The sequence below is a fragment of the Myxococcus virescens genome (assembly GCF_900101905.1).
GTDB lineage: Bacteria > Myxococcota > Myxococcia > Myxococcales > Myxococcaceae > Myxococcus > Myxococcus virescens.
The window spans coordinates 686,923-777,551 of sequence record NZ_FNAJ01000003.1 but is presented as its reverse complement, the minus strand read 5'-3'; the positions used below and the strand labels follow the sequence as shown (position 1 = coordinate 777,551).

72 protein-coding genes (1 of these 72 running past the window's edge) are annotated in these 90,629 nt (G+C 68.4%); 34 read left to right on the top strand and 38 right to left on the bottom strand.

Features of this window, described 5'->3' with window-relative positions:
- A partial coding sequence (locus BLU09_RS13455; protein ID WP_143043135.1) for an integrase core domain-containing protein occupies positions 1-297 on the top strand: 297 nt, incomplete at its 5' end.
- Between the two features lie 82 nt (positions 298-379).
- Here the strand turns inward: BLU09_RS13455 and BLU09_RS38190 are convergent.
- The 8 genes from BLU09_RS38190 to BLU09_RS13420 all read right to left on the bottom strand — a co-directional run bounded on the left by BLU09_RS38190 (position 380) and on the right by BLU09_RS13420 (position 9,218).
- Positions 380-544: an ATP-grasp domain-containing protein gene (locus tag BLU09_RS38190; RefSeq protein WP_261770714.1), complete on the bottom strand. Its 165-nt coding sequence runs from the start codon at positions 542-544 to the stop codon at positions 380-382.
- A 116-nt stretch (positions 545-660) separates the two neighbouring features.
- Positions 661-1,971 carry a hypothetical protein gene (locus BLU09_RS13450; protein WP_244171692.1) on the bottom strand — a complete coding sequence of 437 codons (1,311 nt, stop codon included), beginning with the start codon at positions 1,969-1,971 and terminating at the stop codon, positions 661-663.
- 159 nt (positions 1,972-2,130) lie between these two features.
- Positions 2,131-2,997, bottom strand: a complete 867-nt coding sequence (locus BLU09_RS13445) for a sigma-70 family RNA polymerase sigma factor (protein WP_090489906.1) — start codon at positions 2,995-2,997, stop codon at positions 2,131-2,133.
- A 1-nt stretch (position 2,998) separates the two neighbouring features.
- Positions 2,999-3,463, bottom strand: coding sequence for a carboxymuconolactone decarboxylase family protein (locus tag BLU09_RS13440; RefSeq protein WP_090489904.1), 465 nt, complete (start codon positions 3,461-3,463; stop codon positions 2,999-3,001).
- Positions 3,464-3,671: 208 nt separating this feature from the next.
- Positions 3,672-5,387, bottom strand: a complete 1,716-nt coding sequence (locus BLU09_RS13435) for a B12-binding domain-containing radical SAM protein (protein WP_090489902.1) — start codon at positions 5,385-5,387, stop codon at positions 3,672-3,674.
- A gap of 156 nt (positions 5,388-5,543) precedes the next feature.
- A complete protein-coding gene (locus BLU09_RS13430; RefSeq protein WP_090489899.1) occupies positions 5,544-6,896 on the bottom strand; it encodes a thioredoxin family protein in 1,353 nt (450 codons plus the stop codon).
- A gap of 173 nt (positions 6,897-7,069) precedes the next feature.
- Positions 7,070-8,431 carry a PQQ-dependent sugar dehydrogenase gene (locus BLU09_RS13425; RefSeq protein ID WP_090489898.1) on the bottom strand — a complete coding sequence of 454 codons (1,362 nt, stop codon included), beginning with the start codon at positions 8,429-8,431 and terminating at the stop codon, positions 7,070-7,072.
- Positions 8,432-8,726: 295 nt separating this feature from the next.
- A complete protein-coding gene (locus BLU09_RS13420) occupies positions 8,727-9,218 on the bottom strand; it encodes a DoxX family protein (protein WP_090489966.1) in 492 nt (163 codons plus the stop codon).
- A 472-nt stretch (positions 9,219-9,690) separates the two neighbouring features.
- On the opposite strand from BLU09_RS13420, the gene BLU09_RS13415 reads away from it, so the two are divergent.
- Positions 9,691-10,029 (top strand): hypothetical protein, encoded by a 339-nt coding sequence (locus tag BLU09_RS13415; protein WP_090489895.1) that lies wholly within the window; start codon positions 9,691-9,693, stop codon positions 10,027-10,029.
- A gap of 173 nt (positions 10,030-10,202) precedes the next feature.
- Here the strand turns inward: BLU09_RS13415 and BLU09_RS13410 are convergent, their stop codons facing one another.
- Both BLU09_RS13410 and BLU09_RS13405 read right to left on the bottom strand, forming a co-directional pair.
- Entirely contained in the window at positions 10,203-11,123 is a 921-nt protein-coding gene (locus BLU09_RS13410) for a lipoprotein TP_1001-related protein (RefSeq protein WP_090489892.1), read from the bottom strand.
- A gap of 110 nt (positions 11,124-11,233) precedes the next feature.
- Positions 11,234-12,220: an alpha/beta hydrolase gene (locus tag BLU09_RS13405; protein WP_090489889.1), complete on the bottom strand. Its 987-nt coding sequence runs from the start codon at positions 12,218-12,220 to the stop codon at positions 11,234-11,236.
- A 95-nt stretch (positions 12,221-12,315) separates the two neighbouring features.
- On the opposite strand from BLU09_RS13405, the gene BLU09_RS38185 reads away from it, so the two are divergent.
- The 6 genes from BLU09_RS38185 (at position 12,316) to BLU09_RS13380 (ending at position 19,582) form a co-directional block, all read left to right on the top strand.
- Positions 12,316-12,606: a hypothetical protein gene (locus BLU09_RS38185; protein WP_143043133.1), complete on the top strand. Its 291-nt coding sequence runs from the start codon at positions 12,316-12,318 to the stop codon at positions 12,604-12,606.
- Between the two features lie 168 nt (positions 12,607-12,774).
- Positions 12,775-14,298 (top strand): hypothetical protein, encoded by a 1,524-nt coding sequence (locus BLU09_RS13400; RefSeq protein WP_244171690.1) that lies wholly within the window; start codon positions 12,775-12,777, stop codon positions 14,296-14,298.
- 504 nt (positions 14,299-14,802) lie between these two features.
- A complete protein-coding gene (locus BLU09_RS13395; protein ID WP_090489884.1) occupies positions 14,803-15,324 on the top strand; it encodes an RNA polymerase sigma factor in 522 nt (173 codons plus the stop codon).
- Positions 15,321-16,055 (top strand): hypothetical protein, encoded by a 735-nt coding sequence (locus tag BLU09_RS13390; RefSeq protein ID WP_244171689.1) that lies wholly within the window; start codon positions 15,321-15,323, stop codon positions 16,053-16,055. The genes BLU09_RS13395 and BLU09_RS13390 overlap by 4 nt, the downstream gene beginning before the upstream one ends.
- Before the next feature lie 31 nt (positions 16,056-16,086).
- Positions 16,087-16,626 carry a hypothetical protein gene (locus tag BLU09_RS13385; RefSeq protein WP_244171688.1) on the top strand — a complete coding sequence of 180 codons (540 nt, stop codon included), beginning with the start codon at positions 16,087-16,089 and terminating at the stop codon, positions 16,624-16,626.
- A gap of 58 nt (positions 16,627-16,684) precedes the next feature.
- Positions 16,685-19,582 (top strand): CHAT domain-containing protein, encoded by a 2,898-nt coding sequence (locus BLU09_RS13380; protein WP_244171687.1) that lies wholly within the window; start codon positions 16,685-16,687, stop codon positions 19,580-19,582.
- Positions 19,583-19,644: 62 nt separating this feature from the next.
- On the opposite strand, the gene BLU09_RS13375 is transcribed toward BLU09_RS13380, so the two are convergent.
- A complete protein-coding gene (locus BLU09_RS13375; RefSeq protein WP_090489876.1) occupies positions 19,645-20,301 on the bottom strand; it encodes a biotin transporter BioY in 657 nt (218 codons plus the stop codon).
- Positions 20,302-20,543: 242 nt separating this feature from the next.
- On the opposite strand from BLU09_RS13375, the gene BLU09_RS13370 reads away from it, so the two are divergent.
- Positions 20,544-21,011, top strand: coding sequence for a DUF2147 domain-containing protein (locus tag BLU09_RS13370; protein WP_090489874.1), 468 nt, complete (start codon positions 20,544-20,546; stop codon positions 21,009-21,011).
- A 51-nt stretch (positions 21,012-21,062) separates the two neighbouring features.
- On the opposite strand, the gene BLU09_RS13365 is transcribed toward BLU09_RS13370, so the two are convergent.
- The 3 genes from BLU09_RS13365 to BLU09_RS13355 all read right to left on the bottom strand — a co-directional run bounded on the left by BLU09_RS13365 (position 21,063) and on the right by BLU09_RS13355 (position 24,655).
- Complete coding sequence (locus tag BLU09_RS13365; protein ID WP_090489871.1) at positions 21,063-22,547, bottom strand: ammonia-forming cytochrome c nitrite reductase subunit c552; 1,485 nt, start codon at positions 22,545-22,547, stop codon at positions 21,063-21,065.
- Positions 22,544-23,047, bottom strand: coding sequence for a cytochrome c nitrite reductase small subunit (gene nrfH / locus BLU09_RS13360; RefSeq protein WP_020477575.1), 504 nt, complete (start codon positions 23,045-23,047; stop codon positions 22,544-22,546). The genes BLU09_RS13365 and nrfH overlap by 4 nt, the downstream gene beginning before the upstream one ends.
- Before the next feature lie 390 nt (positions 23,048-23,437).
- A complete protein-coding gene (locus tag BLU09_RS13355; RefSeq protein WP_090489868.1) occupies positions 23,438-24,655 on the bottom strand; it encodes an MFS transporter in 1,218 nt (405 codons plus the stop codon).
- A 92-nt stretch (positions 24,656-24,747) separates the two neighbouring features.
- Between BLU09_RS13355 and BLU09_RS13350 the strand changes: the two genes are divergently transcribed.
- A complete protein-coding gene (locus BLU09_RS13350) occupies positions 24,748-25,515 on the top strand; it encodes a helix-turn-helix domain-containing protein (RefSeq protein ID WP_090489866.1) in 768 nt (255 codons plus the stop codon).
- A gap of 862 nt (positions 25,516-26,377) precedes the next feature.
- Positions 26,378-27,835 carry a hypothetical protein gene (locus BLU09_RS13345; protein WP_090489964.1) on the top strand — a complete coding sequence of 486 codons (1,458 nt, stop codon included), beginning with the start codon at positions 26,378-26,380 and terminating at the stop codon, positions 27,833-27,835.
- 85 nt (positions 27,836-27,920) lie between these two features.
- Here the strand turns inward: BLU09_RS13345 and BLU09_RS13340 are convergent, their stop codons facing one another.
- A complete protein-coding gene (locus tag BLU09_RS13340) occupies positions 27,921-28,424 on the bottom strand; it encodes a hypothetical protein (protein WP_143043132.1) in 504 nt (167 codons plus the stop codon).
- 9 nt (positions 28,425-28,433) lie between these two features.
- The gene (locus tag BLU09_RS13335) at positions 28,434-29,219 is read right to left on the bottom strand and encodes an AraC family transcriptional regulator (RefSeq protein ID WP_090489862.1); all 786 of its coding nucleotides are present in this window, start codon (positions 29,217-29,219) and stop codon (positions 28,434-28,436) included.
- Between the two features lie 70 nt (positions 29,220-29,289).
- Here BLU09_RS13335 and BLU09_RS13330 point away from each other — a divergent pair, with 70 nt between their 5' ends.
- Complete coding sequence (locus BLU09_RS13330; protein ID WP_090489860.1) at positions 29,290-30,225, top strand: DMT family transporter; 936 nt, start codon at positions 29,290-29,292, stop codon at positions 30,223-30,225.
- Between the two features lie 126 nt (positions 30,226-30,351).
- Here BLU09_RS13330 and BLU09_RS13325 read toward each other — a convergent pair whose 3' ends face one another.
- On the bottom strand, positions 30,352-30,693 hold the full coding sequence (locus BLU09_RS13325; RefSeq protein ID WP_261770715.1) for a 2OG-Fe(II) oxygenase: 342 nt from the start codon (positions 30,691-30,693) through the stop codon (positions 30,352-30,354).
- 63 nt (positions 30,694-30,756) lie between these two features.
- Between BLU09_RS13325 and BLU09_RS13320 the strand changes: the two genes are divergently transcribed.
- Complete coding sequence (locus BLU09_RS13320) at positions 30,757-31,656, top strand: alpha/beta fold hydrolase (RefSeq protein ID WP_090489858.1); 900 nt, start codon at positions 30,757-30,759, stop codon at positions 31,654-31,656.
- Positions 31,657-31,705: 49 nt separating this feature from the next.
- Positions 31,706-32,260, top strand: a complete 555-nt coding sequence (locus BLU09_RS13315) for an AAA family ATPase (protein ID WP_090489856.1) — start codon at positions 31,706-31,708, stop codon at positions 32,258-32,260.
- Between the two features lie 150 nt (positions 32,261-32,410).
- Here the strand turns inward: BLU09_RS13315 and BLU09_RS13310 are convergent, their stop codons facing one another.
- On the bottom strand, positions 32,411-33,181 hold the full coding sequence (locus tag BLU09_RS13310) for a M57 family metalloprotease (RefSeq protein WP_090489854.1): 771 nt from the start codon (positions 33,179-33,181) through the stop codon (positions 32,411-32,413).
- Between the two features lie 201 nt (positions 33,182-33,382).
- Between BLU09_RS13310 and BLU09_RS13305 the strand changes: the two genes are divergently transcribed.
- The gene (locus tag BLU09_RS13305) at positions 33,383-34,150 is read left to right on the top strand and encodes an endonuclease/exonuclease/phosphatase family protein (RefSeq protein ID WP_244171685.1); all 768 of its coding nucleotides are present in this window, start codon (positions 33,383-33,385) and stop codon (positions 34,148-34,150) included.
- Positions 34,151-34,326: 176 nt separating this feature from the next.
- Here the strand turns inward: BLU09_RS13305 and BLU09_RS13300 are convergent, their stop codons facing one another.
- Entirely contained in the window at positions 34,327-36,069 is a 1,743-nt protein-coding gene (locus BLU09_RS13300) for an N-acyl-D-amino-acid deacylase family protein (RefSeq protein ID WP_090489849.1), read from the bottom strand.
- Positions 36,070-36,267: 198 nt separating this feature from the next.
- Here BLU09_RS13300 and BLU09_RS13295 point away from each other — a divergent pair, with 198 nt between their 5' ends.
- Positions 36,268-36,528 carry a hypothetical protein gene (locus BLU09_RS13295; RefSeq protein WP_090489847.1) on the top strand — a complete coding sequence of 87 codons (261 nt, stop codon included), beginning with the start codon at positions 36,268-36,270 and terminating at the stop codon, positions 36,526-36,528.
- Positions 36,529-36,564: 36 nt separating this feature from the next.
- Here BLU09_RS13295 and BLU09_RS13290 read toward each other — a convergent pair whose 3' ends face one another.
- The 3 genes from BLU09_RS13290 to BLU09_RS13280 form a co-directional block, all read right to left on the bottom strand.
- Positions 36,565-37,371 carry a VOC family protein gene (locus tag BLU09_RS13290; protein WP_090489845.1) on the bottom strand — a complete coding sequence of 269 codons (807 nt, stop codon included), beginning with the start codon at positions 37,369-37,371 and terminating at the stop codon, positions 36,565-36,567.
- A 126-nt stretch (positions 37,372-37,497) separates the two neighbouring features.
- Positions 37,498-38,730, bottom strand: coding sequence for an SGNH/GDSL hydrolase family protein (locus BLU09_RS13285; RefSeq protein ID WP_244171684.1), 1,233 nt, complete (start codon positions 38,728-38,730; stop codon positions 37,498-37,500).
- 160 nt (positions 38,731-38,890) lie between these two features.
- Positions 38,891-39,769, bottom strand: coding sequence for a bifunctional 5,10-methylenetetrahydrofolate dehydrogenase/5,10-methenyltetrahydrofolate cyclohydrolase (locus BLU09_RS13280; RefSeq protein ID WP_090489843.1), 879 nt, complete (start codon positions 39,767-39,769; stop codon positions 38,891-38,893).
- A 218-nt stretch (positions 39,770-39,987) separates the two neighbouring features.
- Between BLU09_RS13280 and BLU09_RS13275 the strand changes: the two genes are divergently transcribed.
- From BLU09_RS13275 to BLU09_RS13265, 3 genes are all read left to right on the top strand, one after another.
- Positions 39,988-40,797: a GNAT family N-acyltransferase gene (locus BLU09_RS13275; protein ID WP_090489841.1), complete on the top strand. Its 810-nt coding sequence runs from the start codon at positions 39,988-39,990 to the stop codon at positions 40,795-40,797.
- Positions 40,798-40,878: 81 nt separating this feature from the next.
- The gene (locus BLU09_RS13270) at positions 40,879-41,562 is read left to right on the top strand and encodes an iron-containing redox enzyme family protein (protein ID WP_090489839.1); all 684 of its coding nucleotides are present in this window, start codon (positions 40,879-40,881) and stop codon (positions 41,560-41,562) included.
- Positions 41,563-41,653: 91 nt separating this feature from the next.
- Positions 41,654-41,914, top strand: coding sequence for a DUF3892 domain-containing protein (locus tag BLU09_RS13265; protein ID WP_026113945.1), 261 nt, complete (start codon positions 41,654-41,656; stop codon positions 41,912-41,914).
- 9 nt (positions 41,915-41,923) lie between these two features.
- Here the strand turns inward: BLU09_RS13265 and BLU09_RS13260 are convergent, their stop codons facing one another.
- Positions 41,924-43,006 carry a LuxR C-terminal-related transcriptional regulator gene (locus BLU09_RS13260; protein ID WP_244171683.1) on the bottom strand — a complete coding sequence of 361 codons (1,083 nt, stop codon included), beginning with the start codon at positions 43,004-43,006 and terminating at the stop codon, positions 41,924-41,926.
- Between the two features lie 388 nt (positions 43,007-43,394).
- On the opposite strand from BLU09_RS13260, the gene BLU09_RS13255 reads away from it, so the two are divergent.
- Positions 43,395-44,711 (top strand): ferritin-like domain-containing protein, encoded by a 1,317-nt coding sequence (locus BLU09_RS13255; protein ID WP_167371076.1) that lies wholly within the window; start codon positions 43,395-43,397, stop codon positions 44,709-44,711.
- A 189-nt stretch (positions 44,712-44,900) separates the two neighbouring features.
- Positions 44,901-45,926 (top strand): pirin family protein, encoded by a 1,026-nt coding sequence (locus tag BLU09_RS13250; protein WP_090489833.1) that lies wholly within the window; start codon positions 44,901-44,903, stop codon positions 45,924-45,926.
- A gap of 150 nt (positions 45,927-46,076) precedes the next feature.
- On the opposite strand, the gene BLU09_RS13245 is transcribed toward BLU09_RS13250, so the two are convergent.
- The 3 genes from BLU09_RS13245 to BLU09_RS13235 form a co-directional block, all read right to left on the bottom strand.
- Entirely contained in the window at positions 46,077-47,342 is a 1,266-nt protein-coding gene (locus BLU09_RS13245) for an MFS transporter (RefSeq protein WP_090489831.1), read from the bottom strand.
- A 6-nt stretch (positions 47,343-47,348) separates the two neighbouring features.
- Positions 47,349-47,897 carry a TetR/AcrR family transcriptional regulator gene (locus tag BLU09_RS13240; protein WP_090489829.1) on the bottom strand — a complete coding sequence of 183 codons (549 nt, stop codon included), beginning with the start codon at positions 47,895-47,897 and terminating at the stop codon, positions 47,349-47,351.
- 123 nt (positions 47,898-48,020) lie between these two features.
- A complete protein-coding gene (locus tag BLU09_RS13235) occupies positions 48,021-48,791 on the bottom strand; it encodes a DNA alkylation repair protein (protein ID WP_090489827.1) in 771 nt (256 codons plus the stop codon).
- A 151-nt stretch (positions 48,792-48,942) separates the two neighbouring features.
- On the opposite strand from BLU09_RS13235, the gene BLU09_RS13230 reads away from it, so the two are divergent.
- Together BLU09_RS13230 and BLU09_RS13225 are read left to right on the top strand one after the other, a co-directional pair.
- Entirely contained in the window at positions 48,943-49,692 is a 750-nt protein-coding gene (locus BLU09_RS13230; protein WP_090489825.1) for a sulfite exporter TauE/SafE family protein, read from the top strand.
- A gap of 126 nt (positions 49,693-49,818) precedes the next feature.
- Positions 49,819-51,750 carry a bifunctional metallophosphatase/5'-nucleotidase gene (locus BLU09_RS13225; RefSeq protein ID WP_244171682.1) on the top strand — a complete coding sequence of 644 codons (1,932 nt, stop codon included), beginning with the start codon at positions 49,819-49,821 and terminating at the stop codon, positions 51,748-51,750.
- Here the strand turns inward: BLU09_RS13225 and BLU09_RS38170 are convergent.
- Positions 51,723-51,911: a hypothetical protein gene (locus BLU09_RS38170; RefSeq protein WP_143043131.1), complete on the bottom strand. Its 189-nt coding sequence runs from the start codon at positions 51,909-51,911 to the stop codon at positions 51,723-51,725. The two genes, BLU09_RS13225 and BLU09_RS38170, sit on opposite strands and share 28 nt — an antisense overlap.
- A 317-nt stretch (positions 51,912-52,228) precedes the next feature.
- Here BLU09_RS38170 and BLU09_RS13220 point away from each other — a divergent pair, with 317 nt between their 5' ends.
- Both BLU09_RS13220 and BLU09_RS13215 read left to right on the top strand, forming a co-directional pair.
- On the top strand, positions 52,229-53,206 hold the full coding sequence (locus BLU09_RS13220; protein ID WP_186817847.1) for an NADP-dependent oxidoreductase: 978 nt from the start codon (positions 52,229-52,231) through the stop codon (positions 53,204-53,206).
- 94 nt (positions 53,207-53,300) lie between these two features.
- The gene (locus BLU09_RS13215; protein ID WP_090489823.1) at positions 53,301-55,769 is read left to right on the top strand and encodes a helicase-related protein; all 2,469 of its coding nucleotides are present in this window, start codon (positions 53,301-53,303) and stop codon (positions 55,767-55,769) included.
- A 135-nt stretch (positions 55,770-55,904) separates the two neighbouring features.
- Here BLU09_RS13215 and BLU09_RS13210 read toward each other — a convergent pair whose 3' ends face one another.
- The 5 genes from BLU09_RS13210 to BLU09_RS13190 form a co-directional block, all read right to left on the bottom strand.
- A complete protein-coding gene (locus BLU09_RS13210) occupies positions 55,905-57,374 on the bottom strand; it encodes a Vgb family protein (RefSeq protein WP_244171681.1) in 1,470 nt (489 codons plus the stop codon).
- Between the two features lie 263 nt (positions 57,375-57,637).
- Positions 57,638-58,366 (bottom strand): class I SAM-dependent methyltransferase, encoded by a 729-nt coding sequence (locus tag BLU09_RS13205; RefSeq protein ID WP_090489819.1) that lies wholly within the window; start codon positions 58,364-58,366, stop codon positions 57,638-57,640.
- Positions 58,367-58,447: 81 nt separating this feature from the next.
- The gene (locus BLU09_RS13200; protein ID WP_090489817.1) at positions 58,448-60,622 is read right to left on the bottom strand and encodes a methyl-accepting chemotaxis protein; all 2,175 of its coding nucleotides are present in this window, start codon (positions 60,620-60,622) and stop codon (positions 58,448-58,450) included.
- A 230-nt stretch (positions 60,623-60,852) separates the two neighbouring features.
- Positions 60,853-62,079 carry a methyltransferase gene (locus tag BLU09_RS13195; protein WP_090489815.1) on the bottom strand — a complete coding sequence of 409 codons (1,227 nt, stop codon included), beginning with the start codon at positions 62,077-62,079 and terminating at the stop codon, positions 60,853-60,855.
- Positions 62,080-62,177: 98 nt separating this feature from the next.
- Positions 62,178-63,533 (bottom strand): FAD-binding oxidoreductase, encoded by a 1,356-nt coding sequence (locus BLU09_RS13190; protein WP_244171679.1) that lies wholly within the window; start codon positions 63,531-63,533, stop codon positions 62,178-62,180.
- A 590-nt stretch (positions 63,534-64,123) separates the two neighbouring features.
- On the opposite strand from BLU09_RS13190, the gene BLU09_RS13185 reads away from it, so the two are divergent.
- The 5 genes from BLU09_RS13185 (at position 64,124) to BLU09_RS13165 (ending at position 71,051) form a co-directional block, all read left to right on the top strand.
- Positions 64,124-66,205, top strand: a complete 2,082-nt coding sequence (locus BLU09_RS13185; RefSeq protein ID WP_244171678.1) for a WD40 repeat domain-containing protein — start codon at positions 64,124-64,126, stop codon at positions 66,203-66,205.
- A gap of 797 nt (positions 66,206-67,002) precedes the next feature.
- The gene (locus tag BLU09_RS13180; protein WP_186817851.1) at positions 67,003-68,097 is read left to right on the top strand and encodes a hypothetical protein; all 1,095 of its coding nucleotides are present in this window, start codon (positions 67,003-67,005) and stop codon (positions 68,095-68,097) included.
- 8 nt (positions 68,098-68,105) lie between these two features.
- Positions 68,106-69,290 (top strand): quaternary amine ABC transporter ATP-binding protein, encoded by a 1,185-nt coding sequence (locus tag BLU09_RS13175; RefSeq protein WP_090489807.1) that lies wholly within the window; start codon positions 68,106-68,108, stop codon positions 69,288-69,290.
- A 1-nt stretch (position 69,291) separates the two neighbouring features.
- Positions 69,292-70,125, top strand: a complete 834-nt coding sequence (locus BLU09_RS13170) for an ABC transporter permease (RefSeq protein ID WP_090489806.1) — start codon at positions 69,292-69,294, stop codon at positions 70,123-70,125.
- A 20-nt stretch (positions 70,126-70,145) separates the two neighbouring features.
- A complete protein-coding gene (locus BLU09_RS13165; protein WP_244171676.1) occupies positions 70,146-71,051 on the top strand; it encodes a glycine betaine ABC transporter substrate-binding protein in 906 nt (301 codons plus the stop codon).
- A 27-nt stretch (positions 71,052-71,078) separates the two neighbouring features.
- On the opposite strand, the gene BLU09_RS13160 is transcribed toward BLU09_RS13165, so the two are convergent.
- Together BLU09_RS13160 and BLU09_RS13155 are read right to left on the bottom strand one after the other, a co-directional pair.
- Positions 71,079-72,104 carry a phosphagen kinase gene (locus BLU09_RS13160; RefSeq protein WP_090489802.1) on the bottom strand — a complete coding sequence of 342 codons (1,026 nt, stop codon included), beginning with the start codon at positions 72,102-72,104 and terminating at the stop codon, positions 71,079-71,081.
- Between the two features lie 318 nt (positions 72,105-72,422).
- Entirely contained in the window at positions 72,423-74,345 is a 1,923-nt protein-coding gene (locus tag BLU09_RS13155) for a S28 family serine protease (protein ID WP_373284023.1), read from the bottom strand.
- Between the two features lie 200 nt (positions 74,346-74,545).
- On the opposite strand from BLU09_RS13155, the gene BLU09_RS13150 reads away from it, so the two are divergent.
- The gene (locus BLU09_RS13150) at positions 74,546-76,120 is read left to right on the top strand and encodes a DUF4419 domain-containing protein (protein WP_090489798.1); all 1,575 of its coding nucleotides are present in this window, start codon (positions 74,546-74,548) and stop codon (positions 76,118-76,120) included.
- 15 nt (positions 76,121-76,135) lie between these two features.
- On the opposite strand, the gene BLU09_RS13145 is transcribed toward BLU09_RS13150, so the two are convergent.
- The gene (locus tag BLU09_RS13145) at positions 76,136-77,626 is read right to left on the bottom strand and encodes a serine/threonine-protein kinase (protein ID WP_090489796.1); all 1,491 of its coding nucleotides are present in this window, start codon (positions 77,624-77,626) and stop codon (positions 76,136-76,138) included.
- 512 nt (positions 77,627-78,138) lie between these two features.
- On the opposite strand from BLU09_RS13145, the gene trxA reads away from it, so the two are divergent.
- Both trxA and BLU09_RS13135 read left to right on the top strand, forming a co-directional pair.
- Positions 78,139-80,436, top strand: coding sequence for a thioredoxin (trxA, locus tag BLU09_RS13140; protein WP_090489794.1), 2,298 nt, complete (start codon positions 78,139-78,141; stop codon positions 80,434-80,436).
- 2 nt (positions 80,437-80,438) lie between these two features.
- Positions 80,439-81,788, top strand: coding sequence for an FHA domain-containing protein (locus BLU09_RS13135; RefSeq protein WP_090489792.1), 1,350 nt, complete (start codon positions 80,439-80,441; stop codon positions 81,786-81,788).
- Between the two features lie 94 nt (positions 81,789-81,882).
- On the opposite strand, the gene BLU09_RS13130 is transcribed toward BLU09_RS13135, so the two are convergent.
- Together BLU09_RS13130 and BLU09_RS13125 are read right to left on the bottom strand one after the other, a co-directional pair.
- Positions 81,883-84,903 (bottom strand): DEAD/DEAH box helicase, encoded by a 3,021-nt coding sequence (locus tag BLU09_RS13130; protein WP_090489790.1) that lies wholly within the window; start codon positions 84,901-84,903, stop codon positions 81,883-81,885.
- 91 nt (positions 84,904-84,994) lie between these two features.
- On the bottom strand, positions 84,995-86,656 hold the full coding sequence (locus BLU09_RS13125) for a tetratricopeptide repeat protein (RefSeq protein WP_244171675.1): 1,662 nt from the start codon (positions 86,654-86,656) through the stop codon (positions 84,995-84,997).
- Positions 86,657-86,971: 315 nt separating this feature from the next.
- Between BLU09_RS13125 and ybaL the strand changes: the two genes are divergently transcribed.
- A complete protein-coding gene (gene ybaL, locus BLU09_RS13120) occupies positions 86,972-88,723 on the top strand; it encodes a YbaL family putative K(+) efflux transporter (RefSeq protein ID WP_090489788.1) in 1,752 nt (583 codons plus the stop codon).
- 165 nt (positions 88,724-88,888) lie between these two features.
- Here ybaL and BLU09_RS13115 read toward each other — a convergent pair whose 3' ends face one another.
- A protein-coding gene (locus BLU09_RS13115; protein ID WP_090489786.1) for a methylmalonyl-CoA mutase family protein crosses the window boundary here: on the bottom strand, positions 88,889-90,629 show its 3' portion. Its footprint extends 1,727 nt past the window's final position; 1,741 of the gene's 3,468 nt are visible here — the last part of the coding sequence; its start codon lies off the right edge, out of view — the gene reads right to left on this strand; the stop codon is at positions 88,889-88,891.

Sequence of the window (90,629 nt, the reverse complement as noted above, 5' to 3'; positions counted from 1 at the left end):
CCTCAGCGTCCCTTCGCATCCGCAGAGGACGCGCGCGCCTGGGTGGCGCGCTTCGTGGCCTGGTACAACACCGAGCACCTGCACTCCGCCATCCGCTTCGTCACGCCAGACGACAGGCACTTCAGTCGGGAGACGGCGCTACTCGCTCAGCGCCATCAGGTGTACCAGCGAGCTCAAGCCCGCCATCCTGAGCGATGGAGTCGAGACACGCGGAACTGGACGCCAGCAGGCCCGGTGCGCCTCAACCCCTCCCCGAACCCCACCCCGGCCGTGCAGGAGTTGAAGCGCATCGGTTGAACCCTCTCACGCGACAACTACCTTGACGCTCACCGCGTGGACGGGCTCGTAGGCCACGCGTCGCTGCTGGAGGTGAGGCGGCTCAGGCGCGCGTGGCTTCGGCGATACAGCGGGCGGCTTCGGCCGCGTCGCAGCCGTTGAGCCCAGCGCCCCACGCGGCGTTGGCTTCCAGGAGCGCCCAGCCCCGGCTCTCCACCCAGGCCGCGTCCAGCACGCACGTGCGAGGCAGCATGGGCGACCGCGCCACGGTGTCGAGGAACGCCCGTGCCTCCGCGCAACGTCACGACTTACGAGGACAACACGGGCGTCTCTGGCGCGAGGCCCCGATGGTACGGGCCTACAACGCCTGACCCAGGGCGCGCGTCACGGCGCGAGTTGTTCGACCGAAGGCGCGTGTGAAATGCGGATGGCTGGGATGTCCAAGACATCATCCTGCTTCACGCGGGTCCCCACGATGACCTGATAGGGCGGTTCATCGAGCACGGGGGCACGCCCGTAGACGACGAAGTACTTGTCGTTGGCATAGGCCACGTTGCCAGACACGAGCTGGCGAGCCGCCGCGCCACGGGAGATGGCGAAGCCGTGGCGGTCACGGACGTCCCCGTTCAGCTTCACTCGGGCGCCACGGACGCGGCCGGTGTCGGCCGTCAGCGCGCTCCAGGTGACGAGCACCTGGTGGCCCTCGGAGGCGACCTTGGGCGTGATGTCGCTCGTGCCCGAGGTGGCGATGGGGATGCCGCTGGGGTCCAGGACGTTCGCCGTCCCGTCCTTCACTCGGGCGCCGTAGATGTCGGGGGTGCCATTGCGTGCGTCGCTCCAGGCGACGAAGAAGCCCTTCTTCGTCGCCGTCACCGCCGAGAAGTTCTGATTGCCCGGCGCAGCGGAGATGACGAAGCCGTCCGGGTCGAGCACCGCGCCCGTGCGCCGGATTCTCGCGGCGAAGATGTCCTGGCTGCCGAAGCGAGCGTCCGTCCATGTCGCCAGGTACCGGTCATGGGACCAGGCCACCGCGACGCCATAGGAGTTGATGGCAGACAGCTGGTTGGAGATGAAGACTTCCTGGACGTCGAAGCCCGGCTTCGCCGTGTTCAGGGTGATGCCGCGGACCGCGCCAGTGGCGGTTCCACCGAAGCCAATCCACGCCACCAGGCACTTGCGGTCGTGGCAGGCGATGCCCGGGGAGCCCGCGGGCTGGTGGTCGGTGGGGGTGAAGAGCGTGACCGGCGGGCCGTCCAATGTCCCGTTCCGGTTGACACGCGTCAGGAAGATGGAGGTGTCTCCGGTCCAGACGACGAGGAACTGCCGGCCATCGAACGCGGTCGCATGGTAGTAGGCGTCGGGTCGAAAACCGGGGTTGAGGGGGATGGCATCCGGGTCCAGCAGCCGGCCATTCTTCGAGACGCGCGCGGCGTAGAAGCGGCCGGGGCGGCCGTCGGACCAGGCCACGAAGAACTGGTTTCCGTCCTCGGCCACCTGGGCATCCGTCGCGAAGGTCGGTGTCGCCCAGTTCGGGTAGGGCCCCTGGCTCCCCGGACCATGAAGCCCGGCCTCGGCGTCCTCTCTCGAAGGGGAGTTGCCTTCGAACAGCTCCGCTTCACCGCCACACGCCAGAGAGAGGAGCCCCCCGAGGAGCAAAGCGCTCCAGCCGCGAGTTTGCTTCGACGGTCCACGCATGATTCGCCCCCTTGCAACATCAGTCCGGCGGCAGGGTCCACGGCGGGGAGGGTGGTCGCAACGCGGTATTCCTGCCGAAGCGGGCGAATGGACAGACGCCGGCCGCATCCAGGCGTGCTTCGTCGCGCCTTGAACGAACACCTGAACCCGTGGCCCAGGTCAGGACGGCAGCTTGTCCGCCACGAGCCCGCGGATACCCTGGAGCTTGTCGGGGTTGCGAGTGACGTAGATTGTGGCGATTCGGCCATCTTCGATGCCCAGGGCCGTCGTCTGGAGCGTGCCGTCCTTCTCCAGGGTGACGAAGGCGGGCAGTCCGTCGATGAATCCCTCGTGCACCCGCTGCGAGGAGTTCACGCCCGTGATGCGCAGCAGGCCCTCGAAGAAGCGCAGCGTCTTCTCCTGACCGTAGATGGGGTTGAGGGCCGCCTTCACCTTGCCGCCACCGTCGGAGTATACGACGACGTCCTGGGCCAGGAGCGCTTGGAGCGCCCCCATGTCCCCGCTCCGGGACGCGACGTAGAAGGCCGAGGCCAGCTCACTGCCCTGCGCTTCCGACACGGGAAATCGCGGCCGAGCCTCGCGCACGTGGGCCCGTGCGCGGCTGGCGAGCTGGCGGCACGCGGCAGGGGCCCGGCCCATGGCCTTCGCCACCTCCTCGAAGTCCATGCCGAACACGTCGTGCAGGAGGAAGGCGGCTCGCTCCAGCGGGGACAACCGCTCCAGGGCCATCATCAGGGGCAGCGTCAAGTCATCACCCTCCACCGCATCGACGATGGGCTCTGGAAGCCAGGTGCCCACGTATTCCTCGCGGCGTACGCGGGCGGACTTCAGGACGTCCAGACACAACCGCGTCACCGTGCGGACGAGCACGGCCTCGGCGTCGCGCACGGCGGCGCGGTCGGTCTGGTGCCAGCGCAAGTACGCCTCCTGCACCACGTCCTCTGCCTCCGCGACGATGCCCAGCATCCGGTAGGCGATGCGGAGCAAGCGGGGGCGCAGCGGGTGGAAGGCGTCAGCGGGATTCACGTCAGGCGGCCTCGGTGCGGGGAGTGGTGACGGGGTGAGTGGAGCGGAACCCCACGGAGATGCGGTTCCAGGTGTTGATCATCCCGATGAGCAGGGTGAGATGCACGATTTCCTGCTCCGAGAAGTGCGGCGCGAGGGCAGCGTAGTCCTCATCGGACGCGTGCGTCTGGGAGACGTGCGTCAGGGCCTCCGTCCAGGCCAGGGCCGCCCGTTCGCGCTCGGTGTACAGGGGCGACTCGCGCCAACCGTCCAGCAGGTAGATGCGCTCCTCGGTCTCCCCATGCGCGCGGGCGTCCCGGGTGTGCATGTGGATGCAGAACGCGCAGCCGTTGAGCTGCGATGCGCGGATCTTCACCAGCTCCTGGAGGCGCTTCTCCAGGCCCAGCTCCAGCAGCTTCTGGCCGTAATCGAGCGTCAACTTCATCGCATCGGGGGCGACGGCGAACGCGTTCATCCGGGGCTTCATGGACGGCTCCTGAGTGTCGTGCAGGGCGAAAGTGCCTGCGTTCAACCTCAGGACGACGCAGCCGGTGCCGCATGTGACATGGCCTTTTCCGGCCGATTTATTCGCCCCACCGTTCCCCGGGCGAGGAATCCGTCGGGCCCCGTCTTGCTGCGCCCCTGTTGTCCGGGGCTCGTGAAGTTGCGTGAAGCCGTCTCCTCGGTGCGAAAGCTCACGCCGGCTGGAGGAAGCGTCCGTCCACCAGGTGGTCGATGACCTCTCGCGCGGAATGCGGGTCGAGCCGCGCCTTCGCGCCGAGCTTCGACACGGCGCTGGAGACCGTCGTGGGGTGCTCGAAGGCGGCCAGGGCGGCCAGGAGGATGGCGCCGTCCTCGCCCTGCGTGAGCGTGGGGTCGGAGAACCGTTTCGGGCTGACAGAAGGGGCGCAGCTCATCGTGATGCCATCCACGGAGCGGAGGACCGTCACCGCCTCACCCGCGAGCTTCGCGGGGGCGCGGTGGCTGCCCAGCCACTCCCCCAGGGTGAAGCGTTGGGTCCAGGGAGCGGTGTTGCGCAGCCGCGTCCTGCCCTGGATGGCGACGCGCTTGCGCGTGTCGCGGTGCTTCCAGGCCAGCGCGTCCACCCGGTCGGAGGTGTGCTGGACCGCCGCCTCCAGGCCCGCGTCGCGGAAGCGAATCATCGGCACGGACACGTCACCGGGCTCGCGGCGCTCGAAGTAGTCGAGGAACTCCGCGAAGGTCTTCGCCTCCGTCACCATGTCGAAGCGCGCGGGGTGCTGCGTCACCAGCGCCCCGGGCTGCGCCTCGAGCCGCTGGTAGCCCACCACGCAGTCCAGGCCGATGATGCGCTCCACGAGCCGTAATTCCTCCGCCAGGGTGGCCTTGCTCGCGAAGGGCAGGCCTCCGATGCCGGAGATTTCGATGTCCAGGTTGGGGTACTTGCGGCAGGCGTCGATGACTTCCAGCAGCTCGCGGTCCTTCGCGCAGGGCTTTAGCAGTCCTCGGCCCATCTGCTCCAGCCGCTGCTGTTCGGAGAAGCAACCGATGTCGATGACCATGTAGACGCGCTGGAACGTCTCGGCCAGCGCCGCCACCAGCTCCACCCGAGGCACGCCCCACAGGAAGTACGTGCAGCAGTGGCGGGAGAGGTCCACGCCCGCCCAGGTGCTGCTCAGGAAACCGGCGGTGCTGCCCGCGAAGTCGTAGCGCATCTGCCACGTCCGCCCGGCGATCTCCTGGTGGTCGCGGCGCACGTTCTCCTCGGCGCGCAGGAAGGGCTTCGCGCGCCCGAAGTCCGCCTTCTGGTTGCCTCGCGCCCCGCCGCAATACAGGCAGTTCTCACCGCACCCCTTGCCGGGCGCGACCCAGCCGGAGAACGAGTGCTGGTCCATCTGGCTGAGGAAGATGTCGTTGAAGTGCGAGTAATAGATGTCGTCCGTGTTCGTGGCGCGCTGCACGTACTCCAGCGGCAGCCGGCGCGGACGGCCGTCCGGACTCCTCGTCACGACGTTGGGCGGCGCCTCCTCGCCATTGCACAGCGCCAGCAGTGGCACCTCGCCGTCGCCCAGCACGATGTGGTCGATGCTGTCGTAGCCGCTCAGCTCCTTCCACCAGTACGACGCGGAGTTGCCACCCACGACGATGCGGATGGAGGGGTCGAGCCGCCGCACCGTCCTCGCGATGAGCAGCGCACGGTCCACGTGGTGGAACCACTTGAGGCTGATGCCCACGAGCTTCGGGCGTACGCGGCGCAGGAGACTCTCGAAGGTGCGTGTCACCTCGGCTTCGGTCTCATCCCCATCGTACAGCCGCACGAAGGCCTCGATGCCGCCGCGCCGCAGGTAGCCCGCCAGGTACAGGATGCCGCACGTGGCCTCCCCCGTTCCCGCACCGACGAGGAGGACTGGAGAGAGCACACGACCACCCATGCGACGGACACCGGCCTTTCAGGAGACGGCGGGCAGCGTAGGCGAAACAGGCCAGGCTCGGGCGAAATGGTGGGGCCCATCCGCCTGGCTGCCCGCCCCCGGCCCTGCAAGGCGGAGCCTTTCAGCGCCGACTCATGGCGGCCTTCCGTTCGCCGTTCACTTCGGCGCCGCACCGTTGCTCGCGCGAAGCCTCGCGAGGGTTTGCTCGAGGACCTTTCGCTGGAGATGGTCCTGGGGAATGCCTGGCGTCCGGTCCATCTCGCTCAAGGCCTCGGTCAGCAGCCGCTCCGCGTGTGCCCGCTCGCCATGTGCCATGAGGATGCGTGCATGGCCCGCGAGCACGGTGCCTCGGGAGACGCCCCTGGCCAGGGCCAGGGCCCGCTTGCTCGCCGTCAGCGCCTCATCCTTCCTCCCGGCCATCAGGTACAGCGTCGCGAGCCGGGCTGGCGGGTTGTAGTCCCCGGGCAGCTCCCGCTCGCTGCGCTCCAAGAGGGGAATGGCGGCGTCCGGCTGGTCCAACAGCGCGGTGGCCATCACCCGATGCGAATCGAGCGCCGCGCGCTCCTCGGCCCCATTCGCGTGAGTGGCTTGGAGCTGGAGGAACGCCCACCAGGTCCGCGCCTGGTCGCGCAGCCCGGCTTCGTCCCCGGTCGCCTCACGGGCTTCGCATGCAAGCTCGTAGAGCGACGAGCGTTGAAGCGGAGTCAGCGCGGTCTCGGGAGCACCCAGGGCCCGGTTTGCCTCCTCGGCGAACTGGCCTCGCACCGCTCGCGCCTCCTCGGTGTTCGTGTCCAGCGCGCAGCCCATGCCCACGTACAGCAGCCGCGTGCGATCATCCACGCGCGAGAGCTTCGGCAGCTCCCTCACGGCCACCCGCATGCAGTCCGCGGAGGCGCCCGTGGCGGCCAGCGACTTGCTCCAGGACACGAGGGCGCCCGCGCGGCGCGCGTCCTCGGGGGCCAACTGCTCCAGGGCCCGCTGATAGGCCACCGCGGCTTCGCCGTGCTGACCGGAGAGGGCGAGCGCCTCCGCCCGGACCAGCGCCTCCGTGCCCAGGCGGCCTTGCTGGAAGGTCCGCTCGGATTGCTCGAGCAAGCCCAGGAATTGGGGGAGGGACACCGCACCCAACGAGCGCGCGAGGACGGCGCCGTGTTCCGGCTCCAGGACGAAGAAGGTGGGCCACGTGTCCACCGGGTATCGCTGGAGGAAGGCCATGCTGGTGTCGGCGTCCGTGTCCACCGCGAGCCAGACGAAGCGGTCCGCCCACTCATCCAGGGCGGGGGACGCCAGCACCGTGGCGCGCATGGACCGGCACGACTGGCACCAGGGGGCCCAGGCCTCCACGAGGACGGGCCGCCGCCCCTCCCGCCCCGCCCGGAGCGCTCCCTCCCAGTCATTCTCCAGGAAGACGGGCCCTGCCTTCGCGGGCAGGGGGCGCCGCGGGGCCGCAGGAGGCGTCGCGCACCCCCAGAGCAGCAGCAGGGCGCCGACGGCGAGTCTCATCGTCATGGATTCTCCGGGGTCGTGGGCTCGACGCGGGCCCCAGACACTCCGGAGGCTGGTTTGGTTCCGGAATGCGGACGGATTGGACGGAGAGGGGCGGGTTGAAGCCGCAGCTCCGCGCCCCCCGAGGACCGAGTCGCTCGGGGAGCGTGGAGCGCATGCCGTGGCCGGCGGTGACTTCAGCGCGGCGTGACCTTGAGCAGCTTTCCGTTGGTGGCGTCGGTGAGCAGGTAGAGGGCTCCGTCGGGGCCCTGCACCACCTCGCGGATGCGCACGCCCAGGTCCTTGAGGAGATGCTCCTCGCCCACGACGCGGTCATTCCGCATCATGAGCCGCACCAGCGCCTGGCTGGACAGGCCTCCGATGAAGATGTTGTTCCGCCATTCGGGGAACAGGCTCCCCGAGTAGATGGTCATCCCCGAGGGAGAAATGACCGGGTCCCAGTAGTACACGGGCTGCTCCATGCCTGGGCCCCGAGGGCTCTCGTGGATGGGCGCGCCGGAGTACTCCTCGCCATACCCGATGGTGGGCCAGCCGTAGTCCTTGCCGGCCTCGGGGCGGTTGAGCTCGTCACCCCCGCGCGGTCCCATTTCGACCGTCCACAGCCGGTTCTGGCTGTCGAGCGCCGCCGACAGGACGTTGCGGTGGCCCACCGACCAGATTTCCGGCTTCGCCCCCTCGGTGTTCACGTAGGGGTTGTCCTGGGGCACGGAGCCGTCGGGATTGATGCGGACCACCTTGCCGAAGTGGCTGTTCAGTTCCCGAGCCTGCACCCGGCCCGCGAGGATGGAGCGCTCGCCGAGCGTGACGAACAGCTTGCCGTCGGGGGTGAACACCATCCGTCCCCCCGAGTGCAGCGTCGACTCGAGCGTGGGCATCATGCGGAAGATGACCTGGACGTCCTCCACGCGAGGCTGCGCACCGTCCACGAGCTTCGCACGCGCCACCGCGAGCCCGTTGCCGCCCTGGCGTGGCTCGGAATAGGTCCAGTAGATGAGCTGGCTCTGTGCGTAGTCGGGGCCGACCTCCACGTCGAGCAGGCCCCCCTGGCCACGGCCATCCACGGAGGGCAGCCCCGCGACGGCAGGGGACTTCGCGCCCTGCGGCGTGACGATGTAGAGCGAGCCGGTGGGCTTCTCCGTCACCAGCATGCGCTGGTCGGGCAGGAAGGCGATGGCCCAGGGATTCCTGAAGCCCGAGGCAATCTCGGTGACCTGGATGGGCGTCTGTGTCTGGATGGCTGGGACGCGTGTCTGCCCGGGGAAGGCCGGATCAAACTCGGGCACGTTGGGCGGGCCCTGCGGGACCGGAGGGCCGGTGGGAAGCGGATCTTCTGGCGGAACACCCGCGTCGTCTGGCGGAACGCCCGCGTCATCTGGCGGGACGCCCGCGTCATCTGGCGGGACGCCCGAATCTTCCGGCGGGACGCCCGAGTCCTGCTGCGGGACGCCTGAGTCTTGTGGCGTTGGCGTGGGGTCTGGGGTCTGGCTGCAGCCAGTTAGGAGGGCGGCGACGATGAGGGGCATTGACAGGGTTCGCATGCGACTCTCTCCTGGGGGGATAGAACGGAATTGAACATCGCGTGCCTTGAGTCGAGTGGAAAGCCCGCGCTTCATCCGGCGGCCGGGCCGTGCCGGACATCGGACAGAGGCTCGCCTCTCGAGCGGAGCTCAGCACGCCATCGCCAATCGCTGTGCAGCGAGGCACCAATTGTATGGAGTGGCCGTAGTATCCCGTTCACGGCGAAGAGGAGGAGACCCGGCTTCCTGCCTCTCGAGCCCAGGGGCCGTTCTTCTCTCGGAGCCAGGCAGCCAGGGGCCCGGCGGGAAGAGCGGGCTACGGTTCCGCGCCAGGGCGGCCTGAAGACTCTGGCGACGTGGCCCGGCCCGGCAGGACGGCGCGCAGCCGCGCGTCGCGCAGCCAGAGCCCCAGCCAGAGCAGCGTCGCGACGTAGACGGGGAAGAGCATGTGGGAGAAGAGCGGGTTGCCGACCCGGACATGGGTGGCGACCGCGCCTCCGAGATAGCCCGTCCACAGGATGGCCCCCAGCACCGAGAGCCGGGGAATGAGATACACCGCCAGGCACACCAGCTGAACGATTCCCAATCCGAAGAGCACGCTCACGGGGTAGCCGAGCTCCACCGTTCCCTGCTGCGCCTCCGGAATCTGGAGCAATTTCCCGGTGGCATCGAACAGCAGGAAGAGGACGGCGATGCCGCTCAGGACGCGTCCCGTCCACAGGGCCTTCTTCGAGGAGGACTGCGTGCCCGCCTGCAGGCGGGTTGCCGGGGCGGTGTGCTGGAGTTCGGTGTGGGTCGCCGTGGTCATGGGGTTCTCCGTGAAGCGGTTTTTGAGGGTTGGACCGCCATGGCCGCCGAAAATCATCGGTCGGTCGGAAAAAAGATCGCGGGCCCTCCGCGCCAGACTGACCGCGGCTCAGTTTGGTGGGCTGGGTGGAGGAACGAAGTCCTCGCAGGGGCAGGCTTCCCTTGTTTCAGCGCGCTTCTGGCCGGCGCGCCAATAGCCATCGCGTGCAGTGGGGCTCCCAGCGGGTGCAGGCGCGAACGTCACGCGCAGCCGTCAACCCGACGAAGCCTGCGGTGTGGTTTCCGCCGGACATGGCGTCGCCAAGTTGAAGTCCCATGTGAGGCTGAAGCTCGTCACGACGCGGCACTCCTACCCGTCGATAGACAGCCTCAAGCGGGGGCTTCGCGGCGTTGGGATATTCATACGTGGATGGCTCTCCACCCCCCTGACCCGCAGTGTCCAGACGCGGGGGGGAGGTCTAGGATGCCGCGCCATGGGAATGTTCGTCATCGGGGCTTTCTTTCTGGCGCTCTTTGGCGGGGGCGTGCTTGGGGTCGTGTCACTCCTCATCCACCTGTTCGCGGTGCGAAAGGGGCGCGGCTCGTGGAAGTGGTTCCTGCTGATTTCCGGAGCCGCCACGGTGGTGGTGGGCGTATCCGCCTATCTGTGGATGTTCAGTGGGCCCAAAGCGTCGGGCGCACCGACAGGGGACGACTACGAGCGGATGGTCCTGGGGGCAGCGCTCCTGGGTGGCTCGCCTGGGGTCGGGCTGCTCGCCGGACTGCTGACCTTGCTCAAGGGCAACGCACCGGCCCCCGTGTCGCCGGCATGAGGGCGCCTGACAGACAAGGGGCCCATGCCGCACGCGGGGGCCTCAGAAGGCGAGACGCGCTACGGCATGGGCTGCTTCCCCTACTGCGCCTCGGTGGGCGTCATGCGAGGCGCATGATACGAGCGTCAGCGCCGCGACATGGTCTCGCCTTGCGACGTCCGGAGCCGTCGTCGCTAGTAGGTGCCCCAGCGTGAAGGCAGGGGGCCACTCCACTGCGACCGAGTCCCGGGCGTCGTCAGCGGCGAGTCGCCGGCGATGCGCATGACGTTTGCGTCCGCGTTCATGTTGGACCAGTCCACGGCGATGTTGCGGCAGTACCGGTCACGGGCGAACCCGGTCTGGAGGTCATGCACACAAGGCGTCGGGTCCCAGACCCGGTCTGCCTGCAGGCGCTGGACCGCGGCGACGATGTTGGACGGCATCTCCCCGGAGGCTCGGACGAATGGAACGCCGTCAATGGGAGTGCCATCCGACGCGAAGAGTTCGAAGACCTTGCCGGAGTAGCTCAGCGAGCCCGGCATGCTGAAGTCCCATGCCCCGGCGGTGAAGGGGGCGGCCTGGCCACAGGAGGCCGGGTTCCCTGGGGCATCCGTGCAGGCGCCGCGAAGGTGGAGGACCAACACCGCGCCTGTCTCCACCGTGTAGCCCTGGGGGAAGGTGAAGGTGAAGTCGGAGTTGGTGAGCTCCTTGAGGGAGATGCCCGTCAGTGAGCCGCCGGTGACGGCCACCAGCTCGATGAGCTCCTGCTGGACGTACGGGTTGATCTCCGTGATGCGCAGCGAAGCCTCCGGCGCGGAGCTCCCAGCATCCGTGCCCGAGTCCGGAGCGCCGGCATCGCCCGAGCCTGCGTCCACGCCACCGTCATCCGAGCCCGGGTCCGTTGAACCCGCGTCCACCCCGGAGTCTTCCGTTCCCGCGTCGACGGTTCCCGCGTCGGGCAAGGCGGCCTGAACGCAAGTCTCCTCCACACAGACGATGTCCGGTCCACGGGACGCGCAGTCTCGGTTCTCCGTGCATTCGGAAGAGGAACAGGCGGAGAGGACCGGGAGCAGGGCGAAGACCAGGACTCGTGGGACGCGGTGCGCATGGAACATGGGGGAAATTCCTGGAAGCAAGTGGGGGAGCTGTAGGGCAACGATGACGGTGTGGCAGGCGCCTCAGATACACGGCCCGCCAGCAGCCCGTTGAACCAACTTCATCTTCATTACGGAGAACACGGGCTCATGGCGCCGCGGGCGAACATCCGTGCAATCCACGCGTCGCGTGCCGCGATGCATGCGCGCGCCAGGTCGGACTGCGGGGCGATGTCATAGAAGCCATGGAAGGCTCCGCCCCAGACGTGCAGCTCGCACTCACCGCCCGCCGCCAGGATTCCGCGGGCATAGGCGACAGCTTCGTCTCGAAACGTCTCCGCTCCTCCGACGTCGATGAAGGTGGGCGGCAGTCCGCTCAAGTCCGATGCTCGCGCGGGCGCGGAATACGGAGACACCTCGGGCCCTCCGCAGCGGTCTCCCAGCACGGCTCTCCAGGCGGTCAGGTTGCTGGTGCGGTCCCAGACGCCGACGCCGTCGTAGCGGTGTGCGGATTCCGTCTCGTTCCGGTCATCCAGCATCGGGCATTGCAGAAGTTGGCCCAACAGCCGAGGACCCTGCCGGTCCCGAGCCAGAAGCGTGGTGCCCGCCGCGAGCCCTCCGCCGCCGCTCCCGCCGAAGATGACCAGCTGATTCGGATCAAACCGGAGCATGTCAGCATGCGCCGCCATCCACGCCAGCCCGGCGTAGCAGTCCTCCACCAGGGTGGGCGCTGGATGCTCGGGCGCCAGCCGGTACTCGACGGTGACACAGACCGCATCATGGCGGAGCGCCCATTCCACGAGCGGCTTCGCCCCCGCGAAGCGGGTGCCCATCACCATGCCGCCGCCATGGATGTGATAGACGGCGGGACCGGGAACCGAGTGGCCTTGCCGGGCAATGACGGAGACCACGATTTCGGCGCCCTGGTATCCGGGGATGCTGTAGTCAACGCAGCTGACCTGCGCGTCGCCCATCAGCGTTTCCCAGGTCACATGGCTCAACCGGCGGAAGTGCTCGAGCTGCTCCAACGACATCTGCAAGGGCACATACCCCTTCAGCGGCGGGAGGAGGGGGGCCAGTTGTGGATCGAAGTCCGTCGATGAGGTCGGGTGAGTCATGCGCGTTCCATACCGGATGGGTGTGACACCCGCAAAGCGGCTGTCAGGCAACTGGCGGATGGGCACGCCCGCGTGGTTCTCCCTACTGTCCCCACATGCGTGCGTTGCGAGTGCTGCTGGCGTTCACGGTGGGGTGTAACGCCCCGATGCCTCACCCCATTACGGCACAGGGCGCTCCTCCCGATGTCGGCGATACGTATGAAGCCTGTGGCTGTGGCTGTTGCCCGATGGCGGGGCCGGTGTACGAGTGCCTCTACTGGACCCAAGGAGACAGCCTGCAGGCTGTCATCGCCAAGGACAAGGCGATGAAGGACGGGCCGTTCTGCAAGGGGAACGGCAAGCGCCCGGGATGCTCATTGGGGACGATGTACAGGTACTGCGACTGAAGGCACCTGTCCGTCGGCTCGATGCGCTCGATGAACACCTTCACCAGGAAGTCCACGAAGGAGGGGCCCGCGCCGGCAGATGCGATTTCATGAGAGATGGCCTATCGCCCCCCGGCCCGGCCTCTTAATCCACCCGAGGCAATGAGAGCGCATTCGCCCGGGGGATTCGTGACGAGCATTGGTGAGCGTCTTTCTTCTGTCTCCGCGCCCAAGGTCCGGACCGTGGCGGACCTGAGCTCCGCCCGCGCGTTCGTGGACCTGCTCGGCTCGGTGATTCCGGCCCAGCGTGCCGCGCCGGTCGCGGCTGCCCGCCACTACAACATCGAGTCCCTGGGCCCTTCCAACGCCATGCAGCAGGCGGCCCATGCGAGGGAGGTGCTCCCCTCTCTGCTGGGGCTGCTGACCGATGAGCGCATGGCGCGCTGCATCGACGAGGCCTACCGGGAAATCTTCCAGGGCGACCGGTGGCCGCGTGGACCGGAGCGGACCAAGTGGCTGGGCTTCGCGCGTGAGCTTCGCGCCAACGCCCCCCAAATCACCGCCGAGCAGGTCCGCGCCGCCATCGCGAACGAGCTGCGGCTCGAGCGGGACGGGCTGGATGTCGCGACGGTCGAGAACATCGACCTGTACATCTCCGGAGCCATCGGCTGGGTGACCTGGTGCTACGAGGGGGCGTCGCGTAACGCCACCGAAGAAGAGATGCACCATTGGCGCGCCTTCGCCGCCGAGAAGAAGCGGGAGAACCCCGATATCCAGCCGGACGCACTCAAGTACGCCATTATCGACGCGGTGCGGGCGAAGGTGATGAAGATGGACTCGACGTCACCGGAGAACGTCGACAAGTTCATCGACGACGCCGTGAAGTGGGTCACGCTCTGCTACCAGGGCAAGGAGCGTCATGCCTCCCCCGCGGAGATGGCGTACTGGCGCGTCTTCGCGGCGGAGAAGCTCCGGGAGGACCCGGAGATGTCTCCCGTGGCGCTCAAGTACGCCATCACCGATACCCTCCGCGCGAAGATGACAGGCACGGACTCCGCGTCGCCCGCGAACATCGAACGGTTCATCGAAGACGCCATCGGGTGGGTCTCGAAGTGTTACGAGGGCAAGACGCGCCACGCCTCTCCGGCGGAGATGGCGCACTGGCGTGCCTTCGCCACCGCGAAGCTCGCCGAGAACCCGAAGATGACGCCGGAAGAGCTCAGACACGCCATCACCGACGCCATCCGGGCGCAGGCGCTGGGGATGGACACCCTGTCTCCCGCGAACATCGATGGCTTCATCATGGAGGCCATCGGCTGGGTATCGCTGTGCTACCTGGGAGCGTCCCGCGCCCCCACGGACGAGGAGATGCAGTCCTGGCGCGCCTTCTCGGCGGAGAAGCGGCGGGAGAACCCGGACATCACTCCGGAGGAGCTCAAGTACGCCATCCGGGATGCGGTGCGTAACGAGCTGACGGGCATGAGCAAGCCCGCGGCGCTCAACATCGAGCGCTTCATCCGGGAGGCCTATGAATTCATGTTCCACGCCTACCGGGGGATGCCGGCGAACATGAAGCGCGAGCCGACGCCGCGAGAGCTGCACGAGTGGCAGCAGTTCGCCCGGGCCCGACTCCGGGAGGAGCCGAAGCTGTCGAGCGAGGAACTCAACTCCTACCTGCTCGACAGCCTGCGAACGGCGCTGGCCAACCAGTGACGGAGGCCGCTGCCTCGCGAGCAGCGGTCTTCGTCCTCCTCGCCGGGCTGTCCGCGTCAGAAGCCCCTGTTGGTGCCGGTGCGCATGGCGGGGCCGCGGCCCGGTGGGTTTGCCACTCCAGGCGATACCACCGGGCCTTGCCGTAGCGCCCGACCCTGACGCCCTCGCCGGAAATCGTACGGGTGAAGTGAGGGTAAAAAATCCCGCCCTCCGTTCGGGTGGCAAGACGCCCACGACGGCCCGTTCCAATGCCACGCTTACTTGGGGACCCGACTCCGCCATGCGCCGGATGCGACTCACCGACGCCGACATGCGGCTGCGCATCATCGTCTGGGATGCAGCCCTGCCGTAGTCGTCCGGCCTCCCTGAATCGCGGAGTGCATCGCCTTCCAGGGGGCGCCTCATGTTTGCCACCTCACTTGCCGCGGGAGGGACCTTTCGATGACCATGAATGCACCTCGGAGGAACTTCCACGTGGAGCCTCGACACAGGCCGGCACAGGCCATGGTCTCTCTCCCCTCGGACGTGCTGGAGCGGCTGCGAGAGGACCTGGCCCGTGCGGTGGCCCGGGTGTGTCCGCCCCGGATGGCCGATCGCCGCGATGACCTGGTGCAGACGGCCATGATGCGCGTCATGGAGCTGCAGCGGCGCGAGCCGGACCGCAGCCGGTTGACCTCCGCCTATCTGTACCGCGTCGCATACACGGCGCTGGTGGACGAGTTGCGCAACGTGTCACGCCGCCGTGAGGTCCAACTGGAAGAGGTGGAGTCGCTGCCCGAGCCGCCGGTGGCATCGGGCGACCCGGAGAAGGCCGCGGGCGGCTCCCAGATTGCCCAGGCCGTGCGCGACTGCCTGCGCAAGCTGGTGCAAGACCGCCGGCTGGCGGTGACGCTGTTCCTGCAAGGCCACAGCGTGCCGGAGTCCGCGCGGCTGTTGGGCTGGGACGACAAGCGCACCGAGAACCTCATCTACCGCGGCCTGGCCGCGCTGCGCCTGTGCCTCTCCACGAAGGGATTCGAGCCGTGAGCGAGCGAGGACGCGACGAGACGAAGCCCGATGATGCCACCGTCGAACGTCTGCGCGCCGCCGTGCGTGCCGAGGACCCGGTGGAGCGCGCGGAGGCGCCGGTGGATGCGGACCTCGTCTGGCGCGCGGTGAGCGGCGAGCTGCCCGCCGAGGAGCGCCGCGCGGTCGTCGAGCGTGTGGCGGCGGACCCGGCCTGGGCGGCGGCCTGGCGGCTCGCGAATGAACTGACGCGCTCCGCCGCGGAGGCCGCGCCTCCCGTGGAGCCCCTGGCGGACAGTTCGCGCACCCGGCGCCGAGACGGTGACGCGCGGCAGAAGCGCCGCTTCCGCTTCGCGTGGAGCCAGCCCTTGTGGGGCGTGGCGGCGACCGCGGCCCTGGCCCTCATCGTCGTGGGCGTGGTGATGCGGGATGAGCCCGAAGTGCCGCGGCTGCGTGGCGGCGATACGGCGGCGGTCGTCTCCCAGGTGCCAGAGGCGGTGCCTCTCAAGCGCGACGCCTGTGTGCTGCGCTGGAGCGGCGGTCCCGAGGGAACCCGTTGGTCGGTGCGGTTGTCCACGGAGGACCTGAGTTGGGTCCACCGCGTGGACTCGCTGGAGACGCGTGAGTACCGGGTGCCCGCCGAGGTGCTGGCGCCGTTGCAACCGGGAACGACGTTGCTGTGGCAGGTGGAAGCGCGGTTGCCGGACGGGCAGGTGCTTCGCGGCGCCACGTTCGTCAACCGGTTGGAGTGAAGCGCGCGGTCCGAAGTCCAAGGGCGACCTCATGAGAACGGAGCTGGGCATGAAGACACGGCGGTGGATGCGAGCAGGACTGGTGGCGCTCCTGATGGGAGTGGCCGGTGGGGCAGGGCAGGCCTGGAGCCAGTCGGTCCCCGTCACCCGCGCGGTGAAGACGGCCTTCAGCTACGGAGAGCCGCGCGACCTGGTGGTGGCCTCGGTGGTGGAGACGGGCGTCCGCACGGGCCAAAGCCAGATCGTGACCCTCCAGCTCCTCGACCACTCCGGTGTCGTCGTCGCGGAGACCACGGGGGGGGTGGACCAGGAGACGCCCCTGCGCCTGACCTACCGGACCCCCTCCGAGGCCCCGGTGTTCGCGCGCGCCATCGCCACGGTGAGCGCGGAAACCCTCTCCGCGGCGGCGGTGACGGTGGAGCGTTGGTCCATTGTGGAGCCTGCCTCCTGGACTGGAGCCCTCGTTTGCTATTTCGAGCTGGTTCCGATGCCCAGGCCTCCGCCTCCTCCCCCCGGGCCGGTGACGCTCAAGTGCGAGCCCGTCGACCCGCCGCCTCCTCCCACTCGCTGACGTGCCGCTCCGGACGCACCGGTCCGAATGCAGCAATAGCAGGCTCCTCTCCTTCCTGATGGGGGCCATTCTCTCGGTGTGTCCGGCCCTGGCCTTCTCCGCTGCGTCAGGCCGCCCCCAGCCTCCTTCGCTCGAGTCGTGCCGGGCGCGCTTCGCCTCGCAGCCAGAGGGCCGCGAGGCGGCGATGTGCTTCTACCAGTGTGCCCAGGTCACTTCCGCTCGTGACGCTGTGGTGCGCGAGCTGACGGCCTTGATGGAGCGTCACCCGGAGCATGGCTGGCTGCCCCTGGTGCTCGGGCATGTCGGGATGCTGTCCAGCGGCAAGGAGGCGGAGGGTCCCTATCTTCGCGCGGCGCAGACGTTCCGCCGGCTCCAGGATGCGGAGGGCGAGGTGCTGGCGGCCATCAACCTGCGCGCCATCCTCCTGGCTCAAGGACGAACCGAGGAGGCCTGGGATTGGACGCGGCGCGTGGTGGAGGTGGCGAGCGCCTCCGGCCGACCGGAGCTCCACGCGCGCGCGCTCATCGTCGAGGCCAGCCAGCTTTATGAGGTGGAGCTCGACCTGGGCCGGGCCTTCCGTGTGCTCAAGCGCGCCGAGCCGCTCGTCTTCCCGGACGGCGCGGAAGGGCTGAAGAAGCAGTACCTGTCCGTCATGAGCACGGTGAGCGAGCGGCTGGGCCGGTTGGAAGAGGCCTCGGACGTCAATGCCCGGCTGGTGGAGTTGACCCGGAGCACGGGCGACCTCTTCCTGGAAGCGCATGCGCGCTTCACGCTCGCCAACGTCGCGCTGCGGCGGCTCGAGCGTGACCATGTGCCGGCGGACCGGGCGCGAGCGTTGGAGTTGGCGCGGCAGGCCGTGGCCGCCGCGGAGAGGGCGGGGAACCCAACGCTGGTGGCCCGGGCGGTGCGTCTCACGGCGGACCTGTTGGGAGACACCCCGGAGGAGCGCCGTGAGGCGGACGCGCTCCTGGAGCGCTGCATGGCGCTCGCGGAGTCGCTGGATTCGGACGAGCGGCGGCTGGCGTGTCTCTGGACGCGCGCGGAGCGGCGGGCAGGCGTGGACCCGGCCGGAGCCATTCAGGACTCGGAGGCGTCACTGCGACTGGTCTCCGAAGGAAGCGACCCGCTGTTCCATGCGCTGGCCCTTCGAGGCCGCAGCACGGTGGCGTACCGGACACAGCCTCTGCCCCAGGCACTGGCGCATGCCGAGCGCGCCCTGGACGCGCTGGAGGCCCTGCGCCAGACGCAGAGTGACGCCTCCAGCCAGGCGGAGCTGTTCGCGACGTGGGCCCGCGACTACCACCGGCTCGCGGGGTGGACATTGGAGGCTGGCGGGGCGACGGGCAAGCCCGCCACGCTTCCCTTCAGGGAGGCTGTGTCGCGGGCCTTCGCCGTGAGCGAACGGCTCCGGGCGAGGACGCTGCTCGATGCCCTGGTCGCCTTCCGAGCACGCGCGGACTCCGCGGACACGCCCGAGCGCCGGGCGCAGCGAAGTGAGGTGCAATCGCGGCTGGTGGGGGTCCAACGCCAGCTCTTGGACCCGTCGCTGACGAGCGCTGGACGCGAGGCGGCCCTGAATGAACTCCAGGCGTTGGAGCACCGCGAGCGGGACCTGCGCCCAGCGCCTCACAAGCGTGTGCAGGAGTTCGCCTCACTGGCGTCCGTGGAGTCGGGGCTGAAGGAGGACGAAGCGCTGCTGGTCTTCCTCGTGGGGGACGACGAGGACCTCTCCGGAACGTCGGCGGGGGGGGCGTGGCTGTTCGTGGTGACACGGGTGGGAACCCACGTCCATCGCATCCCCGAGCGCACGCGGCTCGCGGCGGCGGCCACGTTGTTCTCCGGGCTCGTCGAGCGCCGGGATGACTCCGAGCGCGGCGCGGCGGTGGCGCTGTATGCGCAGCTGCTCGGCCCGGCGCTCGCGGGGTTGCCACCCACGGTTCGGCGGCTGCTGTTGGTTCCGGACGGGCCGCTGCATGACCTGCCCTTCGCCGCGCTGCGGGAGCGTCGGGATGGGCCACCCCTGGTCGCTCGCTACGAACTGGCCCTGGTGCCCTCGGCGAGCTTGTGGCGGCACTGGCACGGGGAGGCCCCGTTCACGCCTGTCGGTGAGGCGCTGGTGCTGGCGGACCCTGAGTGGGGCCTGGGACAGGGAGGGGCGCGGCCTGTGGCGCGCTCTCGGGCTGGAATCTTCGACGAGGCCGCGCAGCTCGGCGCGCTGCCCGAGGCTCGTCGCGAAGGGCTCGGGGTGGAGCGGGAGCTTCGAAACACCCGCGTCGTCCCCCGGCTGTTGGTGGGCACGGAAGCCTCTGAGCGCGCGCTCAAGAGCGCGGACCTGTCTCATGTCCGGGTGCTGCACATGGCGGCGCACGCCGTGGTGGACGCCGAAGCGCCGGAGCGCTCCGCGCTCGTGCTCGCCCCGGGCGCGGAGGACGAGGACGGCATTCTCCAGCCGCGCGAAATCATCCAGCTGCATCTCGATGGCGCGCTGGTGGTGCTGTCCGCGTGCCGCAGCGCCTCCGGAGCGGTGCTGCCGGGAGAGGGCGTCCTGAGCCTCGCGCGGGCGTTCTTCGAGGCGGGAACGAGCGCGGTGGTGGCCAGCTTGTGGCCGTTGCGCGACGAGGAAGCGGCGGACCTGGTGGAGCATTTCTACCGGCACCTGGCCAGGGGCTTGAGTGTCTCCGCGGCGCTGCGGGCCGCACAGCTCGAGGCCATCGACTCGGGTCTTCCACCCGCGGCCTGGGCCGGGCTGGTGGTGCTCGGCGACGCCGCGCTGGTGGCCGCCGCGCCTCGCGAGGAGGGGGCGCCCATGGTGTCTGGGCTGGCTGGGGCGCTTGGCATTGCCGCGGCGCTTCTCGGGCTCCTGGCGTTGCGGCGCGGGGGCCGTTCAAGCACCGAACGTTCCACGCCAGTGAGGCGCGCGGGAGATGCCCGAGGTCACCGATTCAGCGGTCGATGAGTTCGCTGGCCGCCTTCTTCACCTGCACGTCGGCGACGAAGCACGGGACCGACGTCGAGGCGTCAGACCTTGCGCGGCCCCACCAGCCTCCACGCGAGGGGCAGCAGCACGGCGGCGATGGCGGCCTTGAGGAGCCCTCCAGGAAGGAAGGGTGTGAAGCCGACGCCAACGGCCTTGGCCACGCCGAGCCGGGCGGACAGGACGAGCCAGGGCAGGCCGACCGCGAAGACGGCCAGCTGCCCCACGGCAAAGAGCGGCAGCGCGGTCCACGGCCGCCGGTCGAATCCACGCTGTGCCGCGAGCCCCACCAGGAAGGCGGCTGGAACGAAGCCGACCAGGTAGCCACCGGTTGCCCCCAGGATGCGTTCCAGGCCGCTGGCGCCCTCCGCGAAGAACGGCAGGCCCGCCGCGCCCATCAAGAGGTACAGGAGCTGCGCGGCCATGCCTCGCACGGGGCCGAGCGCCGCGGCAGCGACGATGACGCCCAGGGACTGACCCGTGATGGGAACAGGTGAACCTGGTACCGATATTGAGACCTGCGCGAGCCCCGCGGTGAGCAGCGCGCCGCCGAGCACGAGCGCCACGTCGTGGGCCCGGGAACGCGCGAGCGTATCGGCGAGCACGTGGGGGCGGGGGCGGGCAGTGGCGGCGAGTGTCAGGCGGAGCCTCCAGAATCGGACACCGCGAGGACACGGCGCGCCGCTGGGGTACACGCTCATGTCTCGAGGTGCAACGCCGGAGAAACCCGCATTCCTCCGTCGAGTCTGCTCCGGGGCGCGCCTGGGCGACTTCGATAACACCGCGATGAGACAGTCATGACGCGAGGCGGCACGGTTGAGCGGCGCACCGCGTGCCAGGAAGGGCTGCGTGCCAGCGCGGTGGTGGAGTACAAACGAAGTGATGCGGGGCTTGGACGCATGGTGCCTCCTGCGTGAGCCCCCGCGCGGAAGGACACCACGACATGAACGCAACCCGCTGGTTTGGACTCGCTTCCCTGACCCTGCTGCTGGCCTCGAACGCCTTCGCCGAGGACAAGGCCCCCGCCGCGGCCAATGCCGCCGTCGGCCGGTGGACGACCATCGATGACGAGACGAAGAAGCCCAAGTCCGTCATCGCCATCTACGAGGAGAACGGCAAGCTGTACGGGAAGATCGAGAAGCTCTTCCGCGAGCCCAAGGAAGAGCAGAACCCGCTCTGCGACAAGTGCGAGGGCTCGCTGAAGAACCAGCCCATCATCGGGATGACCATCCTTCGCGACCTGAAGAAGGATGATGACGAGTGGTCCGGCGGGAGCATCCTCGACCCGGCGAATGGCAAGACCTACAAGTGCAAGGTTGCCGTCGAGGATGGCGGCAAGAAGCTGAAGGTCCGCGGCTACGTCGGCATGTCGCTGCTGGGCCGCACCCAGTACTGGGTGCGCGCCGAGTAGCCGCTTCAGCGGACGGCGGAAGCGGGCACCTCCCGCTTCCGCTCGCCGTGCCTACTTCGAGCCCTGCTGGGTCTCACCCGCGCCATCCGCGGACACGGGCGTCAGTGGTGCCGGAGCGCCTTGAGGCCGCGTGGTGGGGCTGGTGGAGGCGCCACCACTGGGCCGCAGCGCGTTCTGTCCTAGGCGCGAGAAGTTGATGGAGTTGCTCAGGATGCGCACTGCCTCCTGGTCCGCGTGGAAGCCCATGGAGTTCTCCGCCTCCACGAAGTCCAGGTAGAACTGGGCACGCTTCTGCATGTCGCGCGCCTTGGCGAGCGCCTCCTCGGGCAGCCCCGCCTTCTGGGCGGACTCGAGGTCGTGGATGAGGTCCACCAGCGCGTCCATGGCGATGTTCCGCGTCTCGAAGGTGCGCGTCTGGATGGTCTCCGCGCGCTGGAGCAGCTCCGCCTCGCTCCACTTGTGGCACGTCTGGCACGCGCGGTTGATGTTCAGCAGCGGGCTGCGCACCTGGTGGTCGCTGACCTTCATCGCCCCCTCGCGCATGAACGGCATGTGGCAGTCCGCGCAGGCCACGCCGCTCTTCGCGTGGATGCCCTGGTTGTACATCTCGAACTCGGGGTGCTGCGCCTTCAGCACCTTGGCGCCCGTGAGCTCGTGCGTCCAGTCGGAGTGCCCGTCCTCGTCGTAGTAGGCCATGATCTGATCGATGTTGATGCCCTTGGCCCAGGGGTACGTGAGGCGCTTCTCCTTGCCCTTGAAGTAGTACTCGACGTGGCACTGCCCGCACACGTACGTGCGCATCTCCTGGCGCGTCGCGTCCTGATTCACCCGGAAGTTGGGAACGCCCTGGCTGGCCTTGAGCGCGGCGATGCCCTCGATGAAGCCAGGCCGCGTCACGCGCAACTGCATCGTGGTGGGGTCGTGGCAGTCGATGCATGAGACGGGGTGCTCCACCAGCTTGCGCGCCTCCATGAAGGGCATCTGGTTCATCTTCTCGAAGCCCTTGATGAGGTCGCCGTCGCCGAGCTTCTTGTAGGGCACGTACACGCTGGCGTGGCAGTGGATGCAGGTGCCCGGCTGCTGCGTCACGTGCTGGCGCTCGGTGTAGACTTGGTCGTCCAGCATGTGCGCGTGGCCGCGCTCCTCGCGGAAGTCGGTGGCGAAGGCGTAGCCGCTCCACATCGTCACCAGCCGTGGGTCCTCCTCGAGCCGGCTCTGCGCGACGACGGTGCGTGGGTCCGCCTGGGACGGCGTGCGCGCCACGGCTTCACTGCCGCCATAGCGGGTGCGCTTCTGGTCCACCGTGCGCTTGTAGCTGTCGTACTGCAGCGGGAAGTTCCGCCCCCACACCTCCGGGTCGGTGATGGTGTCGTCCAGCTCCACCACCCGGTAGAAGGGATTCTTCGCCTCCTGCTTGCGCTCCATGATGTTGACCAGGAGCGCGGTGACGCCAGCGGCGGCCAGGGCGGCGGCCACCGCCACGGCAATCACCAGCTTGACGCCGCTGAAGCGCCGTTGCTTCTCGGGCTCGGTCATCGTTCAACCTCCTGATGGATGAGTTCGGGGTTCCCGGAGCCTTCGGGGTGCCCCACGGAGTTGTGGCAAGTGAGGCACTGCAACGAGTCCGCGTGGGGCGTTTCGATGCTCTCCACGAGGCTGGCGTGGCAGTTCCGGCAAGCGCTCTCCGTCACCTGCCGGTTGGCGGGGCGGATGCGGATGGGGTCCGGGAAGGTGCCGGTGGTGAAGTAGAAGGAGTGCCAGAAGCCGTTGCTCGCCTTGTTGAGGTACTTGGGCACCAGTGCCGCCGGCGTGTGGCAGTCGTTACAGGTGGCCACCGCGTGGTGGCTGCTCTTGCGCCAGCCATCGTACTGCTCGGTCATGATGTGGCAGTTGGCGCAGGCGGCTGGATCGTCATGCAGGTAGGCCGCGCCCTTCGCGTACGCGAAGGTGTAGCCACCGATGCCAATGGCCGAGCCCAGGGCGAGCCCCAGGGCCACTGCCAGGAGTGTGCGGGAGGCCGAGGACACGCGGAACACCGTATCAACGGTTGCTCAAACGGCCAGCCCCATCTCGCAATCGCGTGCGAATTTCCACGCCGTTTGGGAGGCCGGAGTCGGGTTACGAAATTTTTGCGCCCATGTGAGAGGGTGCGCAGCATTTGCGTCGCGAAACACGCGTGGTGAAACCTCTGGACCCAAGGCACGGCCCGGAGGTTCACGCTCCACAGGGCAGTCCAACGCAATGACAGCCTGCGTGCGCTCGGCCAGGACAACCCCGAATACCTCCGAGAGGAAGCCCCGCACCTGCTCTTCGTCGATGGCCACCTTGCGCTTCCTGGTGGCCGCCCTTCTGCCCAGGCGCCAGCTCCCTCGCACGTGGCGGCCAGGCAGGCGCTGGTTGATCCACTTGCTAGACGAGGGGATCCCTCAGCTCCGACCCCCTCCTGACGAACGACACAGGATTCGGGACTTGCTCCCCGGAGGCGATTCCTCACTCAATGCCCCTCTGCGCGTCATTGGCCGGACGCTGACGATCGCCGCCAGCAGCGCGCAGATGGCCAAGGCAAAATCCAGGCGCTGGCCGTAGCCGGCAATCACCAGTCCTACGCCGAGGAGGTTGTAGTAGAAGAGACTCAGGATTGCGCCAGCAGTCCCGAACCGATCAGCGTAGGCTCGCAGGGCGATGGCCAGCACATTGGGGATCGCGACGGCATAGGCGGACGAGATCAGCGTCACGCCGATCAGGAAGGCCAGGCTCTGCGGCAGAAGCGCGGTGAGCAGGATGACGAGCCCGGTCCCCGCCCCCAGGAGGAGGACGCCGAGCGAGATCAGCGCTTCCGCCGTCCAACCGCGGCGCAACAGGGCACGGTTCATCAGCGCCCCCGCCAGCGCCCCGGCGGCGAGCAGGAAACCGCTCTGGCCGAATGAGAGCCAGGGGTTCTCCAACCCGGCAAAGAGGAAGGGGCCAAGCTGGTACCAGGTGAAGATCGCGGCATTGAATGCGGCGATCAGCAGGGTACAGCGCCAAATGCCGGGATCGCGGAGCATGACTCGGAAGGTGGGCCAGAATGGGGCGACAGACAAAGTAGCGGGGCGGGTTTCAGGCCAGCGCCAGAGACTCAACCCGAGCATGGACGCCGCAAGCAGTCCGAGGGCCGCGAAGACGCCACTGTGACCGGCCTTGGCCGCGAGCAGTTGGCCTGCGAAGAGGCCCACCGCCGGGCTGATAGCCAGCGCCAGCCCAAGCACCGCGAAGACCCGGCCCAGCTCCGGCCCAGCATGGCTATCGCGTAGCGCGGTCTGGGTAACGATCGATCCAACCGCCGCGCCGAAGGCGGAAATAAGCCGTGCGGCCAGCAAATGTGAGAAATCACTGGCGACCATGGCCCACGCCGCACCCGCCGCATAAAGCGCAAGGCCCGCAAGGAGCGCCGGGCGGCGGCCCCACAGATCGGAGAGTCGGCCCCAGGCCACCACGCCGAAAGCGAAGGCTGCGAACCAGAGTGACAGCGTCTGGCCCGTCTCGGCTGGGGTGACGCGATAGGCCGTAGCGATCAGCGGCAGGGCCGGGCTGTAGATGGTTTCAACGATCTGCGGAAAGCTCAGGAGCAGAATGGCGAGCAGGAACGGCGGACGGGGGGACATGGCAACCTCAACGACGATTCGCCAACACGTGTAGCCGTTCGGGCCTCCGCGTATTACAAACGGAAAGACAATTTCCATCGGAAATCGGACAAGTGCCCTGGCTAGCGCCCAGCGACCCTTTTGACCCCGACCAGCAGGCGGCGCCGGTCAGCGGCATCGCCTCGCTGCTGGTGCGCCACGATTCCGGCCTGCACAGCCATCAAAGAGGGCAGCTCCTCTTCGCCTACGCCGGCTCGATCCGCATTGCGCTACCCGGCATGATTTCGATGCTGCCGCCGATCCGGGTGGCATGGATTCCGCCGGCGACCGCGCATCGGGTGTTGATCCGCGGTGAGGTGGAATATCGCTCGATCTATCTCGACACGTCCCGCATCGCGCCCCCGACCGAGGGGCCGGCGATCCTGTCGATGACACCGCTTCTGCGTGAGGTGTTCGAACGGATCAGCCATGCGCCCTTCGAGACCGACTGGAACAAGGGGGCTGCGGCGAACCTGCTGGCGGTCTGCCTTGATGAGCTGCGGACGGCCCGGCGCGAGCCGATGCTCTTGCCGGTGCCGAGCGATCCGCGCCTCTCGCGGCTCAACCTTGACGAATTGCCGCCCGAACTCTCTGGGCTCGCGAACCTGGTGGGAGCCAGCGCTCGCACGATCACTCGCATCTTCCGGCGCGAGACCGGTATGAGTTACCAGGCTTGGCGGCAGAGCTGGCGGCTTCTGCGGGCGGTGGATTTGCTGGCCTCGGGAGAGAACGTGAGCGGGGTGGCCTTCGATTTGGGCTTCGCCAGCGACAGCGCCTTTATCGCCTTTTTCCGCCAGATGACCGGCGAAACGCCAAGGCGGTATCTGCGCGGCAGGACATGACCACATCGAAAGCCAAAGCATGCTCAGTTTCGAGGGTTCTCGTCGTGGGGGGAAGATGGCACCCGCCAACTTGCCACGGCGGAGGCATACGCGCCCTGAGCGGACGGCCTCTCTGAAGGTGGCATCCCTCCACCGCTGGGAGCTGACGGCAAGCCGAGGCGGGTCAGGTGCGGGAGAGCCGCTTCGGTAGACAGGTTGGCTACGCTGCCTGCTTCCGCCCCTCAGCCGTTCGCTCGTACTCCGCAGGGCCTTCCACTGGCAGCGCTGAAGGTGGGCACCGCGCCTCGTGTGGCATTCGAGGCGCGGTGCTTCGTCGAGACGAGCTGTTGACCCGGGCGGGACGGGCGACTGCGGGTCCCACCCGGCGTTCACCGTCATCCGGTCCAGCGCGCGCACGGTGACGTAGGGCACGAAGCCCGCGGCGCGTGAGCGGGTGTATGCATCCGCGACGTGCGCGGATTGCGTGGCGTCGTCGGTGGACTGGTGCCTGGCCACCAGCTTCGGCGAGGCCACGGCCCAGGAGCTGCTGGACACCTACGGCCGGCGCTTCACCACGGAGGAGACGTTCCGGGACGTGAAGGACCTCAAATTCGGAATGGGTCTGAAGGAGGTGCGCGTGAAGACGCCGGAGCGCGGGGACAGGCTGCTGCTCATCCGAGGGGATGCCTCAGGGAATTCCCCGCACCGGCAAGCATTACCCTGGCACCGGCGCCGACAGGCCCGTCATGACAGGAATGTCACGGCAACCCCGACGATGAGGCCAAGGGTGTGTCGGAAACCCTTGAAAACACCGGGGGTCTGGGTTGGCGCGGTCGTTGCTGATGCGGGGGCCCTGTCTACCCACCCCAAGGAGCAACGCCCCATGCAGAACTCCAGGTCCTGGCTCGCGGCCGTCGCGGCTGTCGCATTCGTCACGACGGGCTGTGATTCCGATGAAGCTCCCGACGCGAAGAAGGTCGCCGACATCGCCGCCTCCCGGTCGGCGGAGACGCTGCGAGGTGTCAGCAGCAGCATGAAGACCGTGAGCAACCTGTCGACGCTCAATGGCCTGGATGACGCGATGGCGTTGTTCGGTGCGGGCTTCGAGGGCGTGCCGCTTCCGGGGCGGCAGGCGGGCGACGAAGGCGAGGCGCTGTCCGCCTTGTTCGACGCGGATGAAGTGGACGCGCAGGCGGACGAGTTGGAGCGGTTCCTGCGCGAGCGCGTCTTCACCGAGGCCAACGTGGAGTCCACGGAGGACAACGCCACCGTCTTCCGCTTGAAGGGCGAGCAGATCTGCACGGACGGCAGAGAGCCTGCGGACGCGGACTGTGTCCGCTTCGTGGATGATGCGCAGCTGCGCGTTCGCGCGACGAACCTGGGGGACGACTCCCTGGAGCTGGAGTTGCTCATCGGCGCGAAGCGCGCGGAGCCGCTGGCGCTGCGCTTCCTGCCGAAGACCGTCTCGCTGGTGGTGGACCTGGGCGGCTTGAAGGGTGCGGTGGAACAGATCGACGCCGAATCGGCCGGGTTCCTGCCGAAGGTGATGGTGGGGCAGGTCGAGCTCAAGGTGACGAAGGAGGGCGAGTCGCACTGGATTGTCAGCGCCTCCATCCTGGACGCGTTGCGGCTGGAGCTGGCGCTGGAGGGGAGCACCTTCGCGTTCTCCTCCGCGCGGGCCACGCCGCTCGTGGCGTTCGAGGCGGACGGTCAGGCGAAGCGCGCGCGCTTCTCGCTGGACCTCAACACCACGGAGGTTCGCCTTCCCTACGCGGGGTTGGCGCCGGCGCTGCGTGGCAAGGATTGGACGGTGTCCCTGGCCGGCATCTCGTACTCCGTCGAGGCGACGGAGAACCAGACGGACTTCGTGGTGAAGAACCTGGGCCTTGGCGACGCGCAGACCCACCTGAGCCTGGGGAACGACAAGCTCTTCGCGCTGGACCTCAATGAGCAGTCGGGTCGGCACTTCGACGTGACGCTGACGCGCGGGGCGGACGGCGCGCCGCTGCTGAAGGTGCAGCCGGAGTTCGACCTGGTGACGCGCTTCTACCTGGCGCCGCTGAAGGCGGACCCCGCGTCGGAGATTCCCGCGGCGTATGAGGATGCGACCTATCGGCTGCGTCTCAGCGGGGGCGCGGGGGGGCCGAGCCTGCGCGCGGCGCCTGCCAACAGCGCCACGGGCTTCAAGGGCGGCCTGCAGGTGGTGACGGGCGAGCTGCTGCTCTCCGCGAATGACGCGCAGGTCGTCGTCGCCCAGGGGCAGTGCCTGGTGGGTGCGGAGCCGGCTTCAGAGAACGACGCTTCGCTGTTGTCGTACCTGCGGCAGGGCAGCTGCGAGTAGTCCTTCAACTCTTCGATGCCGCACGTGAGGGCCGCGCCCATTCCAAGGGGGGCGCGGCCCTCGTTTTTCCAGCGGGCGATGGGGCTCACTCCGGTGGGACTTGTTCCCGGCGTGTGAGGACCACTTCCCGGGCTGCATCGTCAAACGAGAGCACGGTGGCTTCCACGCGGGCGTCGAGCGGGGGAGGGGTGGGATTGTCGTGTGGGTGGTTCCAGGAATTGATTCGCCCGGGGAAGGTGACACCGATGTCGAGGTGACAGTCGAAGGAATCGCGCAGGATGACGGTGCCTTGGACCTTCGTTGCGACAGGAAGCCGTTCCTTCAGGTCCTCCCATGCCTGAGCTTGGTCCCGAGCCCAGTAGCGTCCGAGACGGGGGCGCAGTTGCTTCCGCCGGGACCAACGGTCCTGCGTCAGGACGACCCAGAACAGTCCACCGCCAATGAGCGGGCCGGGAAACAGGCCCAGGACGAAGCCCCCCACCGCGCCTGCCCCAGCGCCCAGGACGCCCGCCCATTGGTAGCCGAACACCGCGCCCACGCCGCTTCCAACAACGGCCCCTGTCAGGGATGAGCATTCAATGAGATTCATGTGCGACCCTCACGAGGCCACGAAGCCGTGGCCCCGGACCTTGTCCGGCGTGGTGCCTGTCATCCGCCGGAACATCGCGATGAAGGCGGAGGCGCTGCTGTAGCCCAGGTCGAGCGCGATGGCCTCCACGGAGTGGCCCTGCTCCAGCCTCGCGAGCGCCTTGACCACGCGCAGCCGCTGGCGCCACTCGCTGAACGACAGCCCCAGATGCTGCTGACAGCGCCGCTCCAGCGTCCGCTCCGTGGTGTGCAGCACCCGAGCCCACTCGGCCAGGGAGCGCTCATCCTCCGGGTGCTGCTCGAGCGCCGTGAGGACCGGCTCCAGGAGCGAGTCATCGGACATGGGCAGGTAGCTCCCATGGGTGGGGGCCAGCGTCAGCTGGTCGATGAGCACCCGGAACAGCCGGCGCTCGGCGCTCGTGCGAGGCTGCGCCAGCTCATGCGCACGGAGGTGCTCCAGCAATGACTTCACCAGTGGACTCACCGCCAGCGCGCACGTCGTCTTGGGCATGCCCCGGCACCACGCCTGCGCGAGGTAGAGCGAGCAGTGGCTCGCCTCGGAGCGGTTCATGCCCCGGTGCTCCACGTCGGGTGGAAGCCAGATGCCGTACTGCGGTGGCGCCAGGTAGTGGCTGCCTGCCAGCTTGAGTTCCATCACCCCGCTGAACGCGTAGACGAACTCACCCCAGGGGTGCCGATGCCGGGGGTACGTCGCCGCGGCAGGCAGGCTCGCCGTCCGAAAATACACGGGGTGTGGAAGGTTTGTGGTGAAAGGAACCTGGAGCTGCTTCGCCATGGCGCCTTCTCGGGATGGGTTGTCGGAATCTCGCTATATCAATCAGCCCCGCCATGCGCAGGATGTCCGCATGAGTTCTCACCGGAAACCCGCGGACGGCTTCGCGCTCGCGAGCATGCTCGCGTTGTGCGCCATCTGGGGCATGCAGCAGGTGGCCGTCAAGCTGGCGGCTCCCCACATCCCCTCCATGATGCAGATGGCGGTGCGCTCGGGTGTGGGCGCGCTGCTCGTGGGGCTGTTGTGCTGGGTGCGCGGCGAGCGAGGGCTCTTGCGCCGTGGCCCCTGGCGTCCAGGGCTCGTGGTGGGCGCGCTCTTCGCGCTGGAGTTCCTCTTCGTCGGCGAGGGGCTGCGCCACACCCACGCGTCACACATGGGCGTCTTCCTCTACACCGCGCCCATCTTCGCGGCCCTGGGCCTGCATTGGCTCGTGCCTGCCGAGCGGCTGCGGCGCACGCAGTGGTTGGGCATCGCCGTGGCTTTCGCGGGCATCGCGTTGGCCTTTGGCGGTGGCTGGCTCCAAGGCGACATCAGCCCGGGCGTGCTCTGGGGCGACGCGCTGGGGCTGCTGGCAGGACTCGCCTGGGGGGCCACCACCGTGGCCATTCGTGTGACGGCGCTATCTGATGCGCCCCCCACCCAGACGCTCCTCTACCAACTGGTGGGCGGCGTCGCGCTCCTGCTGCCGGTGGCCCTGCTCACCGGTCAGGCCGGCCCGATTTCAATGGCGCCCATCGCCTGGGCAAGTCTGTTGTTTCAGGGCGTCATCGTCTGCTTCGCCAGCTACCTCACCTGGTTCTGGCTCCTGCGCCGCTATCTTGCCTCCAACCTGTCGGTCTTCTCCTTCATGACGCCGCTGTTTGGCGTCAGCGCGGGCATCCTGGTGCTGAATGAGCAGGCGGATGGCTTCTTCGCCGTGGGGGCCGTGTTGGTGCTCACCGGGATTCTCATTGTCAGCGGTTCGAGCCTGCTTCGGCATCAGCCCGCGCTGAAGACGGGGACGACCTGAGCCTTCCGCGCCGGGTGGCACGGACTCCCGGGGCGGAGGGAGCAGCCTGGCTGCTGCGGGTTGCACCAGGCACCACTCAAGTTCATGGGCATGGCGCCCGTGCCAAACTGGAGAGGGTTGATAGGGTCATGAGGCTGGGCGCCGATACATGAGGTCGGTGCGCAGCGCGTACTTGCGGCCCTGGGTGACGGTGGCGCCCTCGTGAAGCAAGCGGTGATTGAAGAGCAGCGCGCTGCCCGTGCGCGGCGTCACGGAGTGCCCAAGCGACAGGAAGTTCGTCGCGCCTCCGCCCGGACATTCATTGAGGTAGACCATGAAGGTGAGGAGGCTCCGCTCGTCGCGAGTCCTCACGAAGGCGCCGTCGAAATGCGGGGCGGAATGAGGGGGCGGCCACGGCCGGGCCGTGGGGCGGACTCTATCCCGGTTGACCCGCGAGCAACCGGGCGACGGCAGCTGGCATCCAGCCACGGGGTGACTCCTGGGTGACTAGGTTTTCGCCGAAAGGCAGGCGCTGGTCAGGGAGGTTCATGCATGCCGGCGGTCCATCACAGGACGGTGGAAGTGGAGGGCCTCGAGATTTTCTACCGCGAGGCCGGGCCCGAGGATGCTCCGGTGGTGCTCTTGCCGCACGGCTATCCGTGCTCGTCATTCCAGTTCCGCAACCTGCTGCCAGCGCTCGCGGACGCATGGCGGCTCATCGCGCCGGACGCGCCGGGCTTCGGGTACAGCGCGACGCCGGAGCCGAGCCGCTTCAGCTACACGTTTGACGGGTACGCACGCTTCCTGGAGCGGTTCGTGGAGACGCTGGGGCTCAGGCGCTACGCGCTGTACCTGCATGACTACGGCTCGCAGTTTGGCTTCCGGCTGGCACTGCGCGCGCCCGAGCGAGTCGCGGCGCTCGTCATCCAGAACGGCGACATCTACGTGGACCAGTTCGGGCCGAAGTACCGGATGCTGAAGGAGTCCTGGGCGAATCCGACGCCCGAGCGCCGAGCGAAGTTGATGGCCGCGGTGAGTGAGGACGGCTTCAGGGACGAGTTCATCGGCGAGATTCCCGAGTGCCTCGTCGACCGCGTCAGCCCGGACCTGTGGACGTTGTCCTGGTCCCTGGTGGAGCGCTTCGGCCGGAAGGAGAACCTGGTCCATCTGCTGGAGGACCAGCGCACGACGCTGGCGTGGATGTCCCGCTATCAGGCGTATCTGCGCGAGCATCAACCCCCGACCTTGATTCTGTGGGGGCCCCACGACGGCTACATGCCGGAGGGCGCCGGACGCGCGTACCTTCGAGACGTTCCGGACGCCGAGCTGCACGTCCTGGACGCGGGACACTGGGCGCTGGAGACGCACCTGGACGAAATCGTGTCCCACATGCGGGGCTTTCTCCAGCGCGTGCATTCGGTGCACATGGAGAGCAGCGCCTCCCTTTTGTGAAAGCCGCGAGCGGTTTCGTCGGTGAGTTCGAGCCGCTACGCTGAGGTTTATGAAGGCGAACCGAATCGTCCTCGTGTCGGGCCCGTCAGGTGCTGGCAAGTCCACCGTGGCACGTGGACTCGCGGAGCAGTCTCCGCTGGCGCGTGCGGTCCACCTGCATGCCGACGACTTCTATTCCTACATCCGCAAGGGTGCGCTGGCGCCCTGGCTGCCAGAGTCCCACGCTCAGAACACCACGGTGATGACGGCGCTGGCGGCGAGCGCGGCGAGTTATGCCGTGGGCGGGTATGAGGTCATGGTCGATGGCGTCATCGGCCCTTGGTTCTTCGAGCCCTGGCTTGCCGCCGCCCGGACGCATCGGCTCGACTTGCGCCTCATCGTCCTGCTTCCGGGCGAAGCGGAGACGGTGGCGCGTGCCACGAGACGTGTCCACGCGGACGCACTCACCGACGCAGACGTGGTGCGCAACATCTGGCGCGGCTTCCGCGAGGTGGCCCTCCCCGAGGGGAATGTGCTCGACACCAGCAGTCAGGACGCCGCGGAGACCGTGGGCGCCGTTCGCCGTGGGTTGACGGACGGGCGCTTCCGGCTGGAGTCACCGTAGGGCCTCGGTGCGTTCAGCGCGTGCCTTGGCCCTTCAGTCGTTCCTGGTCCGCTGTGACGGCTTCCGCGTCCCGATGGAACTCCTCGGCGGACGTGCCGCCGCGGCGGCGGATGATGCGCCTCATGTGCAGGCGCATCGAACCGCTGCATCTCAGTACATGTAGTTCAACGCGACGATGTCGGAGGGGGTGAACTCACCGTCGGTGTCAGGCGGGTAGCAGGTGTTCATGATGGACCCGCCTGGCGTTGCCCCCGTGGGCGTTCCGGGGATGTGCAAGGCGCCCGTGCCCGTCGGCTCCGTCACGCCACCCCCGCTGCCACAACTGATGCTCGGGTTGAATAGATCCGTGTGGCGGAGGCCGATGGTGTGGCCCAGCGCATGGGTGATGACATGTTCACTCACGTCCACGCCGTAGCTGTTCAGGCTGGTGCCAATCGAAATCGTCCCATAGGGGAGTCCGCCTGAGGGATAGCCCGCGGCGTGACCGCCACCCGCCATGGTTCTCGCGGTGATGTTCGCGGTACAGCCGGTGGCCGAGCCTCGAACAAAGGCAATCCTGAGTCCCAAGGCATTGTAGTTGGCGAGGGCCATGTCGAGGCCTTGGTTGAGCCGGACATGGCTCTGGAACTCCACCGTGGGATTGACGCAAATCCTCGTCACGCTGGAGCCGACGATGTGGGTCGTCCTGTAGTGCTCCTTGCTTCCCTCTCCATGCTGGAGCATCTCCCGGGAGGCCGCGAGCGGCACATGCGCGTCGCCCCCGACGTAGACGGCGTCATCGACGACGGTGATGTCGTCGGGGCGAAACCCTGCCTCGGTCAGGTTGGAGAGGAGTTCAGCGTTCCCGGTCTGCGAGTCGGGCCCGCAGCCGGACAGCAATACGCCACAGTTCAACATCAGGACTGCCGCTCTCTTGAACATGGTTCGATGGGCTCCTGTCGTGAATCGGGTTTCTGCGCTGCTCGCTCGAACAAAGCACGGCGGAAGTCGAGGCGGCACAGTGCCTGGCCACTCCCCTCGCCCGCCCATCATGCAGGGCGCTGACCATGACGGGCCGGTGCGGTTTCCCTGCCACGGGCACGGGACTTGCCGGGGATTGTGGAGATGTGTCTCTCCAGCCTCATGCTCACATGGGTCCTTTCCCTCCAGGAAAGTGCCGCGCCTTCACCGCCCAAGCCAGTCACGGTGATGACCTACAACGTCCTCTACTCCGCTCCCGAGGAGGACGTGCAGAAGTCGCTCGATGTCATCGAGAAGGAGGCGCCCGATATCCTGTGCCTGCGTGAGCTGACGCCGAGATTCGTCAGGGCCTTTCGGAAACGACTTGGGAAGCAGTTCCCCCACGTGCGGTTGGTTCCGCGAAAGGGAACCTGGGGTGTGGGTATCGCCAGCCGGCATCGGCTGCTGCGAACGGAGCATTTACCACAGACGCCACATCGGATGCCCGCGCTGGAGGCGGACGTTCGGCTCGGTGAGCACCTGGTGAAGGTGGCCTGTGTGCACCTGATGGCGCCAGGTGCCAGGCATCAGCGGGCAGATGACCTGCTCACTTCCATGGAGAAGAACGCGGTGCTTCGGCATCGTCAGGCGGAGGCGCTGGTGCGGCGCTATGCGCGATGGCGAGGACCGGTCCTGGTGCTGGGGGACATGAATGAAGGCCGCTCAGGCGAGGCCATGAAGGCCTTCGCCTCCGCGGGTTTCCAGCACGCTTGTGACGGACCGAATGCCGACTGTGGTGCCACATGGCCTGGTTCTGCCTCCGTCCTCCCGAGCGTCGTCGAAATCGACCATGTCCTTGGCCGCGAACTTCGCCTGACCGGTGCGAAGGTGCTGCGCGCGGGAGGCTCCGACCACGATGCGGTCCGGGCGACGCTGGACTTTTCACCGTGAAGTCCCGTGGACCGGGGCCCGGTTCGCCGATGTTTCATCGCCAGAGGCGACGGAAGATGAGGGGATGTCGCGAAGCGCGTTGAGCGCACCAGGGGCATCGGCAGCTTGGGAGGGATTGGATGCGGGCGCAGCAGCGGACCACCACGCCTTGATTCCCGCGGGTCGCGCTCGGGCTCTCAAGCCCGGGCGCGCAGCACGCCGCCGAAGCCGCGCTCGCGGCCCAGGGCCGGAGACACTCCGGCTTCATTCACCGCTTCGCGTCCGGAGATGAGCACCGCCTTCACCGCGGCGTCGTTGCGGTTGACCAGGCGGACGAAGCCCCCGAAGTTCTCCATGGGCGCCTCGGCCACCTGGTCGAGCTTCGCGTCCAGGCCTTCGGGCTGGATGACCACCAGGTCCGCGCGGCGGCCCTCCGCGAGCACGCCCGCATCCAGGCCGAACCACCCGGCCAGCTCCCCGGTCAACCGGTGGACGGCGCGCTCCACGCTCATGAATGGCTCGCCGCGCTTCTCCGCCTCGCGCACCAGCCGCAGCAGCCGCAGGGGGAAGTTGTAGTGCGCCATGTTGCGCAGGTGCGCCCCGGCGTCCGAGAAGCCCATGAGGATGTCCGGATGCCGGCAGATGCGCTCCAGCTCCTCGCGCCGGTCGTTGGCCATCACCGTGTACCAGCGCAGGGCGTCTCCGTGGGTGGAGATGAGGTCCAGGAAGACGTCCACCGCGTCACGCCCCTGCTCCTTCGCCACCTGGGCGAAGGACTTGCCCACCACGCTGGCGTCGGGGCACTGGAGGATGCGCGACTCGTTGAAGTCCCGGTGGAAGGCCCGCGGCAGGAAGCGGTTCGTCCACTCGCGGCGGAAGCGGCTGCGGTACTCCGGTGTTCGCAGCAGCCCCGCGCGTGAGGCGGCGTCCTGGAGGTGGAGGGCGGCGGCGCCCGCGCCGAACTCCTCGAAGACGACCAGGTCGATGCCGTCCGCCCAGAGGTCGAAGATTTCGGGCAGGGCCTGCCACCGGAAGTCCGCCCCCAGCAGCCGGTTGGCCACCTGGGACAGCACGCCGATGAGGCGGTGGATGCCCCGGTTGGCGCGCGTGTCCATCATCGAGATGACGGTCGTCTTGAGGCTCGGGCGGAACAACCCGATGCTCTCCAGGAAGAACAGCACCACGTTCACCTTGGTGCTGATGTTGGGCACGCCCTGGAAGACACGGCCTCGTTCGCGGAGCAGCCGCGTCAGGCGGCGGTATTCGCTCCAGCGGGCGTAAGTGGACGGCAGGGGGCGGCTGCGGATGTCGCGCGAGCCGCCCATCTTGTCCCACTTGAGCGTCATGATGGACAGGCCCACGTAGCCGAGCTCGAGCCCTTCGCGCACCAGGGACTCCATGGCGCGCAGCTCGTCCTCCCGTGGGCGCAGGCCGGGCTCCAGGCTGCGGTGCAGGCCCATGGTGTGGGCTCGCAGCGCGGAGTGTCCCAGGAAGGACGCGACATGGGGGCCCAGCGGCAATTGCTCCAGGTGCGCCAGGTAGTCGCCGAGCGTGTTCCACGTCTTGCGCTGCTCCAGCAGCGACCGGACGGTGTCGTAGGGAATGGCCTCCACGCGGCAGAACATGTCCGCCAGGTCCTCGGGCGTGCCCAGCGCGAGGCTGAGCGAGCAGCTCCCCATCAACACCGTGGTGACGCCGTGTCGCACGGACTCCGACAGCGAGGGCGCCAGCTCCACCTCCGCGTCGTAGTGCGTGTGGCAGTCGATGAATCCCGGTGTCACCCAATGGCCGGTGGCGTCGATGACGCGCGTATGCGGGGCGCGCGGAATCGGTGCTTCCGAAAGCGTGGTGACAGTGTTTCCCCGGATGCCCACATGGAGCTTGCGCGGGGGATTGCCCAGACCATCGAACACGAGGCCGTTCTCGACGATGAGGTCCATGCACGGAGCCTAGGCACCGTCGATTGTCTGCTTCCAGCCAGAAGACGCGCCGACAGTTCTCTCCCGCACATGCTGGCGTGGATGCCATTGCCTGGGCGCACCAGGGGAGCGCTCGCCCCCCGGGCAGCCGCACCGCGGGGGCGTGACTACCTTCGCCTGCGGAAGGTGCGAACGCACCAAGAGCCAAGGAGGCGTGCAATGCAAGGCAAGGGTTGGAAGTGGCTCACGCTGGTGGGCCTGGGGGCGTCGCTCGCGGCGTTCACCGGGTGCAATGAGCAGTCCGCGCGGGAGAACTCGCGGCAGGTGGGCCGTGAAGTGGGGGAGGCGACGAAGGAGGTTCAGGAAGGCGCCCGGAAGGCCGCGAAGGAAGCCCATGGCGCGGCCCGGGAGGCGACCCAGGGGTTCAAGGAAGGCCGGGGCGGCTCGGGGAATCCCGACGCTGGTGTCGACGCTGAGTGAGGAAACGCGAGATGGACTTGTGCGCGGCGTCCAACGCTAGCGCCGTCGCCGCGGGGAGCCCGTGCGTTGGGACGGCGCCGGGTCGGGCCTGGTTCGGGCGAGCCAGTCCTCCAGGCGCTCCGCGGCCTTCAGCTCGTCGGACAACTGGCTCCGTGCCTCCTCGGGAAGGGGCAAGGCCTGCAGTTGCTGCTTCAAGGCACGTCCCGTCGTGGCATCCCCCAGGGCAATCGCCAACTCCATCCGGGCGGCCAGGGCACGAACCCGGTCCACCACGGGCGCCTCCGCCTCATACCTGGCGAGTCCGATGTCGAGCGCCCGCGCGGCGGCTTTGTCGTCATTCTTGAACTCACGCAGGATGCGCGCGTTGTCGATGGCCTTCGCCAGTCCCGTGAGCTTCTCGGAGCCGCCGTACTCCAGGTCCTCCGGCTCATCGCGCTGGATGAAGATGATGTTGTTGCCGGCGGGGTCAATCAGTGAGAAGCGGCTCTGGCCGGGCCTGAACCGGGTGATGCGAGGCCTGCCCGTGGCCAGCACCTTGCCGTACTTCGCGCGCAGCGCGTCCGTGAAGGCCCGGTGATAGGGCTCCACCGAATCCACCATGACCAGGCAGCCACCCGAGTTCTCTTCGCTCGGGTCCAGGCTCTTGGCGCCCTTGCCGAAGTGCAGCTCGATGTCACTCCAGCGCAACGCCAGGTACAGGTACGGCTTGGTCATCTGGTACGTCACGGTGAAGCCGAGCGCCTGGTAGAACGCCAATGTTTCGTCAGCCGAGACGCAGGGAAGCAACGGAACCGTCGTTTCCTTCCCGCTGATGGCGGTGGCCTTCGTCTCATGGGTGGGCATGGCCCGATGATAAACGAGCGACGTTGCCGGAGGCACCTCTTCGCGCCATGCGCCAAGGTGCCTGTTCCTGCGTATGGCGGCGCTATGAGACGCACATGCGTGGCGGCTCGCGGCGCACGAAGCCGCTCAGGGCCGCACGACGTCCCGGATGAACCCGGTCAGCGCCTCCGCCATCTTCTGGTGTGTGGCCGCCGACGGGTGCCAGTCCTCGCCCACGCCGTCCACGTTGGGATTCTGCACGGCCATCACGTGCCGGTAGACGCGGGCATCTCCCTGTTGCTGTCGCTCTGCTACAAGCTCGGTGAGCCAGTCACCGACATGGACCGAAGTCGTCGTGCCGTTCTGCTCGAGCTGCTTGTGGCCGTCCGACATGCTCCCCAACGTGCAGACGAGATGAGCGCGCGGGTGGAGCGTCCGCAGCCGCGTGAGGAACGCGCGGTAGGCGGATTTGAAGGCCGCTTCGTCCGGAAGGTAGGCGTCGGTGCCGCTGCCGGCGAACGTGTCGTTGGTCCCCGCGTTGACGACAATCACATCGGGCGACGGGCCAGAGAAGTCCCAGGCGACGCCGTGGCCGGGGACCGCGAGTTCGTAGAGCGCGGGCACCAGTCCGGTCGTGGACATGTCCAGGTTGCGGTACACCCCGTGGCCCGAATAGCAGATGAGCACCGCCTCCGCGCCCAGGTTCCCCGCCGTGAGCCAGGCATAGGTGCGCCGGGGATTCTGGTTCTTCGATGTGAAGGTGGGCGCGGTCCAGGAGGGCGAGTCCGGGATGAGGGCGACGTCGCTGCCGTAGCCACAGGTGACGGAGTCCCCAACGAACTCCATCCGGAGCCCCGAGCGGGCGGGCGGCTCCCGGAGCTCGCCATGGACCTCCAGCGCCACGAGTTCGCTGTGGCCGACCAGGGACTCGGTGCGCTTGATGAGTTCCAGCGTGTGCAGCCCCACTTCCAGGCCGGTGGCGAGCAGGTAGCTGGACTGATGGCGGCTCACCGCGAGCTGTCGCGCGGGCGCCCCGTCAATCACGACATCAAAGTAGGTGGTCCCTACCTCTCCACCCTGGCCCGTGTCGTGGAGCTCCATCCGAACGGCGTCTCCCCAGAAGCGGGCTCGGATCGTCACGCCGGGGTGGGAGAAGACGACGCCGGTGTCCGAACGGTACGTCCGGCCGAGGTACTGCACGCGTGCATCGGAGGCGGGAATGCGCACCCACGCCCGTGCACCCGCGTCAGGCGCGAGCGGCGGGTTGTGCGAGGCTGACTTGCACCCACTCACCAGCAGTCCGACTCCCACGTAGGCGACCAACAGTCCCCGCGCCAGGGCCGCGCCGATGCCACGCACCGCATGAAGGGCGTTCCTCATGCGCTCAGTGGATATCGCAAGACGGACACGCATGCGCTGGGGACGCAGGGCACCCGGGCGTCCAGGGGACGTCAGCGCGGGCATCGAGCACCGTGCCGGCACGGTGCCACGCGGCGCGCTACGTCTGCGGTGTACGTCCAGCCCCGTGCCGCTGGCGGGCTCACCGGGCCTGGGCCTGCCGCGCGGCCTGGAGCGTGTTCGCCAGCAGCATGGTGATGGTCATCGGCCCCACGCCGCCGGGCACCGGGGTGATGGCGCTGGCAATGGGCTGGATGGCATCGAAGTCCACGTCCCCCACCATGCGGTAGCCGCGCGGCGCGCTCGCGTCGGACACGCGGTTCTGCCCCACGTCGATGACGACGACGCCCGGCTTCACCATGTCCGCGGTGATGAGGTTCTGCTTGCCCACCGCGACGATGAGGATGTCCGCCTGCCGCGTGAATGACGCGAGGTCCGGCGTGTGGCGGTGGGTGATGGTGACGGTGGCGTCGGGGCCCGGTGCCATCAGCAGCGACGCCAGCGGCTTGCTGACGATGAGGCTGCGGCCCACGATGACCACGTGCTTGCCCCGGGTGGGGATGTCCTCGCGCCGGAGCATCTCCATGATGCCGGCGGGGGTGCAGGGTACGAAGGCCCGGGGGTCTCCGACGAAGGCGAGCCCGGCGTTCACCGGGTGGAAGCCATCCACGTCCTTCGCCGGGTGGATGTGCTCCAGGACGGCCTTGTAGGGCAGGTGGGCAGGCAGCGGCAGTTGCACCAGGATGCCGTGCACGGACGGGTCGGCGTTCAGCCGGTCGATGACGGCGAACAGCGCCTCCTTCGACACGTCCTCGGGCAGCGTCAGCGTCTGGCCGCGCATCCCCAGGGCCTCGCACGCCCGCGTCTTGCTCGCGACGTACGCCTGGCTCGCCGGATTGTTGCCCACCAGCACCACGGAGAGCCCGGGTGTCACGCCGGCGGCCTGGAGCGCCGCGACGTCCTGGGCCATCTCCGCCCGCATCACCCGGCTGATTTCGGTTCCATCGAGGGTCCGCGCCATGCGCGGCTTCTTACGCCAGATTCTCCAGGTTGGCGCAGCGCTTCTTCGCGGTGTCCACCCCAGACGGTGTCCTGGGACACGCTCCCCGTCGTACCCCGCGGGCCCTGGATTCGCGGGGAGCAAAAAGCGCAGGGCCCGCGCGCACTCGGGGCTTGGGCGGCGAATGAAAGGGCGAGGACGGCGCGACGCCGGACCCGCTTCGCTTCCCGGAGAAACCCATGACGTCCATGCATTGTCGTGTTGCCACCACCCAGCGCGAGCTCGACGACGCGGTCCGCGTCCGCTGGGCCGTCTTCGGCGGAGAGCTGGGGTTGATGACGGGGTGGATGCCACCGTCGCGTCGCGAGGTGAGCTGTTTCGACACGCTGGACACCACCGTGCACCTGGTCGTCTATGCGGACGCGGCCCCGGTGGCCACGTTGCGGCTGCTGCTGCCCAACCCGGAGGTGGCGGAGGCCATCGGCGGACGGCTGGGGCTGGAGCTGGAGCAGAAGCTGGACCTGTCCGACGTGGTCCGCCCGGGCATGGTCCTCGCGGAGACGTCGCGCTTCTGCGTGCTGGACGGCTGGCGCCACTCCGAGGCCGTCACCCGGCTGCACGCGGGCATCTACGAGGAGAGCCGGCGGCGCGGCGTGACGCACTGGATTGCGTCCGCGAACCTGGACACGGATTCGCGCGAGGACGCGATGCTGTCCTGTCAGGTGGCCGCCTACCGGGGCTGGATGAGCCAGCGCTGGCGCGTGGACGTGCCGGAGCCGGTGGATGCACCCGCCATCCCCAGCAATCCCTACTACACGCCCATGGAGCGGCTGCGCGCGGAGCAGGGCCTGCTGGACGGCCTGCGCGTGCCGAGGGCGCCCACGCTCTTCGCCCGGAAGATGGGGGCGCGCTTCATCTCCGAGCCCCTCTACGACGCCAGCTTCCGCCGCTTCACCCTGCCGCTCATCGCCGCGCTGGATGAGATTCCCGCCAGCACCCTGGCGCGCTTCAACGCGCTGGCGCAGCACCCCCTTCGCCGCGCCGCCTAGGCCGCTGGCGCTCCTTCCTTCCCTTCACCTTCAACGCGCAGCAGCCGGGGACCGGAAACGGCCCGGAAACAGGAGACGTCCGTGAACACGCAAGTGCAGAACCCGACGCAGGTGGACTGGGTAGCGGTGCTGGCGCAGGAGGCCCGCGGGCTGGTGGCCGCACTGGACGCGCAGCCCGACGCCCGTCGCCTCTTCGACGGCACCATCGACACCGAGGGCTATATCCACTACCTGATTCAGACCTACCACTATGCGCGCTGGAGCACGCCGATGCTGGCGGAGGCAGGCCGCCGGCTCGCGCGCCAGGGCCGGCACCCGCACCTGGCGGAGCTGCTGGTGCAGAAGGCCGGAGAGGAACGCGGTCACGAGAAGTGGCTGCTGTCGGACCTGAAGAACCTGGGGTGCCCGGAGGTGCGCGTGGAGACCGCGGCACGGACTCCCGCGGTGGACGCCTACACCGGCTGGAACTTCTTCACCTCCCGGTCCGGCGTGCCGACGGCGGTGCTGGGGACCGCGTACGTGCTGGAGTACCTGTCCCAGACGCGAGCGACGGGTGTCGTGGACCGTCTGATTGCGGCCGACGCGATTCCGAACATCCGCAAGTCCGTCACCTTCCTGCGCAGCCACGGCGCGCTGGACGGGGACCATGTGGCGGAGATGGAAGCGGTGTTGCGGACGCTGACGGACCCCGAGGACCAGGCGGCGGTGATTTTCTCCGCCCGCGCCACGCGGTGCATCTACCCGGGCATCTTCCGCGAGCGCTAAGGGCCGCATACCTCCCCGGTGGTAGAGACAGTCCCGCGCCTGAAGGCGATCCTCCCTGCGAATCGTCGTCCGCGAAGTGGGAGGCGTCTTCATGCGCTACATCACCCAGATCCGTCTCGAGGGAGGCGCGCTTCACGAGCACATTGCCCGCCTTCGCTGGAAGGAGGGCAACGAGGTGGGGGAGGGCAGCCGCTTGGAGCTGGTCCAATGGCTCAAGGCGGGGGGCGATGCCCGGGTGCAGACGTGGCCCCGAGACGTGAAGGTCGAGGTCATCGACGCCCGGCCTCCGTACCTGCGGACGAAGGCCAATGGCATCCTCACGGACAACCTGCTGGAGCTGCCGCGCTTCTGAAGCGCCGCCTCAGACGGGCTTGTTGAGGTGCGCCGCCTGGTAGAGGAAGTCCGTCCGGTGGTCGACCTTCAGGCGGCGGAAGATGTCGCGCACGTGCGTCTTCACGGTGTCCTCGGAGAGGCCCAGCTCGCTGGCAATCTGCTCATTGGACCAGTTGTGGAGCATGCCCCGGGCGATGTCGACCTGCCGGGCCGTGAGCTGCATGCGCATGGTTTCGGGGAGCGGAATCGACAAGGGAATCTCGTTCAGGATCAGGGCCCACTGACGCGGGCCTTCGGTTTCGGGAAGCTCGACGAACCGCACCACGCGGTACGACTCCCCGTGGAGGGAGACCCAGAGATTGTTTTGGAGCTGCGCGTCTGGCGTCATCCGCGTCAGGGCTTCCAGCCGCTCCATGAGGACGAGCGGAATCCCCGAGGAATGAAGGTCCGAGGGCTTGAACCACCGCTCCAGCAGCGTGGCGGCCCGGCGTGAGCGCAGCACCTCGTGGGAGGGCGGCGCCACCACGACGTAGGCGGCGCCCGGCCGGCTGTAGAGCTCCTCCAGGAGCCGGGAGCCCGTCGAGGCCGTCTGCATGTCGCGGCAGTTGCGCACCGCGTTCAGCAGGTGGGGCGTGAGGCTCGTCAGGAAGGCGGCGTCCCTCTCCGAGAAAGCCAGCCGGCGGTCCCGGTAGAGCGTGAAGGCTCCCAGGAGTTGAGGATGGACGGGCAGGAGCACCGCCATGACGTGCTCCAGGCTCAAGTCCAACTCCTTGCTGCGCTGGTAGAGCGCGCTGCGCTCCAATTCCTTGCGGGTAATCATCTCCGAGTCCCGGAGGACCACATTCGGCTGGGCGAAGATGGGGGCCCGCACGAAGTCGGAATCGACCCACTTGGAATACTCATCCAGGAGGGCCAGCCGGTAGCCGGGGACCAGCCATTGGAACTCGACGAGGGGGCCCAGGTTGATGAGGCACAGGCCCACGTAGTCGGCGGGTGTCAGCTCCAGCAGGGGCTCCCGGGCGGATTCGAGCGCTTGGGGGAGGGACAAGGTGCTGTTGAGTGCCGCGATGACTTTGTCCCGGAGCAAGAATTCATGGGAGGAGAGGTTCATCGACGCGAGCTTCCTTCCTGCCTGGTCAGGCAACCCTGCGGGTCCGTTTCTGTGTCAGGCCATTCAATAGGCTCCGACTGAAAGGCTGTCCCTCACCCCCCAGTGGTAGGCCCCGAGCTTGACAGGAGGCTCCCTCGCCCGTCGGTGGTCATGCAAGGGGCTGTCGATGCCTTGACAAGACGCGGCCCTCCCGGGATGGCCTGTTCCAGGCAAGCAGGGCCGGAATGACAGGCAGGGCGTCAGATGAGGAACCACCCCTCAGGTTTCTGAGCAGGGCAGGCAGGAGACGTCGGCATTTCGCGACACCGGTCAGGCGCTCCCTGGCGTGCAGGCGTTGGCATCTTCATTGCTGAAGTGCGGGCTCCCAACCGCAGGAGGTCTTGCACCCATGGATTCGAATCGCTTGCGTCTGCTCTTCTCCCGGGCCCTTCGCGCCTCGCTTCTGTCTCCCCTGACGCTGGCCGGATGTGATGGTGAGGTGGACCTGACGGGTTATTCGCCACCCGCTTGCGACAACGGCGGGCTGGCCATGACAGGCTTGTCACCTGCGGCCGCGCCGGACTTCGTTCAACTGCGGAGCTTCCGTGCGGCGGGCGAGCCCGCCGCAGCGCGCCCCGTCTCCTCGGTAGGAACACCTTGCGCGACGGCGACCCAGCCCCAGGCATGTCTGTCAGAGCTCGAGGCCTTGGCGCCTGCCCGTGGGTTCCGCGACGCCTGCGGCTTCATCTGCACCGACTATTTCCTCGCGACGACCCGGGGCGACGTGGTGTCTGCCATCGCCTCGCTGGAGGCCCTGAAGTCGTTCCTGGGGCCGATTGATACGGCGCAGGAGGCCGCGCTGACTGCCTTTGCCGCGGGCTACGAGGTGCGCTGCAGCGGGCTCAAGTATGGGGCGGTGAAGGAATTGGGCGACGGTGCGTTCGGCGTCGTCGGCACCAAGGGCATGGCGTGTGGCAAGGGGACGGAGTTGACGCAGTATGCCCTGCGCGTGTCGTCAACGGGCGAGGTGGTGGAGGAGGAGCGCAAGGTGTTGGAGCGGGGCAAGGACAACTGTTCCGTGGGACGCAGGCCCGAAGGACTTCGCTCACAGGGCGCGGTGGCGTGTGACGATGTGCTGGGACAGCACTTCGCCGCCATTGCCCACCTGGAGGCCGCGTCCATCCAGGCCTTCCTGCTGCTCCGGGAGGAGCTGGCCGCGCATGGCGCGGACCTCGCGCTGCAGGACGCGGCGCTGATGAGTGCCCTGGAGGAGGTCATGCACACGGAGGTCAGCGCCCGCCTGGCGGGGCGGCACGGCGCGACGCCCCAGGTGCCCCGGGTGGACGCGGCGGCGCCCCGTTCCCTGTTCGCGGTGGCCCTGGACAACGCGGTGGAGGGCTGTGTGCGGGAGACGTTCGGCGCGCTGGTGGCGCGGCACCAGTCGCTCCATGCCCAGGACGACGAGGTGCGCACCTCCATGGCCCGCATCGCGGAGGACGAGACGCGGCACGCGGAGCTCTCGTGGAAGATTGATGCCTGGGCGCAAGCGCGGCTGTCGGAGGAGGAGCGCGAGGTGCTCCGGCTGGCGAAGCAGCGGGCCGCGGCGGCCCTGCGTGAGGAGGCCTGCGTGCCAGTGAATCCCGTGCTCGTGTCCGAGGCCGGGCTGCCCCCGCCCGAGGTCGCCGTGGCGATGGTGGACACGCTCGCTCAGGAGCTGTGGGCCTGAGGTTCGTGGGACGGTGGGGCAGGTGACGTGCTCCACTCGCCGCGCCCGCTGTGGGGGCCGCGGGCGGCCCGGCATCCGGGCGGAGGCCCTACGGGGCAAGCGGCGCGGAGGGCCCGTTGTTACGCTCACCGGAGGGAGCCCCGGCTCAGGGAATTTTCATGGGGCTCTGGAAGGGATGAGGCGTAGGAGATGAGTCAGCAGCCAGAAGCCGTCCTTCGTGTGGAGCCGCTCGGGATGCCGTGGCGGACCCCGGATCCGTTTCTTTTTTGCGTCCACCACGACGACAAGTACCCCATGGGGAACGAGCGCCTCGGTCCGTCCGCCTCGCTGGCGGGCCGCAACCTGGGCCAGGACTTCGATGGGCGAGACGGCTGGAACATGTATCACGGCACCGTGGTGCCCGGTTTTCCCCAGCACCCGCACCGGGGGTTCGAGACAGTCACGGTGGTGCGTCGCGGGCTGCTCGACCACGCGGATTCCCTGGGGGCGGCGGCGCGCTTCGGCGGTGGGGATGTGCAGTGGCTCACCGCGGGCGCGGGCATCAATCATTCGGAGATGTTCCCGCTGCTCCAGCGCGACCAACCCAACCCGGTGGAGCTGTTTCAAATCTGGCTCAACCTGCCGCGGGCGAACAAGCTCGTGGAGCCGCACTTCTCCATGATGTGGAACCACGCCATCCCTCGGCACGTCGCCCGGGACGCGGAAGGGCGCGCCACGGAAGTCACGGTGGTGGCCGGAAGCCTGGGAGACGTGAAGGCGCCACCGCCGCCGCCCAAGTCGTGGGCCGCGCAGGCAGAAGCGGACGTGGCCATCTGGACGCTCAAGCTGGCCCCGGGCGCGCGGTGGACGCTGCCGGCGGCGGCCCGTGGCAGCAACCGGATGCTCTACTTCTTCCTCGGCTCCAGCCTGCGCGTGGCGGGGCGTGCCATTCCGCCGTCACACAGCATCGAGCTGCGGGCGGACGTCGCGGTGGAGCTGGAGAACGGCGCGGACGAGGCGGAGTTGTTGATGTTGCAGGGCCGTCCGATTGGAGAGCCCGTCGTGCAGTACGGCCCGTTCGTGATGAACTCGCGGCAGGAGATTCAGGAGGCCTTCGCGGACTACCAGCGCACGGGCTTCGGGGGCTGGCCCTGGCCGGCCAATGGCCCGGTCCATCCGCCAGAGGAAGGGCGCTTCGCCCGGCACGGGGATGGACGCATCGAACGTCCTGCCTGAGCGGGAGCACCGTCAGCGGGAGCCCCGCTGCATGGGCCCTGAGTCTTCCCTCTCTGGATGCGACCATGAAGCGGGGCGGAGCCATCCGCCGCCCTCGACGAGACGGCGCCCGCTGGAAAACGGGCAAGGATGTGAGACTGGCCTCTCGCGTCAATGGGGCTGCGGGAGGGAGGGGCCTTGGCCACCCGGCGCGGTGGCGGGGGCGCGGACGGTGGCCAGGACTCCGGAGAGCAGCACGACGAGGGTCCCCGCGAGCGGTACCCCGAGCAACCCCACGCGCAAGCCCACGTTATCGGCGATGAGCCCGACGAGCGGGGGTGACGCGAGGAACCCCAGGCGCATCAGCCAACTGACGATGGTGAGCCCCATTCCCGCGCTCAGGCCGGGCAGTTCATCAGCGGCGTGCATGGTGGCGGGAACCAGCGTGGCGACGCCGAATCCCGCGAGCGCGAAGCCCGCGATGGTTGCGGGGATGGAGGGAAACAACAACGCGGCGCTCATCCCCAGCGCCGTGGTGGCGCCGCCTGCCCGAGCGACCGCGCGCTGGCCGAACCGGTCCACCATTCCATCGCCCAGCAGCCGGCCCACGAACTGCGCGCCCACGAGGGCGACGAACCCGAACGAAGCGACGGCGGCCGTGGCGCCGAGTGTTCCGGAAAGGTAGACGGCTGCCCACGTCATGCCCGCGTCCTCGACGAGGATGCCGCCGACGGCAATCAAGACCAGCGCGGCAAATATCAGCCAGATGCGCCCGCGCCCCGGCCGCTGACGCCGCGCGGGAGCGCTGCCCTGGTGCGCCGCGGCTGCCTCTGGCTCGACGGTGACGACGGGCTCGGGGCCGGGAATCGTGTAGCGCAGCGCCATCAGGGACACCCCGGCGAAGAGCAGGGCGGAGAATCCCAGATGCAGGCCCCGGTGCACGTTCAGTCCCGCGGCGAGCCCGCCCATGAGCCCGCCGACCACCGCGCCGATGCTCCAGACCGCGTGGAAGGAGTTGAGGATGGACCGGCCGTAGAGCCGCTGCACCCGCAGCCCGTGGGAGTTCTGCGCCACGTCGGTGATGGCGTCCATGCCGCCCGCGAAGAAGAGCGAAACGGCGAGCACCCACCATGATGACGCGAGGCCCGCGACCAGCACGCCCAGGCTCGTCAGCAGCGTGCCGGCGACGGCGACCCGCGAGGAGCGGAAGCGGCGGATGAGCGCTCCGGCGGCGAGCCCCGCGACCATCGCGCCACTGGGGAACGCGGCGACCGCCAGCCCGTATTGAGCGTTGCTGAGGCCCAGGTCGGCTTTGATCTGCGGATAGCGCGGCAGGAGGTTGGCGAGGATGGCGCCGTTGGTGAGGAACAGCGCCGCGACGGCCGCGCGGGCCGCCCGGTACTCGCGGGGGGCCAGACGAGGGGAGGTGGAGGTCATGGCGGGTCAGGGGGCGAGCGAGAGAAGGCGGCGCACGGCGTCCCGAGTCAGGTCGCGGCTGCGTGGGGCGGGGTCGAGGCTGACGTGGATGAACAGCCCCTCAACCAAGGCGTCGAGCTGGTGCGCCATCCTGGCGTCGACGAACCGCTCCAGCACGGCGCGGCTGCGGCGCATCCAGTCGTGGGTGATTTGCCGGAAGGCGCGTTGGCGCGCCGCGAGCGTGTAGAGCTCGAGCGTGAGCACGAGCTCGTCCTGCCCCGCCGCGAGGTCGTCGTGCACGATGTGGACGATGGCGGAGACCAGCGAGTCGAGGTCGGTGGCCGCGGCGAGCCGCTCGGCGAACCGTTCGCTGATGCGCTGGGCGAAGCGGCTGAACGCTTCGTGCAGCAACTCGTCCATGCTGGTGAAGTGGTAGGTCATCGAGCCCAGGGGCACGCCCGCGCGCTCGGCGACCCGGCGGTGCGACGTGCCCGCCACGCCCCCTTCGGCGATGACCGCGAGCGCGGCGTCGATGATGCGGTCCCTTCGCTCGGGGTCATGTCTACGGGGGGCCACGTGGGTCTCCGGGGGAAGGCGGGCATGAGGCATGAGGCCCCGAGGTGCCGCTGGCGATATGTACGAACGTACATATCTCGATATTCCTCCGGACCTGGGCTGCTTCCCTGGTGGGGCGCCGCGCTAGCGCTGTGGGGGCCGCGTCGCGGCCTTCCGACGGGGCGCCTTGGCGGCGGGCTTGGGCGGCTTCGCATCCAGCTTGGTGAACGCGCGCAGCGCATCCTTGCCAATCCAGCGCGCGGTGGCGTCTTCGCTGGCTGAAAGCCGGGTCGCCAGCGCGCGCGCCGCCGTGCGCGCCGCGGGACCGCGTCTGCTACCAACGGCGCGCAGGGCCCAGTTCACGCCCTTCTTGACGAAGTTGCGGGCGTCGGTGGCTTCGCGCTCGATGAGGACCAGCCCACCGAGGTGTGGCGCGTCTTCGCCGGACTTGTCGTGGACCGCGAGCGCGGCGAGCAGCGCGAAGGCCGCGCGCTTGACGAACTCATCGCGGTGGCTGGACCACTTGTCCGCCATGGCCCATGCATGCGGAGTATGGTCCCAGAGGGCGAAGCACAACGTGTCGCAGACGGCCCAGTTGTCGAAGTCGCGGCACCACCGGTCCATCTCCGCCGGTGTGACGCGGTCCGCCTCGCCGATATAGGCACAGAGCATGCGTGCCTCGTAGACCCCTGTCTTCCACAAGGCCTTGGCGAGCGCGTGGTCCCGGCCAAGGCACCTGGCCAGCCTCTGGACGTCCCGCATCGACACGCCGAGGGCATGGTCAGAGGGAATCGCGTACCGGGCGAGACTGTCCCGCCTGGCGGGGGTGGCGAGGCGTTCGAGCTCGGCCAGGGCTTCTTTCACGCGGGCGTCGATGTCCCCGCGAGGACCCTTGGAGGGTGTCGTCTTTGGCATGTGGGGCGACGATAGCGCGCCGAACCTTCGCGGCGGGACGCTGCCTCAGGGTGGGCCTGAGGCGGCAGCGGGCAGTTCCGAATTTTCAGGCCGGAGGGCGGCACCCAGAATCAATGCATCGCGTGTCCCTCACCCGCCCGGAGCTTCCCTCATGCCATCGTCCGACAGCCTTCTGGTGACTGTTGCCGTCTTCGTGCTCGCGGGGCTGGTCAAAGGCGTGGTGGGGCTGGGCCTGCCCACCATCGCCATGGCGCTGCTGGCCCTGGTGATGCCTCCCGCCCGAGCGGCGGTCCTGCTCATCGTGCCCTCCCTGGTCACCAATGTCTGGCAACTCCGTCCCTGGTCGACCTTGGGCCCCCTGCTGCGGCGACTGGCGCCGATGCAGGGGGGCGTCTGCGCCGGCACGCTCGTCGGAGCGTGGGTGCTGGGCGCGCCCATGGGCGCGTGGGCCACGGTGGCCCTGGGCGTGGCGTTGGTGGCCTATGCGGCCTGGGGACTCAGCGGGGCCCGACTCACGGTGGGCCCAATGGCGGAGTCGCGCCTGGGGCCCTGGGTGGGCGCGCTCACCGGCTTCGTGACGGCGGCGACGGGGGTCTTCGTCATCCCCGCGGTGCCGTATCTGCAAGCGTTGGGCTTCGAGCGAGAGGAGCTGATTCAGGCCATGGGTATTTCATTCACGGTATCCACGCTGGCCCTGGCGGCGGGGCTCTACGTCAACGCCGCTGGCGCGGGGACGCAGCTGGGCCAGTCCCTCCTGATGTTGCTGCCGGCGCTCATCGGGATGCAGGTGGGGCAGTGGCTGCGCCAGAAGCTCTCACCCGTGCTGTTCCGGGCGTGTTTCCTGGTCAGCTTGATGCTCCTCGGGATGCACATGGTCGCCCGCGAAATGCTGGCGGGGTGAAGGCGCCAGGTCCTGGGCCGCGGACAATCGCCATGAAAGTGTCACCGGCCGGGTAGGAAGGCGTAACCGGGCTGTCATTCACGCCCGACACCATGCCGCCTTCCGCAAGGCACCTGGGAGCGGTTCATGCGATTGAAGACGGAGAAGGAAGTGCGCAGGGGGGCGCGTTCGTCGAGTCGGACGCGCTGGTTGACGATGACGTGGATGGCGGCCAGCGTGCTGTCCGCGTGTGGTGATGACGATGCCGTCGACCCAGGCGAGCAGCCCGCGCCGCTGGACCTGACCATCCTCCACATCAACGACCACCACTCGCACCTGGCGGGTTCCAGCCTGGAGCTGAACGTGACGAACGCCGCGGGTGACACCGTGGCCGCGGAGGTTGAATCCTCGGGGTTCGCGCGTGTCACGTCCGCGATGAAGGAGCTGGCGGCCGGAAAGGAGAACGTGCTCAAGCTCCACGCGGGTGACGCCCTCACTGGCACGCTGTACTTCAACCGCGCGGGCCAGATTGGCGAGGCCGACGCCGCGATGATGAACACGGTGTGCTTCGACGCCTTCACCCTGGGCAACCACGAGTTCGACAAGGGCGACACCGAGCTGAAGCGCTTCATCGACCGCCTGCATGCCGGCCAGTGCCAGACGCCCGTCATCAGCGCCAACGTCCAGTTCGGCGCGGGCTCCGCCCTGCACACCTCCAGGGCTGCCGGCTACGTGGAGCCCTTCACCGTCGTCGAACGGGGTGGCCAGAAGATTGGCATCGTCGGCCTGACGATTGCGGGCAAGACGAAGGAGTCCTCCAGCCCGGACGCGGACACCACGTTCGAGGCCGAGGTGCCCGCCGCCCAGCGCGCCATCGATGCGCTGCGGGCCCAGGGCATCAACAAGATCATCGTGATGAGCCACATCGGGTACCAGCTCGACCGGACCATCATCCCGCAATTGAGTGGCGTGGACGCGGTCATCGGCGGTGACTCCCACACACTGCTGGGGCCTGCCGCCATGGAGACCTTCAACGTCGGAACGCCCGCGGGGCCCTACGCGGAGTCGCTACGCAACCGCGACGGCGAAACCGTGTGCCTGGGGCAGTCCTGGCAGTACTCGCAGGTCGTCGGAGAGATGACCCTCCGCTTCGACGCCGAGGGCGTGGTCACCTCCTGTGGCGGCACGCCCCACGTCCTCATCGGCAATCAGTTCTCCGTGGACGGGGCGCCCGTCTCCGAATCCGACAACGCCGCGATGCTGGCCAGCGTGGCCGTCAGTGGCTTCCTGCGGGTGACGCAGCCGGATGCCGCCGCCGCGCAGGTGCTGGCGCCGTTCCAGGGCCGGGTCGATGAGTACAGCCGGACGGTGGTGGCCACGGCGGACGACGAGCTTTGCAATCGTCGCGTGCCGGGAAACACGGAGCCGGGCCGATCCAGCGTGAGCTGCAACGCCCTGGGCGAGGTCCACAGCCGGGGTGGCGACATCCAGCAGCTGGTGGCCCAGGCCTACCTGGAGGTGGCGAACGCGGATTACGGCGGCGCGGACATCACGTTGCAGAGCGCGGGCGGCGTGCGCCGGCCGCTGCAGGGACCGGTGACGGCGGCGGACGTCATCGAGGTGCTGCCCTTCGGCAACATGCTGTTCCGGCTGGACGTCACGGGCACCGAGGTGAAGTCGATGATTGAGGACGGGTTGCACGCCACGTTCCGGGAGGGCGGCACCACGGGGCCCTATCCGTACACCGGCGGCCTGCGCTTCGACGTCAACGCCGCCCAGGCTCGCGGCCAGCGCGCCAGCAACCTGGAGGTGCTGGACCAGACGACGGGCCAGTGGAACGCGCTCCAGCCGACCGCCATCTATCGTCTGTTCGTGCTGAGCTTCAATGCCATGGGGGGTGATGGCTACGTGACGCTGGCCAACGTGCCGGCCGAGCGCCGCTCCGACATCGGCGTGCTCGATGCCGATGTCCTCCAGACGTACATCGACCGTCAGGCCGAGCGCGAGCCGGGCACGAACCTGCCTGTCCTGCGCAAGGTGGATGCTTCGCTCTACAGCACGAAGTCGTTCGTCGAGTAGCGCGTCGAAGGGACTCGCCCGCCGGTCATCTTCAAGTGAAACAGTTGTCCCGTGGTGGACATCGCATCCGCCACGGGACGTGCCCTCGATGCGTCACGTCGAACGGCCACCTGCACGTCCAACCCCGTGATGCGCGCGGCCTTGGGGGCGAGCGCCGCCACGAGTGGCGGTTCGTCACGCCGAGGCCACCACCGCCGAGCGCCGTCCCAGCCACCGTCCGCTGCCCGGCGGTCCCTTCACGCAGGCACCAACCGGTGCACGGTTACGAAGAGGGTGCTGATCGTGCTTCTCGCGCTCGCACGGTTGCTTGCTGGCCTGCGACGTGGCCTTGCGAAGCGGAAGGGTCGCCACGGTGGCGGGCATGCGGGGGGCCCCTGGCTCGCGGCGCCGTGGGTGTCCCCTGCATTCGGAGGGAGGCGTGCCCACGCTCCGGAAGAACCCTGTCGGGGCGTGAGCTCCCCGCCCACGAGGACTCTCCATGAAGACATCCATTCCGTCGCAGATGAAGGCCGCCGCCATCGACCGCTTCGGTGGGCCGGAGGTGCTTGGCGTGAAGACGGTGGCCGTTCCGGCCGTGGGCGCGGGAGAGGTGCTCATCCAGGTGGAGACCGCGGGCGTCGGCAGCTGGGACGCGGCGGAGCGCGAGGGGGAAATGGAGCTGCTCAAGCCTGGAAAGTCATCCTTCCCCTATGTGCTGGGAACGGACGGGGCCGGCACCATCGTGGCGGTGGGCGAGGGCGTCACGTCCCGCAAGGTGGGCGACCGGGTGTACGGCTCCGGCTTCCTCAATGACAAGGGCGGGTTCTTCGCCGAGTACGCGGTGGTGAAGGCCGATAACACGGCGCTCGTTCCGAAAGGCTTGAGCGCGGAACAGGCGGGCGTCCTGGCCGCGGATGGAATCACGGCGCTCCAAGGCGTGCAGGACGCGCTGAACGTTCGCCAGGGCATGACGCTGCTGGTGTACGGCGCGAGCGGCGGTGTGGGCCATCTGGCGGTGCAGCTCGCCAGGCGACTGGGAGCGCGGGTCCTGGCGGTGGCTTCGGGCTCGGACGGCGTGGAGTTGGTGAAGCGCCTGGGGGCGGAGAAGGCGGTGGACGGACGGGGTGGTGATGACGTGGCGAAGGCGATTCGGGAATTCGCGCCGGAAGGACTCGACGCGGCGCTGGTGCTCGCGGGCGGCGAAGGCAGGGCCCCGGCGCTACAGGCCGTGAAGAAGGGAGGCCACATCGCCTACCCGAATGGCGTCGAGCCGGAACCACGGGCCCCCGACGGTGTGAAGCTCACGGCCTACAATGGCGAGTCGAATGCTGAGGTCCTCGCGCGCCTCAACCGGCTCATTGAAGCAGGGCCCTTCCATGTCGAGGTCTTCCAGGTGTACCGGCTAGACGACGCGGGCCGCGCGCTCGAAGCCGCGAGCAAGCACCATCTGGGCAAGCTGGCCCTGCGCATCCACTGAGCCACCACACGCCGCGCCAGGACGCTGGCGTGGGCTTCGCGGTCGCCGCCGCTGGACCCGGGCGGAGGGGCCCGTCCGAGGTTAGAATCCGCGGATGAACTCCAGCCCATCCAGCCGGTCGTCCGTCGTCGTGGCGGAGCTGGGGCCTACGAACACGGGGAAGACCCACCGTGCCATCGAGCGCATGCTCGAGCACGGTTCGGGCATCATGGGGTTGCCGCTCCGTCTGCTCGCCCGCGAAGTCTATGACCGGGTGACCGCTCGGGTGGGTGAGGGCCGCGTGGCGCTGATGACGGGGGAGGAGAAGCGCGTGCCCCCGCGCCCCGACTACTGGATTTGCACCGTCGAGGCGATGCCGACCGACAAGGCCGTCGACTTCCTCGCGGTGGATGAAATCCAGCTCGCTGCTCACCGTGAACGCGGGCACGTCTTCACGGATCGACTGCTGCATGCGCGGGGACGCAAGGAGACCTGGTTCCTGGGCGCGGACACGATGCGTCCCATGGTTCAGACGCTCATCCCCCATGCCTCGGTGAAGAGAGCCACGCGTCTGTCACAGCTTCGTTATGCCGGGCATCGCTCCCTGAAGAGCCTCCCGCCGCGGTCGGCGGTGGTCGCGTTCTCCGCGGACCGCGTTTACGAGTTGGCCGAGTCGCTGCGGCGCCTCCGGGGCGGCGTGGCGGTGGTGCTGGGCGCGCTGTCTCCCCGGACGCGAAACGCCCAGGTGGCGATGTACCAATCCGGAGAGGTGCAGTACCTGGTGGCCACGGATGCCATTGGCATGGGGCTGAACCTGGACCTCAACCACGTGGCCTTCGCCGCGCTGTCCAAGTTCGACGGCGCCGACCAGCGCGAGCTCTACCCGGACGAGCTGGCGCAGATTGCGGGCCGCGCCGGCCGCCACTTGAACGACGGGAGTTTCGGCACGCTGAACACGTTGCCGGAGCTGCCACCGCGGGTGGTCTCCGCCATCGAGACGCACCGCTTCCCGGCGGTCCGGAGCCTCATCTGGCGCAATGCCGCGCTCGACTTCTCGAGTCCAGAGGCCCTGCTGGATTCACTGGCGCGCGCGCCGGGCCACAGTGCCTTCATTCGGGTGGAGCGCGCGGATGACTTCGATGCGCTCAAGGACCTCTCGCGTGTTCCAGCCATCCAGGACCTGGCCACCGGGCCGGCCATGGTGGAGCTGCTGTGGCAGGTCTGCCAGATACCCGACTTCCGCAAGGGGCTCTTCGGCCAGCATGTCGCGTTGCTACGTGAGACGTTCCTGCAACTCACCGCGGGGGACGGGAAGCTGGACGCCGGCTGGCTGAACAAGCAGGTGGCTCCGCTCGACGACGTGTCCGGAGACATCCACACGCTGATGGACCGGCTGGCGGCCATCCGCATCTGGACGTACATCAGTCATCGGCCGGGGTGGCTGCACGAGGCGGAGCACTGGCAGGAGCGGACGCGCGGCATCGAGGATGCACTAGGGGACGCGCTCCATGAAAGGCTCGTCGAGCGCTTCGTGCAGCGCGCCGCGAGGCGCAGCACGCGCCGCTTTGTGAAGGCCACCGCGCGTCCTCCGTCCGGTTCGGCCAGCCCCTTCGCCAAGCTGGGGCAGATGCTGGAGGAGATGCCCGGCGCCGAGGGCTTCGCGATGACGGAGGAGCAGTTCGTCCAGCGAGTGGTGGACGCGAGCCATGACGCCTTCCAGGTGGATGCGACTGGCACCATCTCCTTTGAAGGCGAGCCCCTGGCACGCCTCGTTCGCGGGACGGACCGCCGCTCCCCTTTGTTGGCACTGGCGGAGCCGGAGGTCTGGACGGGCGGCGCGCGGCAGCGGCTGGAGCGGCGTTTGCTCGCGCTGGCGCGGGACCTCGTCACCGAGGCCATGGGCGGCTTTCCCGCCGAGTCCTTCTCAGGAGCGGGGCGCAACGCGGCGGCGCGTGGGCTCGCGTATCGCCTGTCCGAAGGACTGGGCGTGATTACGCAGGGCGAGGCGCATGAGCAGTGGCGGCTGTTGGATGCGGAGGCTCGCGCGCGCTTGACGGAGCAAGGCGTCTGCGAGGGACACCGCTTCGTCTACGTCGCCGAGGCCCTCAGCCCGCATGCGCTGGAGCGGCGCTGCATGCTGACGTCGCTGTTCCTCCAGCGGACATGTCCCACCGGGGTGCCACAAGAGCCCGTGCTTCAGCTCTCCGAGTTGGACCGCCGGGACGCACGTGCCTATGGGTACGAGGTGCTCGGGAGCATGGTTCTGCGCATCGACATCGTCGAGCGGCTGTGCGAGGCCCTGCGCCACCCGCACGGGGGCCGGCAGGTGCAGGCGCTCATGCAGGACCTCCGCCTGGAGGGGGGGATCCGGGCTCGGGTGCTGCGCGAGCTGGGAGGCGCCACTGGAAGCCCTCCGCCGCGGCGGCGCCGTCGCCGACGTGGCGGCGTCGTGCAAGTGTCCGGCACGAGCGGCGCTCACCCAGGTTCGCCTCGGAGCGGGGCCCCGGAGCGGGAGGGACGTCGGCCCCGGGAGGGGGCGGTCCGGAATGCCACGGCGTTTCGAGACGGACCCTCGGAATCATGAGGCGCTGGCGCACCCGTCTGCGTCGGAGCTCCTCGTCTGAAGGGGCGGCTCGCCTCCGCCAGCCGTCGAGCGCTGGTGGCGCTCATCCGGGAGCGGAGGCGAGGCCTTGCTTAGGGCTTCATGGGCCGGAGGTGCTCAGTTCGCTTCGTGCCCGTGCGGCTTGTTTCGCTTCGAGGGCATGAACGTCAGGGTGGCCGCGTTGGCGCCCGTTCCAGCGGGCACGAAGACGTCAATGAAGTTCCCCGTCTTCCCGCTGAAGCGCAACACCGTGGCCGGGAGGAAGTCCGGGATGTACAGGTTGCCGTCGGGACCGAACTCCATGTCCACGAAGTCAGTCAGGCCACCGCTCCCCGACTCGACGAAGACGTCGATGAAGGCGCCCGTCTTGGCGTTGAAGCGCAGGACGTCATCTCCGGCCGTGGTGCCAACGTAGAGCTTGTGGTCCTTGCCAATGGCAATCGTCACCGCGTCGATGTCCGGGATGAAGATGGCACCGGGCTGTCCGGCAGCGGGGAAGGGTGCGCCATTCTCATCGTAGCGCACCACGTTGTTGCCGATGATGCTGACGACGAACAGGTTCCCCTTCTTGTCGAACGCCATCTTCTGGGGAACGAGCAGTCCGCCGCCCGAAGCGAACACGTCGATGAAGGCGCCTGTCGTCCCGTCGTAGCGCAGCACGCTGTTGGTGCCGCCAAAGCTGTCGGCGACATACAGGTTGCCATCAGGACCGAAGATGAGGCCGCCGGGGAAGCCCAGCCCGCCACTGCCCACGGGCACGAAGATGTCGATGAAGGCGCCCGTCTTCCCGTTGAAGCGCAGCACCTCCCTGCTGGCAAAGCTGGCGATGTAGAGGTTGCCGTCGGGGCCGTAGACGAGCTCCTGTGGGTTGTTGAGCCCGCCGGCGCCAGGTGGGATGAAGACGCCCACGAAGTCGCCCGTCTTCCCGTCATAGCGCAGCACGCTGCTGTTCACGTTGTTGCTGACCAGCAGGTCGCCTCCCTTCTTCTTCCGGACCTTCACCTTCACCGAATCCAGGCCCCACTGTTCGTTGGCCTCGCCTCGAGGTGGGTCGGCGAAGCGGAGTGTCAGCCGGTCTCCGGTGTGCCTGAAGGTGAAGGACAGGGGGTAGATGGTGTACCCCTTGCTGCCATCGCCGGACTCGTCCCGGTACCCGAGCGTGCCCTTCATCGATGCGCCCGTGAGGCCCGGGTGGCTGGCTTGGAGATTGGAGAAGGTGGCATCCAGCAGGACGGGACCGTCGTCCACGCTCGCGACCCAGCGGCCTGGTCCCTTCGTCGTGTCGTTACCGTCCCACGACTTGAGGACGAACAGCTCCAACTGGACCTCGACCTCGTCATGGTCCGGCAGGCCGGACAGGTTGAGCGTGACTTCCTGTTCGCTGAAGGGCCCCAGGAACTTTCGCTCTCCCTTCCGCGTCCGGGACACGGTGCGGTGGCTCCACTCGGGGCCCGCACCTTTCCCGAAGTTCTCTGAATAGACTTTCTTCTCCTCGTGCTTCCACTGTGCTTCGACACTTTCCTGTTCGACAGACGCTGACTCCGCCTGCTCCGCGAAGCTGTCTGCCTGCTCGTCGGGTCCCCCCATGCACCCAACCAACCACCACGCCGCGAGTGCTGCACAACCCAGCCGCCAACCCTTCATGAGCTGCCTCCCCTTTGACGCGAGGCCCAGGGTGCGGACACGGCGGGAGGGCTGCCATTGACTGGGAGGGTTCCACGCGTCCGTGCAAAGGACGCTTCAATGCCCGGCAATCCGGAGCCGGAGCTCCGGGATGCGCCGCTTCATGCGCGGGGAGGGTCAGGCAGGGGCTCGGGCGCCGGGCCTTCCCGCTGCGCCGCCGCGTTTGTCTAGCGCCGCGCGGACACGAGCAACATCATGGGGCGCTCCCGCTCCTCGGCCAGTTCCGGCTGGGCGGAGAGCTGCGCCTCGGTCGGACCCCATTCGTTGACCTGGCGCAGACTGAACCCGGTGTGAATCAGGGCGTTCAACAAGGTGCCCAGCGTGCGGTGGTACTTGATGACGCCCTTGGCGAGCCAGTCCGTGGTGCGGGGCCCCTCGACCTGGTAGCCATTGAGGGGCCATGTCTTCTGGCCTTGTTCATCCACCCGCCAGCCCGGGTGGGTGGGGGCCATGTAGATGGGATGCTCGGTAGAGAAGACCAGCGCGCCACCCGGAACCAGGGTTGCGTGCACCTTCGCGAGCAGGCACAGCAGGTCTTCGATGTAGTGAAAGGCCAGGGAGCTGTAGACGAGGTCGAAGCGGGCTCGAGGAAGTTCCACCGTCTCCAGGTCTGCCTGGGTGTAGACGATGTCGCGGGTGGACGTCAGCTGCCGGGCCCGTTCCAGCATTCGCGCCGAGACGTCGAGCCCGTGAACCTGTAGTGCCCCTTGTTCCTGGGCCCACCGGCAGAACCAGCCGTAGCCGCAGCCGAGGTCCATCACCCGGAGGCCCCGCAGCTCGGGCAGCATCGCCCGCAGCGCGGGCCATTCCGGTGCACCCGCGAGCCCCTCCATCGAGCGCCGCAACTGGCTGTAGCCTTCGAAGAAGCCGGGGTCGTCGTAGATGTTCTGCGCCATGCTGGCTTCTGAGCACCCTTTGCGCGGGCCTGCAACCGATGCGCTCCCATCCGTCATTGTGCGGACGTCACGGGACGCGGCTCAGTCATCGAGGGTTCCCGCCTGGAGCGCGGTGCGGGCCGTGCCCGCCATGTTCTCCGCCAGCACTTGCACTGAACCCGACACCTTCTGCGTCTCCTCGACGGTGCGCAGCGTATGCCGCATCTGGGCGGACAGCTCTTGAATGGCCTGGGCAATCTGGGAGGTGCCCGCGTCCTGCTGCGCCACCGCCGCGGAAATCTGCCGCACACTGGTGCCGGTGTCGTCGATGATGCCCGTGAGCCGCTGGAGCTGGGTGCCGGAGACGCGCACCGCGTCCAGGCTCGCCTTCACGCGTTGCTCTCCCTGTTCACTCATCTTCGCGGCCTCACGCATGCTCAGACTCACACCGTCGAGCACCTCGCGGATGCGATGGGTCGCCAGGATGGACTGGTCGGCGAGGCTGCGGACCTCTCGCGACACGACGCCAAAGCCCCGGCCGTGCTCCCCGCTGCGCGCGGCCTCGATGGCGGCGTTGATGGCCAGCATGTTGGACTGGTCCGCAAGCCCCTTCACGGTGTCCACGATGCTGGAGATTTCGCGGGTGCGTGCGTCCAGCGCGAGGATGCGGCTCGACATCTCGGAGACCTCCTGGCGGATGGCTTCCAGGTTGGTCAGCGTGCGAGTGATGGCCGCGCCGCCATCGCGCCCCGCCTCCTCGGCGGTTTCGATGGAGCCCGCGAGCCGCCGTGCCTTGTCCGCCGTCACCAGGGAGCCCTGCCGGATTTCCTGGACCGTCTGCTCCGCCTCGCGGAGCGCCGCGGCCTGCCGGCTGACCCCCGCCGTCTGCACCTCACTGGACGTGCGCAGTTGTTGCGCCACCGCGGCCAGCTCGCCAGCGCCGCTCCCCATGTCCTGGGCGAGCCGCTTCACTTCATGACGACGCTCCTCGAGTTGGTGCGTGTGCGACGCGAGCGCGCGCACCACCAGCACCGAGCGGCGCACGACGATGCCCACCAATGAGAGCGCGAGCGCCAGGAAGCCCCAGTGCATGAGCGAGTCCGTGGTCTCCGCCAGCCCGAACACCGGCAGCGTGGTGTGGATGACGACACCGAAGAACACGCCCAGGCCCATGGAGAAGATTCGCGCGTCGGGGTTGCCGCGCCACGCCGCGATACCTGCGACGATGACGCACCCGAGCAGACAAGGCACCGAGTAGAGGACGAAGAGGCCAAGGTTCCGCTGCGCCATGCCCAGGTCGGCCATCACGATGATGACCTGAACGGAGGCCGGCACGCACGCGGCCCAGGCACTCCAGCGGAACCAGCGCATCCGGTTCTCCAGGATGCTGTCGGAGATGAACCAGGCGAGCGCGGGCAGGATGCAGTGCGAGCCCACCAGCGTGAGCTGGCTCCCCAGCAGATAGCCGCCCCAGAGCGCGGGAATCAGGCCGCTCATGCCCAGAAGCAGGGCCGCCGAGCCGCTCGTGAAGATGACGAGCGGCAGGAGCATCTGCGTCTGACGCCGTACCAGGGCACCCAAGGCGGCGGCACTGGCGATGGTGAGCAGCAGCATGCCCATGACGAAGGGCGCCAGCCCCGTGCGCGTCACCGTCGCGAGCAGCTGATGGTGTGCCCCCACCCGAGCCGCGCCTCCCACGCCGATGATGGGACCGCTGCTCTGGATTCGCAGCAGCAGGCGTGTGCCCTCCACCGCGGGGGGCAGGGGGACGAGCCGCCATGCGAGGTTGTCCGTCTCCTCCTGGCCCGAGGGATTCAGCCGCCCGCTCGCATGGATGCGGTGGCCGTTGGCGTAGACCTCGAAGGCATTGGCCACCGTGCCCAGGTAGAGCGCGGGCTCCAGCCACTGCCCCTGGGGGACGGGGATGCTCAGCCAGAGGAAGGTGTGCGCTCCCCGGCTCGGCGGCTCGCGGAGGGCCGCCACGGGCTGCCACGCCTGCTCATCCCCTGACTCCAGTGCCCAGGCTGGTACGTCGGCGGGGCCTGGCGGTGAGTCTCCCCAGCGGTATCGCCAGCCCTGATTCAAGTCGATGCTGGGCTGTCCTGTGTCCGCCCACGCGGAGGTGGAAAGTATCAGGAGGAACGGCAGCACCCAGCACCACGACGTGCGTCGTGAAGACATGCATGCGCCGGCAGGTGAGACAGGTGAAACACCGGGGACTGCGTGAGTCGCCGGCGCGTGATTCGGAATGCGGATGTGACGCATGGATGCGTCCATCCTCGGGTGCGGGAGACGGCCCTGTAAAATGGGTCTGCTTCACCCCGCCCGGTCGCTCGGACTCTGTCCGTATGTGTTTCATCGACAGGCGGTGAGACTCGGGTTCTGGATTTCTCGGTTTTTATGTTTCACCGACTTCGTCCGCTGGACAAAGTTCCGGTGGGGATGCCGGACGGCGCGGCGCGTGTATCACCGCGCCACCCGGCTGGGAGTCCTGGGGCGGCGAAGACTCAGCGCGAGCCGCGCTTGACGCGGCCCACCGACCATTCGACGAGCTTCCGGGCCTGACGGTGAAGGGCCGTCTGTTTGAGGGCGCCGTTGAGCTGATCGGCGAGCTGGTGTCGCAGGGGTGGGGTGGCGATGTGCTCTTCCAGCTCCCGGATGCGCTGGGCCTGCTCCTGGAGTTTCCGCTCGTCCGCAGAGACGCGCTGTTCCAGTTCGTGGAGGCGTTGCGCCTGGCCCGGGTGTGACGTCTCGTTGACGAGGTGTCGCACCGGAGGCGGCGAGGGCCGGCGAGCGATGAGATCGGCGTTGTCGCCCTTCCGCAGAACGAAATTGAGCGTGTTCCGGGTGAACGCCAGGGGCACGCGAGCGCTGCTCTTCTCCACGTACAAACGCAGCAGCTCTTCGTCGAGCGTGACGGGGAACATGTCGAGCACCTCCGGCTCGAAGCCCGTACCCACCAGCAAGGGGTCGATGTCTCCCAGCGTCAGCTCGAGCTCATGGTGGCTGACGCCCAGGCCCCATCGGGTCAGCAGCATGGGGGCGTCTTCGGCGGACACCTGCGCCATGGACTCGCGGAAGTTCTCACGGGGGGAGCGCGAGGCGTACGGCCACCCGAGTTCCGGCGGCAGGAAGTGGAAGAACGGCATCAGGGACGTGTGCGCGTCGAAATACACGAGCCGGTTGGGCGTATCCACGACGACAAGCAGTCCTCCCGGCCGCAGCAGGTCCCATCCGGTGCGGAGCGTCTCCAGCCGCTCCGCAGGCGTCTGATGCTCGAGCACCGCGTACAGCACGAAGATGTCGGCGCCGTCGGGGGTCTCCTTCTTCAGCGTCTCCAGCAACTGCGCGGGCTCCACGACGCTCATGGCGACGTTGCGCAATCCCAGGGCCTTCATGCGGCTTTCTGCCGCGCGCACGGAGGGCGCGTGGATGTCGTACCCCGTGACGTGGCGGGCGACCTGGGCGAAGGCCGCTGTGCTGGAGCCCGTGCCACAGCCCAGCTCGACGATGTCCGCCTTGCCCAGCTGCGCATACCTCGCGAGCCAGGGCAGCACGTGGTCAACGCAGCGGTTGTACCGGCCATCCACGTGGTCCGCGATGTCCGATTGCCCCGCCGGCGTCTTGAGAAAGCCCTGGTCGTAGTCCGCGAAGTAGGATTGCAGCAGGGCCTCCCTCACGCCTGCCAGGAGCGCGGGGTCCTTCATCCTGTAAGTCTCGAAGCCCGTTGTCATGCCTCATTCTCCTCGCGGTTGGGGTGGAGCGAACTGGGGGCACGGAAGGTACCAACCGAGGCCGCCCCGGGCGAGCAATGGCGCGAGGGAATGGTGGCTCAATGGCGAAGCGGCGTGCCGGTGCTGGGGCGGATGTTCTGGTTCACTCGGAAAAGGTTGGTCGGGTCGTAGCGGTCCTTCACCTCCACCAGCCTTGCGTAGTTGTTCTGGTACGTTGCCTGGACGCGTTCCTGGCCCTCGTCCATGAGGAAGTTCACGTAGGCGCCGCCCGCTGAATAGGGATGCAGGGCATTCCAATAGTCCTTCGTCCAGGTGGTGATGTCCCCGGCCTTCTCAGGAGAGGGGTCCACTCCGACGATGACCTCCGCCCACCGCGCGTCCCGGAAGCTGAAGGCGGTGTCGCCTGGTGCCGCCCGGTGCGCTGCTCCGTCGATGGGATAGAGATGCATGGTGGAGTGCATCGTGGGCAGGCGGTGAGCGAACGCCACGTGTCGGGAGATGGCTTCGTCCCCCAGCTCTCGCACGAAGTCCGCGCGCCAGTACCATTGGAGGCCCGGCGGATAGAGCGCATCGAACATGCTCTGCAGCGCGGGGTAGGGCATGGACTGCACGCCGTCGAGCGCGGGGGCCATGGCGCGCACGGGCGCGAAGAGCGCGTCGGCTTGAGCCGGGTCTCCGGTGTAGCACCACACCACCGCGCACATCTTCTGCAAGTGCAGGTGGGGCGGGAAGGGCGCTGTGGGCGGGACAACCAGGAAGGCGAAGAAGCCGGTGAGTGTCTCGGGCGCGGTGGGGATGAACTCGCGGTACCACCGCATCACCTCCTCGGCGCGTTCCAGGGGCCAGAGCGTCGGCCCTCCCAGGATGGTGTCCACCGGGTGGGCCTGGAAGAGGAAGGACGTGACGACGCCGAAGTTGCCGCCGCCGCCGCGCACGGCCCAGAACAGGTCCGGGTGTTGCTGGGCGTTCGCGGTGACGAAGCGCCCGTCCGCCAGCACCATGTCCACGGCGAGCAGGCTGTCGATGGTGAGGCCGTAGCGACGCGAGAGGTGGCCCAGGCCACCGCCCAGGGTGAGGCCCCCCACGCCCGTGGTGGAGATGATTCCCGAGGGAACGGCGAGCCCGAACGCGTGCGTGGCATGGTCTACTTCGCCCCAGACGCTTCCTCCCGCGACACGTACGGTGCCTGATTCGGGGGCGACCCGGACGCCGCGCATGAGCGACAGGTCGACGACGAGCCCCCCGTCGCAGGTGCCCAGGCCGGCGCCGTTGTGCCCACCCCCACGGACCGCGAGCATGAGGCCCTGCTCGCGTGCGAACTCCACCGCCGCGAGGACGTCCGCCACGTCGGCGCACCGGGCAATCAACGCCGGTCGCTTGTGAATCATGGCGTTGTAGACGCGGCAGTGTTCCTCGTAGTCCGCGTCCCCGGGCCGCACGAGCCGGCCGCGCAAGCGAGCCCGTAGCTGCTCGACCCGGCCTGGGGGCAGCCCGGGCGGTCGTCCTTCGCCTGTTCGCGCAGGCTCACTTCGAGGGTCCAGGGGCATGGCGTTCTCCTCCGTGGGGCCGTGATGGGAAAGGCCCCCTACAGCCAAGCTAGGGACGGTCGGCGAGCGCGAAGGCGCGTTCACGGCAGGTGGGCGGGAGGGGGTGCCCAGGCACGCGATGGTGGAGGGACGAGGACGTGGCGCTTGGCAGGCCCGATAGGGGAGAGGGGGGGCAGACCAGGAGCTTCGTCTTCCTTTGTCGCAACAGGGATTGAGTTCGAGGTCTGGGGCCCCCGCTCCCGGATGGTTGTCTGGTGATGGCTATGTCCAGCGCGGCGGCGCGGGATGAATCGTGTCAATGCAGCGTTGGCGCCGCGAGGTTCGCTTCCTCGGTGCCCAGTTCGTCACCGGAAAGGTCATCGTCGATCCGGGGGAGGCGTACGGTCCATCCCCTGACACGCACGAAAGCAGTAATGCTCAGTGTCAGTCCCACCAAGGGCTCATGTGTTGGGCGAAGGGGATTGTGCCGGGGCCGTGCCCTGGGTGATGAATCCGGAATGCACCTGCGTTCGTGGTGGTGGATCCTGGTCCTGCTCACGGTGTCCTGCGCGGGGCAGCGCTCCTCGTCCGACGTCCTTGGGGGGCGAGACGCCCGGTCCGAACTCTTCCGGGCCCGCGGTGACGCGGCCATCGAGACGAAGCAATGGGCCCTGGCGGCGGGCAACTTCGCATCCGCGAGACACACGGAAGACTCACCCACGGCGCGCTGGGGACAGGTGTGGGCGGAGAAGCGCGCCTCGTCGCTCGAGTGGGCGAAGCAGTTCGAGGGTTCGGTGCTGGCGCTGGCCTTCTCACCGGACGGCAGGCTGCTGGCTTCGGGAGGGTATGACGCGGTCGTGCGCGTCTGGGACGTGGAGGCCGGAGCGCAGGTGGCGGAGCTGAAGGGCCACGAAGCCGAGCTCCATGCCGTCGCGTTCTCTCCGGATGGCCGGTGGCTGGCCGCCGCGGGCAGGCCCGGCGCGCTCTGGCTCTGGGACTGGAAGCACGGGCGCAGGGTGGCCTTGCTGTCCGGGCACACGGATGTCGTGCGGGGCATGGCCTTCTCCCCGGATGGTGAGTGGCTGGCGAGCGGTGGACTGGACCGGACGATTCGTGTCTGGCGTATCCGCGACGGCGCGGAGGTGCTCCGGTTCACGCATGAGGACATCGTCATCGCGGTGGCCTTCTCCCCCGACGGAGGGCGGCTCGTGTCGTCGAGCATGGACCGGACCGCGCGGGTGTGGGACCTGACGGCGCGTCGCGAGCTGCACCGGCTGACGGGACACGAGGACAAGGTGGAGTCCTGTGCGTTCTCCGCGGATGGCGAGCGGGTGATGACCGCGTCCGCGGACCGTGCCGTCCGTTTCTGGAATGCCCGGACCGGGGCCCTGCTCGACGTGCAGCGCAACACGGGGGCGCTTTCGGCCGTGGCCATCGATGCGGGTTTCCATCAGCTCGTGCAGGCGGGGTGGGAGGGCCGCGTGCAGCGCGTGGACGTGCGCGGCGGTGGCGAGGTCCTGGAGCGGTTGGATGCACACCGGACCTTCGTGATGGCCGTGGCCCTGTCCCCGGACGGACGCACGTTCGCGTCCGGTGGCATGGACGGTGTCCTCAAGGTCTGGTCTCGGCCCGAGGGGCCTCCGGACGTCCTGCTGCGGGAGCTTCCCGCCTGGCCTGAGGTGCTGACCTCCGTGGGGCCAGACGCCTTCGTGTCGGGTGGGGAGGACGGTCTGCGGAGCTGGTCGGTCTCGTCCGGAGGCGAACTCCGCTCCCGCCTGGAGGCACCGGACGCTGTGGGGGCCGTGGCCGTGAGCGCGGACCGGCGGTTGCTCGCGGTGGGAACGTTGAAGGGGGAGGTGCGTGTGCGAGACGTCCGGTCCGGAAATCAGCTGATGGTGATTCCGGCCGCGCGCGAATCCATCCGGGCGTTGGCCTTCAGCCCAGACGGCACATTGCTCGCTGCGGGGGTGGCGCAGGACGTCGTGCTGTGGGCTGTTCCCTCCGCGACCCAGGTGGCTCGGTTGACAGGGCACACCGGGAAGGCGTGGGCATTGGCATTCGATGCCACGGGGCAAAGGCTGGCTTCGGGCGCAGCGGACCACACGGTGCGGCTCTGGGACGTGGCGCGAGGCGCGGTGATTCGCGTCCTGGAAGCGGGCGACCGGGTCCGCGCCGTCGCGTTCCTGGCGTCCGGGGAGTTGCTGACCGCGGGAATGCGTCAGCCCATCCGGCTCTGGAGCCCAGATGACGGCCGCGTGCTGACGTCGATGGATTCGCGCACGGTAGGCGTCTTGTCGCTCGCGGTGGCGCCTCAGGGAGCGTTCGTGGCGTCCGGCGGAATGGGCGGAGAGGTGAAGGTCTGGCGGCTTCCCGACGGGGCGCTCATGGGGGAGGTGCCCGGGCTGCAGGGGTTCGTCTCCGCCGTGGCCTTCTCTTCCGATGGAGCGTGGCTGGCGGCAGCGGCTTCCGACCGGACATTCCTCCTGCTGGGCTTCGACGCCTTCGCGCGCCCGCCGCCCGTGGAGCCGGACCTGACGCGGATTCTGCGGCGCCATGGGTTGGTCTGGGATGACGTGCGGGGCGTGTTCACCCTCCACTGACCCTGATTGCAGGCGTCGCCGGTGGGCTTGAGAGGCATCGCCGGCAACAGGGGAGGGGCGTCTGGACTTGACGCCCCGGCCGCTGAATCGTCACGGAATGATGCGATAGGCAGCGGAGTCCCTGGGCAGGGAGTCGTTCCGGTCGGGTGGTGAATTCTACGACCCCCTGTCTCTGCTATGATGGCAGGTCTGGACACACGTCATGGACACAGCGCGTGTTTCGCCGTGCTTCCGATTGTCCGGTGTCACCGCTGAGGACGCCCGTGCCCAGCCGCCGAAGCCGCCCTCGCGGTCCGAGCCGCAGTATCGCGTGCCGTCCCCGAGCGCGGACTGGGCGCGCCGGTCGCCCCGCGACGCGCCTCATCCGCAGGGCGTCTCGGACCTATCCCGTGACGGTGACACGGGCCCCTTGTGCCGCCCGTGTGGGTTGGCGGGCGCACCGCTCATGCCCCGCGAGCAAGCGGGCAGCGCCCAGTACCCACATTGTTTGAGCTCAAAAGTATGGACGTGCTCCGTCTGACCTGTTAACGACTGACTGCACTGTTCCCTGGGTGGACTGTCTCGCGCGCCAGCGTCCTCGCTGAGTGTGGATCGGGAGAGGGCCGCCCCTTGTGCCACGTCTGGCGCTCAGGACGAGTGTGGCCTGTTCTGGTCCGCTCGCGCCTGTCGTCCATTGCCAGGAGTTGCGGTTGTCCACCCGTCTTGCCCGTTTCTCGCATGCGCTTTTCCTGTCTGGATTGACCTGCCTGTTCGCGCCCGAAGCACGCGCCGAGGAGGAGGTGGTGGAAGACCCGGACATGCTCAAGGTCGGCGGTGCGCTGCGCCTCAATGCCTTCTTCAAGACGTGGCCTGGAGAAGAAGACAACCGCAACCGTGGTGGCGACGTGGCGTTCGATACATTCCGGCTCAACGTCGACGCCAGACTTTCCAAGGTGTTGCTGTCCGCCGAGTACCGCCTCTATTCGGGGTACTCCATGCTCCACCACGGCTGGGTGGGCTATGAGTTCACGAAGGCGACCCAGCTCCAGTTCGGCGTGCACCGCGTGCCCTTCGGCGTGCTGCCCTATGCCTCACATAACTGGTTCTTCTCCCTGCCCTACTACATGGGTATGGAGGACGACTACGACCTGGGTCTGAAGCTGGTCCACACGCAGGGGCCATGGGACCTGCAGGTCGCCTTCTACAAGAACGACGAGGGCAGCTTCACCGGCCGGAGCACGGACAGCGCGCGCTACTCGTATGACGTGGTGCAGGTGAGCAGCTCCAATCCGGGCGAGGCATACCTGGGCGTGGAGAGCGCGAACCACGAGAGCAACAAGCTCAATGCACGCGCGGCGTACACCTTCCAGCACGGGGACCTGGGCCGCACGGAAGTGGGCGTCTCCGCGCAGACCGGGCAGATCTACAACAGCGTCACCAGGCGCAATGGCCTGAACTGGGCTGGCGCGGTGCACCTGGACGGCTACTACGGCCCGTTCAACCTGCGCATGGAGGTCCTCAGCTACGGCTACGACCTGAAGAACCCCGAGGGGCACGACGATTCCATCGTGACGATGGGTGCCTATGACGCGCCCTACAAGATGGCCACCCGGGGCACCGTCTACGCGGCGGGCCTTTCGTACGACGTGCCCGTGTCGTGGGGCCCCATCACGAAGCTGACCTTCTACGACGACTTCAGCCTCTTCGACAAAGCCAACGCCGCGTTCGAGACGTCGATGCAGAACGTGCTCGGCATGCTCGTCACCGCGGGGCCCGTCTACACCTACGTGGACGTGGCCAGCGGGAAGAACCAGCCCTGGCTGGGCCCTGCTTATGGCCACGCGCTTGCGGAGGGCGATCCGAATGCCTCGTGGGAGACGCGCTTCAACATCAACGTCGGCTACTACTTCTGAGAGGCCCCATGGAGAAGATTGAAGTCCGTGGCTTGCGGAAGATCTACGGCGGCAACCCGGAGCGGGCCATTGCCCTGCTGGAGAAGGGGCAGAGCAAGCAGCAGATCCTGGAGGAGACGGGTTGCACCGTCGCCATCCAGGAGGCTTCGTTCGATGTGAAGGCCGGCGAAATCTTCGTCATCATGGGCCTGTCCGGCAGCGGCAAGTCCACGGTGCTCCGCTGCCTCAACCGCCTCATCGAGCCCTCCGCCGGCAGCGTGCACGTGGACGGCGTGGACGTCACCCGGGCGGACAGGGCGGGCCTGCTGGACGTCCGGCGCCGGAAGATGGCCATGGTGTTCCAGAACTTCGGCCTGCTGCCCCACCGCAGCGTCATCCGGAACGTGGAGTACGGGCTGGAGATGCAGGGCCTGGAGCGGCGGGAGTCGCGGCCCAAGGCGATGCAGGCGCTCGAGCTGGTGGGCCTGAAGGGCTACGAGGAGAAGCTGCCTCGCGAGCTCAGCGGCGGCATGCAGCAGCGCGTGGGGCTGGCGCGGGCCATTGCCACCGACGCGGAAATCCTGCTCATGGACGAGGCCTTCAGCGCGTTGGACCCGCTCATCCGCCGGCAGATGCAGGACGAGCTGTTGGAGCTCCAGTCCCGGATGAACAAGACCATCGTGTTCATCACCCATGACCTGGATGAGGCGCTGAAGCTGGGTGGGCGCATCGTCATCATGAAGGACGGACGCATCGCGCAGCTCGGCACGCCGGAGGAAATCCTCAGGAGCCCCGCGGACGACTACGTGCGCGCCTTCGTGGAGCACGTGGACCGCACCAAGGTCCTCACCGCGCGGACCATCATGCGGCGGCCGGAGTCGGTGGTGCACCCGAAGGACGGGCCCGCCCTGGCCGTCAAGCGCATGCGCGAGTCGGGCACCTCCACGCTCTTCGTGACCAACCAGGCCCGCAAGCTGGTGGGCCTGGTGCGCATCGAGGACACGCTGCGGCTCATGGCGGAGAACAAGCACAGCCTGGAGGGGGCGCTCGTCACCGACTTGCCCACCACGTCACCGGATACGCCGCTGGCGAAGCTGGTGGCGGTGGCGGCCACGACTCAGATTCCCATCGCAGTCGTCGCCGAGGACCAGTCGTTCCTGGGCATCGTGAGCCGCGCCACGCTGCTGGCCAGCATCGCGGGGGAGCAGCACTGACATGAGCACACTGAGAATCGGCGAGGGCTTCGAGGAGCTGATTGACTGGCTGGGCACGCGTGGCGCGCCGGTGTTCGACGCCATCCGTTCGGTGCTCACGGCCTGCATCAACGGCTTGGAGAGCGCGCTGCTCCTGCCGCCCAGCTACGCCATCATCGCGGTGTTGATGGTGCTCGCCTGGCGCCTGTCCGGCCTGGGCACGGCCGTCTTCACGGCGCTGGGCATGCTGCTCATCCAGGACATGGGCCTCTGGAAGGCCACCATGGAGACGCTGGCGCTGGTCCTCAGCTCGGCGATGGTGGCGCTGGTGCTGGGCATCCCCCTGGGCATCTGGGCCGCGTACAGCCGCGTCGTGGAGCGGGTGCTGCGGCCCGCCCTGGACCTGATGCAGACGATGCCCGCCTTCGTCTACCTCATCCCCGCGGTGCTCTTCTTCCGGCTGGGGAAGGTGCCCGGCGTGGTGGCCACCGTCATCTTCGCCATGCCGCCCGCGGTGCGCCTCACCAACCTGGGCATCCGGCAGGTGCCCACCGAAGTCGTGGAGGCCGCCATCGCGTTCGGCGCGACGCCGCGTCAGACGCTGCTCAACGTCCAGCTCCCCATCGCCGTCCCCACGCTGCTGGCTGGAGTGAACCAGACCATCATGCTGTCGCTGTCCATGGTGGTCATCTCCGCCATGATTGGCGCGGGGGGACTGGGCGAGCAGGTCCTGAAGGGCATCACCCAGCTCCGCATCGGGCTGGGCTTCGAGAGCGGCATCGCGGTGGTCATCCTGGCCATCGTGTTGGACCGCCTGACTCACGCGCTGGGCAAGCCCCGGGCGCGCTCATCATGAAGGAGACCCGTCCCGTGAACATGTCCTCTCTCAATCGTCTGCCCCTGCTGCTCACGGCCGTGGCGGGGCTGCTCGTCGCCCCCGGATGCAAGCAGGAGAACAAGGCGCCCGCCGCGGGTGACACCGAGGCGCCCACCCCCGCGAAGAAGCCCGTGGTCCGGCTGGTGTACGTGAACTGGGCCGAAGGCGTGGCCATGACGCATCTGGTCCAGGCCATCCTGGAGGACCGCATGGGCTACGAGGTGAAGACCACCATGGCGGACGTCGCCCCGGTGTTCGCCTCGCTCGCCAACGGCGACGCGGATGCCTTCCTGGATGGCTGGCTGCCCGTCACCCACCAGAGCTACATGGAGCGCTTCCAGGGCAAGGTGGTGGACCTGGGCACCAACTACGAGGACGCCCGGATTGGCCTGGTCGTCCCGGCGGACCTGGACATCACCAGCATCGAGCAGCTCAACGGCAAGGCGAAGGACCTGAACCAGTCCATCGTGGGCATCGACTCTGGCGCGGGCATCATGACGACGACGGAGAAGGCCATCGCGGAGTACAAGCTGGACCTGAAGCTGGTGCCCTCCAGCGGCCCGGCGATGACCGCGGAGCTCAAGGACGCCATCGGCAAGAAGCGCCCCGTGGTGGTCACCGGTTGGAAGCCGCACTGGAAGTTCGCGCGCTGGTACCTGAAGTTCCTGGATGACCCGAAGGGTGTCTATGGCGCCAAGGAGTCCATCCACACGCTCACCCGCGTGGGCCTGGAGAAGGACCTGCCCGACGTCGCGACGCTGCTGCGCAACTTCAAGCTGGATGACCAGCAGCTCGGCAGCCTGATGGGCGCCATCGCCGAGGCCGAGGACGCGCCGGAGAAGGCCACCCGGGAGTGGGTGAAGAAGAACCAGGCGCTCGTGGATGGCTGGATTCCCAAGTCCTGAGCGCGATGCGAGGCGCTCCGGGGGCTTTCAGTTCCCGGGCGCCGCCTTCGGGGGGCCACGCTTTCGTGCCGCGGATTCCATCTCCATGAGCGCGTGGATGCCCGTCCGAAGCTGTTCGTAGATGTCCCGCTCGGTGACGCCCAGACGGGTGGCATTGGAGACGTCATGGATGCCGTCCCGGGCTTCGGAGTGTTCGCCGTGCAGGCCCCTCACCGCGAGCCCCAGACGGGCACACCGCGCGCGGAAGTCCGGCCGCCGTGACAGGTGGGGCAGGCGGATGAGGACGGAGGCTCGCATGGCGGTGCCCAGGTTGGTGGGGCACGCCGTGAGGAAGCCCAGCCGTGAGTCCTGGGCGAAGTCGAGCTGCCCGTCGAGCTGCTCGAGCGCCGTCTGGAGCCGCAGGTAGGTCTGCGCCAGCCCGGAGCCGGGCTGCATGCTGATGATGCGCAGGGCGTCTTCCTCCCCGACCCAGACGATGAAGCGCATGTCCGCGGAGTGGAAGATGCCGCGGTTGCGCGGCCAGTCGCGGTTGACGCCCGCGCTGTCCAGGAAGCGGTCCGACTGCTGGAACAGGACGTGGTGTTGCACCAGCTCCCGCCGCTCCGCCTCGGAGAGGCTGGCCAGGGGATGGTATTCGCCCGCGAGGTGGCCCCTCAGGCCGGAGAGGACCTGGACGACCTCGGCTTCCAGCGCGGCCCTGTCCCTGGCGCCAATGGCCGGAGGAAAGGCATACCGGGCCAGGTTCCGTCCGACGCGGACCCGCGTGGAGAGGATGAACTCGCCCGTGGGGTCCAGGTCGTCCTGGGGCAGCCCGTCGAGTGAGAAGTCACTCGTGTGTCCGCTCAGGTCATGGCCCGAATGGTCCCGGATGATGGGATGCAGCAGCGGGGAGAAGAGCGCGTAGGACTCGCTGTCACCCGCGTAGACACCCATCTGGGAGTCTCCATGGTCCAGGCCACTCTGGATGGCCTTCCGGAGCGTCCAGCCGTTGCGTGTCGTGAGCCGTTCGAGCCGGGACTTCAGCTCGGGGGTGAGGTGCTTGTGGAGCAGCATCGCTCCGTGGCTTGAGCACGACACGTGCCACGGTTGTTGCTGCTCAAATGTATGTGATTTTCGATGTTTGGCGAGCGAGCCGCCGTGTATCGCGCGGCGCTGACACGTCAGTGGGAGGGATGACACGTCAGCGTAGGGCCGGTGCCACATTCAGGGCACGAGGGCGCCGCGCGTGACGGGCCGGGCCGTGAAGCTGGACGGCGCTCCGTCGAAGCGTGCCCACGATACGGCTCGGTACGGGGCCGCGGCCGTGGGTGGCTTGGATGGATTCAGCCGCTCACCGGAACGGCTTCTCCGGTGAGCGGCGTTCGCCATGGGCTACGGGGCCGGAGGCGGTTGCAGTCGCCGGGGCGGCAGGTGCGGACCGAACTCGACGGTGTCGGCCTCCGGGAGCGGCACCGGGGCGTGCTTCAGTGACGGGACGCCTGCCCAGCGCCGCACGATGTCCTGGGCCTGGACCCGAAGGGTGGTGGGGAGCTGGTTGATGGTGCTTCCGTGGTTGCCGCCCGGAACGGTGAACACGAAGGCGTCCTGAGCGTTTCCGAGCGGGAACGCCGCCGCCGTCCACGGGTCCAGGTCGCCATAGATGAACATCACCCGCTCGCCATGCGTCACGAGCCAGTCCTCGATGTCCTGCATGGCCTGGGGCCGGAACACGACCGGGACGCCGGGCGTCGAGTACACCGGCGCGATGTCCGTTCCGGGGTGCTGGATGAGGCTGCCCAGGTGTGCCTCGTAGGGCTTGGGCCAGCCCAGCTCCAGACCCGCCTGGTAGTAGTAGGGGGAGTACGCGGCAATGCCGGAGCTGCTGTTGTCGGAGAACGCTTCAAGGCCCACCGCCCAGTCAATGATGTCCAGCATGTACTCAGGCGACGCCGTGTCATCCGGGAACGCGTCGCAGTACTGGGGGAGGGAGTACTGCCAGAAGGCGAAGTACGTCTCGATGACGGCGTGCTCCAGGGCCCGCTCGAAGCCAAGCTGGTTGTAGGTGAGGCCCTGGTTCACGGCATGGGCGCGCAGCAGCGCCACCATCTCCTGGCGGCGGTTCAGCACGGCGCGCTGGAAGGTGTGGATTTGCTCGCGGCACCACTCCAACTCCGGGCCTCCCACGGCGGCTTGGAAGGCGGGGAACCGCTCATCTTCGCCGCGCACGAGCGGCGCCACATAGGCCACCGTCGCGTCCACGTCCTCCGGGTGGAACCGGCGGTAGAACACCATGGTCTCTCCGCCCTTGCTGACGCCCGTGGACACCCAGGACGCGGAATAGATTTGCTTGATTGCCTGAGCGACCCGGTGGAAGTCGTCCGCCGATTGCTTGATGGTGAGCTGGCTCCAGTCCGCGGGCTCCGGACGGCTGGGCAGGAAGAAGCGGTGCTCGATGGAGAGCTGGTTGGCGGCCAGCAACGTCGTCAGCTCGCGACGGCCCGCGTTCAGGGTCACGTAGTAGCCGCTCGCGTAGAAGACCATGGGCGCCGTGACCGAACGGTGCAGCAGGACCAATCGCTGCTTGAATCGCTGGCACTCGGGGCGTGCGTGGTCGGCGGGCTGGTCGTACTCCATGACAAAGAAGCGGTGACCCGCGGGGACCGTGACGCCGTTGGGGTTCTCCGCGACGGTGAGGCCGGGAATGGCCCGCAGCCGGTCCAGGATGTCCGCGGTCGGGTCCTGGACGATGGTCGGGTCGCCCGGGTTCGAGACACCGCCATCCGGCGGCCCGAACGGGCACTCCGGTGGCTCCGTGCCCCCGTCTCCGGTGCCCCCGTCCGTCGGGCCCGAGCCTCCGTCCTCGCCTGTGCCTGCGTCGTCCGTACCCGCGTCATCAATGCCCGCGTCGTTCGGCTCCGTGCCTGCGTCGTCGGTGCCCGCATCATCCGGTTCCGTGCCCGCGTCTCCGCTGCCCCCGTCCGCCGGACCCGAGCCTCCGTCCTCCTCACCCGTGCCCGCGTCCTCCGGCTCCGTGCCCGCGTCGTCGGTGCCCGCGTCCTCCGGCTCAGTGCCCGCGTCGTCGGTGCCTGCGTCGTCGGTGCCCGCGTCTTCCGGCTTGGTGCCCGCGTCATCGGTGCCCGCGTCATCGGTGCCCGCGTCATCGGTGCCCGCGTCGCCCGTCCCCGCGTCGGGCGTCTGGATGCCTGCATCCTGGCGGGGCTCGGGCGTGTCGCCGCCGCAGGCCGTCTGGGTCAGGGCCAGCAGCAGCGGAAGTAGCAGCAGGATGGAGTGGGAAAACCTTCTTGAACGGAGCATGAACCCCTCAGTTGATGGACGCGGTGTCGCAGATGCCACGGCTGCGTGACAGTAGCGCATCGGTCTGTCGTTGCCGTGCCCCGTTGTGGGGCGGGTGCCAATCTCCGCGCGCCGCTGGAGGTTTCCAGCCGGAGCGCTGTCTGCCTTCACGCTCGATGGGGCACTTGCCGTCATCCGAGCACGCGCGATGTAATGCGTGCATGCCCCATCGCGTGACGTTCGCCGTCGATGCCGTGAAGCCCGCCGTACTGCCCTTGGAAGAGGTCGGACTCACCGATGCCCTGCGTGGGCGGTTGGATGCCAAGGTGCTCGGGGCCTCCCATCGCGAGGCGCGGTTCGTGCGTCCCAAGGCGACCCATCCACTGCTCTTCGCGGTGCATCTGGCCTTCAGCGGGCACCGCCCATTGGTGCTGTCTCCGGACATCCTCTGGATCACCATCGCCCAGGGCCTGGCCCTGCACATCACCCGCAACGCGGAGGCGCTGCGCTTCGACCTGGTACGTCACCAGGGGCGCAAGCAGTTGGTGGTGACACGCGACGCGTCCCAGACGGACCTCGCATCGGATGATTTCTGGCCCGGCGTCGTGGACGACTTCTCCGGGATGATTCAAGGGCACTCGCCCGCGCTGCACGACCTGATGGTGTGCGACTTCTCCACGACGGGGCCGGTGGAGCGCGTGGTCAGTCAAATCGTGCTGATGGATGCGATGCGGGAGTACTTCGACTACGTGGTGATGTGCATCTGCGGCATTCCCACCATCACGCTCGAGGGCTCACCGGAGGACTGGCGCAAGCTGCGGGACAAGGTCGGACAGCTTCCTCGGTACGGCATGGAAACCTGGGCCCGGCACCTGCTGCCGCTGTGCGACCAGTTCATCCGGGCTTCCGAGGGACGGGAGGACCGCGAGTTCTGGCAAGCCATCTACAAACTGCACCACGCCTATGGCCGCGATACCTTCAATGGCTGGATTGGCAAGCTGTTCCCCTTCCTGCGCAATCAATTGACGGGCGAATATGACTTTCCCAATCCGATGCTGGAGGCCCAGGCGCTGGGCAAGCCCGACGCCACGGAGAAGGGCGAAACCCTTTCCAGTGACAGATTGCCCACCGGGCTGTCCCGGGTGTCGCTCCTGCTCGCGGTGGCCACCGATTCAGGGATGGTGAATGCACGGATGGCTTTGACGGCGGGCTTCATGGGGACGCTCCAGTCCGCGGAGACGCTGGCGCTGCGGCCGGTGCCGGGCTGGGTGGTCCACGAGGACCTGGGGCTGGATGCGATGCTCCGGCGCGTCGAGGACGAGCACCACATGGCCAAGCCCCTCCCGGAGGATCGTCACAGCGAGTGGTGTGACCTGTGGGGCGACGGTGGAATCCCGGCGGACATCAGCCAGTTCTACGCCGCATGCGACGGCGCGTCGCTCTTCGGCCAGGGGGACGCGGCCGTGTACCGTATCCGGGCGTCGGGGGCGCTGGAGTTCCACGACGGGACGCGCTGGAACAAGACCCATCAGGCGGATTCGCAATCCCGCGGCTACCCGCACGGATGGACGCGCTTCTGTGACGTGGGCGAACACGGCTTCCTGGCCTACCGTTCCAACTCACAGCAGCCGGGGAAGCTCCCGCTCTATTGGGTGGAAAGCGCTCAGTCACGGACTGGCGTGTGTGTCGCCGCCTCGCTGACGGAGTTCCTTCACAAAGCGCTCAATTCGCAGGGGCGCGTCTATTTCCAGGAGCCGGGCTTCACGCCGGGAGAAGTCGAGGAGTTGTGGTTCTGATTCCCTTGAGAGGGATTACTCCCGCCTGAGCGTGACCGTGGCGGCGCCGGCGATGGCTTGGCGTGGCTTGCCCAGGGAGAGCCCCCGGAGCGCCTTGTTGATGCACTGGGCGAGCGGGATGAGCTGGGGCGGGTGCATGCGTGCTCCGAGGACGATGCCTTCGGGGGAGTAGACCACGGCGTAGGTGTCCTGACGGCATGCGGCGTCTTCGCCGTTTCGCGCGTAGCAGCTGTCGAGCGCGGGCAGGCGCCCTTCAATGGACTCGGCGACCCAGCCGTCCGCGTACCCGCGGGGCGCGGGCGCTGCTGTGCCGTTCTCCGTCAGGCGGGGCAGCTCGACGGCACGGAGGCGGGCGGGCTCCTCCGTGGGCATCATCCCGGAGGCGGTCAAGACGAGCCCTCCCGTTGCGGCGAGGCCCACCGCCAGCGCGCTGGCGACCATGAGGAGGGTCTGCAGGCGGGAGCGCGTGTGCGGCGGGGGGATGTGTTCCGCCGCGATGAGGACGGGCTCCGGGCCGGAGCGCGTGTGCGCCGTGGCGGCGTGTTCCGCCGGGACAGGCGTTGAGGGCACCGGTGCAGTGTTCGCGGGCTCCGGGGGAGCGGCGCTTGCGACTTCAGGCTGAGGGGGCGAAGGGGCCGCCACGGGGGCGGCGCGAATCCAGGGCTCGAGCGCCTGGGCCAGCTCGTGGGAATCCGCGTAGCGCGTGGCCGGGTCCTTCTCCAGCGTGCGCGCCACCACCTGGGAGAAACCGTCCGGCACGTCCGTGCGCACGCCGCTGAGCGGAGCAGGCACCTGGTGCATGACGGCGGAGAGCAGGGCCACGTTGTCCGCCACGTCGATGGGCCGCTGTCCCGTCACCATCTGGTACAGGCAGGCGCCCAGCGAGTAGATGTCCGCGCGTCCGTCGACAGGGCGGCAGCGGATCTGCTCGGGGGCCATGTACGACGGCGTGCCGACCCAGGCGCCAGACTCCGTGCCCAGCGCGGTGGCGTCGTCTTCATGCATGAGCCGCGCGACACCGAAGTCCAGCAGCTTCACGTGGAGGGCTTCGGTCCCCGAGTCGACCAGGAAGATGTTGTCGGGCTTGATGTCGCGGTGGACGACGCCAGCGTGATGCGCCGCCACCAGCGCGGTCGCCAACTGGTGGGCAATGGCCGCCGCGCGTCCCACGGGCAGGGGGCCTTCCTTCTTCAGCAGCGACTTCAGCGTCTGGCCCTTCAGCAACTCCATCACCAGGAACGGCGGTTCATCTGGTGCGTCGTGAAAGTCCATCACCTCGACGATGTTCGGATGCTTCACGCCCGCGGTGGCCTGGGCCTCGCGGCGGAAGCGTGCGTGCACGGCCGGCTCACCGAGGAGGTGCTGCCGGAGCACCTTGACGGCCACGGTTTGCCCTACGTCCAGTTGCTCCGCCTCGTAGACGGTGCCCATCCCCCCCACGCCAATCCGCTGGCGCAGTCGATACTTCTGCCCCAGCACTGTTCCGACCAAGGATGAGCGACTCATGACGCAACGTGTATACCCGAGCCTGATGAAGAACGTTGGCGGCGATCCGCCCGATGACGGATGCAGCTGCCGTTGAATTCGCGGAAGGCCCTTCGCTCAGCGACCTACCGGTATTGTAATTGTTTCAGGAGTTTCGCGGGGCTGTTTCACCCGGGGTCGTGGTGACCTCTCCCAGGTGGGGCGGACCCCTCGAGCCAGGGGCGCAGCAGCTTCCCGACGACTTCCGTCGTGAGACCCTGGGCGACGCCGGAAGAGGGCGTAGGGCTCGTCGTCGGCGGCTTTCATTCACGGATTCTACTGGCGGTGTCCCGCGCTCCGAGCGGCTCACGCCGTATTTCGTGGGCACGTTCTTCTCAAGGTTTGGGCTTTTTCGCTTTCTGAGACGGGATTCGCGTGTGGATTCCCGAGCTTGGCGGTGTTCGAGCGTCGCGTGCGCCGTTCGTGAACTGCGCCGTTGACGTGAGGGCCCTCGCTCATTTCTATCGTCCCACGCATCTCGCAAGGGAGTCGCCGTGGCAGGACAGACCGTTGAGTTGACCCAGGAGAACTTCGAGCGCATCACCCAGGAGGCCGGGGTGTGCGTGGTGGACTTCTGGGCGGAGTGGTGTGGTCCCTGCCGCGGCTTCGCGCCGACCTTCGAGGCCGCCGCGAAGGAGTTCCCGAACATCACCTTCGGCAAGCTCGATACGGAGGCGCAGGAAGAGGTCTCCGGCCGGATGGAGATTCGCTCCATTCCCACGCTGGTGGCCTTCAAGGATGGCGTCGAGGTCCGGCGCGCCTCGGGCGCGATGTCGGCCTCGGCGTTCGCGGCCTGGCTGAGCAAGCTGGACTCCGTGGACCTGGCCGTCGAGCAGCAGCGGGCGGCGAACCGCAAGCTGACGGAGGAGGGGACGCCGCCGCCTGGCATTCCGCCCCACGCGGAATGGGACGCCGGCGACGAGGAGTGGTGCTTCGGCGACACCGACGAGGAGGGTGAGAAGCACGGCCCCTGGAAGTACTGGCGCGCCGATGGAACCCTCTGCAACGAGTGCATCTTCGTCCACGGCAAGCCCCACGGCCCCTTCAAGCGCTTCCATGAGAGCGGGGAGGTGTCCCAGGATGGCGCGTTCGAGCAGGGCCACCTGCACGGCCCGCGCACCTGGTACGCGTCCGACCAATTCACCACCGAGCGGATGCATGAGAACGGCGTCAGCGAGAAGGTCCGCCGCACGGTGATGGTCTACGCGAACGGTCGCGTGACGCAGGTGCTGCACTACAACGGCGCCGGCGAACGCGTGGTGCCCTCCACCGGAGAGCCGTACCCCACGCGGCCCGCGAACCTCCCTGAGAAGGCTGAGTACCGCGAGGACCAGGACCAGTGGGCGTCCGTGTCGCTCAACGCGAAGGCCGAGCGGCACGGGCTGTGCCGATTCTGGGACCGGGAGGGACAGCTCCTCTGGGAGAGCGAATTCCACGAAGGCAGCCGGCATGGCCGCTATCACTCCCGCGCCGTGGACGAGTACGCGGACCCTCGGGTGCGGTTCGACGAAGGGGAGATGGAGGACGACTTCGCGTGCGGCACGTGGAAGCTACTGGATGCGGAGGGCAACGCCGTCATCACCCGGGACCTGGGCGTTGCCCAGGACCACGAGACGTTGGATGCCTCGGAGGTGTTCTCGAACCTTCCGAGGAGCGCCGCGGAATGGCGCGCGTTCGCCGAGCAGGCTCGGGCGGACCGGCGATACCGGGAGGCGCTGCTGGCCATGGCGCGGGCGAGCGCCGTGTCGCTGGATGCGGGCCCGCTGAAGGCATGGCTGGAGTCGCTCACCCTGCCTCGAACGGAGGCGAGCGCTCGTGAGAATGCCGAAGGCGTGATGAGCAGCGCGGGGGATGAGCGGGCGGCGTTGGCGGATGCGATGATGCGTGGCGCGGAGGCCGCGATGTTGCTTCGGGGCTTCGCGGTCCTCCACGACCAGCAGGACCGGCCCCGGGCGGCGTTGGACTTCATCCTGGCCGCGATGCTGCTCGCGCCGGAGCGCTCGGCGTACCTGTTCACCCGGAGCCTCATCCTGGCGAACCTGGGGCTGGGCGAGCAGATGCGGAAGGACGCGGAGGCGCTGGCGCCGTCGGAGCCGGATTCGTGGCAGTTCCTCTCGGCCTACGGGCGGGTGCTGTTTCCGCGCTTCGAGTTCTGGCCGGGACGTGAGCCCGCGCACTGCACGTTCGATGAGGTCCCCGACGGGCCCACGAAGGAGCTGGACGCGGTGCAGGCCGTGGTCCGCAAGTACGCCACTCGACTCCAGTTGCTGCGCGCGGAGATTCTCTCCCGCTTCAAGCCCGGCACGAACGTGCCCTGGCTGCCGCCCGATGTGTCGTCCCTGCTGCCGGACGGGCCCGTCGAACTGGAGCAGACGGAGGTCGAGGACGCGGATGGTGACTCGGTGGATGTCGACGAGACGCTGTCCACGAAGGGGATGGGGATTCCGGCCTTGTCCCGCGCGGCCCGTGGAGACTGGAGCGCGCTGACCTGGCTCTTGTGGGCGTGCGGGGAGGGTTCGATTCGGATGCCGGATGCGCTGACGCCTCCGGCCGACTTCGGTCAGGCGGCAGGGCAGGCCACGCAGCGGCTGTGGCAGTGCCGCAACCGGCGGGCCCGTGGTCGCATCGACCCGGACCTGCCAACGTTCGATTTCGAAGGGGTTGCCCTCCAGGAGCTGCATCCCAATCTGGCGGGGATTGCCGAAGAGCAGTACGCGGAGACGCAGGCGATGTTCTTCTGGCTGACCGACGCGAACCACGTGTCTCCGTGGCAGGCCAATCTGAGGGGGTAGTCATGAAGCGGATTCGTCAGACGATTGAAGTCTCCGAGCGCCTGTGGCGGGCGCTGGAATTGATGAGTCGCGACATGGGCGTGGACCGGGAGGCGCTGGTGGCGCAGGCCCTGTTCCAACTCGCGCGCCAGAATGGCTACGTGTCCCCCACCGTGGTGTCGCTGGGCGGGGAGGCGCAGGTGGCCGGTGGGCTCGTGACGGCTGCGGAGCCCGTGGTCCAGGCCGCTGCACCCGTGGCGGCGTCGAGCGTGGTCGCGCCTCCGGTCCCAGAACCGGTGGCAGCGGCTGTGCCGCCCGTCAATCCTGGGGCCGGCGCGCAGGAGCCGGTGGCTGTCGCGGCAGGGGTGGCGGATACGGAGGCTCCGGCTGTCCCGGCCGTGGGCGCCTTCTCGGCGGACGACGCGACGGAGGAGCCCGCGACGGAGCCTCCTGGCGTCACCTCGGTGCCATTGTCCGTGGCGCAGGTGAATTCCACTGAGCTGGTGCTCGCGCGGATGCAGGAGATTCTCGCGGAGGTCGAGGCCTCCGTGCAGCCGTCGGAGGGGCTGGCCGCCCAATCAGACGACGCCGACGACGAGGAATCCGACGACTCCGATGACGAGGAGTCTGACGACGCCGACGATGAGGATTCCGACGACTCCGATGACGAGGAGTCAGACGACGCTGACGATGAGGATTCCGACGATTCGTCGGATGAGGGCTCGGAAGACGATGCGTCCGAGGAGGAGGATTCGGAGGACGACTCGGACGAGGAGTCCGCCGAAGACTCAGACGACTCGGAGCCCGAAGAAGCTGCGTCGGACGATGAGGCCGAGGCACCGGCGGGCAGCGGCGTGAAGGGGGATGTGTCCAGTGACGACATTGCCGCGGAGCTTGCGGCACTGGGCATCGAGGATGAGCCCGCGGAGGCTCCCAAGGCGGAGGCACCCGTCGCGACGCCGATGACGGCACGTCCACTGGTGGCGCGTCCTGTGCCGAAGATCCGGCCACCTGACGAAGCCGCGACGATTCTGGAGGACCAGTCGGCGGAGACGACCAACATCGTGAAGGCGCCCGCGCCGCTGGAGGTCTTCGTCCAGTGGGCGCAAGGCGCGCCGGTGGCCGTCTCCACGGAGCGCTTCACGATTGGCCGGGGTCCTCGTTGCGGCCTCGTCGTGAAGTCGGAGCGTGTCTCGCGCGAGCACGCTGTCGTGACGCGGGTGGGGGACGAGGTCTTCATCGAGGACCTCAACTCCTCGAACGGAACCTGGTTCAACAACGAGCGAATCACACGGCAGCAGGTCTCGGACGGTGACGAGTACATGCTCGGCACGGAGGCCGTGTCCTTCACGATGCGTCCCGCGGGCGGTTGAACAAGAGGGGGGCGACGACGGTGTCGGGCTTGCCGGCACCGTTGGAGAAGGTCGCGCCGCCGGTGGATGCCGGCATCCGGGGGATTTACGGCGGCTACTCGAGGAGTTGCATCAGGTCCGCACGCGTAAGCGCGGTGGCCCCGGAGCCGCCGCCGAGCGCGGCCTCGAACAGCTCCCGCTTCTTCGCCTGGAGCGTGAGAATCTTCTCCTCGACCGTCCCCTGGGACACCAGCCGGTACACCATGACGGGCCGCTGCTGACCGATGCGGTGCGCGCGGTCCGCGGCCTGGGCTTCCACGGACGGGTTCCACCACGGGTCCACGAGGAAGACGTGGTCCGCCGCCGTGAGGTTGAGCCCCGTCGCGCCCGCCTTGAGGGAAATCAACATCACCGGTGGGCCCTTCGGGTCCTGGAAGGACGCCGCCACCGCGCCTCGGTTGGCCGTGCTGCCATCCAGCCGGATGAAGCCGATACCCGCTTCCTGGAGCGCGGGCTCGATGAGGTCCAGCATCGACGTCCACTGGGAGAAGACGAGCGCCTTGTGCCCGTCCTCCACCGCCGTGCCCAGTGCTTCCACCAGGGCCTGCACCTTGGACGAGGTCTTCGCCTGCTGGCCCGGCACGAGGGCAGGGTGGCACGCCGCCTGCCGCAGCCGTAGCAGGGCCTCCAAGGCCTTCAACACGCTGCCGCCCGCCTCGAGCTGAGACACCACTTCCTCGCGCGTCGCCGCGTAGACAGCGTCGTAGACGGCGCGCTCGCGCTCCGTGAGCGTCACGTGGCGCACGGCGTCCGTCCGGGGCGGCAGCTCCGGCGCCACGTCCCGCTTGAGCCTGCGCAGGATGAAGGGCCGGATGCGCGCCCGCAGCCGCTCCGCCGCGCCCTTGTGATTGTCCGCGACCGGCCGCGCCCAGCGCTCCTCGAAGTCCTTCCGTCCGCCGAGCAGGCCCTGGTTGGTGAAGTGCATCAGGCTCCAGAGCTCCTCCAGCCGGTTCTCGATGGGCGTGCCACTCAGCGCCAGCTTGAAGTCCGCCTGCAATCCATACGCGGCTCGCGCCACCTGGCTGTCTGGATTCTTGATGGCCTGGGCCTCGTCCAGCACGACGGTGCTCCACTGCTTCGCGCCCAGGACCTCCGCGTCCAGGCGCATCAGGGCATACGTCGTCAGCGTCACGTCGGCCGACTCATCCAGCGCGCGTCCGGGGCCGTGGTACACGGAGACCTTCAGCGAGGGGCGGAAGCGCTTCACCTCCGCCTCCCAGTTGGGCAGCACGCTCGTGGGCGCCACCACCAGGGTGCCCGGGCCCAGCGTGCAGATGGTCTGCAGCGTCTTGCCCAGGCCCATGTCGTCCGCGAGCACGCCGCCCAGCCCCGCCTGCCGGAGGAAGGTGAGCCAGCTCACGCCCTGGAGCTGATACGCGCGCAGCGTCGCCGTGAGGTCTTCCGGTAGCTGCGGCTCGGGAAGCTTCTCGAAGCCCTTCACCAGGGGCGCCAGCCGCTCCAGGCCCGGCGGGGAGGGGTGCTCCAGCGCTTCACACAGGCCGGTGAGCTGCGGAATGGCGTGGTTGGCGAGCCGGCCATCCCGGCCTCGCGCGGACAGCAGGTCCGCCACGCGCTGGCCATGGGACTTCAGCCACTCCGCGGGCAGGGGCGCCCAGCCGCCACCTTCCAACGGCACCAGCCCGAGCCCTTCTTCCCAGGCCCGCATGACCGCCGCCGCATCCACGGAGCGAGGCGACTCCCGGTCCTCGCCCTCCACCTGGAAGTCGAAGGAGAAGCCCACGTGTGGCACGCCCTCGGTGACGGCGCCCGTGTCCACCTTGAGCACCGGGCGCAGTTGCACGTTCGGGTTCGTCACCACCGCCGCGCCATCCCCCGTGAGGCCCCCGCGCCAGCGCCGCAGCTTGTCGGCGAGCTGGACGGCTTCCTTCCCCTGCACCGTGACGCGCCGCCCGGGGGCCATGTTCAGCTCGTCGCGGAGCTGGTGGATGAGCATCTGCTCGGCGGCCTCGTCGCGCACGGGCGCGGCGCCCTTCAGGTACACCATGCGTCCGCTGTCGATGCGCACGGTCGGCGGCGAGCCATACACCAGCGTCGGCAGCACGGAGAGGCCGGTGTCGAGCTGGTTCAGCTCCAGGGAGATGCGAGGCTTCAGCGTGCGGTCGATGGGCGGCAGCCGTTGACTTCGCACATCCACCGGCATGCGCCGCGCGAGGTCCGGCAGCACCTTTCCCGTCAGGTCTCCCATCTGGTGGGGCGCGAAGGCGCGCTCCTGCGGCAGCTTCTCCAGCCAGGGCCCCGTGAGGCCCTGTTCCCCCAGGGGACAGAGCGTCCCGCTGCACAGCGCGAGGCCGGGACTCACCACCTCGGTGACGCGCGGGTCCTTCTCCACCTTGAGCACCGTGTTCTCACCGCGGTCCTCCACGGTGACGCGGGGCATGAGGGGCTCGCTCGTCACCGACACCAAGGCGCCGTCGAAGAGCACGGTGCGCGCGGGCTCCAGGACGCGCAGCAGCGCGTTGAGCCGCTCGGGGGGCAGCGCGCCCCGGGTGGGCTTCAGCAGCAGCTTATCCGCGAGCAGGTCGCACGGCTGCGTCTGGATGCGAGCGGCCTCCACGGGATTGGTGAGCAGCGAGGCCAGGCTGCGCGCCAGCAGTCGCGCGGTGTTGTCCGGACGCACCACCAGCCGCTCCAACTGGAGCCCGCCGTCCACGCGCTTGAACCGGTACACCATGCGCTCCGGCTTCGGCGCGCCTGCCGCGGGTGCGCTGGGCCTGGTGACGGTGTTCGCACCTGGGCGCGCGGCGGGGGCGGCCGGACGCTGCGCGGGGGCGCGCCGTGCCGTGGCATGCTGGTGGAGAATCAGCGCCGCCGCGACCACGTGCTCGCAGGGGTCCACCCGGCCGCGGCAGTCGCACTCCCAGATGGCTTCATCCAGGTAGAGCACTGTCTTCACGGGGGCGGGCCGGCTGGGCACGCGCACCCGCAGCACGGCCTCTTCTTCATCCACGGACTGCACCGAGACGGCGCCCGCGCGAGCGAGCGTCGTGCCGGCAGACCAGGTGTCCGGGCGCGCTTCCTCCCGGACGGCATCGAGCAGCTCCGCGGTCGCAGACATACGAGGCCTGCTTCCCTATCCCCATGCGGAGCCTCGCGCAACCCGGGCCTCGGTCCGGGTGCGGCGGGGTGTCAGGGGGTGTCCCTTGCCATCAGGGCGCGGTCGTCGTGAGCGGAAAGTCCGCGCGCGCCCAGGCCTTCTCGAAAGCGGCGCGGGTGCGAGCCGCCTCCTCATGGCGTCCCTGCGCTTCGAGCGACTGCGTCAAGCCGAACAGGCCCCAGCCATTCTTCGGGTTGCGCCGCAGGTCCTCGCGGTAGACGGCCTCCGCTTCCTGGCTGCGCCCGGCCTCCAGCAGCGCGGCGCCCTGGTAGTGGCGCACCGGATAGAACCAGTCCGCGGGCTCGGCATAGGAGAGCCGGTCCGCGGCGTCGACGGCTTCCCGCCACAGCGTCAGGGCCTGGGGCCGGCCCTCGGCCTGGGCCACGCGGGCCTCCAACACGCGCACCGCGACGCCCAGAACGTCCTTTGCGGTGTTGAGGTTCGCGGCCATGGTTGGAGGCACGGTGCGGGCCAGTTGTCGCAGCTCGGCCAGCTCCGCGCGGGCTTGTGGCAGCTGTCCCGTGGCCGCCAGCGCCATGCCGTGCGCGTGGAGCCAGAGGCCCGTCTGGACTGGGTACTTCGGGTTCGGGCGGGGCTCGGCGAGGAGGCCCTCCCAGTCCCCGAAGCGCACCATGGCGAACAGCGGCTGGGCCACGAAGAAGTCCATGCCTGGCATCATCGTGAGCAGCTCCGGCGGGAAGTGTTTCGCCGAGGCCCGGGCCGCCTCCAACGTCTCCTGCTTCCGCCCCTCCATGGACGCGGAGTACGCCAGGAAGCCGAAGTTGTGGGACGTGTACATGGGGTAGACGTGGCCGCGCGGCTTCGCCTGCTTCTGGTAGGCCAGGTCCGCCGCCGCCGCCTTCCGATTGCTTTCCGAGGCATCCGCGTAGCGGCCCACGCGCTGGTAGATGTGGGCCGGCATGTGGACGATGTGCCCCGCCTTCGGTGCCAACGCGCCCAGCCGGTCCGCGGAAGGCTCCGCCTTCTCCGGGTTCGGCGAGGCCTCCACCGCGTGGATGTAATAGTGGTTCGCGCCCAGGTGGTGGGGGTCCCGGGTGAGCACGGACTCCAGCGTGGCGACAATCTGCTCCGTGCCCGGAGCCGGCGCCCCGTCCAGCGACCACAGCTTCCAGGGATTCCGGTCCATGAGGGCCTCGGCATGGAGCGTCTGCACGTCCAGGTCCTCCGGGTAGCGCGCGGCCACGTCCGCCATGGCGCTGGCATAGGCCTCGTTGAAGGGAGCCATCTTCTCCGGTGGCAGGGCCTCCGGGCCGGGGTAGCGCTGGACGAGCGCGGTGATGAGGGCCTGCTCCACCGGCGTCGAACGGGGGGCGAGCTGCCGGGCGCGCTGGAGGGCGTCCCAGGCGGCGGGCGCACTCTCCGCCAGCATGGGCATGTTGTAGTTGGGGCCCAGCACCAGCGCGACGCCCCAGAAACACATGGCGCAGGTGGGGTCCAGCTGCGCGGCTCGGGCGAACGAGCGTGCGGCCTCGTCGTGGTTGAAGCCATACGCCAGCCGCAGGCCCTGGTTGAAGAAGGCCTGGGCCTGGGGGGAGGCCGTGGTGACCTGGCGCTCGTGCGTCCCCAGCCCGTCGAGCAGCAACGCACCGTCTGCCAGGGAATCCAGGGTCGGGGCCGAGTGCTCCGCGGCAGCGGCGGACATTCCGGCGAGCGCCAGGGCCAACATCAAGGCACAGGGCAGGGGAGCACGCATGGGGGACCTCCGCGGGGATGTGCTCCTTCCTCAAGCTGGGGACGCGCCCACGCACCGCCCAGGGGGTGACATGGCGCGTTGCCTACTCGAAGTGATACCTGGCGGGCACATCACTCATCGCGTGCGGATCAGGGTTGGGAACAAGCCCGCGCCGTAGTAGATTCCCGCCCGGCGGAATCTCACTGCATCAGCACGAGCGTCCGCTCAAGACCATCCATGATCGAAAGGTGTTCGAGGGTTCCGCCCTAGGGCTGGAGTTCTCGCCGCGCCGCTTTTCATACCCCCCTTCCGCGTAGCGCCCAGGGAGATTCCGCCGTGCCTCACGATACCACGCTCATCGCCACCATCGCAGTTGGACTCGGACTGGCCTTCGTCGGTGGGTTCGTCGCACGTTGGCTGAAGCTGCCACCTTTGGTGGGCTATCTCCTGGCGGGCGTGGCCGTGGGGCCGTTCACGCCGGGCTTCGTCGCGGATGGGGGCCTTGCCGGTCAGCTGGCGGAGATTGGCGTCATCCTGCTGATGTTCGGCGTGGGGATTCACTTCTCCATCAAGGACCTGCTCGCCGTGCGCAACATCGCGGTGCCGGGCGCCGTCGTGCAGATCGCGGCGGCCACCGTGATGGGGACCGTGGTCTCGCACTGGTGGGGTTGGAGCCTGGGCGCGGGCCTGGTGTTCGGTCTCGCGCTGTCCACCGCCAGCACCGTGGTGCTGCTGCGCGCCCTGGAGGAGCGGGGCATCCTCGATTCGGTGAATGGCCGCATCGCGGTGGGTTGGCTGATTGTGGAGGACCTGGCGATGGTGCTCGCCCTGGTCCTTCTCCCCGCGCTGGGCAACGTCCTTGGCTCCGCCGACACGCAGACGGCCGCGACGGCGGCCGCTGGAGACAGCCTCATCTGGACCCTGGCCCTCACGCTGGGGAAGGTGTGCCTCTTCGTGGCCCTGATGGTGGTCGCCGGCACGCGGCTGGTGCCCTGGCTGCTGACCCAGGTGGCCAAGACGGGCTCCCGCGAGCTGTTCACGTTGTCGGTGCTGGCGGTGTCGCTGGGGATTGCGTTCGGGGCCGCCGCGCTCTTCGGCGTCTCCTTCGCGCTGGGCGCCTTCTTCGCGGGCGTGGTGGTCAGTGAGTCGGAGCTCAGCCACCGGGTGGCGGAGGATTCGCTGCCGCTCCAGGACGCGTTCTCGGTGCTGTTCTTCGTGTCGGTGGGAATGCTCTTCGACCCGATGGTGATGGTGAAGCAGCCGTTCGAGGTCCTCGCCGTGCTGGGCATCATCGTCCTGGGCAAGTCGCTGGCCGCCTTCTTCATCGTGTTGGCGTTCCGCTACCCGGTGAACACCGCCCTCACGGTGTCCGCGAGCCTGGCGCAGATTGGGGAGTTCTCCTTCATCCTGGTGGGGCTGGGCGTCACGCTCGGGCTGCTGCCGAAGGAGGGGCAGAGCCTGGTGTTGTCGGGGGCCCTGCTGTCCATCACCCTCAACCCGCTCGTCTTCAAGACCATTGATCCGCTGCTGGCGTGGCTGCGCCGGCACCCACGGTTCGCCGCGCGCATGGACCCGGAGGAAGACGAGCTGTCCGACCTGCCCATTGGCATGGGGGACGTGCAGCTGCGCGAGCACGCGGTGTTGATTGGCTACGGGCGCGTGGGCGGCGTGATTGGCCAGAGCCTGACGGAGCAGAAGATTCCCTTCGTGGTCGTGGAGCAGAACCGCGAGTACGTGGAGCGCCTCCGTGAGGAGGGTGTGCCCGCCATCTACGGGGACGCCGCGGTGCCCGGCATCCTGGAGCATGCGCACCTGGATACGGCGTCCATCCTCATCGTCGCCACGCCGGACGCGCTGCAGGCCCGCGCCATCGTGGAGCAGGCGAAAGGCGTGAATCCGTCCCTTCCCGCGGTGGTGCGCACGCATGGCGACGAGGAGCGGGACTACCTGGAGTCGCTGGGCGTGGACCGGGTGGTGATGGGCGAGCACGCGCTGGCACGGAGCATGTTGGACTACGTGCTGGAGCGGCTGTCCGCGCTGAAGGCCCGGCCTCTGTTGCCGGCACCCGCGGACGCCGTGGTGCCTTGAGGCCCGCGGGAACCGCGGCGCGGCTCCCACTCGAGACGGCGGGCGTGCAGGCGCCCCTCACCGTGGGCCGCGTCGTCGTGACATGAAAAAGGCCGAGGCGCGGCAAGCGCCTCGGCCCGTGAGTCTCATCGCCGCGTCCGCCCGGCTGGGGACGCGGCGTCAGCGTTACATGTTGCGCCGGTACTGCCCGCCCACCTCGTACAGCGCGCGGGAGAGCTGGCCGAGCGTGCAGACCTTACAGGCGTCCATCAGCGCGGCGAAGATGTTGCCGTTGTCCAGCGCCGCGCGGCGCACGGCCTCCAGGGCCTTGGGCGCCGTCGCCTCGTTCCGCTTCCAGAAGGCGTCGCGCGAGGTGATGGCGTAGTTCTTCTCCTCCGTCGTCGCGCGGATGACCTCGGGCGGTGTCACCGTCGGAGAGCCCTTGGGGTCCAGGAAGGTATTCACCCCGACGATGGGCAGCGTCCCGTCGTGCTTCAGCGTCTCGTAGTAGAGGGACTCTTCCTGAATCTTGGAGCGCTGGTACATGCGCTCCATGGCGCCCAGCACGCCGCCGCGCTCGGAGATGGCGCGGAACTCCGCCAGCACCGCCGCCTCCACCAGGTCGGTCAGCTCTTCGATGATGAACGCACCCTGGCTGGGGTTTTCGTTCTTGGAGAGGCCGAACTCCTTGTTGATGACCAACTGGATGGCGAGCGCGCGGCGCACGCTCTCCTCGGTGGGCGTGGTGATGGCCTCGTCATAGGCGTTGGTGTGCAACGAGTTGCAGTTGTCGTTGAGCGCGAGCAACGCCTGCAGCGTGGTCCGGATGTCGTTGAAGGCAATCTCCTGCGCGTGCAGGCTCCGGCCAGACGTCTGGATGTGGTACTTCAGCTTCTGCGAGCGGTCATTGCCGCCGTACTTGTCCCGGATGGCCTTGGCCCAGATGCGGCGCGCCACGCGGCCCAGCACGGCGTACTCCGGGTCCATTCCGTTCGAGAAGAAGAACGAGAGGTTGGGCGCGAAGTCGTCGATGTCCATGCCCCGCGACAGGTAGTACTCGACGAAGGTGAAGCCGTTGGCCAGCGTGAAGGCCAGCTGGGAGATGGGGTTCGCCCCGGCTTCCGCGATGTGGTAGCCGGAAATCGACACCGAGTAGAAGTTCCGCACCTTCTGGTCGATGAAGTACTGCTGGATGTCGCCCATCACCCGCAGGGCGAACTCCGTGGAGAAGATGCAGGTGTTCTGCGCCTGGTCCTCCTTCAGGATGTCCGCCTGCACGGTGCCGCGCACTGACTGGAGCGTCTTCGCGCGGATGCGCTCGTAGACGTCGCGCGGGAGCACCTCGTCGCCGGACACGCCGAGCAGCAGCAGGCCCAGCCCGTCGTTGCCCTGCGGCAGGTCGCCCTGGTAGCGGGGCCGCGGCAGGCCGCGCTCGCGGTAGAGGGCATCTATCTTCTTCTCGACCTCGTCGACCTTGCCGTTCTCGCGAATCCACTTCTCGCACTGCTGGTCCACCGCGGCGTTGAGGAAGAACCCGAGCAGCATCGGCGCGGGGCCGTTGATGGTCATGGACACGGACGTGGACGGGTCCGCCAGGTCGAAGCCGGAGTAGAGCTTCTTCGCGTCGTCCACGTTGGCGATGGACACGCCCGAGTTGCCCACCTTGCCGTAGATGTCCGGCCGGTGGTCCGGGTCCTCGCCGTACAGCGTCACCGAGTCGAAGGCCGTGGACAGGCGCTTGGCGGGCAGGCCCCGCGACACGTAGTGGAAGCGCTTGTTGGTGCGCTCCGGGCCGCCCTCTCCGGCGAACATGCGCGCGGGGTCCTCGCCCTCGCGCTTGAGCGGGAAGACGCCCGCGGTGAAGGGGAAGGCGCCCGGCGCATTCTCCCGCAGCAGCCAGGTGAGGATGTCACCCCAGTCTTCGTAC

Coding starts and splice junctions, on each gene's coding strand:
- BLU09_RS13450 (WP_244171692.1), bottom strand. CDS start 1,971: ATGCGTGGACCGTCGAAGCAAACTCGCGGCTGGAGCGCTTTGCTCCTC.
- BLU09_RS13440 (WP_090489904.1), bottom strand. CDS start 3,463: ATGAAGCCCCGGATGAACGCGTTCGCCGTCGCCCCCGATGCGATGAAG.
- BLU09_RS13435 (WP_090489902.1), bottom strand. CDS start 5,387: ATGGGTGGTCGTGTGCTCTCTCCAGTCCTCCTCGTCGGTGCGGGAACG.
- BLU09_RS13430 (WP_090489899.1), bottom strand. CDS start 6,896: ATGACGATGAGACTCGCCGTCGGCGCCCTGCTGCTGCTCTGGGGGTGC.
- BLU09_RS13425 (WP_090489898.1), bottom strand. CDS start 8,431: ATGCGAACCCTGTCAATGCCCCTCATCGTCGCCGCCCTCCTAACTGGC.
- BLU09_RS13420 (WP_090489966.1), bottom strand. CDS start 9,218: ATGACCACGGCGACCCACACCGAACTCCAGCACACCGCCCCGGCAACC.
- BLU09_RS13415 (WP_090489895.1), top strand. CDS start 9,691: ATGGGAATGTTCGTCATCGGGGCTTTCTTTCTGGCGCTCTTTGGCGGG.
- BLU09_RS13410 (WP_090489892.1), bottom strand. CDS start 11,123: ATGTTCCATGCGCACCGCGTCCCACGAGTCCTGGTCTTCGCCCTGCTC.
- BLU09_RS13405 (WP_090489889.1), bottom strand. CDS start 12,220: ATGACTCACCCGACCTCATCGACGGACTTCGATCCACAACTGGCCCCC.
- BLU09_RS38185 (WP_143043133.1), top strand. CDS start 12,316: ATGCGTGCGTTGCGAGTGCTGCTGGCGTTCACGGTGGGGTGTAACGCC.
- BLU09_RS13395 (WP_090489884.1), top strand. CDS start 14,803: ATGGTCTCTCTCCCCTCGGACGTGCTGGAGCGGCTGCGAGAGGACCTG.
- BLU09_RS13385 (WP_244171688.1), top strand. CDS start 16,087: ATGAGAACGGAGCTGGGCATGAAGACACGGCGGTGGATGCGAGCAGGA.
- BLU09_RS13380 (WP_244171687.1), top strand. CDS start 16,685: ATGGGGGCCATTCTCTCGGTGTGTCCGGCCCTGGCCTTCTCCGCTGCG.
- BLU09_RS13375 (WP_090489876.1), bottom strand. CDS start 20,301: ATGAGCGTGTACCCCAGCGGCGCGCCGTGTCCTCGCGGTGTCCGATTC.
- BLU09_RS13370 (WP_090489874.1), top strand. CDS start 20,544: ATGAACGCAACCCGCTGGTTTGGACTCGCTTCCCTGACCCTGCTGCTG.
- BLU09_RS13365 (WP_090489871.1), bottom strand. CDS start 22,547: ATGACCGAGCCCGAGAAGCAACGGCGCTTCAGCGGCGTCAAGCTGGTG.
- BLU09_RS13355 (WP_090489868.1), bottom strand. CDS start 24,655: ATGTCCCCCCGTCCGCCGTTCCTGCTCGCCATTCTGCTCCTGAGCTTT.
- BLU09_RS13345 (WP_090489964.1), top strand. CDS start 26,378: ATGCAGAACTCCAGGTCCTGGCTCGCGGCCGTCGCGGCTGTCGCATTC.
- BLU09_RS13340 (WP_143043132.1), bottom strand. CDS start 28,424: ATGAATCTCATTGAATGCTCATCCCTGACAGGGGCCGTTGTTGGAAGC.
- BLU09_RS13335 (WP_090489862.1), bottom strand. CDS start 29,219: ATGGCGAAGCAGCTCCAGGTTCCTTTCACCACAAACCTTCCACACCCC.
- BLU09_RS13330 (WP_090489860.1), top strand. CDS start 29,290: ATGAGTTCTCACCGGAAACCCGCGGACGGCTTCGCGCTCGCGAGCATG.
- BLU09_RS13320 (WP_090489858.1), top strand. CDS start 30,757: ATGCCGGCGGTCCATCACAGGACGGTGGAAGTGGAGGGCCTCGAGATT.
- BLU09_RS13315 (WP_090489856.1), top strand. CDS start 31,706: ATGAAGGCGAACCGAATCGTCCTCGTGTCGGGCCCGTCAGGTGCTGGC.
- BLU09_RS13310 (WP_090489854.1), bottom strand. CDS start 33,181: ATGTTCAAGAGAGCGGCAGTCCTGATGTTGAACTGTGGCGTATTGCTG.
- BLU09_RS13305 (WP_244171685.1), top strand. CDS start 33,383: ATGCTCACATGGGTCCTTTCCCTCCAGGAAAGTGCCGCGCCTTCACCG.
- BLU09_RS13300 (WP_090489849.1), bottom strand. CDS start 36,069: ATGGACCTCATCGTCGAGAACGGCCTCGTGTTCGATGGTCTGGGCAAT.
- BLU09_RS13295 (WP_090489847.1), top strand. CDS start 36,268: ATGCAAGGCAAGGGTTGGAAGTGGCTCACGCTGGTGGGCCTGGGGGCG.
- BLU09_RS13290 (WP_090489845.1), bottom strand. CDS start 37,371: ATGCCCACCCATGAGACGAAGGCCACCGCCATCAGCGGGAAGGAAACG.
- BLU09_RS13285 (WP_244171684.1), bottom strand. CDS start 38,730: ATGAGGAACGCCCTTCATGCGGTGCGTGGCATCGGCGCGGCCCTGGCG.
- BLU09_RS13280 (WP_090489843.1), bottom strand. CDS start 39,769: ATGGCGCGGACCCTCGATGGAACCGAAATCAGCCGGGTGATGCGGGCG.
- BLU09_RS13275 (WP_090489841.1), top strand. CDS start 39,988: ATGACGTCCATGCATTGTCGTGTTGCCACCACCCAGCGCGAGCTCGAC.
- BLU09_RS13265 (WP_026113945.1), top strand. CDS start 41,654: ATGCGCTACATCACCCAGATCCGTCTCGAGGGAGGCGCGCTTCACGAG.
- BLU09_RS13260 (WP_244171683.1), bottom strand. CDS start 43,006: ATGAACCTCTCCTCCCATGAATTCTTGCTCCGGGACAAAGTCATCGCG.
- BLU09_RS13255 (WP_167371076.1), top strand. CDS start 43,395: ATGGATTCGAATCGCTTGCGTCTGCTCTTCTCCCGGGCCCTTCGCGCC.
- BLU09_RS13250 (WP_090489833.1), top strand. CDS start 44,901: ATGAGTCAGCAGCCAGAAGCCGTCCTTCGTGTGGAGCCGCTCGGGATG.
- BLU09_RS13245 (WP_090489831.1), bottom strand. CDS start 47,342: ATGACCTCCACCTCCCCTCGTCTGGCCCCCCGCGAGTACCGGGCGGCC.
- BLU09_RS13235 (WP_090489827.1), bottom strand. CDS start 48,791: ATGCCAAAGACGACACCCTCCAAGGGTCCTCGCGGGGACATCGACGCC.
- BLU09_RS13230 (WP_090489825.1), top strand. CDS start 48,943: ATGCCATCGTCCGACAGCCTTCTGGTGACTGTTGCCGTCTTCGTGCTC.
- BLU09_RS13225 (WP_244171682.1), top strand. CDS start 49,819: ATGCGATTGAAGACGGAGAAGGAAGTGCGCAGGGGGGCGCGTTCGTCG.
- BLU09_RS13220 (WP_186817847.1), top strand. CDS start 52,229: ATGAAGACATCCATTCCGTCGCAGATGAAGGCCGCCGCCATCGACCGC.
- BLU09_RS13215 (WP_090489823.1), top strand. CDS start 53,301: ATGAACTCCAGCCCATCCAGCCGGTCGTCCGTCGTCGTGGCGGAGCTG.
- BLU09_RS13210 (WP_244171681.1), bottom strand. CDS start 57,374: ATGGGGGGACCCGACGAGCAGGCAGACAGCTTCGCGGAGCAGGCGGAG.
- BLU09_RS13205 (WP_090489819.1), bottom strand. CDS start 58,366: ATGGCGCAGAACATCTACGACGACCCCGGCTTCTTCGAAGGCTACAGC.
- BLU09_RS13200 (WP_090489817.1), bottom strand. CDS start 60,622: ATGGACGCATCCATGCGTCACATCCGCATTCCGAATCACGCGCCGGCG.
- BLU09_RS13195 (WP_090489815.1), bottom strand. CDS start 62,079: ATGACAACGGGCTTCGAGACTTACAGGATGAAGGACCCCGCGCTCCTG.
- BLU09_RS13185 (WP_244171678.1), top strand. CDS start 64,124: ATGCACCTGCGTTCGTGGTGGTGGATCCTGGTCCTGCTCACGGTGTCC.
- BLU09_RS13180 (WP_186817851.1), top strand. CDS start 67,003: ATGCTCAAGGTCGGCGGTGCGCTGCGCCTCAATGCCTTCTTCAAGACG.
- BLU09_RS13175 (WP_090489807.1), top strand. CDS start 68,106: ATGGAGAAGATTGAAGTCCGTGGCTTGCGGAAGATCTACGGCGGCAAC.
- BLU09_RS13170 (WP_090489806.1), top strand. CDS start 69,292: ATGAGCACACTGAGAATCGGCGAGGGCTTCGAGGAGCTGATTGACTGG.
- BLU09_RS13165 (WP_244171676.1), top strand. CDS start 70,146: ATGTCCTCTCTCAATCGTCTGCCCCTGCTGCTCACGGCCGTGGCGGGG.
- BLU09_RS13160 (WP_090489802.1), bottom strand. CDS start 72,104: ATGCTGCTCCACAAGCACCTCACCCCCGAGCTGAAGTCCCGGCTCGAA.
- BLU09_RS13155 (WP_373284023.1), bottom strand. CDS start 74,345: ATGCTCCGTTCAAGAAGGTTTTCCCACTCCATCCTGCTGCTACTTCCG.
- BLU09_RS13150 (WP_090489798.1), top strand. CDS start 74,546: ATGCCCCATCGCGTGACGTTCGCCGTCGATGCCGTGAAGCCCGCCGTA.
- BLU09_RS13145 (WP_090489796.1), bottom strand. CDS start 77,626: ATGAGTCGCTCATCCTTGGTCGGAACAGTGCTGGGGCAGAAGTATCGA.
- BLU09_RS13135 (WP_090489792.1), top strand. CDS start 80,439: ATGAAGCGGATTCGTCAGACGATTGAAGTCTCCGAGCGCCTGTGGCGG.
- BLU09_RS13130 (WP_090489790.1), bottom strand. CDS start 84,903: ATGTCTGCGACCGCGGAGCTGCTCGATGCCGTCCGGGAGGAAGCGCGC.
- BLU09_RS13125 (WP_244171675.1), bottom strand. CDS start 86,656: ATGCGTGCTCCCCTGCCCTGTGCCTTGATGTTGGCCCTGGCGCTCGCC.